Here is a 96961-nt window from a genome sequence, read left to right as displayed (position 1 = left end):
GTGGGAGTTCCCATGTGAGAGTAGGACATCGCTAGGCTTCCAATTCAGAAAAGCCCGCTCTAACGAGCGGGCTTTTTACGTTTGTGGGAGACGTCGTCGGTGAGGAAAGAAAGGAATTTCTTTCGGTGAGGACGTTGTCGCTGAAGACGTCGTCGTAAAAGCGAATCATCTGAGTTTTACTGACAACAACTTTAACCGTCATATCCTGCTACGACAGGATATCTCAGCAAAGCGAAAAGCTAACTAAAAGTATCGACGCAGTCCTCGCCGACAGCGTCCTCACCGATCAAACCGCAGTTATGGTTTGATCTCCCTCGACGTTAGTCTCCCTATTCAAAAGTAACCGCTCGCTAGAGTGGTTACTTAGCCTGCATACTCAAATTCTTATCCAACGCGTAAATCTGATATGTGGCGCTCTCAAAGTTATTATCCCAGTTTTGGAACATTTCCCGAGCCTTGTCTTCACCACCAAGATGCTTGCTTAACGCTTCGTAGAAGGTTTCTTTTGGGGGAGCCATTTCAGCATAGTTACTGTATGGAATTACCAAAGACAGGCCACCTTCGCCACCAATGCGACGTGACCATGACCAGTAATATGGCCACTTCATTTCTTTAGCATGATCGCTTAGCATTTTCTTACCTTGCTGAACGCTGGCATACATACCAAATTTGGCATGAAAGTCGGTGACTCCGAAATAAACAAACTTGCTGCTATCGTCCGGCCAATGACCATTGTCCATATCGACTTCGGCAAAATAGTGCTCATAGGATTCGACGTACTGACCAACTTTTTCCTGAAAGTGTTGGCCCATATTGTTTTTGTTTGACCATTCCCGGTAGTCATCGAGTTTAGCCCAACTAACGCAACAGGTTCGAATGTAATACTTATTAAGCCCGTCACCTAACACTGGACGGTAGGTATTCCACATTCTTGGGTCTTCTTTCTCCTGGCGGTGCTCAATGTGGCCTTTTAATGCTTCTTGAAATTTTGACTCCATTCCCGCTTTTGGCACCATTACCCAGAATTCAGCGATATTGGAGTTTTCATTTTCCTCAGCATGGAGGGCGACGGACGTAAAGCTGCCGGAAATAACAAATAACGTTAAAACCAGTCTCATTAATTGTTTCATGATCAGATCCTAATTAATTAAAAATTAGTAACCAAACAACCTTACGCGGATACAGCATTGGCTACCTGCATCGACAACAAACTACCTGAAAAAACTGACGTTTATGTTTGTTCAGGTGCGTTGTTAATAGTCTAGTAAAGGAATTCTAAAAGGCTAAATAGCGATGAATCAAAGAGGGAGACTTCGTCGAAGGAGATAACCTTTTCGCTGTCAGGTTATCGGTGACGACTGAGGTCGCTGAGGACTTCGTCGTGGGTAAGGCTACATAGTTGTCGAAAGCTGACTAGAAGTGACAGAAAATAGCTCTATGCATTGTCATCCCGGCGTACGACTACATGGATGTGGAAGGTAGAGCAATGCATGGAGCAATTGCCGAGGCCGGGATCTCGCTCTTTGCCGTTGGCTTTAGATTTCCAGTCGTAGCTGGAAATGACGGGAAACTGAAACTGGGTGGAAGGAGGAAGTGTCTAGCTTCGCTGGGTATGGTCACGGATGATCTGTATGCCGAAAATGCACAAATGCATGGATGCACGCAGGCAGAATAACGCAGGAGCAGTTATCGAGGAGCAATTTTCGGTGACAACGAAACGCCTTCACCCGAAGTAACTCATTGAGTTACGTACCCGGAGCCAATTGTTTATTAATTGGCGTACCCGGAATAAATTCTTTGAATTTATATACCCGCTACCTTAAACACAGCTTGCTAGCTGCTAGGCGCAATCTTCGATTGCATGCTAGGAACGATTTTCAATCGTGTGTCAGGAGCTGGCTTGCCAGCGTGCTAGTCACTTAAAGTTAAGGCCGTTCGCCATCCGAGACCTGAGACCTGAAACCTGAGATCTCGGTGGCGACTAGGCTCGCAGTGGCGAGCGAACTGTCGCCATTGCTAGTGATTACAACCCCCTTCACTATGCACATGCCCATGGGCAATCTCTTCATCGGTGGCTGGTCGTACTTCAAGGATCTCAACATCAAATACCAGGTCCAGACCCGCTAACGGATGATTACCATCAACCGTAATCGTATCGTCTTCAACATCGACAACAATGACCGTCTGCTCGCCTTCATCAGTCTGTGCACGCAACTGCATACCTACATCCAGATCTTCGATGCCCTGAAATAATTCCTTTGGTACGGTTTGCACAAAACCATCGTGGCGCTCGCCATAGGCTTCTTTGGCTTCTACTTCAACGGTAAAGTTGTCACCGACTTGTTTATCATTCAGCGCAACCTCTAGGCCAGGGATCAAAAAGCCACTGCCCTGAATAAACTCAAGCGGTTGATGATCGTATGAGCTATCGATTAGGTTTTTGTCACTATCCATTACCGCATAGTGCATTTTTACAACGGTGTTTACTGCGATTTTCATATAATTTCCTGTTTAATTAAGAACGTAAGGAAGCGGCATTTGCGTTAACACCGTATCGTTTAGATCTTTGACTCTGAATATATCGTTAGATTCTGTATCGTTTGCCAAAACGGCCTGAATATAAAGGCTGCCATCGTCGGCCTGATACAAACTAGTAATGTTACCACCCCGGCGCCAGTTGTCGCCAAGTTGCTTTTCAAGCATGGAGCTCGCATCAATCGGCTGCTCGGAATTGCCATATAAGGCAAACATAGCTCGCTTGTTTTTTCCCAGGTACTTCATTCTGGCAACGGTTTCCTGGCCCATGTAGCAGCCCTTGGTAAAGCTAATACCATCAATTGCCTGAAGATTTAACATTTGTGGCACGTATTCTTCCACTGCGTTTTTAGTCAGACATGGAAAACCATTAACAATTTCCAGCAATGTCCAAACAGAGCCACCAAGACAAGGTAACTCGAGGGCATTTAATATGTAGTTCAGGCTTACTTCGTCACCTACCAGAATATAGCCGGAACGGTGACCGTTAAAGGCAATCACACTGACGCCATTGCTGCTGATAACGGGGTTGTCTGAGTCGGGTAGGGTACCAACGTGCTTGTTTAGCGCGCTTTCTGCTGCGCCACCCGTTACCGCCAACATTTTAAACGGGCTCATGACAAGTTCCGCTTTGGCAAACACGGCAAATTTTTGCAGTTGCGCAAGGGAAGCCGAAGCGGAATCCTTGCTCATTAACATTAACACCTGATCTTCGTGTTCAAACACCCGAAAAGCGCTGAAAACTTTGCCTTTGGCATCACAGTGGGCGCCATGAAGGAGTTTCGCTTCAGGTAATTGATTGATGTCACAAGTCAACTGTCCTTGTAAATAGCTTAATCTTTCGTCTCCGGAGACTGAAATCATTGCCATATCGTCTAACCAGACAGCGAAGCTGTCGGGCAGGGTTTCTAATGCAGGGTGTGAGGATTCAGGATTCATGCGTCTCTGCTGTTGAATGGTTTATACTGTTTGTGCTGTAAATAGTGGGGCAAATAATCTTAATTTCAACCTTTTGCTACGAATTTGTCGGTAATTCTTGGGCAAAGGCAGTAGTGATATTCATTCTATATTAATGAAATATAGGGCCGTAAATGGGCCGCTGATAAACTCCATATGGATGAGTTTTAAAGGCGTTTTTCCTGCGTTACTGATTTTGACAATGGAGTAACCATTCTCTGCAATCAAAGCCTTGTCTAAATGCCTTTAAATTCTCACTGAGTGAGCAATAATTTATTGTGATTGGTATCATAACAAGGTGCTGGTTGCTACAATTGCGGAAATTTTTCGAGAAACGGTTTACTTGATGTCATTAACTCACAATAAAGCCAGATTAAAATGGGCATGCAGACGCGGTATGCTGGAATTGGACGTATTATTTATGCCTTTCGTTGATGAGGCCTGGGATCAATTGTCGGATCAGCAAAAACAGGTTTTTGAACGCTTGTTAGAATGTGATGACCCTGAGTTGTTTGCCTGGTTCATGGGGCATGAGGAATGCAAGGATGAACAACTTAACGCCATGGTCCAGCTCATTCTTAACCGAGTCAAAGTTTGAGTTTCAACTCATTGAAAAGCATCGGAGTATATCCTTCGATGCCTTTGAGGTCCTGCTTTGGGTAGCAGTGCTAAGTTTCACTTGTTGGTACTTTGCTATTGATTTATGGCTGTCCACGGTATTTATCGCTGGCGTTGCCCTAACACTGATATTGATCAGAATATTCAGTGTTGATAACAGAGTTAACCTGCCGCTGTTTACGCAACCATTTTCCTGTACCGCCTCAGGGGAACTTAGCACGCGAGGTGGTTATTGTTGGCAATTGTCAGGGAATTCTCTGGTTGCACCCTGGGGATGCTATTTAGACTTAAAGCCGAAAAGCAAACTTCAGGTAAACGGTTCTGCGCACAAGCTCTGGATATACAAAAATATGCTGTCAGATAACGACTATCGTTGCCTGTGTCGAATTATCCACTCTGCGCAGCGAGGCTCCGGCAAGGAAACGTATTAATCCTTAACCGGGGTTAAAATGGTAGCGCTGCTGTGCGCCTTAGTTTCCGGATAATCCAGGGTGTAATGGAGTCCCCGGCTTTCTTTACGTTCCATCGCACTAAGGATAATTAATTCTGCAACCTGCACCAGGTTTCGCAATTCCAGTAAGTTATTACTCACTTTAAAGTGGCGATAGTACTCCTGAATCTCTGATTGCAGTAAATTGACCCGATTCAGAGCCCGTTGCAAACGCTTATCGGTGCGCACAATACCGACATAGTCCCACATAAACAGACGTAATTCATGCCAGTTATGTTGGATCACCACCTCTTCATCGGAATTAGTAACCCGACTCTCATCCCAGGCTGGAATGCTGATAATATCGGCACGGTGATTTAAATGACCGGCAATATGCTCAGCCGCAGCCCGCGCGAACACGATGCATTCAAGCAGAGAGTTACTGGCCATGCGGTTGGCACCGTGTAACCCAGTATAAGAGACTTCACCGATGGCATATAAGTTAGCGATATCGGTTTGTCCGTGTTTGTTGATCATCACCCCGCCGCAGGTGTAATGGGCGGCGGGAACCACCGGCAATGGTTCCTGGGTCATATCCATGCCCAGCTCGGCAGTTTTTTCGTAAATGGTCGGAAAATGCTGTTTGATGAAACTTGCCGATTTATGGCTGATATCCAGGTACATGCAGTCAGCGCCAAGGCGTTTCATTTCAAAATCAATGGCGCGGGCAACCACGTCTCGAGGCGCCAGTTCGGCGCGTTGATCGAATTCCGGCATAAAGCGACTACCGTCGGGACGACGTAAAATCGCGCCCTCGCCGCGCAGTGCTTCGGTCAATAAAAACGTACCTGCCTGCGGGTGATACAAACAGGTAGGGTGGAACTGGTTAAACTCCATGTTTGCTACCCGACAGCCGGCACGCCAGGCCATCGCAATACCATCACCACTGGCGATGTCCGGATTCGATGTATATTGGTAAACTTTACTGGCACCACCGGTGGCAAGAATGATTTTTTTCGCATGTATGGCTTCGACTTTCTCAATATTACGATTCCACACATAAGCACCGATACAGGTGTTTTGGTCTTTATCATCAGCCTGAGTGATAAGGTCGATAGCATTGCAGCGCTCAAAAATTCGAATTCTGGAATGTTTTTTTGCCTGCTCAACCAAGGTGGTTTGTACCGCATAGCCGGTCGCGTCGGCAGCGTGCAGGATGCGTCGATGACTATGCCCACCCTCGCGGGTTAAATGATATTCGGTATCGCCACTGGCCGATTGTCGCTGGTCAAACTGAACCCCCTGGTCAATCAGCCATTGCATCGAAGCCTTCGCCTGCTCGGCGGTAAAGCGCACCATATCTTCATCACAAATGCCACCACCGGCGATCAGGGTGTCCTGTACATGGGCATCGATAGTGTCTTTTTCATCGAATACTGCGGCGATACCACCCTGGGCATAATAGGTAGAACCTTCATGAATGGGACCCTTGCTAAGCAGGATCACATCGGCCAGTTGTGCCAGGTTCAGGGCCAGGGTCAGACCTGCGGCGCCACTTCCTATGATAAGCACGTCGCAGTTATGTTGTTGATTCATCTTCGCAAGTAATATTATGATGGCAAACAGGTTTCGAATTCTAACGTAAAATCAGGGGAATACCAATGTTCAGCGGTTTCAGGGCAATGAAATAGCGGCTAATATTGAGTAGAGGATCATTTTTTTCAACTTTGATGTTTTTTTTGCGAACTTTTTCAAATCATAACAGTCATAACTGATGCGTTTGCCAAGAGCTGAGATGTTGTCACCGACGACTTAATTTAGGTCGGTGAGGAGAAATATAAAGGGGAATTGGCTCTGATGAGCGAGCAGAATGTTGACCAGATACTGGTCAAACAGGTACAGAATGGAGATAAAAACGCTTTTAATTTGTTGGTGCAAAAATATCAGCAAAAGGTAATGAATCTGGTTTCCAGATACATTAAAAACCAGGCGGATGTTGCCGACGTTACTCAGGAAGCTTTTATTAAAGCTTACCGCGCTATCGGCAGTTTTCGCAGTGAAAGCGCTTTTTATACCTGGCTGTACCGGATTGCGGTCAATACCGCGAAGAATCATTTGTCAGCAGGAAGTCGTAAACCGCCGGGATCGGATATCGAGGTGGAAGATGCGCAAATGTATGATAGTGGCGAAGCACTTCGCGAGAATGCGTCACCGGAAAGAATGATTTTAACGGATGAAATTCGCCAGTTAATTTTTACGACTATCGAGCAGTTGCCGGAAGAGTTGCGAACCGCAATTAACCTTCGGGAGCTGGATGGATTAAGTTATGAGGAAATAGCCAACATAATGGAGTGTCCGGTCGGTACCGTCAGATCACGTATCTTTCGAGCCCGGGACGCAGTAGATAAAAAAATCAAACCATTATTACAGCGCTAATTGTGAGTTAAATTATGAGTAACAAAATCAGTGAATCGGTTTCTGCATTTCTCGACTCCCAGGAGGCAGAGGGCTTATCGATTGATGATCTCAAGCAGGACCAGCAGTTGACGGATACCTGGGGCAGGTATCATATGATTGGTGATGTCATGCGAGGTGAAACCGGTCAATATATTATGCCCGACCTGGCAAATGATATCGCCGTAGCTATTGCGGCCGAACCTACGGTACTGGCACCGCAACCTAAGCCTTCAATGGGGGCAACGGTAAAAGCAAAAGTGATCCAACTGGTCAAGCCCGCAGGTCAGTTTGCCATTGCTGCTTCCGCCGCCGGCCTTATGGTGCTGGGGGTACAGCAGGCAAACATGGTCGAACAGGAGCCGCTGGTACCGTCGCAGGTTTTTCAGCCTATTCCGTTTGGTGGGGTTGCCGATCCGGTAAGTTATAATTACGAACCGGCCAGCATTTCCGAGCAGAAACAGGCGTTAATTAAACGTCAGCAAAAACTTCAGGCGATATTGCTTGATCACCAAAAACAAATAAAATTACAGGCCAGCAAAGCGGCGGCCGAAGAACAGCAGGATACCCCTGAAAATTGATGAAGTTTGTACCCTTTCTGATGTTGGCGACATGCATAAGTGTGTCGGCCAACGCCCAACAACAACCATCCACAGAATCGACAGAAAACCAAGCCGTTGAACCTGAGTTAAGGGCTCAACCAACGGCAAAACAGTGGTTGCTGCGACTGTCCGATTCTTTACGAAAATTAAATTTTGATACTTCGTTTGTGGTCGTACGTAATAATCGGGCCGAGCCCTACCGCTGGGTGCATGGCATCGCTGAAGGTCGTGAGCTGGAATTAATTTCTTCATTGAATGGCCCCCGTAAAGAAGCGATTCGGGTCGATAATACCGTAAGTTATTTTGAATCGAACCAGCAACCCTATTCCGTTAACACTGATAGTATCAGTGGTCCTATTCCCCGGGCTTTTACCTCCGATATTGAAGTAATCAGCCTTAGTTACGACTTGGTTGAAGTCGGTAAAAGCCGCATTCTTGGCAGACCGGCGCAATTGATTCGAATGGTCAGTAAAGATAAACAACGTTTTGGTTACTGGATCTGGCTCGATATCGAAAGCGGCTTATTGTTAAAAGCGGCAATCATTAATAACGAAGGTGAATTGTTGGAACAGATTCAATTTACCCATTTGACCATTAGTGAACAATCCAATGAAATGCTAGGGCAATTGCTGGAAGCTGAGTTGCCAGAAACTCATCAAAGTTCGCCGGAAGTACCCAAGGCTGAATTTAAATGGCAGGTCAACTGGTTACCGGAAGGCTTCGAAATGCTGGAATCCAACCAGCACTTTGTCGACCCCATTAATTTGCCGGTCGACTTCATTTTATTCAATGATGGCTTAGTAGATGTTTCCGTGTATGTGAGCGCCACCGATGAAGCACCGCGCAAATCGACGATAAGTCAAACTGGTGCAACCGTATTGTTAACGCAAATCCGTGAAGGTTATGAGATAACGGTGGTAGGAAAAGTGCCATCTCAAACCGCGGATGCGATTGCTGACTCAATCACGTTCAACTAAATCTCCCTCTAAAATAACGCGATTTCTCTCTAAGATAATGCGATTCATCAGCGCGTTATCTTTAGGGGCTCAGGTTTCAGGTTTCAGGTCTCGGATGGCCAAGTGCCTTTGCTTAACTTTATTAGCGACTAGCGCATTGCATTTCTAGCACGCCGCACTTTTAAGCTGTCGAAGGGAGACAACGAAGCGCCTAATCCCGGAGTAACTCTTTGAGTTACGTACCCGCAGCCAATGTTTTCATTGGCGTACCCGAAATAAATTCAAAGAATTTATGTACCCGTAATGAAGAGTACCTTTTAATGACCAAGGCCGTTCGCCCTCCGAAACCTGAGACCTGAAACCTGAAACCCAAATTAAGTCGTAATGTGTTAATATCGCCAATAAACCGAAACCTCGAGTCATTCCCTGATACTACAGGGAATCTAAGCTAAAGTTTCAAGCACAGATCCCGGCCTCCGCCGGGATGACGAAATAGGTCGCACGTTGCGCTTTCTGAAACCTAAGACCTAAGACCTAAGACCTAAGACCTGAGACCTGAAACCCGAAACCTAAAACGAATTTATGAGTTTTCCATGATCGAAGAAACCGCTCGCGTTACCCAAGTCAGGGGCGAGCTAATAGACGTTGAAAGTGTGGTCAAATCTGGCTGCAGTAGTTGTCAGCAGGTAGATACCTGTGGCAGTGGCCAAATAGCCAAAGGCCTGGGCACACGACGAATGAAACTAACCTTGACCTCGACACTGGATTTAAACGTCGGCGATGAGGTGGTAATCGCCCTGCCGGAAAACAATCTCCTTGGTGCGGCAATGCAGGTTTATATCCTGCCGCTACTTGGCCTGTTGGTTTTCGGTGCCATATCCCAGCTATTGCTGGTGCAAAAATGGCAATGGCATGAAATTTATGGGTTAGTCATATCATTGCTAGGCGGTGTCGGTGGCTTTTACCTGGCTCGCCGGTTGCAGAGCCAGCCGCATCGTCAACAGGCGTTAGAGGTTAAAATCCTGAGAAAGTGTGACAAAAAAGCGCACTCACAGGCAATACCTATCAATATCCGCAACTAATGATGGCTAGAGCCGCTGAAATTCGCTAAAATCACGCCATTATTGAATATTGTAACTGCAGTAAATTTTCTTCTAAGAAGCCTATGAAGCATATCCGAAATTTTTCTATCATCGCCCACATTGACCACGGTAAGTCGACTTTATCTGATCGCCTGATTCAACACTGCGGTGGTTTGACTGACCGGGAAATGGCTGAACAAGTCCTTGATTCCATGGATCTTGAACGCGAGCGTGGCATCACCATCAAGGCACAAAGTGTGACCTTGGATTATAAAGCCAAAGACGGTGAAACCTATCAACTGAACTTTATCGACACCCCTGGCCATGTTGACTTCTCCTATGAAGTATCCCGTTCTCTCGCTGCCTGTGAGGGTGCCCTGCTGGTTGTCGATGCCGGCCAGGGGGTAGAAGCACAAACCCTGGCTAACTGTTACACCGCCATTGAAATGGATCTGGAAGTCGTTCCTATCCTCAATAAAATCGATTTGCCACAAGCGGATCCAGACCGGGTATGTGAAGAGATCGAAGACATCATCGGCATCGATGCCACTGACGCCGTTAAATGTTCGGCAAAAACCGGCATTGGTATCGAAGATGTGCTGGAGAGCATTGTTGCTAATATTCCGCCACCGGTTGGCGAGAAAGACGACAACCTGCAGGCACTTATCATTGATTCCTGGTTCGATAATTACCAGGGCGTAGTCTCTTTGGTGCGTGTCGTTAATGGCGAAGTCAAAGCCGGTGACAAGATGACTGTAATGTCCACGGGGCAATCACATATTATTGATAAAGTCGGAATCTTTACACCCAAGCAAACCGATACCGGGGTATTGAGAACTGGCGAAGTAGGCTTTGTTATTGCCGGTATTAAAGAAATTCATGGTGCCCCGGTGGGTGATACCCTGACCTTGACCCGCAAGCCGGCAGACAAGCCATTGCCGGGTTTCCAGAAAGTTAAACCTCAAGTTTATGCGGGTATTTTCCCAATCAGCTCGGATGACTTTGAAAATTTCCGTGATGCGTTGAATAAACTAAGCTTAAACGATGCGTCATTGTTTTTTGAACCGGAATCATCCGGTGCTTTAGGTTTCGGTTTCCGTTGTGGATTCTTGGGCATGCTGCACATGGAAATCATTCAGGAGCGTTTGGCTCGAGAATATGATCTTGACCTAATTACCACGGCGCCGACGGTAAACTACGAAATCTTATGTACCAATGGCACGGTAATAACCATCGATAATCCATCTGATTTGCCACCGGTCAATGAAGTGTCGGAAATACGCGAACCGATTGTGGAAGCGCATATCCTGGTACCGCAGGAGCACTTAGGTAATGTCATTACCCTGTGTGTGGAAAAACGTGGGGTGCAGAAAAACATGACTTACCACGGTAATCAGGTTGCTGTGACTTATGAATTACCGATGGCTGAGGTGGTGATGGACTTTTTCGATAAATTGAAGTCTACATCGCGCGGCTATGCATCTCTGGATTACAATTTTGTCCGCTTTGAAGCGTCAGATATGGTACGTGCTGATATACTGATTAACGGTGATCGGGTCGATGCATTAGCGATGATTACCCATCGTTCAAATTCCGTCTCGCGCGGGCGACAACTTGTTGAAAAGCTGAAAGAATTGATTCACCGTCAAATGTTTGACATTGCCATTCAGGCGGCTATTGGCAACAATGTTATTGCTCGTACCACGGTCAAACAATTGCGTAAAAACGTTATTGCCAAGTGTTATGGTGGTGATGTCAGCCGTAAGAAAAAACTGTTACAAAAACAAAAAGAAGGTAAGAAACGTATGAAACAGGTGGGTAATGTTGAAGTGCCCCAGGAAGCGTTTTTAGCCGTATTAAAACTAGGAAAATAACTGGCTATGGCAATGTACTTTTCTCTGATTTTGGTGATCGCAACCCTGGTTACCGGTACCGTTTGGTTGGTGGACAAGTTTGTGCTTGCACCGAAACGCCAACTGAACCTGGCCGAAACCGAGGCGCAGTGTGCACAACCCCTTTCTGAAGAGGCACAACGAAAAATCACCCAGCCCAATGGTTTCGTTGAAACCTCGGTGCAAATCTTCCCGGTCATTGCCTTTGTTATGGTATTGCGCTCGTTTTTATACGAGCCATTCCAGATTCCCAGTGGATCGATGATGCCAAATCTATTTGATGGCGATTTTATCCTGGTTAACAAATTTAATTATGGCCTGCGTGATCCGGTTACCCGCAGCAAATTTTGGGAAAATGGTGACCCCGAGCGTGGTGATGTGGTGGTATTTAAATACCCGGAAGATGAACGCATTGATTACATCAAACGGGTTATCGGCGTGCCGGGCGATGTGGTGATTTACCGCAATAAATCCCTGTATATCAGGCCCGCCTGTGCCGAGGATGCAAAAGACTGTCCGGGTGCTGAAAAAGTCATGAACGATTTTCTTGCAACCGGGGAATACTTCCAGTTTGATATGCCGCTAACACGCTATAACGAAAATTTGCCGGGCCGAAGTCATGAGATTCTGGTCAATAACAATACCTATCAACAAACCCGACGTTTTCATAATCAACCGGGTACGGTGAAAGGCGAATGGGTTGTGCCCGAAGGTGCATACTTTGTGATGGGAGATAATCGTGATAATTCCCAGGACAGTCGTTTCTGGGGGTTCGTACCTGAAGATAACCTGGTCGGCGAGGCCGTGGCAATCTGGATGAGTTTTGAGTTCGATCGTCCTGAAGATAGCTGGCTACCAGGTTGGTTTCCAACCGGGATCCGCTTTGAGCGCATTGGTGGAATAAACTAATTGACTGGCATCGATAAATTACAACGACTGAGTAAGCGCCTGGGTTATCAATTTAATGATAGACAGTTACTTACTCAGGCTCTTACTCACCGTAGTGCGAAAGGCGTCAATAATGAGCGCCTGGAATTTCTCGGTGACTCGATTCTGGGTTATATCATCGCCAATGAATTGTTCCAACGCTTTCCCAAGGCGACCGAAGGCGAGCTGACCCGGATGCGTTCGAGCCTGGTACGCGGGGTGACATTAGCGAAACTGGCTCGCAGCTTTGAACTGGGTGACTATCTGGTCATGGGACAGGGAGAGATGAAAAGCGGTGGTTTTCAACGAGATTCGATTTTAGAAGATGCCACCGAAGCTCTAATCGGTGCAATATTCCTAGATTCTGATTTGCAGAAAACCCAGCAAATGGTATTAGAATGGTTCGCTGAACGCCTTGACGCCATTAAACCGGCTAAAGCACAAAAAGACCCGAAAACCCGCCTGCAGGAATATTTACAGGGACGCAAGTTACCTTTGCCTGCTTACGAGGTTATTGACACCAGCGGACAGTCCCATAACCAGGAGTTTACCGTCAGCTGTCAGGTATCTGGAATTGACCAGCTGCTGATCAGCAAAGGCACATCGCGACGCAAGGCTGAGCAGGCCGCTGCCCAGCAAGCTTTGGAGTTACTCAATGTCTGAACAACCGCCATATTGTGGCCTTATTGCCCTGGTGGGACGCCCTAACGTCGGTAAATCAACGTTACTTAATGCCTTATTGGGTCAGAAAGTCAGTATTACGTCCCGCAAACCACAAACTACCCGACATCGGATCCTTGGTATCCTGACCGAGGACAACCGCCAGGCCGTATTGGTTGACACCCCAGGTCTGCATGCTGAAGAAAAGCGGGCGATAAACCGGCTTATGAATCGCGCCGCCAGCAGCTCTATCGCTGAAGTCGAGCTTATCGTGTTTTTGGTGGAAGGTACGCACTGGACCGACGATGATGAGCTGGTGCTGAATAAAATCAAAAAGAGTGGTCGTCCGGTCGTTCTCGCTATCAATAAGATTGATAATGTTCAGGACAAGGAACAGTTATTACCACACCTGCAGGTGTTAGGTGCTAAGCATGATTTTCAGGACATCATTCCAATCAGTGCCAGTAAAGGCGATAACGTCGATAAGATCAAAAAAGCCTGTCTGCAATCGTTACCGGAAGGGGATTTCTGGTTCCCTGAAGATTACATTACTGACCGTTCGTCCCGCTTTATGGCATCCGAGATAATTCGTGAAAAACTGATGCGCTTTACCGGTGACGAGCTGCCGTATTCGACCACCGTTGAAATCGAGCAGTTTAAAATTGACCAAAATGGCATCGTCCATATCAATGCCTTGATCCTGGTGGAGCGTAACTCGCAAAAACGCATGATTATCGGCAATAAAGGTGAAAAACTGAAAGTCATCGGCCGCGAAGCGCGCCGCGATCTGGAAGAGTTATTGCAGCGCCAGGTCTTTCTGGAAACCTGGGTCAAGGTCAAATCCGGCTGGGCCGACGATGAGCGAGCCTTGCGTAGCCTTGGTTACGGTGACGATTACTCGGGCTAGCCATGAAAGGTGACAGGGATTTACCATTACAAACCGTATACCTGTTACATTCCCGCCCATATCGGGAGAACAGCCTGTTATTAAACCTGTTAAGCGCGGAACTCGGCCATATCAGTGCCGTCGCCTATGCAGGCAGTAGCCGCAAAAATAGCAAAAAGGCGCAGTTACAACCTTTCTCCGTGCTTGAGGTGCAGCTAAAAGTCAGTGGCTCCATGTATACCCTCAGTCAGATTGAGTCGGCAACGTTGCCATTGCCGCTATCCAGGCAGTTCCTGTATAGCGGTTTTTACCTGAATGAGCTGTGCGTGCGTCTGCTGCCGCAAAATATCAGCTGCGATCCGCTGTTTGAGCAGTATCATCAAGCATTACAACAACTCAATAATCAACAGTCCATAGAGCCAATTCTTCGCAAGTTTGAATTTTCGTTATTAGAAGAGCTCGGGCTGGGTATCGATTTTTCGGTACTGGAAACTGAGCCCGGCGTTGCCGAACGGGATTCTCAATACTGGTATTATTTACCTGAGCAAGGGCTGATCCCCGCCGATTACCAATTACAGGCGGATAAGTTTTGTTACCAGCACTTAATCGCAATCCGTGATGGCAAATTACAGCAGTCAGACGTATTATTGACCTGCAAGGCTTTGATGCGGCAGGTATTTAAACCCTTACTGGGCAATCGACCATTGCAGAGTCGTAAGTTATTTGCCTACAGTAAACGATAAATTTTCAACATTAAGAGTAGTCGTGAAACCATGAAAGATATTTTACTTGGCGTCAACGTTGATCACATTGCCACTTTACGCCAGGCGCGAGGCACCAGTTACCCAGACCCGGTTCATGCCGCCAGTGTTGCCGAACATGCGGGCGCCGACGGCATTACTATTCATTTGCGCGAAGATCGCCGTCATATTAATGATCGCGATGTTGAAGTCATGGCGCGTACCTTGCAGACACGAATGAACCTGGAAATGGCGGTTACCGAAGAAATGCTGACCATTGCCGCAGGCATTAAACCTGAATTTTGTTGCCTGGTACCAGAAAAGCGTGAAGAGCTGACTACCGAAGGTGGGCTGGATGTCGCCGGTCAACTGGATAAAGTGACCGATGCGGTACGCCGGTTACAAAGTCACGGCACAACAGTAAGCTTGTTCATTGATGCCGATATCGTCCAGATTGATGCTGCCAAAGCCACTGGTGCGACGTTTATTGAAATACACACTGGCCAATACGCAGAAGCGGAAAACGAGCAGGAAATGCACGCCGAGCTGGTGCGTTTAATTAAAGGCATCGAGTATGCTGACAGCATAGGCCTTAAGGTCAATGCCGGCCATGGCTTAACCTATTTTAATGTCAAACCGATTGCCGCGATTCCACAGGTAATCGAATTGAATATCGGTCATGCTATCATCGCCCGCGCTGCCATCGATGGCCTGGATAAAGCCGTCCGCGATATGAAAAAACTAATGCTGGAAGCAAGAGCAATGAAACTTGACCCGTTGTCGACGCATAGCGTCTATGGTGGAGTCAAGGCAAAGCCTTGATGGTGGAGTCAAAACGGACGGCGTTTTGAGGGTGGAATTGAAACAGAAAACGTTTCAAAGGTGGAAGGTGGAAGTGTAACTTGGCAACCTTCCACCAGCGTTAGCCTCCACCTGAAAGCACGACGCAGTGGAGTGGTTTCTTCCACCATCGTAAGATTACCTCTAAAGCAAAGGAGCCCCTATGTCCGTCGTTGGCATTGGTAATGATTTAATTGAAATTGCCCGCATCGCGAAGATGGCGGATAAGGCTCGTGATCGCCTGTCAAAGCGGATTCTAACCGAATCGGAAATGGCGATTTACCAAAGTCATAATTTTCCTGAGCGCTTTCTCGCCAAACGCTGGGCGGCGAAAGAGGCAGCAGCAAAGGCTTTGGGCACGGGGATTGCCGCGGGGGTGTCGTTTCAGCATATCGAAATTTCCAACCTCGATAATGGCCAGCCACAACTTAACTTCAGTGGCCGCGCTTTAGAAATCGCCGAACAACTCAATGCGATTCATTTCCATATCAGCCTGTCGGATGAACAGCACTACGCGGTGGCGTTTGTGGTGTTGAGCAAATAGCACGCTAAATCGAGGATTTAGCTTCTAGCACATCAAATCGAGGATTTAGCTTCTAGCACATCAAATCGAAGATTTAATTCCTAGCACGCAAAATTGAAAATTTAGCTCCTAGCACACGATTGAAAATCGTTCCTAGCATGCTTCCGAAGAGCAAGAGTTATGGTGGAAGTGTGAGGTGGAAGAACCTGCCACCTTCCACCAGCGAAGCTAGACACTCCCACCTTATTTCAGTTCTTCGTCATTTCCTGCCACGACAGGAAATCTCAAGTTAAAGACAAAATCGAGATCCCGGTCGACACCGGGATGACAGCCCCTTGGCGCATCGTTTCAGGCATGCAATCGAAGATCGCGCCTAGCGAAGAGCAAGAGTTACGGTGGAAGTGTGAGGTGGAAGAACCTGCCACCTTACACCAGCGAAGCTAGACACTCCCACCGTATTACCGTTCTTCGTCATTTCCTGCCACCACAGGAAATCTCAAGTTAAAGACAAAATCGAGATCCCGGTCGACACCGGGATGACAGCCCCTTGGCGCATCGTTTCAGGCATGCAATCGAAGATCGCGCCTAGCGTAAAGCAATTGGCCAGGAGTGTAACGTGCTAGGAACGCAGTGTGCTAGGAATGGAATGTGCTAGGAGCGTCAGTGTGCTAGCCGGGATTTTAACCCCATGCTTAGTGTCACTAACCTATGTCATTCCCTGATACTACAGGGAATCTAAGCCTGAAACTCAAATCAGAGATCCCCTTTTTCAAGGGGATGACGCAACTTTCAGTGAACAAATGGACAGGTTTCAGGTCCTGGAAAACCAGAAGCCTTCGCTAGGAGCGCATGCGTTCTAAGAGTGTTAACGTGCTAGGTGCTTTCCTTTACATGACAAATGTAAGGCTCCTCGTTGTCACCCAAAATAGGACAGCGAGAGTATTTTCTCCACCTGCGGTAGCGTCCACCTTAAAACACGACACAGCGGAGTGTTTTTCTCCACCATCGTAGATTACCTCTTTAACAGCGTCGAGGGCGCTAGCTCTCGCCGCTCAGGATCCCTTCGCTAGCGCCAATCAGCTTATCTATCTCATCAAACATTTCTAGCAGCTCGGGTTCGATGCTGTCGAGTTCCTGTTCGCTGAGATGGGTTTCGATATCGCGGCAAATTCGCTCCAGCCGTGGTACACCGTTATAGCAACAAGCACCATTGAGTTTATGAATAGCCTGGTATAACCCATGTTTGTCTTTGGCCTCCATCAGTTCCTGTAATAACGCTTTGGTCTCTGGCAGGGATTTTAGCAACATGCTAAGCATTTCTTTGGCAAGCTCGGGGCGATTTCCGGAACGCTCAAGGGCCAGCGACCAGTCGATAACCCCAGCATACTTATTGCTGATAAATGAGTCTTTTAAGGTTAATGCCTTGCCATTGTATGCTGGCGTCATATGTTCCATGCCATGTTCGTACAGGTAATGCTTTAACAGGGTTTCATCAATGGGCTTAGTCATATAGCCAAAGAAGCCGTTTTCCAGCATTTTGTCCTTTTCTCCCTGCAGGGCATGGGCAGTAACGGCAACCACCGGGGTATCACTGTTTAGGGTAGTCAGGCGAATTTTTTCCATCGCCGTAATGCCATCCATAATTGGCATCTGAATATCCATAAAGATAAAGGCGAAACGCTGCTTACTGGCCAGATCCAGGGCTTCTTTACCATTGCTGGCAGTCACCACCGTTTCCACCAATTCCGATAACAGGGTGCTGATCAGCTTTAAATTCGCCTCATTATCATCAACGGCCAATACTTTAATCGCTAACTTTTTATAAGACTGTTCGAGTGCGGGAAGTTGACTAACAACTTTATCGTCTGTGGAAATCAACTGGGCCAGTTTATTGGTTAATATCGGTTTACTGAAACAGTTTTTTGCGCCGGCAGAGACAAAAGCTTCACATAGGTTTACCGCATTGGAGTTAACCGCCACATAAATATCCGCAACCGAATGATGCAATTTCTGTATTAATTTGCGGGTATCATCGAGTTGATGATCATTAATGCGCACACCGACTATCGCCAGCTCGAATGAATTTTGCTCGGCGGCGGTCAATAGCGCCTCATGGCTTTGTACCACAGTTACCTGCATCTGCCAGAACTTTAACAGCTCTTTTACCGCCTGGCGGCAATGAGGAAGCGGATCGAAGACCAGTATCGACTTACCTTTCAGGTCACTGGGGTAAGGCTTGCTTTCCAGAGGCAGGGGATTAAGCTGGCATTGCCACTCAAACCAGAATGTCGTGCCTTCATTAGCCTTACTTTCAAAGCGAATATCGCCGTGCATTTCCTGGGCAAGACGTTTCGAAATGACCAGCCCCAGGCCAGTACCACCGTACATGCGGGTGATGCTATTATCGGCCTGGCCAAAGGCTTCAAACAGGTTTTCCTGCTGCTGGCTACTGATACCAATGCCGGTGTCTTTAACCGCCACCACCAGCTGGACATTCGAGTCCTCTAAAATCTTATAATCAATGTCCACTTCCACCGAGCCCGAATCGGTAAACTTAATCGCATTACCTATCAGGTTGGTCAGTACCTGCTGAATCCGCAGCGCATCGCCAACCAGGGAATCCGGCATGCTGGGGTTTAACCGTACTGAGAAATCCAGGCCCTTTTCATTGGCCGATGGTGCTAACAGGGATATGGTCTCTTCAATACACTCATTAAAGGCAAATGGAATCGAATCGATAACAAATCGGTTTGAGTCGAGCTTGGAAAAATCGAGTATGTCGTTAATGATGCTTAACAAGCCATTGGCGGAGCGCTCAATGGTACGTAAGTAATCCCGTTGGGTATTCGACAATGGCGTTTTTAATACCTGGCGGGTAAAGCCGATAACGCCATTGAGCGGTGTTCGCAATTCATGACTCATATTGGCCAGGAATTCTGATTTGACCCGGCTCGCTTCCTGCGCCCGGCGTTTGGCCAGGTCTAACTCAACGTTCTGGATTTCAAACTGCTCCAGGCTTTCGCGTAGATCATTGGTGGCCTGGTCGATGTTTCTATCTAAGTCATAATGATAATCCCGTAGCGAGAAGAACAGGATATTCAGCCCTTTACGCAGTTCTTCCAGTTCGCCTTTGTAGTAGGCATCGATTTGTGTGTCGTACAGGCCGTTGCGCATTCTATCGATGGCCAGGTTCATTTGTTGCACCGGCACAGCGATGCGATTTATTAAACGATTGGCAAAGACCCCGGATAACAACACCGACATCAAAATAATCAAAAACGAGACGATATACAGGCTTTGCTCATGCAAGGTGATATCGGTTTGATCGACCACCAGCAATAAATAGCCCAATAACTGGGTCTCGCGCTTACCATCTACCGAGTAACGATTAAAATTTATCGGTGAGGTGTAAAGGTAGTAATCATCAAAAGCAATAAACTGGGTGCTCTCTAATGAAGTACGAAACTCACCGGGAAGCAACACATTGAGATCTTCTAAATTGCGGCTCACCGCGATGGTTTGCATTTCTTCGTCAACAATCAGGATATTGTCGAGCAAGTCGTCCTGGCTGACCTGTAACTCTTTTAATAATTCATCGAGAAAACGAAAGTTGGAATTACGGATCCCCGACTGGGCACTGATCTTTAACGGCTGGGAAATCGCATTGACCCGATAAAACAGACTCGATTCCAAATCGGATATACGCGAAAAGGTGAAAAAGCCCGCCAGACTCAGGCCAATAACTGTGGTTGGCAATATGGTTAATAAAATAACCCAATCGCGAAGACTGACTTTAAACATACAGGTACTAAAACCGTGTTAGAATTGTTTTTATTTAAACTTCTCACATCATGGCATAAGTAGCGAGAAAGTTGTAGTCGCATCGATTTTTGATGCGACTACAACTTTCTCGCTACCAAGGCGGAATCGAATCGGAAAACGATTCGAAGGTGGAATCAAGACGGAACACGTCTTGAAGGTGGAATTGACGTAAAACGTCAAAGGTGGAGTCGAATCAGAAAACGATTCGAAGGTGGAGTTGAAGCAGAGCTTCAATGGTGGAAGGTGGAAGCGTAAATTGGCAATCTTCCACCAGCGTTAGCTTCCACCTCAAAACACGACGCTGGGGAGTGTTTTGTTCCACCATCGTGAGATTACCTCTAAAATGCGACAACTAGAGCATTTTCTCCACCTCAAAACATGACGCTGGGGAGTGTTTTGCTCCACCATCGTGAGATTACCTCCAAAATGCGACAACGAGAGTATTTTCTCCACCTTAAAACACGACAGAATGAGTGTTTTCTTTTATGGTCAAAATTTTTAAAGCACAAAAGCGCCCATCGATGGTGGGCCAGAACCTCGACTTGGATATTGTCGGCTTTGACATCAATGGTGATGGCATTGCCCGCTCGGGAAAAAAGTCGGTATTTGTTACCGGCGCCTTACCCGGCGAACAGGTGCAGGCGAAAATCATCAGCGAACACAGTAAATACCTGCGCGCTAAGGCGATCAAGGTTACCAATCCACATCCGCAACGGATTACGCCTCGTTGTAAACATTATTATCAATGCGGTGGCTGTGACTTTCAGCATATGCCACGCGAATTAGAGCTCGAGGTGAAACAACAAAAAATAGCCGAGCTGTTTCGTCGTAATGCCGAGCTGGATGAGTTGCCATGGCAAGCACCATTGCTTAGCGATGAGTGGCATTATCGTCGTAAAGCTCGAATTGGCGTGCAATATAACCGCCTCAATCAGCCCCTGGTTGGTTTTCGCCAGAAAAATGCCAAACATATTACCGAAATCAAATCCTGTGATGTGTTAGCGCCAGATTTAAGTAACATATTCGCTAAGCTACAAACATTGTTGAGCGAGCTGAAAGGCCATCAGCTTATTGGCCACGTGGAAGTATTTGCCACCAATGCCGTCACCCTGGTATTCCGTTATCTGGGAAAGTTGAGCAAGGACAACCGTGCTCGCTTTGTCGCCTTTGCTGAACAACATAGCTATCAGGTGTTGGTTGAAGATGACCAGCAACTCCATGATCTTACTGAAGTCCAGAGAAACGGCCAGAAAAGCGAACTCTATTATGATATCGACGGTTGTCGTATTAACTTCACCGCCAAAGACTTTATTCAGGTAAATGCCGAGCTGAATGCTAAAATGGCAATGCAGGCAATTGACTGGCTTGAGCTGACAAAAGCCGATAATGTCCTCGATTTGTTTTCCGGGCTTGGTAATTTTAGCTTGCCGATTGCCAAACGAGTAAAGCAGGTGGTGGGTATCGAAGGCGTACAGACAATGGTCGATCGAGCCAGTGACAATGCCAGCGCCAATCAAATGGATAATTGCCAGTTTTATCAGGCCGATTTAAATGCAGAACAGTTTCAGTGGCCATGGCCAGAAGCCCGCACTTTTAATAAAGTCATTCTCGATCCTGCTCGTGCCGGCGCCCATGGGGTGATAAAGCCGGTTGCTGAACTGGGTGCAGATAAGGTACTTTATATTGCCTGTGATGCTGCAACCATGGCTCGCGATTGCAAAACATTACTGGCATCCGGCTATCGACTGGAAAAGATCGCTTTGTTGGATATGTTTGCCCAAACCCGACATGTGGAGACGATGGCGCTCTTCCATAAAACCTGAATCGACGAGACGGTTTTATGGGAGGTGGAGTCAAAACGAACTGCGTTTTGAAGGTGGAGTCGAATCAGAAAACGATTCGAAGGTGGAATTGACGTAATACGTCAAAGGTGGAAGGTGGTATATCACCTAAATCGCGACAGCGAGAGCGTTTACTCCACCCGCGTTAGCTTCCACCTTAAAACGCGACGCATGGGAGTGTTTTACTCCACCTGCGGTAGCATCCACCTTAAAGCGCGACGCATGGGAGTGGTTTGTTCCACCTTCAGAACAGTATTGAAGCGTTATGCTTCAATACTTAACCAAAGGGAAGTTTAATGGTTTCTGTCAGAAAATCTCACCAAATGAGCAATGCCAGTTTTGATGCCTGGTTGGCCGAGTTGCACCTGAGCGCCGCTAAGCAAAAAGCGCTGGAGGCAACCTGGCAACAGAACCATCACCTGTACAGCAAGCATTTGCCTTGCCAGGTGAAAGCGTTAGAAATGGTGGAAATCCTCGCTGGCCTGAACATGGATAAGGATTCGTTAAAAGCTGCACTATTAGTACCATTAGTTGAACAGGGCTTTTTGCAGTTATCCGATATTGAAACCGAGTACGGTAGTTCCGTTCATACCCTGGTCGATGGGGTGTGCCAGATGGATGCAATTCGCAGTTTACAACAACCCAGCGGTACCCAGTTTGCCAGTGGCCAGATTGATAACATCCGTAAAATGTTATTGTCGATGGTCGAAGATGTTCGCGCGGTGGTCATAAAACTCGCCGAGCGAATCTGTAATTTACGGGAAATTAAAAAAAGCGATGAAGAAACCCGGGTTATCGCCGCCCGGGAAACCCAGACCATTTATGCACCGCTTGCCAACCGTCTGGGTATCGGGCAATTAAAGTGGGAACTCGAAGACGTAGCATTTCGCTATCTGCACCCGGAAACCTATAAGCGCATTGCTAAATTGCTTGATGAAAAACGCCTGGATCGCGAGCAGTATGTGGAAGATTTTGTTAATAATATCCAGGGCAAACTCGATCAGATGGGCATCAGCGGTCAGGTTTATGGCCGCCCTAAACATATCTTCAGTATCTGGCGCAAAATGCAGAAAAAGGGTCTGGATTTCGACCAGCTCTTTGATGTGCGCGCGGTGCGCATTGTTGTCGACAAATTGCAGGACTGTTATGGCGCCCTTGGGGTTGTCCATACCAGCTGGAAACACCTGCCCAGTGAATTTGATGATTATGTCGCAACCCCTAAGCCAAATGGTTACCAGTCAATCCATACCGTGGTGCTTGGCCCGGAAGGCAAGTCGGTAGAAATTCAGATCCGTACCCAGCAAATGCATGATGATGCGGAGCTCGGTGTCGCCGCCCACTGGCGCTACAAAGAAGGCAGCGGCCAGAGCAAGGGCAGCTTCGATGATAAAATTAACTGGTTGCGTAAGCTATTGAAATGGCAGGAAGATGTGGCTGGCTCTGACGAGTTGGTGGAAGAGCTTCGCAATGAAGTATTCGAAGATCGCATTTATGTGTTCACCCCTAATGGTGATGTTATCGACCTGCCCAATGGCTCGACACCGCTGGATTTTGCCTATTACATTCACTCGAATGTGGGGCATTGCTGTATCGGTGCTAAAGTCTCCGGTCGCATTGTGCCGTTTACCTATAAACTGAAAACCGGTGAGCAGGTCGAGATCCTGACCTCGAAGAAACCCAGCCCCAGCCGCGACTGGTTAAATCCAAGCCTGGGCTACCTGCATACCGCTCGTTCCCGAGCCAAGGTTCAGCACTTCTTTAAACTTCAGGATAAAGATAAACATGTGCAACAGGGCAAGGAACAGCTTGAAGGCCAGTTACAAAAATTTGATCAGATTGAAATAGATTATGAACCGGTATTAAAGCGCTTTAATGTCTTGTCGCTGGAAGATTTACATGCCGCCATTGGTGCCGGGCATGTTAAAGCCGCACAGGTAATAAACCAGTTGCAGGGACAATGGCAAAAACAACAGCCTCAGGATGAAGTCGATCCGAAACTGGTGATCAAAAGTAGCAGTAAGTCGAAGGCTGATAAAAATGGTATTACCGTCTCCGGTGTCGGTAACCTGTTAACCCATATGGCCAAGTGTTGTCAGCCGGTACCGGGTGATGCCATTAGTGGCTTTATTACCCAGGGGCGGGGAATTTCCATTCACCGCAGCGATTGTGAGCAGTTACTTCACGCCGAACAACAGCACCCGGAGCGCCTGATTGATGTGCAGTGGGGCGAAAACCAGAACGCCAGTTATCAGGTAATGATTCAGATCATTACCGGTGAACGCCAGGGCCTGTTGCGCGACGTCACCACGATTATTGCTAATGAAAAAATCAATGTGCTGGATATGTCATCGAACAATGATAAAAAACTGCACCAAAACCTGATGTTCTTTAAACTGGAGCTGGCCAATACCTCGGTGCTCGAGCGCCTGTTTGCTAAAATCCGGCAACTGGACGATGTGGTCAGTGTGAATAGGATTAGGCGGTAGCCGGCTTTGCCGGCTACCGAAGCGTCAGGCTGCAGGCTGCAAGCAGCAGGCTCTATGTTACTCGGGTAACTACTCAGACTTATTTATTTTAGGGAGTTTACTATGTTGTCCGCCCCGGCGAGTGTGGAAAAGCTGATTTGGATTATGCAACGACTTCGCGATCCAGAAGGTGGTTGTCCCTGGGATCTGAAACAAAACTTTGCCTCGATTGTGCCATATACGCTGGAAGAAGCCTACGAAGTAGCCGAGGCGATTGAAAACAATGATTTTGTCGAGCTGGAAAAAGAACTGGGCGATTTGCTGTTCCAGGTCGTTTTTTATGCGCAACTTGGCAAAGAACAGGCACTGTTTGATTTTGATCAGGTAGTAAGCCATATCTGTGAAAAACTGATCCGTCGTCATCCCCATGTCTTTGCCGATATGAATCTTGCCAGTGAGGCAGAAATCAAAGCAAACTGGGAAGCGGAAAAGGCGAAAGAAAGGCAGCAAAAAGCCGAGCAGGCATCGCTTAGTATGCTCGCCGATATTCCCCGCAGCCTGCCGGCGCTATCACAAGCCGCTAAAATCCAGAAACGTTGTGCCCATGTTGGCTTTGACTGGGACAATATCCACGACGTGCTGGAAAAGGTCAAAGAAGAGTGTGACGAAATCTCCACCGAGCTAAATGCTGAGCCGATCGATCAGGATGCGGTTGCTGAAGAAATCGGCGATCTATTATTCGCCGTGGTCAACCTTGCCCGTCACGCCAAACTTGACCCGGAACAAACCCTTCGCCAGGCCAATCAAAAATTTACCCGCCGCTTCCAGCACATCGAACAACACTTTTTCGATACCGGCGAAGACATAAAGGCCGCCAGCCTGGAGCAACTAGAACAGTTGTGGCAACAAGCCAAAAACCTGAATGGTTAAAATCATTCAGGTTTTTAGTACGCCAATCGAAAAGATTGGCTTCGAGTACGTCAATAAATGACATTGACTTCGGGTACACAAAATCAGAGATTTTGTTTCGGGTTAGAGCAATTTCACTCGAAGCAACGCAGTTTGTTGCGTACCCGGAATGAACCTACGGTTCATGTACCCGGAGTGATGCTGTTCATCACGTACTCGGAACAATCTTCGATTGTGTACCGAAAGCTTTAATCGTCTACGATTGTGTACCCTATAGACGTGACATTGCTAGAAATGAAATGTGCGCGCAGCTTTAAAAAAAACTCGTCATTCCCTGATACTACAGGGAATCTCAAACTTGAGCTGATGCATTAGATCCCCTTTTTCAAGGGGATGACGTAGGAGAATTCAGGCCTCGAAAGGCAAATGCTTTTGCCAGGAGCGTATGCGTGCTAGGAACGCAGTGTGCTAGGAATGTTAATGTGCTAGCAGCTATAAATAAGGCTCTTCGTTGTCACCGTGTCAGCTGTCACCCAAAATACGACAACGAGAGTATTTTCTCCTCCATCGTAGATTACCTCTTAAACCAACAGGTGAGTGTTCACTTGCCTGTTGTAACAATTCTTTCACTTCTCGATCATTTTACCTTCACATTTCCTGCTTAAAGTGACCTTGGTTTTTCAATCTGCACGGTAGGTTTACTATGTTACAACGCCACACTCGAATGTCTTTGATCCGTAAGCGCAGCGCCGCCCATAAGGTGTATTTACCCGCATCCGCGCGGGAAAATCAGTATCTGTTGGTGGAAATTAATCCCGAACACTTGTTCCGCCGCATGCGAGACAACGCCGAGAGCATTACTCCTGAACGGGTTTATCAGGCGCTAAGCTCCGCATTTTTTCAATGTTGCGCAAACCATCAGGTCGAAAATGTCAGCTTTATCGCCTGTAATAAGCTGGTCCGGGTAATGTACTCGCCGGAGCAGCAGGTGGTTGAAACTGAGCAACAATTAATTTTCCTCTACAACCCCAATACCCATCATGGCCGTCAGCATTATTACGATAAGCAACACTGGTCTAAGAAAATCCAGCTATTGTTTCTCGCCACTGGTGACGATATTCGCCATCAGGCACCAGCATTTCATCAGCAGGTCACCCGGCTAATGAGTGAGTTCGCCAAGGGGCAGGGCATTAGCGCAGGCGATATGAAAATCAAAGACTTTCAACACCTGACTTACGATGTATTTGAGGCTCATAAGGGCGATAAGAAAACCGTCACTCACGGTTTTCGCCCGATTGCCAAACGCTATCAACAGCAAGGTTTTATCCTGCCGGCGAAAAGCCGCGCCATGACGTTTGCAGTGGCCAGCCTGCCGGTAACCCGAAACTTGTTAAATCAGAGTGAAATCGACACCCAGGCAGCGGATCCTTTCAATCCTCTTTATACCCTGGTAGCCGATTCATTCACTAACTTAGCGCGACAATACAATCTTAATCACCTGGCGATGGTGGCAAATGGCAAAATACCGATTGTGAGGCAAAGCGATGAGGATTTTGTGATTCCAGAAGGCGAATTGCTTAACCTTGGTTTTAACACCAGTGCGTTCAGTGGCCAGCTGGTTAGCCAGTGGGATGCCAGTAAGCTGGTCGATACCATTCGCCTGGTGTTTGTTGCCAGCGAACATAACTGCAGCCATCGTGGCTACGGCCGTTTTGTTAACCACTTAACCGAAGTGTTGAACAAACTCACCACCCAACTTGGCTACAACAAGGAAAAAGATGCGATAACCTTGCGCGTCTTTCAGCTACTGGAGCAAGACTGACGTCGTGCTCCAGGTTGTAGAGGGATACTACGTAGGTGGAGTTGAAGCAGGGCTTCAAAGGTGGAATCGAATCAGAAATCGATTCGAAGGTGGAATCGAATCAGAAATCGATTCGAAGGTGGAATCGAATCAGAAATCGATTCGAAGGTGGAATCGAATCAGAATACAATTCGAAGGTGGAATCAAAATGAACCGTATTTTGAAGGTGGAAGTGTAACTTGGCAATCTTCCACTTCCACCATCGTAGATTACCTCCAAAATACGACAGCAAAAGTATTTTCTCCACCTGCGGTAGCCTCCACCTTAAATGCGACGCAAGGGAGCATTTACTCCACCATCGATAGATTACCTCCAAAATACGACTGCGAGAGTATTTTCTCCACCCTCGACAGTGTTTTTCGCGTATGATGAGTTCAAGTTTACTTACTTTCTTGTTTTTATGTGGCAACAACAAATTATTCAGCTTGCACCGAAGACGCGTGGTTTTCATTTAATCACTGATGATATCTACTTTCAGGTACCGCAAATAGGCGATTACAAGGTCGGAATGTTGCACCTGTTTTTACGGCACACCTCGGCATCACTGAGCATTAATGAAAATGCTGATCCAATGGTACGACAAGACCTGGAAAGTCACTTCAATACGTTTGTACCGGAAAATCAGCCTTATTATCTGCACGATTATGAAGGCCCGGATGATATGCCGGCGCACATCAAAAGCTCAATACTAGGCTGTGAGTTAACCATCCCGATTACCAACGGTAGATTTGCTTTCGGTACCTGGCAGGGAATTTACCTTTGTGAACATCGTAACCATGGTGGCTCGAGAAGTTTAGTTGCGACATTGAACGGCGAAGTGTAACAAATCACTCCCTTGCGTCGTGATTTGAGGTGGAGGCTAGCGCAGGTGGAGTAAACCACTCTCGGTGTCGTGTTTTAAGGTGGAGGCTAGCGCAGGTGGAGAAGTGCAACCATTGACGATTCCGTCAACTCCACCCTCAAAACGCTTTCCGTTTTGACTCCACCTTCGATGACGCCTGGCGTCGAGACTCCACCTTCTTAATCAATCCACTCAGCATTCTATCCAGCTCCTCTGTCTCCTGTTTGTATTTAGCCACATGCTGATTACTCAGGTAACCAATCCGTTCGCCAATGACCAGCTGGGTTTTTAATTCCGCTAAACTACCTTTAGCAATGAAGAGAAACTTTATTTTGTCATTAATGGTTGGTTTCTCAATTCCTTCCGCAATATTACTGGCAACTGACAAGCTACTTCGTGTGATCTGATTTCTAAAACCAAAATCAGACAATGCATTCGTTAACTGGTAAATTTCCACAGACAAATTACAACTGCGTTGCCAAACATTAAGTTTTTCATGGTACATGACGAATCCTCTAGTTCTCATTCTCTTCTTAAATTTTATTAAAGAACTAAGCTGCATCAGCAAAACAGCGCACAGACCAGAGAAAACGGTACATAGTAACGCGACTCCGGAGTAACCCACCCTTGACGTTATACGTCAACTCCACCTTCAAGGCTTGCCTTGACTCCACCTTTGAAGCAAAGCTTCAATTCCACCTTCAAGGCTCCGCCTTGATTCCACCTCGGGATTTCCAGTCTCCAAACGCCACCGAATTCCGGTAGCGTTTGAAGACTGAAAATCCCGTTGTTGTCCCGCCCCGCTTTTGCTACAATGCGTTCCCGTCCTGCTACACTGTTAGCACAAATACTTTACTGTTTTCCTTACATCTGGGTTTCACATGACAACAAGATATATTTTTGTAACTGGCGGGGTTGTTTCATCCCTGGGCAAGGGAATTGCCGCAGCATCTATGGCGGCAATTCTGGAAGCGCGTGGCTTAAAAGTCACCATGCTAAAACTTGATCCATATATCAATGTCGATCCAGGTACGATGAGCCCAATTCAGCATGGTGAAGTTTTCGTCACCAACGACGGTGCTGAAACCGATTTGGACCTGGGCCACTACGAGCGTTTTATTCGCACCAAAATGACCAAGCGTAATAACTTTACCACCGGTCGCATTTATCAGGATATCCTGGCCCGCGAGCGTCGCGGCGAGTTTTTAGGTGCTACCATCCAGGTTATCCCTCATATCACCAACGATATTAAGCGTCGCGTGATTGAAGGTGCTGAAGGCTTTGATATTGCTATGGTAGAAATTGGCGGCACAGTAGGGGATATTGAATCCCAGCCGTTCTTAGAAGCGATTCGTCAGCTAGGTGTTGAACTGGGTCGTGATCGCGCCATGTACATGCACCTGACGTTAGTACCATATCTTGCCGCATCCGGTGAGATCAAAACCAAACCAACCCAGCACTCGGTGAAAGAGCTGCGTTCTATCGGTATCTTCCCGGACATTCTGGTTTGTCGTAGTGAAGGCGTGATCCCGGCGAATGAGCGTGCCAAGATTGCCCTGTTTACCAACGTTGAAGAGCGTGCGGTTGTTTCCATGCGCGACGTTGACAGTATTTATAAAATTCCGGCCCTGTTAAAATCCCAGGGTACCGATGAGCTGGTAGTAAAACGTTTTGGTATTGATGCCCCGGAAGCTGATTTGCACGAGTGGGAAAAAGTGTTGTACCAGGAAGCGAATCCGAAGGGCGAAGTGACCATTGGCATGGTGGGTAAATACATTGAATTACCGGATGCCTACAAGTCGGTTAACGAAGCATTAAAACATGCGGGCCTGAAAAACCAGTTAACCGTCAATATCAAATACATCGATTCACAAAGCGTCGAGAGCAAAGGTGAAGAAGCCCTGGAAGGTGTCGATGCGATCTTAGTACCTGGTGGCTTTGGTGCCCGGGGTGTGGAAGGAAAAATCCTGACCGCCCAATATGCCCGTGAAAACAACATTCCATATTTTGGTATCTGTTTAGGCATGCAGGTAGCGCTAATCGAATACGCCCGTAATGTGGCCAATCTTGAAGGTGCTCACTCAACCGAATTTGATGCCGATACCAAATACCCGGTGGTTGGCCTTATTGAAGAGTGGCTGGATGAAGAAGGCCAGGTTGAAACCCGTGATGAAAACTCCGACCTTGGTGGTACCATGCGTCTGGGTTCACAGCAATGTCACCTGATTGCCGGCACCAAAGCCGAACAAATTTACGGTAGCGAGAGCATTTATGAGCGTCACCGTCACCGCTATGAGGTAAACAATAATTACCGTCAGCAATTGAGTGATGCCGGACTGGTATTCTCGGGATTATCCGCCGACAAGAAGCTGGTGGAAATCATCGAAATACCAGAACACCCCTGGTTTGTGGCCGGTCAGTTCCACCCGGAGTTTAACTCCACACCACGGGACGGCCATCCATTATTTGAAAGCTTTATTGCTGCAGCCTTTGAACACCAGAAAAGTCAGCAAAAATAACAAACTTAAAGCGAGCCGCAGTTTATCCAACTAAACTGCGGCTTTTTTATTGAAAATAAAGAGGTTGAAATGTCAGAGATAGTTAAAGTGATCGCCCGTGAGGTTATGGACTCGCGTGGAAATCCGACAGTAGAAGCAGATGTACACTTAGCATCTGGCGCTTTTGGTCGTGCCTGTGCTCCGTCTGGTGCATCGACAGGTTCCCGTGAAGCATTGGAATTGCGTGACGGTGATAAAAACCGTTATTTAGGTAAGGGCGTATTGAATGCCGTTGCCGCCGTTAATGAAAAAATCGCTCCAGCTTTGATGGGTAAGAATGCCTTAGAACAGGCACAAATCGACCAGATCATGATTGACCTTGATGGCACGGAAAACAAAGAAAACTTCGGTGCTAATGCAATTCTGGCGGTATCTTTGGCAACTGCAAAAGCAGCAGCAAATGATAAAGGTGTGGAATTATACGAGCACATCGCCGATCTGAACGGCACACCTGGCCAGTATTCGATGCCAGTACCTATGATGAATATCTTAAACGGTGGTGAGCACGCCGATAATAACGTTGATATTCAGGAATTCATGGTACAGCCGGTTGGCGCTAAGTCTTTCCGTGAAGCGTTGCGCATGGGCGCGGAAATCTTCCATCAGTTGAAAAAAGAGCTGAGCAAGAAAGGCCTGAACACCGCCGTTGGTGATGAAGGTGGTTTTGCGCCTAACTTAAGCTCTAACGAAGAAGCGTTAGCGATTATCGAAACCGCTGTTGCAGGCGCCGGTTACAAGATGAATGAAGATGTAACCCTGGCATTAGACTGTGCATCTTCTGAATTTTACAAAAATGGTGTTTACGACTTAGCTGGCGAAGGTAAGCAGTTTGATTCCGAAGGTTTTGCGGACTATCTGGCCGACCTTGCTAATCGTTACCCGATCATCTCTATCGAAGACGGTCTCGATGAGAGCGATTGGGATGGCTGGAAAATCTTAACCGACAAGATTGGTGACAAAGTACAGCTAGTGGGTGATGATTTATTCGTAACCAACACCAAAATCTTAAAACGTGGTATCGATAACGGTATCGGTAACTCGATCTTAATCAAGTTCAACCAAATCGGTTCGTTAACTGAAACCCTGAACGCGATCAAGATGGCGAAAGACGCCGGCTTTACGGCGGTTATCTCACACCGTAGTGGTGAAACCGAAGACGCCACCATCGCTGATTTAGCCGTTGGTACTGCCGCCGGTCAAATCAAAACCGGTTCCCTGTGTCGCTCAGACCGTGTAGCCAAGTACAACCAGCTGTTACGCATCGAGGAATTCCTTGGTGATGAAGCGGTTTACAATGGCCGCTCTGAGATAAAGGGGCAGTAGCCCGACGTTGAAAAAGCTCCCTGACGGGAGCTTTTTTGCTTTAAGAGGTAAGCTCCGCTGGTGGAATCAAAATGGACAGCATTTTGAAGGTGGATTCGAAACAAAAGACATTTCGAAGGTGGAACTGCAACAGAACTTATCTCGCGTTAGCTCAACCGCCACTTCTCAAATACGGCCTAAGCCTCCGTTCTCAAACAATCCCAAACCGTTATTTCTCAAACAAACCCTAACCGTCATTTCCTGCCACGACAGGGAAATCTCAATTACTGGCTTTGGTTTAGAGATCTCCTTTTACAAGGATATGGGCATGGATGCTCTGTATGCAGAAAATGCACAAGTACAAGGATATACGCAGGTAGAATAACGCACTAATACATGGAAGTACGCAGGTAGAATAACGCAGGAGCAGTTATCGAGGAGCAATTTTCTGTGATGACGGCTCAAAAGGTGATGACGAGATAAGGGGAGCTATATCTGAGCTAGCTAATACTTCATCGCTGGTAAAACCTTTTTAAAGTTTTGCCAGTTAATTTGTGCTGAAAGCAGAAGCTCGCGTAATTCCAATGGCTGTGGTTGTAGCTTTTGTCGCCCAACCCAGCGATGGCCGCTGCAGGCGGCAAGCATGACTTTTCGATTCGGCTTTAACAAACGAAATCCCTTAGAGTTAGTCAACACTGTATCTCCATCCTCCGTGCCGATAAGAAAACGGCCCGAATAATTACAGCGAATCAGTCCTTTCTCCGTATCGATTCTATCGATGCAGTCAAGAATTATACTCTCTACACCGTTTCGCTTTTGATAAACTGGGATCACTAACCCAAGACAGATATATTTACCCTGATACCATTTACTAATTTGAACGTCAGTTTGCTCATCGATCGGAATTTTCGGTGCCTGGCGAGAAGCCCAGCCAGCATTTTGATAGTCAATGCTGATAGGCGCTTCCACGTTTAATAAGGCATAGGCGGTGCGGGAAATATAATGACTCAAACTTTTTAACTTGGCTTGAATGGGAGCGGCACTTTCAATCGGCAACGCAGACAATTTATTAATCTCACGTTCATAGAGTGCGTGACAAAGCTGATGAAAATGCGGATGGGTTTGTGGCCCCTGCCAAATAGAATCCTGTTCCATGAATCAATGTTATGTGGTTCTTAAACTTCGAACCAATGCCAAACCTTTTTGTCATTATTGTCTAGTAATTAAACAAAAGAACTCAGGAAAAAGCCAGCGTTGAGTTTAGGGTACCGATTATAAGTTTTCTAAAGCCTATGCAATTCCTGCAAACCAACGCGGCATTTTCGTCCCAAACCCCAACCGTCATTCCCTAAAAACCACAAATCACCTCTAGTCTGCGCCCCTTAACCGTCATTTCCTAAAAACCACAAAATCACCTCTAGTCTGTGCCCCTTAACCGTCATTTCCTGCTACGACAGGAAATCTCAGCCAGAAAGTTTTGTTTAGAGATCTCCTTTTACAAGGAGATGACGATTGGGTTAGCGGGCAGGACTCAGGCTTCGCCTTCAGGAGGGGGAGCGGCCTAGATGCGAGCATTTAAAAATGTCAGAATCCTGAAACTTGAAACCCTAGACCTCCGGTTTTTAGTCAATTCCAGCTCAACCATTAACCGTCATTTCCTGCTACGACAGGAAATCTCAGCCATAAAGTTTCGTGTAGAGATCTCCTTTTACAAGGAGATGACGAAGTTATAAACGGAATCCCGAGACCGTCAAAGAATGTCGTCATACAAATCCCTCCATTCAGGATTCAAACGTCCAATCAATTCATCTTTCCACGAACGTGACCACTTTTTTAATTGCTTTTCCCGAGTAATCGCATTGACCATATCGTCGAAGGCTTCAAAATAAACCAATTTCACGAGGTTGTATTTACTGGAGAAACCATCAATAAGTTTCTGCCTGTGCTGATACATCCGTTGTGGCAAATTACTGGTGACACCTATATAAATAACGGAATGGCTGGTGTTGGTAATTATGTAAACAGCTGGTTGTTTCATCGATGAATTCCTTTTCATGCCCAGAATATTCAGTTTAGTCTTAGATTCCCTGTCGTGGCAGGGAATGACGCGCTAGGTTGGGAGTGGAGGTAAATACCTGAACGTTAACTGACGAAGCCGTAACGCAACACTCACCATTGCAGCAAAGCTGCAACTCCACCTTTGACGTTGTCCGTCAATTCCACCATCAAGGCATAGCCTTGACTCCACCTTTGTAGCAAAGCTACAACTCCACCCTTGACGTTGTCCGTCAACTCCACCGAAAATTGCTCCTGCATTTTCGGTATACCAGCCATCCATGGCTATAACCCTCGAAACAAAGTTTCGACTCCACCGTCAAAACGATTTTCATTTTGACTTGCCCTTGCTATTATCTCCTTAACTCTGTTAACGGCCTGTAACTTCATGAAACTCATCAATGCCATCCTTATCATCCTAGTGCTGCTGTTACAGCACCGGTTGTGGTTTGGTAAAAACAGTATTGGTGATTATCTGACCCTGAAAGAGCGGGTGGCCCATCAAAGTGAGCAGAACCTGAAGCTTGAGCAGCGCAATAAGCTGCTCTATGCGGATATTGATGATTTAAAAAATGGCCTTGAAGCCATTGAAGAAAACGCCCGTAATGAACTTGGCATGATCAAAGAGGGCGAAGTGTTTTTCCGGGTCATCCCCAAAGAGAACTAATCGTGACTGAAAACGACGATAATCTTCAGGTACCGGTCGTGGTACCCGCCGCTGGTATTGGCAAACGCATGGCCAGCGACATTCCTAAACAATATCTTCGCCTTAATGGCAAAACCATTTTAGAGCACACGGTTGAACGCCTGCTCAGCCATAACAATATCAGCCAGGTGATTCTTGCCCTGCACCCGGACGATAAGTATTTTCAATCATTGCCGCTGGCTCAGAACCCTAACGTTAAAACTGTTATTGGCGGCGATGAACGTTGCGATTCGGTATTAGCAGGGCTGAAGGCGGTAAACGAAAATCCCGATACTAACAACGCTAAGGCGGTCATGGTACACGATGCGGCCAGGCCTTGTGTCAGCCTTGAGGATATCTCCAACCTCATCAAACATTATCAACAGACGGGGCGTGGCGGTATTCTCGCTAGTCCGGTGCGTGATACCATGAAACGCAGCAATGCACAGCAGCAGATATTACACACCGAAGCGCGGGATAATCTCTGGCATGCGTTAACACCGCAGTTATTTAACACGGTCGAATTAATCTCGGCGATTGAACGGAGCCTTAAAGAAGGTGCGGTTATTACCGATGAAGCGTCGGCCATGGAATACTGTGGTTATGCGGCCGATGTGATCCCAGCGCGCAGTGACAATATCAAAATAACCCAGCCAGAAGACTTGCACCTGGCGGAATTTATTCTTCAGCAGCAGTACCAGACAAACAGAAATTCAAGCAAAAGCTTTAACGAAAAAGCTTAGTATAAGGGGTTAGCACAGATGCAGATGCGAATAGGTCATGGTTTCGATGTACATAAATTTGGTGGCGAAGGGCCGCTGACCCTGGCCGGGGTGAAAATCGAATTTGACCAGGGCTTTATTGCTCATTCTGATGGCGATGTTGCCATTCATGCCCTGTGTGATGCCATTCTTGGCGCCCTGTGCCTTGGTGATATTGGCAATCATTTTCCCGATGACCAGTCCGAATATGAAAATATCGACTCGCGCATTTTATTGCGCCACGTCGTCAAATTAATGCAACAACGAGGCTATAGCATAGGTAATGTCGATTTAACCATCGTCGCCCAGGCTCCGAAAATAGCCCCATATTTGCTGGCGATGCGCGAAATTTTAGCCGCCGATTTGCAAACCAGCATCGATAACGTCAACGTCAAAGCAACAACGACCGAAAAGCTTGGTTATGTTGGCCGCAAAGAAGGGGTAAGTGTGCACGCGGTGGTATTACTTAGCGCCGATGTATTAAATGCTGAAACCGTACAAGCCGATACCAAGCTTGTTGCGGCTAATACTCCAAAAGCTGGCACCGTGGCTTAAATAGCATATGTGGCTTAAGTAACATAAGCCCAGTAGTAAACATAACAAGCCTTAGACATATTACGAGACCAATACATGACTGACACTCTCGCGTATTTATATCAGACACCGCAAGCGACCGGCGTGATCCGCGAACAGATGGCCGACTTTAAAGTGTTTGAGATCCTGCCATTTCAATTTAGCGGTGAAGGCGAACACCTGATTTTGCATATTCGTAAAACCGGTGCCAATACCACTTTTGTCGCCCGTCAGCTGGCGCGTTATTTTAAAGTCAAAGACATGCAGGTGTCATACGCCGGGTTAAAAGACAGGAACGCGGTAACTGAGCAGTACTTTAGTATTCACCTGCCGGGCAAGCCCAATGATGATATCAGTGACTTAAAAATCGACGGGGTCGAAGTGTTAAGTCACACCCGGCACAATAAAAAGTTAAAAACCGGTGCCCTGGCGGGTAATCGCTTTGAACTGACTTTGCGCCACGTTACCGACACAGATGATCTGCAAAAACGTTGGCAACAGGTTTGTGCCACAGGCGTGCCCAATTATTTTGGCGAGCAACGCTTTGGCATTAATGGCAATAATTTAACCAAAGCTGCTGAAATGTTTGCCGGCGCCAAAGTTAAAGATAAGAAAAAGCGTGGTTTTTATTTATCGGCAGTGCGTTCGTACCTGTTTAACCAACTGGTTCAACAGCGCATCGAACAACAAGGCTTTGATAAGGTGCAAGTTGGCGATGTGATGATGATGGCCGGTAGTCAGTCGGTGTTCCTCGTCGAAGAGCTTAACGAAGCGCTAACGGATGATATTTTAGATCGCTTTAACCGCCACGATATCGATATCACCGCAGCAATGTGGGGTAGGGGGGAGCCGATGAGCAGCGGCGCAACCGGTGAACAGGAACGGGGATTAGCGGAGCAGTTCAACGATTATTGCCAGGGCTTAGAAGCCTTTGGTTTAAAGCAGGAACGTCGCCGTATTCGCCTGATGCCAAGTAATCCAGATATGCAGATTAATGGCGATACGGTTACTTTGACCTTTAGTTTACCGGCGGGCAGTTTTGCCACCACCATTTTGCGTGAACTGTTACAATACCGAGATGCCAGTGAGCAACTTCGCAATCAGGGAGACAGCCCAGCATGATGAAAATTCTGGTCAGTAATGACGATGGCGTTAACGCCAAAGGTATCAAGGTGCTTAACGATGAGCTGAGCAAGTTTGCCACCACCCAGGTGATTGCCCCGGACAGAAACTGTTCCGGCGCCAGTAATTCATTAACCCTGGTAAACCCCCTAAGAGCCGAAACCCTGGCCAATGGCTATATGGCGGTTAATGGCACGCCGACGGATTCGGTGCATTTAGGCATTTCCCAATTATTTGATGGTACCCCAGATTTGGTCGTTGCTGGCATTAATCATGGTGCCAATCTTGGCGATGACGTGCTCTATTCCGGTACCGTTGCCGCCGCGACCGAAGGTCGACACATGGGCCTGCCGGCTATCGCTGTCTCGTTAGCCGGCAGCAAACATTTTAAAACCGCCGCCGTAGTCGCGGCCAAGTTTATCCAGCGCCTGGTTAAACACCCACTTAATTCCGATCAAATCATCAATATCAATGTCCCGGATCTGCCCATTGAAGAATTACAAGGCATTAAGGTTACCCGCTTAGGCCATCGTCATCGCGCGGAGACCATGAAAAAAATGAAAGATCCCTGGAATCGCGATATTTTCTGGTATGGCTCGTTAGGGCCAGGCTTAGATTGTGGTGAAGGCACGGATTTTGATGCGGTCGAACGTGGTTATGCGTCGATTACGCCGCTGACCGTTGATATGACTGCCTATCGCAGCCTGATGCCAATGACCGAATGGGTGAATGAACTGAAACTATGAGTAAGTCATCATCTTTTAGCGGAAAATCACAACGCTCTGGTATGATCCTCGCCAAACAGTTGCAGGCCAGCGGCATTCAAAGTACTAAGGTGCTTGATGCCATCGCCCGTTGTCCGCGGCATTTGTTTGTGCCTGAAATCCTCGCTCATAAAGCTTATGATAATACCGCTTTGCCAATTGGCCAGGGGCAAACCATTTCCCAGCCTTATATTGTCGCGAAAATGACTGAGCTGATTGTTTCCGATAATCCACAAGAAAACGATAAGGTATTGGAAGTGGGCACCGGCTCGGGCTACCAGACCGCGATTCTTGCCACGCTATTTAATAAAGTCTATTCCCTGGAGCGGATTAAATCGCTACAGTGGCAAGCCAAGCGCCGATTACAAAAGCTCGACTTGCATAATGTCGCGATGAAACATGGCGATGGCTGGCGTGGCTGGGCCAGTAAGGGCCCGTTTAAAGCCATTATCGTTACTGCCGCGGCGGTAAAAGTGCCAGAACAATTGCTGGAACAACTCAGCGATGGCGGCAAAATGATCATCCCGGTGGGGGAGACTCAGCAAACCTTACAGCTGATCACCCGCAACAATAATAATTTTGACTATCAAACCGTTGAGGCCGTGCGCTTTGTGCCTCTGGTGCCCGGAGATTTACTGTGAAAATATTTTCCTCGTTATATAACTGGACCATCAAGTGGGCACAACATAAGTTCGCTCCGGCGGTGTTATCGATTTTAACCTTTGCCGAGTCGGTATTTTTCCCGATACCGCCGGATGTATTACTGGCGCCGATGGTACTGGCGAAACCGCACACCGCCTGGCGGTTAGCAACGATTACAACCATTTCATCGGTAATTGGTGGCGTAGTCGGTTATTTTCTCGGTTATATGCTGTTTGAACCACTGATCCAACCACTATTAATTGAATTTAACTACATGGATAAATTCGAACACGCGATGGCCTGGTTTGAACAGTACGGGGTATGGGTGGTATTTCTGGCGGGCTTTTCGCCAATCCCCTATAAGGTATTCACCCTGTCTGCCGGCTTTTTACAAATGATGTTTATTCCGTTTTTGATTGCCTCGGCGGTCGGCCGTGGCATGCGCTTTTTCCTGGTTGCCGGATTGATCGCCTGGGGCGGCCCGAGAATGGAAGCCAGACTTCGACAAAGCATCGATGCTATCGGCTGGGGATTAGTCGCCTTGATCGTAATACTTTATTTTCTGTTGCGCTAACCGTTACAATAACGGTCATAAACATCAATGAATTCAAATTACAGGGTATAAAACTTGTTGTTGAAAAAGGGACGCTTCATCATTTCGCTGATATCAACCTTAGTGTTGAGTGCCTGTGCCGAGCGCCATCAACCGGCGCAGGTGGTAACCCTTGGCGGCTCCGTTCCTACCAATTACAACGACAAAAACACCCTGTCCGCCAGCAGCCATAAAGTGCAGGCCGGTGAAACCTTATATTCTATTGCCTGGCGCTCTGGCAATGATGTGAATACCCTGGCATCAATTAATAACCTGGCGCCGCCTTATCGCATTTTTCCCGGGCAAATTTTGTCGTTAACGCCGGTTAAGAAAATCACAAAACCGGCGCCAGCTCCGACAAATAAAGGCTTAACCGCAAAAAATAATACTGTCATAAAAAATCCACAAAAACCTCCAACAAAAGTAGTTGCAAATCAAAATTCGAAGGAGTATGTTAACAAAAGTGACGAAAAAATAACCAGTGTAAAAGTGCCGTCCATCAGTTCCAAGGTCGATTCCTGGCTTTGGCCCACCAAAGGACGAGTCATCTCTGGCTTTTCGAGCGCAAAGCAAGGTAACAAAGGCATCGACATTGCCGGCGTTAGGGGCCAGGAAATCAAAGCCTCCGCCGACGGACTTATCGTCTATTCCGGTAACGCCTTGCGAGGATATGGAAATCTAATAATTATAAAGCACAGTGATGATTACCTGAGTGCGTATGCACACAACGACACCTTGTTGGTTCAGGAACAACAAACCGTCAAAGCAGGACAGGTTATCGCGAAAATGGGCAGCACCGGCACAGATAAGACCATGCTGCATTTTGAAATACGATTTCGGGGCAAATCGGTAAATCCCACCAGGTATTTACCAAAGCGTTAATAAACAGAGGTAGAACGTGAATAACACCTAGACATAATTACGATTAGTATTGGGAGATATTGATGAGTAAGACGAAAAGCATCGATGCGGTTGTTGAGGACGTAACCGAAACTACTGCCAAGACCGCCAAGGAAGACACCATAAAATCGGAAGATTCGGGCGCCAGCTTAGACGCAACGCAGTTGTATTTAAGTGAAATTGGTTTTTCCCCGTTATTATCCGCAGAGGAAGAAGTCTATTTTTCTCGTAAAGCGCTAAAAGGCTGCGAAGCCTCGCGAGCGAGGATGATAGAGAGTAACTTACGGCTAGTCGTTAAAATCGCCCGACGATACAATAATCGTGGTTTGCCCTTACTTGACCTTATTGAAGAAGGGAATTTAGGATTAATTCGCGCCGTTGAAAAATTTGACCCGGAACGGGGCTTCCGTTTCTCAACCTACGCCACCTGGTGGATTCGCCAGACCATCGAACGCGCTATCATGAATCAGACTCGTACCATCCGTCTGCCGATTCATGTGGTTAAAGAACTTAACGTCTATTTGCGCGCCGCTCGTGAGCTGGTACAAAAACTCGACCACGAACCCACCGCTGAAGAGATCGCCACCAAACTCGATGTGCCGGTTGCCGATGTTTCAAAAATGCTGAAACTTAATGAACGCATTACCTCGGTAGACACACCATTTGCCGGCGACTCGGAAAAAGCCTTGCTTGATGTACTTGCCGATGAAAAAAGCCAGGGCCCGGAATCCGACCTTCAGGACAGTGACATCAAAGAAAACATCGTTCACTGGCTCGAAGAGCTGAACTCCAAACAACGCGAAGTCCTCGCCCGCCGCTTTGGCCTGCTCGGCTACGAGCCCGCCACGTTAGAAGACGTCGGCATGGAAATCGGCCTGACCCGCGAACGCGTAAGACAAATTCAGGTCGAGGCCCTAAAACGCCTTCGCGACATTTTGTCATCGCAAAATCTAAGCATAGAAGCACTCTTCCAGAACTAACCAGTGGTTAGTTCTGAAAGCTCCTAGCACATTCAATCAAAGATTGAATTCCTAGCACACGATTGAAAATCGTTCCTAGCAAGCAACCGTAGGTTGCGCCTAGCTGCTAGGAGCGTATGCGTGCTAGGAGTGCAACGTGCTAGGAATGTTAATGTGCTCGTCGCTTGCTTTTCGTGCTCGTTGCTCTCTTTTTTACTCCGGATACTCACTCAAAACTCCTCTCTAACGCCCATATTCTGCGGCCATATCCACAACACCTAAATTTCCTCACTAACCAAGCTAAGATGAAAAACAGCGTCGAGCACACTAAATCGGAGATTTAGCTCCTAGCACATCAAATCAAAGATTTGATTCCTAGCACATGATTGAAAATCATTCCTAGCACGCCTAGCTGCTAGGAGCGTACGCGTGCTAGGAACGCAGTGTGCTAGAAGTGTTAACGTGCTCGTAGCTTGCTCTTCACGCTAGGAGTGAAACGTGCTAGGCGGGATTTTCAATCCCATGCTAGTTGCTTGCTCTTAAGGAGGCTTACTTTGTACTACCAAAAACTCGCCATCTGGCAACGTAGCTTTGAACTTTCTGTGGCTATGTATCAGTACGCCGAACAAATCAAAGACTATGGCTTTCGAAACCAGATCACGCGATCGGCGTTATCTGTACCCAGCAATATTTCCGAAGGAATGGAACGTCAATCTGAACAGGAAAAACATCGATTCTTATCGATAGCCAAAGCGTCACTTGGCGAATTCAAAACACAATTGATGATCGGTGAACGGTCAGGATTGCTAAATCGAGAATTTGCAAAAGCCAAAATTAAAGAAGCTGAGGAAATCGCGCGGATGATAGCAGCGATGATGAGAACACTGAGCAAATAGCACGCTAAATCGAAGATTTAGCTTCTAGCACATTCAATCGAAGATTGAATTCCTAGCACACGATTAAAAATCGTTCCTAGCATGCAACCGTAGGTTGCGCCTAGCCGCTAGGAGCGTACGCGTGCTAGGAGTGAAACGTGCTAGGAATATTAATGTGCTCGTATCTTGCTCTTAACGCTAGGAGCGTATGCGTGCTAGGAACGCAGTGTGCTAGGCGGGATTTTCAATCCCATGCTAGTTGCTCAGCAAATCAACACGTTAGTAGCCAATCATTGTTTCAATTGATTGGCGAGTTGATTTGCGTGAAAATTTTTCTCCTTTTTTCCTTTGGATTTTTTGCTCTAACTGTTAATCTTGTAGGCCGAAATCCCACTTGGCAAAGGCCTGTCAATAAAACCGAACATAAAATGTTCAGGTGTTTCCTGGTCGTTAACAAGTGGTAACAATTGCGTAGCTAAATATCTGGTAAGGTTTTAGCTACCGACAGAATAAGACGTAGCTAAATTTCAGTTAAGGGGTTCAGCTACCGATAAGAACAAAGATTAATGATAAAAAGATGTAAATTTACATCTTTTTTTGAGTGCAGTATGTCAAACGCAGTAAATTCGACAGCGAAGTGGTATCTAATTACCTCTAAGCCCAGGGACGAGCGCCGTGCGTTCGACAACCTGGCTGGTCAGGGGATAGAAGTCTTCTATCCGAAAATTTCTGCAGTAAAAAAACGACAGGGAAAAAAGTCGGTCACTATTGAGCCTTTATTTCCCAATTATTTATTCGTAAAACTGGACTCAGAGCTGGCAAATTTTAATGCCATTCGCTCCACCCGAGGTGTGGCGAGTTTCGTTCGTTTTGGCGCCGAGATGGCAACGGTAAACGAGCAGTTAATCGAAAAATTAAAACAAGATACGGAAATAACCGGAAACCCAGAGCAGCTGCCAACCTTAGCTGAACTGGAAGATTATAACCGGGGTGATGCGCTAATAGTCACCAGTGGCCCATTTAAGGGCCTGTCCGCGATCTATAAAGCGTCTGATGGCCTCGAACGTTCAATCATTCTATTGAACATGCTCGGCCAGCAGAACGAGGTCGTCGTCAGCAATCAGGATTTTGATAAAAAAGATTGATTGCTGACTACGACGAGCACGCTAAATCGGAGATTTAGCTTCTAGCATGCTGATAAATCAGCTCCTAGCACACTAAATTGTAAATTTAGTTCCTAGCATGCAGTCGAAGACTGCGCCTAGCAAAGAGCAACCGCTAGGAATGTTAATGTGCTAGGAACGCAGTGTGCTAGGCGGGATTTTCAATCCCATGCTAGTAGCTCAAAAAATTCGAAGTTCTTAAAAATTTCGAATCAAAATTTTTAATCACCGAATTTTTTGCCTTTAGGAGCCAAACCTAAGGGCGGAAGCGTGCCTAAACCGCAATCACGGGGTCAGATCTTTAGCTCTGACCCCATAGATTGCGTTAGCATGCAACATAAAATGTTGCGCCTAGCACGCTGAGCAAGCTCAGCTCCTAGCACATCAAATCGAAGATTTAATTCCTAGCATGCAATCAAAGATTGCGCCTAGCAAAGAGCAACTGCTAGGAATGTTAATGTGCTAGGAGTGAAACGTGCTAGGAATGCCAATGTGCTCGTAGCTACTAAATTTAATTTCGCCCCCTAAAAACAAGAAATTGACCATGACAAAAAACAACCAAAATCCGTCCGTTTCCACTCCGGATTCTGACGAAATCGACTTAACCCGCCTGTTCGGCCTGCTGCTCGATAAAAAGCTATTTATCGTCGCAGTTACTGCGCTGTTTACCCTAATCGGTATCACTTATGCTTTACTGGCGACGCCGGTTTATAAAGCCGATGCGCTGATCCAAATTGAGCAGAAAAATGCTGGTTTGCCGGGCCTTGATGAGCTGGGTGAGATGTTTGCCAGTGACAGTGAAGCGGTTACCGAGATTGAGCTGTTAAAATCTCGTATGGTGATGGGTAAGGTGGTTGATGATTTAAAACTGACGAATGTGGTTACCCCGAATTATATGGGCTCTAATGGTGCAATTGGTAAGTTTTTTGCCCGCCGTTACAGCAAATTAGAAGATAACGATTTTAACCAGCCTTGGCTGGCAAGCTTAACCTCTGAACACTACGCCTGGGGGGGCGAAGTGATCAATGTGGCAAACTTCTCTGTACCGCGTGCATTTGAAGGAAAAGGTTTTGTCATTACCTACTTAGGCGAAGATGCTTACCAGCTATCCCTGGCCGGTAACCCTGAAAAAGTAATCCTAAAAGGCCGTTTAAATCAGTTAGCCACCTCCGATACTTTGCGTGCAGGTGAAATCCGACTATTGATTACTGACTTGCTGGCGTTAAAACAAACTCAGTTCAACCTGGTAAAAAGACCGCGCAGTGATGCGATTAAGTCTTTACAGGCCAACCTTTCGGTTTCTGAAAAAGGCAAAAGCTCCGGAATCTTGTTTTTAACCTTACAGGGTACCGATAAATCCGCTACCGAATTACAACTTGATGCCATCACTCATTCTTATGTACTTCAAAACGTTCAGCGCATGTCGGCGGAAGTGCAAAACTCCATTGAGTTTTTAGAAAAAGAATTACCTCAGGTTAAAAGCCAGTTAGAGGCGGCGGAAGCATTGCTGAATAACTTCCGATTAGAAAACCAGTCGGTCGATTTATCCCTAGAAACCAAGTCTATTCTTGAGCGCATTGTTGAACTCGATACCCGAGTTCATGAGTTATCCTTTAAAGAAACGGAAATCGCCCAGCGTTATACCAAAGAACATCCTACATACACAGCGCTGATCAGCAAGAAAAAAGATTTGCTAACGCAAAAGCAGCAGTTGTCTGAAATGGTAAAAAACCTGCCATCCACGCAACAGGAAATCCTGCGCTTAACTCGTGATGTGGAAGTTAACCAGCAAATTTACTTAGCGCTTTTAAACAACGTTCAGCAGTTAAACGTTGCCAAAGCGGGCACCGTCGGCAATGTGCGTGTGGTTGATCAGGCGCAAGTTGGCAAACTAGCGGTAAAACCGAAAAAATCCTTAATCGTCGTATTAGCAACCATGCTTGGTGGCATGTTTGCAGTAGCTATCGTCTTACTTCGCGCTGCTTTTAATCGCGGAATCACAAACCCTAAAGATTTCGAAGATATCGGATTAACCTTGTATGCGACAATTCCTGTTTCTGAAGTGCAGGACGCCTTTAATAAGAAGCGTGAGCGGGTTACCAAATTAAAAGCCAAACTTCGCAAATACCGAGGCAAAAAAAACGAAAGCAAAATCGATCCGTCCACCAATCGTCGTAAAGATCACGAATTATTGCTGGCAAAAGAGTACCCAACCGATCTAGCGGTAGAAGCTATTCGTAGCTTGCGCACATCATTACACTTCGCCATGTTAGAGGCGAAAAACAATGTCGTGATGATCTCTGGTGCTAGCCCTGAAGTAGGGAAATCATTCGTTAGTGCCAACCTAGCAACGGTAATCGCCCAAAGTGGCAAAAAAGTATTAATCGTCGACGCGGACATGCGCCGAGGCTACCTACAAAAAATGTTCGATATGGCCTGGGATAATGGTTTGTCTGATCACTTGTCACATAAACTTGAGCTAGAGAAAGTGATCAAATCGACCGGCATCGAAAATCTGGATATCGTCACCCGTGGTGAAGTCCCTCCTAACCCATCAGAATTACTAATGAGCAAGCGTTTCGAAGATTTTGTTCAAGAGGTCTCAAAACAATACGACTTGGTATTAATCGATACGCCACCAATTATGGCAGTAACCGATCCTGCAGTCGTTGGCCGACATGCCGGAACTTCCTTCATGTTAACCCGCTACGATATCAGCACCTTAAAAGAAATCGGAGCAGCATTAGAGCGCTTTGAACTGAATGGTGTGGAGATCAAAGGCGTGATCTTCAATGCCATGGAAGCAACAGCCAGCTCATACTATTCCGATTATGGGTATTATCAGTATCAATATGGAAAACTTGCTGATTAATTGGTATTAGTCCAAAGCTAAGTTAATAAAATACTATTCCTTGCCAAGACTAAGAATTTCAAATTTAACAAACATAAAAAAGTAGTTAACTTTGAAGCTTCTGAGCAATCCTTAAATAAGCCTTTGGCTTGTTCAATACGCTTTAAATAATAAGAAGTTATCATGGAAAAAAAACGAATTTTAACGGTATTTGGTACCCGCCCAGAAGCTATCAAGATGGCGCCTTTGGTGCACGCCTTAGGACACGATAAGCGCTTTGAAGCTAAAGTCTGTGTTACCGCGCAACATAGGGAAATGCTCGATCAAGTATTAGAGTTGTTTGAAATTTCGCCAGATTATGACCTTGATTTAATGAAACCAGGTCAAGATCTCACGGATGTAACCTGTCGAATACTTAAAGGGTTGCAACCTGTGTTAGAAGAATTCAATCCTGAGTATGTATTAGTTCATGGCGACACAGCTACCACGTTTGCTACAACTATTGCCGCTTATTACCAGCAAATCAAAGTTGGCCATGTTGAAGCAGGCCTTCGTACAAATAATATTTACTCGCCTTGGCCAGAGGAAGGGAATCGAAAACTTACCGGAACTCTAGCTAACATTCACTTCGTTCCAACTCAAAAATCCAAACAAAACTTACTTAAAGAAAACGTATCAGAACAAACAATTAGTGTGACGGGTAATACGGTGATAGACGCGTTATTTTGGGTAAAAGAGAAATTAAAAGATAACCACTTTTTAGAAGCAAACTTTCTGGAGCGTTTTCCTTTTTTAAAGGAAGACAAACGTATCGTACTTATTACTGGACATCGGAGAGAAAGCTTTGGAGGGGGATTTGAACGCATCTGTCAGGCTATCGCGAAAAGTGCAAAAGAGTTTCCAAATGTACAATTTGTATATCCTGTTCACTTAAATCCGAATGTTCGAGAACCGGTCAACCGTCTCTTAACGGGGTTAAGTAATGTTTATCTGATCGAGCCGCTAGACTATTTGCCGTTCGTATATATCATGGATAAATCGGCGATTATTCTTACCGATTCTGGCGGTATTCAGGAAGAAGCCCCTTCTCTTGGTAAGCCTGTCCTTGTTATGCGAGAAACAACGGAACGACCAGAAGCTGTTCAAGCTGGCACGGTTAAGTTAGTGGGGACCAACACCGATCTCATCTATCAAAATATTAAGCGCCTTTTAACGGACGACCTTGCTTATCAGGAAATGAGCTTTGCTCACAACCCGTATGGTGACGGTAAAGCGTGTCAGAGAATCGTTGATGCCTTGTCCTTCACCGGTGTGGAATCTGTATCAGGAGAATTCAATAGTATATTTACTCGCCTTGTTTAGGATTACTCGACTAAATAATCAGTTACTTAGTTCACATCGAATATCAAGCCAAATAATAAATTCTTCAGCAATTAAAAAGAACATTATTACTATGAAATCATTCAATACGGTATCCGTAATCGGCCTGGGTTATATTGGCCTGCCGACTGCCGCTGCTTTCGCGGCCAGAAAAGTTAAAGTTACAGGTGTAGATGTAAACCCAAACACCGTTGATACGATTAACAAAGGCGAAATTCATATCGTCGAGCCTGAATTAGATATGATCGTCCATGCCGCAGTTACAGAAGGCTATTTAAAGGCTACTACCATCCCAGAGCCCGCAGATGCCTTTTTAATTGCCGTTCCTACGCCTTTTAAGAAAGGCTCTAGTAACGAAAGTGAAAATCATGAGCCGGATTTGTCTTATATCGAAGCTGCAGCTAAGTCTATTGCACCAGTTTTGAAAAAAGGTGACTTAGTTATCCTTGAATCAACCTCACCTGTCGGTGCTACTGAACAAATGGCGAAATGGTTAGCAGAAGCTCGATTTGACCTAACGTTTCCACAAACAGCTGGCGAAGATTCTGACATTCGTATTGCTCATTGCCCTGAGCGAGTATTACCGGGACATGTGATGCGAGAATTGGTAGAAAACGATCGTGTGATTGGCGGTATGTCATTGAAATGTTCAGAATACGCTATTGAACTTTACAAGGTTTTCGTTGAAGGGGAGTGTGTGGTTACTAATGCTCGTACAGCTGAGATGGCCAAGTTAACTGAAAATAGTTGTAGAGATGTGCAAATTGCCTTTGCAAACGAACTTTCAATTATTTGTGATGAATTAGACATTGACGTGTGGGAGTTAATATCATTAGCTAACCGTCATCCTCGCATCAATATTTTACAACCTGGTCCTGGTGTTGGTGGTCACTGTATTGCCGTTGATCCATGGTTTATTGTTAGCAAGACCCCAGAATTAGCGCGCATTATTAAAACGGCTCGTAAGGTAAATGACGCGAAACCAGAGTGGGTAATCGAAAAAGTGAAATTGGCTGTCGCGGAGTTTTTAATGGCCAACCCAGAGAAAACAGCGAAAAGCGTGACTATAGCCTGCTATGGTTTAACGTTTAAGCCAGACATCGATGATTTACGTGAAAGTCCTGCACTCGAGATTACCAAAAAATTGACAGAAATGCATCAGGGCAGCCTCATCGCAGTTGAGCCAAATGTGGTATCCCTACCAGAACATTTAAATCATATTAAGTTGGTTGATATCAAAAAGGCTGCACATGCTGACATTAAGGTATTACTAGTTGATCACAAAGAATTTAAGGCGCTAAACGAAGTGAGCGGTTTAAAAGTTGATACAAAGGGTATTTGGTAATGGATTTTAGTAATTTGAGAATTGCTGTGATCGGCCAAGGTTATGTCGGTTTGCCTCTTGCGGTGGAATTTGGCAAGAAGTATCCAACACTTGGTTTTGACATCAATCAACATCGCATTGACGAGCTACAGAGCGGTGTTGACAGCACGCTAGAATGCAGTTCCGAGGAGCTAGTAGCATCAACATTTATCAGCTATTCATGTGACATCGATGATTTACGCGATTGTAATTTTTACATTGTTACCGTTCCTACCCCAATTGATGAGCATAAAAACCCTGACTTAACACCGCTTATTAAAGCTAGCAAAATGTTAGGCAAGGTGATTTCAAATGGGGATATCATCGTATACGAATCAACTGTGTACCCTGGCGCGACCGAAGAGGATTGTATTCCGGTTGTGGAAAAAGTGTCGGGTCTTACCTTCAATACAGATTTCTTCGCGGGTTACTCTCCTGAGCGGATAAACCCAGGGGATAAAGAGCATCGAGTGACTAATATTAAAAAAGTGACGTCTGGCTCAACGGAAGCTGTTGCTGATTTTATCGATGCGTTATATAAAAGTGTAATCGAAGCAGGTACCCACAAAGCGACGAGCATTAAAGTGGCAGAAGCGGCGAAAGTTATTGAAAATACCCAGCGTGATGTAAATATCGCATTAATTAATGAGCTTGCATTGATTTTTAACAAGCTAGGTATTGACACGTTAGAGGTATTAGAAGCCGCCGGCACAAAATGGAATTTCCTGCCATTTCGCCCTGGTTTGGTTGGTGGCCATTGTATTGGTGTTGACCCTTATTATCTTACCCACAAAGCTCAAAGTATTGGCTATCACCCAGAAATGATCCTTGCAGGTCGCCGTTTGAATGATCAAATGGGCACTTACGTAGTATCCCAATTAACCAAAGCCATGGTCAAAAAAGGTATTCAGATCAAAGACGCTAATGTGTTAGTGATGGGATTGACCTTCAAAGAGAATTGCCCCGACTTACGTAACACTAAGGTCGTAGACATCGTTTCAGAGTTGAATGAATACAATATCAATGTTGACGTAATGGACCCTTGGTGCTCTTCCCAAGAAGCACAGCTTGAATATGGTCTTAATACTATAAAACAAGCGGAAGAAGGCAAGTATGACGCGATTATTCTCGCGGTTGCGCACAACGAATTTAGGAACATGGGTGCCTCAAAAATTGAAACTTTTGGTAAATCTGATTGCGTAATCTACGACCTTAAATATGTTTTAGAAAAAGATTCAGTAGATTTAAGACTCTAATCTCATATAAGACTTTATTTCCCCAAATTAAAAAAACGAAAAGGACATTCTAGTTTCTAAATTCTAGTTTCTAGCATCCAGATAATGACTAATTACGAACGAATTCAAAAAGACTTAATAGAAACCCCTAAAATTTGGCTAGTAACTGGAGTTGCAGGTTTTATTGGCTCTAACCTTTTAGAGAAATTGTTATTACTGAATCAGACTGTGGTTGGGTTAGATAATTTTGCAACTGGCCGTCAATACAATTTAGACGAAGTTAAAAGTGAAGTTACAGAAGAGCAATGGAATCGTTTTTCATTTATTGAAGGCGATATTCGTGAACTTGAAACATGCCGAAAAGCTGTAAAAGGAGTGAATTATGTTCTTCACCAAGCTGCATTAGGTTCTGTACCGCGCTCAATAAACGATCCAATTACTTCAAATGAAGTAAATATATCAGGCTTCTTAAACATGCTAGTTGCCGCTAAGGATGAGCAAGTTGACAGTTTTACCTATGCTGCTTCTAGTTCTACATATGGAGACCATCCAGCACTTCCTAAAGTTGAAGAAAACATTGGTAACCCATTGTCGCCATATGCTGTGACGAAATATGTTAACGAGTTATATGCCGACGTATTTGCTCGAACATACAATTTTAAAACCACAGGCCTGCGTTATTTTAACGTATTTGGTAAACGTCAAGATCCAAATGGTGCTTATGCAGCGGTGATACCTAAATGGACAGCTGCTATGATTGAAGGCGAGGAGGTATTTATTAATGGTGACGGAGAGACCAGCCGAGATTTTTGCTTTATTGAAAACGTTGTGCAAATAAACATACTGGCAGCGACAGGGCCAGAATCTTCAAAAAATCAGGTCTTTAATGTTGCGTTGGGAGATAGAACCACTTTAAATACGTTATATCAAACCATTCGTGTTGCCTTAAATGAATGTGGCGTAGCATGCGATACAGCACCCACATATAAGGATTTCAGAGCCGGCGATGTGAGGCACTCTCAGGCAGATATTTCTAAAGCGAAGAATCTTCTAGGGTATAAACCTGAGTATAAAATTCAGCAGGGAATTGACAAGGCTATGCCCTGGTATGTTGGTGTTCTGAAATAGTGATTAATATTCTCCGTATAGTGAAATTAAATATCTCTGATAAATTATTTGGGGAGATATTCAAAGGCAGTGTTTTTGTTTTTTTTACAAAAATAATTGCTGTAAGTTTAGGCTTAATATCAAATCTGTTAATTGCTCGAAATTATGGTGCTGAAGTAGTCGGAATTATCTCTCTTATAACTTCGTTTTTAGCTGTGATGGGCTTATTTAGCACTGCAGGAATGAACACTTCTTTGCTCAGGTTAATACCCGAACAAATACAAAAATACTCTTTATACGAAGCTAAATATATATATATAAAGATAGTAAAGCTCACTATGATCTTGGGGGGTATCGTGAGCTTAATAAGCTTGGTTGCTATTCATTATGGTATTTTTAATGAGCTCTGGGGAGCAGAAATGGCCTATTGGTTAGGTTGGGCGACATGCATAATAGTATTTGCCAACTTAGCAGCCATAAATTCTATCGCGATCAGAGCATTAAAAAAGGTCAAAATGTTTGCTTTATTACAAGTGGTTCAACCAACGATCAATTTGTCTTTGTTGATACTTGTAATACTTCTGACTAATAATCCTGATACTCCTATCTATGCAATGTTATTATCATTTTTGTTTAGCTTTTCTGTATCTTTGTTTCTAGTTAGTACAGTGTTTCCTAAAAAGACGAATCAACCAAAAATTGTAAAAGAGTATGATTCAAAAAGTATTCTTTCGCTTTCATTTCCAATGTTTTTAAGCGGTTCGGTTTGGCTTGTAATGTCGCACACTGACACGATAATGATAGGTACGTTTTTGGGGCCCGAGGACGTTGGAGTATACGCAATAGTAGTGAAAGTTGCACTTTTAAGCAGTTTTGTATTGACCTCTATTAACTCTGTTTTAGCCCCTAAAATTGCAGAAGTCTATTACGGAGGGAGAGAAAAAGACTTAATAAAAATAGCTAGAAAGTCCTCAAAGTTAATTTTTTATTCAACCTCGCCTATATTACTATTCATAATTTTATTGGGCCATGAAATCTTAGATGGATTCGGCTCGGAGTTTAATGTTGGCTACTACCCGTTGGTGCTACTGGCGCTAGGGCAATTTATAAACTCTATATGTGGCTCTGTAGGATATTTCATGAACATGACTGGTCATCAGAAAACATTTAATAAAATAGTGTTATTTTCAGGTGCTTTGAATATTGCATTAAATTACTTACTTATCCCATTATATGGCCTAATCGGTGCTGCTTTAGCTAGCTTAATCGCAAATACAGCTTGGAATGTCTCTTCATTAATATTCATTAAAAAGAAGTTTGGATTTTATATGGGATACCTCCCTAAATTTTCCTGAGGTAATTGATATGGGCTTTATAAAGCACTCTGCTCAAAAAGTATTAATAAACACTAAATTAATGGATTCTTTTTATAACGTCCCGGTCGTTAACTCAGAAATCTATAATCCATTTTTTATTATAGGCTCAGGAAGATCTGGTAACACTCTACTTAGGCGCATTCTAAATAGTAATCAAGAACTATATATACCACCTGAAACATACGTCTTGGGGCACAGTATAAGACAGTATTTGAAATACCCTAATCTTGAATGGAATGATTTATGTTATCTAGTTTTGTCTTTTTTCGAGTATGAAGATGACTTTCATACATTTAATATTGATTCCTTGAGAAGACTGAAGAAAGAGTTAGTCATGGTTCCTTCTTCGAAAAGAAGCTTGTCTTATATTATCGATTCATTTTATAAATTTTATGCTCTGCAGCACGATATCAGTAGCCCGCGTTGGGGAGATAAAACGCCTTTAAATACTTTACATCTAGATTCAATATCAAAAGTATTCCCAAATAGCCAATATATACACATTATTCGAAGCCCATATGATTCTATTTATTCTTTTGTGAGCGCAGGTTTGTTCACAAATGTTGAGTCAGCGGCCGAACGTTGGTTAAAATCAGTAGAAGCTGCTCTTGAATTTAGTAATAAGGTAAAGAAGCGATATATCGAAGTGAACTACTCTGATTTAGTTACAGTTCCGGAACTAACGATTAAAAGAGTATGTGATTTCCTAGGAGTTGAATATAGCCCTAAAATGCTGAACCCTCCCACAGAGAGTCTTGGGGATGTTGATTCTTTATTACATCACTCTAATGTCAAAAAGCCAATTAGCGCGGATAGCTTAGGTAAAGGTTTAAGAAAAATGAGTAAATTCGATGTAGCGCTGATCGATAACGTGCTAAAAAATTCTCAGAATGAAAAAGTGGTTAGTTATATCAATAGTAAATATAGATTAAATATATGAATATATTTGTAATTCCCGCTTGGCATCCTACACCTGAAAAACCCCATTTGGCTCGATGGGTAATGCCACATATTGAAGTAAGTCGACGTATTGGTACCGTAACTGTTTTACATGTTGAACAGAGTCATGGTGAGAATGAGCAGGTCAGCGTCAGTCAAGAACATGATTATTATTACGCCAAAGTAAACATAGAAGCCAAAAATATATTTCGTAGAACAATTATTGGCTATGGAAAGTCATTGGTCGAATATACAAAAGCCTTGAAGTTACTATATGAAAAAGCTGTGGCGCATAATGGTAAGCCTGATATCATCCATGCTCATGTTTCTGCCCCTGCAGGTTTTTCCGCTGCACGCATAGGGCGTGATTATGGTGTGCCAGTGATAGTAACTGAACACTACTCAGGTTTTTTTTCTGATAACCGCTTTTTTTGGCGGCTCCCTTATTTCTCACATCAAATGCGTCGTTCGATTAAGGGATTATACGCCGTTAGCCCTGGATTCAAGGCTTCTATAGAAAATAAATGTAATATAGAAGTTAACGGTGTTCTTCCTAACCCTATAGACACCTCTTTATTTAAGCCTAAAGTTACAGAAAATAAATCTTCGGTGTTAAAAATCGTTTCAACAGGCACCGTAGGGAGTATCAAAGGAACAGACATATTACTTAAAGCTATTTCAAGACTACCTAAGGGCCTTAAATATAAATTAAAAATTATTGGGAATTATGACTTTAAGGATAAAGAAATTAACGAATTATTGCGAAATCCCCATGTCGAACTCTTAGGACATAAAATGCAAAGTGAATTAGCTTCGATCTACTCTAATTCCGATCTTTTTATAGTATCGAGCAGAATTGAAACTGCAAACGTATCAATGCTGGAAGCAATGTCGTGTGGTTGTTATGTTATAGCACCTAAAATTAATGCACCTGAAACTCTATTAAGTGAAACGGTTTCTTCAATATACGAAGCAAAAAATATCGACGATCTTGTAAAAAATATTGAAACGCTCCCTTCTTTTAGTCGAGAAAAACAACGGCAGTTCGTGATTGAAAATTATGGCTTACAGTCTGTTACACGTCAGCTTAAAAGAGCATATAAACGAGCTCTCATTTTATAGTTATTTATTTAAAAAATTGCCTACTACATATTCATGAAAAAATGGAATATTAATTATCATACAATTTGGATATACCTATTAGTATTTTCTTTCTCTTTTGAAAAGCCACTTATAGTTCTATCATCTCTTGATCGTTTAAACCCAAGACTTTTTGACTTGGTCTTAGGGTTAGGTATTTTAATTCTAATTAATAATCGGTTAAAGTTTACAGAGGTGGTATTCAAGTATTGGTTACTTATTGTTGCAAATTTTTGGGTTTGTGCTGTTCTTGGATTATTGCTTTTTGACTTTTCTAGTCAAGTGAAGCTATACATGGTTTATTATTGTTTCGAATATTTTAAAGGCGTTTTAGCGCTTGCTATATATTTGACTATCCCTGAAAAATATCGTCCTCTGAGAGTAATTGTTAACGCACTTTTTATAGGCGGTTTTTTTGTCGGTACTTATTGTCTTTACGAATACTTTATAGGAATTGAACAAATTGTTTTGACTGAAGGATTAATTTTGTCAAAGCCCAAGGAGTTAGTTTGGGGGCCTTTTTCTGGTTCATACTTTCACATAGCTAATTACATACCGTTAATTAGTGCTATTTGTCTTTCCAAAATGATAGTAGTTAAATCCAATAAAATCTTTTGGTTTGTCGTATTTTTGTTTTTTTCTTGGCCTATTTTGTTTACTGGTTCTCGTACAGCAATATTTCTTTTTATTGCTTCAGTTTTTTTTGTTTTTGCATTTTATATTCGCAAAAAGACAACTGTCTGGCTACTATTGTTTTTTACAATTTTTACATCTGTGGTGGTAATAAATACGAGCTTTATAGCCTCAGAAAATTACACCTTAGAAAGATTAAACCAATTTGAAGAAAATGATTCTCATAACTCGATTTTAAATCGCGTTCTATTCTTTTCTCATTTTGACATAAGTAGTTATGATGAAGGGGAGTACCTTCCATTTATCGGAGCTGGATTTTATGTTGCACCTATCGAGGGACGTCCGAGGGTTGGATATGGATTTCATAATATTTATGTGTTCACCATAGAACAGTCTGGGATAATCGGATTTTGTCTGTTTATAATGTTTTGTTTTGTTGTAGTGAGGCGATTCGTTAACTTTATTAAAGTAGGTAAAGTATCTAAATATCACTGGTTTGTGGTTGCGGTTACCGCATATACGCTAGGAAGTTTGGTTATCGGTTGGTCAGGGCACACATTTTGGAGAGGCTTTGCAACGAGTAATTTTAATACCTTACGAATATTATTGTTAGTGTCCTGTAGCCTATATATAACAAAATCTTATTTAGCATTAAGCATTTTTAAGAAAAATAACTGATATGGCAAAAATCTTACTAATAAATGACCACTCCGGCTTTAGTGGCGGTGGTGATGCTGCGCTTTATTTAGAGAAGCAAGCATTGGAGGAAGCTGGTTATGAGGTATATGTATTAGCCTTCGATAAAGAAGCTAACGAACACCAGCGAGTAATAAGCTACGTTGAGCATAGGTCTCGCATAGTGAATAAAGTAAGAAAGTTTTTGGGATCCAATAATATTTCTGAGTTTATTAGAAAAAAGTTAGAGTTTATTAAGCCAGATGTAATTCATTGCCATCTGATATCTAAGTATCCAATTGATGTTTATGAAAGTATCAGTAAATACAGGGTAATTACAACATTACATGGACCTAACTTTTTTTGTGCGACTTCTTGGGGGGGGTTAATGAATGGTGCTCCTTGTGAACAAGGCATAGGGCTCAAATGTTTTCGACGAGGTTGCACAAGCTTAGTTAATGCTTCTTTGTATACATACTTAACCAATAAGCTCTGGAATAATTTAAAATCTAACACCAGTATTTTTCATTGTCCATCAAGAAATATTTATAGTGTTGCTCATCGTTTAGGACTTGAAAACCTTACCTATAAACCACTAGGGATAGATTCTGCATTCGAAAAACCTGTAATAAAACCATTAAGTTCACGGCCAATTTTACTATATGTTGGTGCTATATCAGAAGTAAAAGGTATCAAGGTATTATTTAAAAGCCTTCTTGAGATAAAAAAAGTGTTTCCTAACTTTCTATTGAAAGTTGCGGGAAAAGGTATCCTTCTTGATTGGTGTAAAAATTTCGTAATAGAGTATGACCTTCAAGATAATGTTGAATTTTTAGGATTCGTTGATCGTCATACCGTAAAAGAATTATATATTGAGGCCAATGTTTTTCTTATGCCGAGCATTTGGCAAGAACAATTTGGTTTGGTTGGAGTGGAAGCGCTCGCATGTAAAACCCCTTGTGTTGCAACAAATGTTGGTGGGATCCCTGAATGGTTACAGCATGGGCAATCGGGTTATTTAGTTCCACCTCATGCTGTTAATGAACTTGCGGATGCAACAATTAAATTACTACGCTCTAGCACGATGAGACAAAACTTTGGAGAATATGGCAGAAGTTTTGTTCTTGAACATTATGGCGCATCCAAATATAAGAGCAATATGCTCGAATTAGTTGAAAAGTTATTAAAATCAGATGAATAAAATATTGTACATAGTCAGCGGGAGGAGTTTCCACGGTCACTCTCTAGGGCGCAAAATATCAGAAGTAATCAACTGTTGGAGAAAAGAAAAAGTTGATGTAGATGTTATCTGTGGCGCAGATATCTTCAATAATAAAAGCTTTCAATCTGCAGATTATGGTGCTCAAACACACTTCGATAAGAGTTATAGAAACAAAGCGTGGTTATCCGCTGTTGTAATATCTGTTTCTGAGCTCAAAGATATTATTCATGATTTTAAATTATTTTTTCATATACGAACTAGAGCAGTTAATTCTCAGTTAATTTGGGAGCGTTCTTCTAGGCTTCATATTAGTAGTCTATTTTATTCTAAGGCGCGTAACATACCGTACGTTCTTGAATGGAAAGACAATTTAGTTAATTATAGATTTTCCTTATTCAAGCCGCTAGCTTTAATGACTGAATGGCTAAAAGAAAAGCTCTCAGACTATATTGTGGTCGAATCGCATGTCTTGAAATCTCGATTGACAAGTCGAGGCATCGATCCAAATAAGATTGTCGTTGCACATAACGCGGTTGATGTCAGCGAGTTTGTGTTATCTAATCAAAGGAAATCTAAGATCCGTGATCAATTACAGTTAAACAATGACGACATTATCATTGGATATTTGGGGAGCTATGCGTTTTATCACAACCCTCAATTATTGATAGAGGCGGCAAATGAGACAAAAAATCAAAACCGTCTCAAGTATGTGTTAATTGGCAATGGTAAGTATTATCGTGAATGCATAGAGCTAGCAGAAAAGTATAAAATAATTAATCGAACAGTCTATTTTTTAGATGGAGTGCCAAAAGAAGAGGTTCCACTACTCATTCAAGATATGGATATAACGGTACTTCCTGGCTCAACTGATATCATTTGCCCCATTAAAATATTTGAATATATGGCGATGGAAAAACCTGTTGTTTTACCTGATTACAGTTGTAACCGTGAGGTAGTCAAAGATAAGGAGGATGCTTTGCTATTTAAACCGTTTGATTGTAATGATCTGGTTGCAAAGCTGGTGTTATTAGCATCGGATAAAACTTTGCGAGCGCAGCTTTCGAAGAATGCTAGAGCATCGGTTCGTCAAGAATATAATTGGTCTAATACTTGGGGGAGTGCTTTGCTTAAAATATTGGGTGGACTCTCTCAAAATAGCGTCACCAAACTTTAATTATTTAATTGATAAGAAAGGATTGTCATGAAACTTTTTGTTGCCGCTAAAAGAAGAATTAATTCATTCTATTGGAAGCATGTATTAGGTGGTTGTGGAGAAAATTGCGTTGTAGATACTGATGTGGATATTTACAATGCCCATAATGTTTTTTTTGGAAATAACGTTACAGTCAATACAAGAGCCATAATTCAGTCTTGTGGTAATTCTGTAATAAGATTAGGCAATAATGTGGTCGTTTCATACGGTTCGATGATTCTGACTGGTAATCTAGATTTTATTCAATTAAAAGGTGGTCATAATACGACAAACGTAACAATAGGCGACAATACTTGGATCGGAGCTAATGCGATAATTTTACCTGGAGTAGTAATTGGCAGCGGTTCGGTCATTGCAGCAGGAAGCATCGTGACTAAGAATGTTGGTAATAACGTTATTGTAGCGGGTAATCCTGCGAAAGTGATAAAGGATATAAATCGTAAAAGTAGCTGATAGATTCAAGGGAAATGCCTTCGATTCTTTATATTTATAGCGCCTTCTCATCGCTATGATAGCGTTAAAAGTGAGACATAATAAAACGATGTTAAGCTTCCTCAACCAGAATAAAAAAATGACTAGAAGTGTAAAACAAAAAATATTCCAATTTAAGAATAAGTTAATACGTGGTAGGGCCCTAGAGCATTACGACGAACTACTAAAGAATTCTAAATTAGATTCAGAAGACCTCAGAAATATAACTTTAGTGCAGTTAAAGAAACTGTTCGCTTATGCGAAAGCTAATATTCCATACTATAGTGCGGTTTTTAAGGACATTGATGTAGAGGATATCAAAAATTTTGATGATTGGGAGAATCTTCCTGTTCTAACAAAACAGGATATCAAGGCTAATATCAAACAATTAATGCCTGTAAATATCTCAAAGAATCGTTTAAGAGTAGTTTCCACTGGAGGTAGCACAGGGGAACCATTAAAGTTGTACCACGATAAGCTTTATTTTTCAGATGTATTGGGTTGGCGAGTACTGAATTGGTGGGGGTGCGAACCTTCAGATAACATTGCATTTATTTACCGAAAGGTAAAAACTGGATGGAGAGCAACACTTAATGCGTTACTTTGGTATCCAACAAAACGGATCTTTTTAGATGCTTCAATGATGACCAGCACAACTATGGATGTTTTTCTAAACAAGATTCAAACGCAAAGGCCTAAAGTGTTACAAGGGTATGTCGGAGGTGTATATGAATTTGCTAAATATTGTAGATTTAAAGGTATTACATTTGACTTTTTTAGCGCAGTTTGGGTGACATCTGCACCACTGTCTGAAACACAACGACGTCTAATGGACGAAGTGTTCAAAGCCCCTGTGTATGATCAATACGGTTGCAGTGAGGTTTATTGGTTGGCAGCGGAGTGTTTAGAGAGAAATGGCCTACACGTTTTTTCTGATGAACGATATATTGAAATGGTCGATCATGATAAAAAAAGTGTAAAGAAAGGGCAGTTTGGAGTGGTAACAATCACAGACCTCGGTAATTACGCATTTCCTTTAATTAGATACCAAAATGGTGATCGGGGACGATATCTAGAAAGAGAGTGTTCATGCGGGTTACCTTTTCCGTTGATTGATAAAGTGAAGGGAAGGGTTACCGATGTTATTAAACTGCCGAATGGGAATATCATTGCTGGAGATTTCTTGACAACCATTTTTGATAATGAGCCTGACACTGTTCATGAGTTTCAAATCCACCAGCGCGAAGACTATTCAATAACTTTAAAGTGTGTACTTGGCGACGCTCCAAATGCACGAGCTAATTGTGATAAAAAAATTAAGGAGTTGGAGGAGCTAGTAGCTAATGAAATTTCAATTAGCCTTTGCTTTGTTGATAACATTAAACACGATAATGGTAAAACAAGATACATAATATCGGACATTAAATGAATATAGCTTTTAATGCTCTGAGCGCATTACGAGGTGGCGGTCAGACGTACATTAAAAATATCCTTAACGAAATACCTTCCAACAACGGTGTAATTTACTTAATTGTCAATGCTCAAAATAGGAAACAATTTGAGCCCTACGTTAAACAAAACATAAAAATTATTGAGCCTAAGCTTGCGTCAATCAACGTGATTTATCGCACTTTCTGGGAAATTTTTATATTACCGTTTTGGCTAAGAAAAAATAGTATTAAAGCCTACTACGCTCCTGGTGGTATTATGATGACGATAACGCCAAAAGGTTGTAAAAGCTACACTGCATTACGTAATATGCTTCCTTTCGATGACGCTGAGCGTAGACGATTTCCACTATTTTCATATATCAGATTTAAGTTGTGGCTACTAAAACACGTATTTTTAATATCATACCGCCTTTCCGATGGGGTGGTGTTTATTTCTGAACATTCAAGAAACATAGTTAAAAAACACTTACCAAACATTGATGTTAAGTCCACAATCATCTATCACGGCCTTAACCAAAATTTTTTGACAACTCCGCAATACAGAGTTGAACCACCTCTGTTCCCAAATGAGTACTATTTATATGTTTCAATTTTAGATGTGTACAAAGCTCAAAAAGAGGTGGTAGAAGAGTGGATAAGGATGTCAAAGAGTGGATTTGATTCTCCTTTGGTATTAGTAGGACCTAAATACAATGAATATGGTGAGGAAGTTAACCAACTCATTCGAGAAAGTGGTTGCGATCATATCCACTATATTGGTGCTAAACGGTATGAAGAATTACCAGCTCTGTATCATAATGCTAAAGCCTTAGTATTTGGTTCTTCCTGTGAATGCTGCCCAAATATATTATTAGAAAAGTTGGCAGCGGGAAAACCCGTTATTTGTTCCGATATAATGCCCATGCCTGAGTTTGGACAAGATGCTGTACTCTATTTTAATCCGTATACGAAGGGCTCTTTAACCAAAGCTATTAACCTGTTAAATCAAGAGGGTAATCTAGATTTGTATGGCAAGCGAGCTAAGGCTAGAGCTCTGCACTTTGATTGGCAAAAAACCACTGAAAATACTATCAATTTTCTATCACGTAAAGTTTAAAAATTTCTGAAGAGACTAATTATGTTTAAGAATAAAACCCTTCTTATTACGGGCGGTACTGGCTCGTTTGGTAATGCTGTTTTGCGTAGATTTTTAAAGTCTGATGTATCAGAGATTCGAATTCTTTCCAGAGATGAAAAAAAGCAAGATGATATGAGAAAGCACTTCAATTCTGATAAGTTGAAATTTTATATCGGTGATGTGCGTGACTATCAGAGTATCTCAAATGTGATGCGTGGCGTAGATTACGTATTTCATGCAGCAGCATTAAAGCAAGTTCCATCTTGTGAGTTCTATCCACTGGAAGCGGTAAAAACGAATGTAATAGGTACTGAGAATGTACTTGAAGCAGCAATCGCTCACGGCGTATCTAACGTGGTTTGCTTAAGTACCGATAAGGCTGTATACCCAATCAATGCGATGGGTACATCGAAAGCAATGATGGAAAAGGTAATCGTTGCCAAATCGCGGAATGTTCCAAAAGGAATGACAATATGTACGACGCGTTACGGTAATGTGATGGCGTCAAGAGGTTCTGTGATTCCATTATTTGTAAGACAAGTGATAGACGGTCAGTCTATTACTCTTACTGACCCTAAAATGACCCGCTTCATGATGACGTTAGATGATGCTGTCGATTTGGTTTTACACGCTTTTAAACATGGTACTAATGGTGATATTTTTGTCCAAAAAGCTCCCGCCGCCACAATTGAAGTGCTCACCGAAGCGATCTTAGGTTTAATGAAAAAAACAGATCACCCAGTTAATGTGATCGGTACTCGCCATGGTGAAAAGCTGTATGAGGCTCTATGTAGTCGAGAAGAGATGTTTATAGCTGATGACCAGGGGCAGTATTACAGAATACCTGCCGATAATCGGGATCTAAATTACGCCAAATATTTCGAAGAAGGTGAAAAAGACCTGTCAAATGTTGAAGATTATAACTCTCACAACACAAAACGTCTTGATGTCTCAGGAATGAAAGATTTGCTTCTTAAACTCGATTTTATGAAAGAGATCAGCAAGGGTAACTTAGTTGTACCAGAAGGTGTTTAATGAAAGTACTTATAATCGGCGCGACAGGGATGCTTGGCTATTCTCTGTTTTCAAATCTAAGTGAAAATAATACGTTGGATGTGTGGGGCACAGTCCGTAACATCGATGGTAAGGAACGCTATTTTAGAGGCAGAGAAAAAAAGTTAATTCACGGCGTTGATATTTCGAATATTGAAAATTTAAAAGCAGTAATCAATCAATTAAAGCCAAATTTTGTTTTAAACTGCATAGGTTTAATAAAACAGTACAAAGAATCGAAGTCACCAGTTGCCGCCATTTCGATTAATTCCTTATTTCCTCACCAGCTTGCAAGTATGTGTGATCAAGCAGGAAGCAAGTTGATACATTTTTCAACGGATTGTGTGTTTAGTGGCAATAAAGGAGCATACACCGAAGAGTCTACTCCTGATGCAAAGGATGTGTACGGCCGCTCGAAGTTACTTGGTGAAGTCGATTATGCACCTCATTTAACGTTACGCACTTCAATTATTGGTCATGAATTGTCGTCTAACGTGAGCTTAGTAGATTGGTTCTTAACTCAATCAGGAAAAGTCAAAGGGTTTTCAAAAGCCATATTTTCGGGTCTCCCTACTTGCTACATTGCAAAAATATTATCAGAGAGTGTGTTTCACCTCCCGGAACTTTCGGGTTTGTATCACCTTAGCGTTGATCCTATTGATAAATATTCACTGCTCCAGAAGGTGAGTGATGAGTACGAGAAAGAAATTGAAATTGAGGAGAGTGATGAACTTGTCATAGATCGTTCTCTAAGTTCAAAGCGATTTCAAGACGCAACTGGTTTTAAAGCCCCTTCTTGGGATCACTTACTAAAAGAAATGCATCAAGATTTTTTGAAATATCATAAGTCATAAACATGAATAAATTAAAAGTTATAACGATCGTAGGCACTCGTCCTGAAATTATTAGGCTATCACGTATCATTGAAAAGCTTGACAACCATTGTGAGCACATTCTTGTCCATACAGGCCAGAATTATGATTATGAGTTAAACCAGATATTTTTTGAAGATATGGGAATTAGAGCTCCGGATGTATTCTTGGAGTGTGCAGGTAAAAATGCAGCAGAAACTATCGCTCAGGTTATTGAAAAATCTGACAAGTTATTTGAACTAGAGCAGCCCGAAGCTTTGTTAATCTTGGGCGATACTAATAGCGCGTTATCTGCTATCTCAGCGAAACGTCGTAAAATCCCTATCTTTCATATGGAAGCCGGTAACCGTTGTTTTGATATGCGGGTTCCTGAAGAAATTAATAGAAAAATAGTTGATCATATTTCTGATGTTAATTTGCCTTACAGTTCAATAGCAAGAGACTATTTATTGCGAGAGGGTCTTCGCCCTGAATATGTAATAAAGACTGGTAGCCCGATGGACGAGGTACTGAATTATTATGAGGAAAAAATTAATGACTCTAATGTGCTTCAGCAGTTGTCGTTAAAGTCTCGGGAATTTTTTGTGGTAAGCGTTCATCGCGAGGAAAATGTAGACTCACCTACAAACCTTGAAAAATATGTGAATGTTTTGAATACATTGGCTGAAAAATATCAATTGCCGATTATTGTATCAACACATCCAAGAACTCAGAAAAAGATTGATTCTTTAAATTTGAAATTTCATGAGTTAGTAAGGTTACTAAAACCATTAGGTTTCTCTGATTATGTTCGACTTCAACAGGAGGCAAAAGCTGTTTTAAGCGACAGCGGTACTATTACCGAAGAGTCCTCAATATTAAATTTTCCGGCTATCAATATTCGCGAGGCACATGAAAGACCTGAAGGGTTCGAAGAAGCAGCCGTAATGTTCACAGGTATGGAAATTGAAAGAATTTTACAAGCACTTGACATTCTCGAAGTGCAGCCTAGAGGTAAGGACCGACTGATTAATGTTGTGGATGACTATCTTGCACCAAATGTTTCCGATAAAATTTTAAGAATCATTACTAGTTACACCGATTACGTAAATAAATTTCTTTGGAAAAAAGCAAATTAATAAGATTGCTCAAATACTTTAACTATTGTAAAAATGCCGCTATAACAAGCGGCAGCGTCCCTTCTACATGTACAATTAGAGCACAACTTGGTTGTGCTTGTCCCACAGTATATCTTGCACTGTATGATAAAAAGTAATGCAGTGTTTTTGAGGTTTTTGGTTAGATATTGACGTGAAAAATTATTCAAATCTCTGTTAGTCAGTTGCTAATCAAAGTAATTTGAAGTCATATAAAAGTTTGGAATAATAAAAAGTGAATATAGCTATTATTACTGATGACAGCTTACCGAAAAGTACATTGGTTCACGCAAAAATGCTACACGAGTTGGCCGTTGAGCTAAAAGCAAATGGTCATTCCCCGGTAATTATTGCGCCTGGTACAAAACCACAAAAAAGCTCTCTTGATAAAGTAGATTTTGAAAATATTGAATATTGGAAGTTTAAATCTGGAAAGTTAAAAGGTGAAGGTAAAGTAAAGAGAGCAATCAGGGAGTCTTTATTGTCGATAAGGGCTTGGAAGGCAATAAAACCATCCATACAAAATTTCCACTTCGACCTGATTATCTACTATTCACCTTCAATCTTTTTTGGGGCTTTAGTCAATAAATTAAAAAGATATTGTAATGCTCGTAGTTATTTGATCTTAAGGGATATCTTTCCTCAATGGGTCATTGATGAAGGGCTAATTAAAGAAGGCTCTTTAATAGAAAGGTATTTTAGATATTTTGAAAGGATAAATTACTCGGCTGCGGATAAGATTGGTTTAATGTCTCCAAAAAATAAAGAGTTTTTTGACTTTAAAACCAATAACTCTCTAAATACCGAAGTTTTATTCAATTGGATTGATTTAAAAGGTAACAGTCCAAGTGCTTCAGGTTTAAGAGAAAAGCTAGGCTTGCAGGATAAAGTTATCTATTTCTATGGTGGCAATATTGGCCGCGCACAAGATATGAGTAATTTACTGCGACTTGCTAAGGCTATGAAACCATATAGTGATGCTCACTTTATATTTCTTGGACAAGGGGATGAAGTTGAGCTGGTTCGTGTGAAAATTAACGACTGGCAGTTAACAAACACTAGTTTACTGCCTTCGGTAACCCAAGAAGAATACAAGGCAATATTGCAAGAAGTTGATGTCGGTATGTTCTCATTGTCAGCTACTCACAAGAGTCATAATTTTCCGGGTAAACTTCTAGGCTATATGCACGCATCACTCCCCATCTTGGGAAGTGTTAACCCTGGTAATGATGTTATCGATATCATAACAGGCAGTGGTGCTGGTTATATTTATGAAAATGGACAAGATGAAAAACTCCTGAAAGCAGCCATCGATTTATACGATGGGGTTTTATCTCGAGAGCAGAAAGGGAATAATGGTAATAGACTGTTAGCTCAATATTTCTCTGTTGAGACTGCTGTACAAAAAATTTTAAGCGTTCACGAAGAAGCAAGTAACGCTGTAAGTTAAATGGAGAAAATACTCTTTTTCGTCAGCATAGTAAGGAATATCGATGAGTGTTGTTAATATCATGCTAGCCTGCCTGATTGTAGGTTATTTTTTTTCATTCGTTAGTATAAAAATTCTTAAACCATACTCTCATAAGGTTGGTCTTGTTGATAAACCCAATCAACGTAAAAATCACTACGGGGAGATCCCTTTAATTGGTGGTATTGCAGTTTATTGCTCATTGTTAATCACGTCTATACTCATTTTGCCAGATACTACCCAGCTTCGTTTATTTTTATTTGCTACCGGAGCAATGGTCCTAGTAGGGGCAATAGATGACAGATTTGACTTGAGAGTTCGTCACAGACTTCTAGCACAGGTATTGATCGCATGCCTAATGATATTTGGGCTTGGTGTCTATCTCGAACAATTAGGTGATATTTTTAATGTGGGTGTTATAACTTTAGGAGTTTTCGGGGTCGGCTTTACTATTCTTTGCGTATTGGGGGCCATCAATGCATTTAATATGGTTGATGGTATCGATGGGCTTGTAGGCTCACTAAGTATTAATAGTTTTTTGTCTATCATGCTGTTAGTGTTATTAAGTAACAGTTTTCAATTCGCCATTCATACCTTTGAAGTGGTAATACCTTGCGTTATTTCTGTATCGATATTGGCATACTTGAGGTTTAATCTTTTTACCCAAAAACGTATAAAAAAAGTGTTTATGGGAGATGCAGGTAGTATGTTTATTGGTTTAAGTATTGTGTGGTTACTCACTGTATGCACGCAAGGTGATTCTCCGTTATTTAGACCAGTTGCAGCACTTTGGATAATCGCTATCCCATTAATTGATATGTTGACAATTGTTAAACGACGTATTTTAAGAAAACAAAATCCATTTAAGCCTGATCGCGATCATCTTCATCATATCTTTATGCGTGTAGGTTTTACCGATCGCCAGGCACTGATGATTATTACAGCCGTGTCTATAAGTATGTCGACCATAGGTATACTAGGCGAGGTGCTTAAGGTAAATGAATCCATAATGTTCGTTGGTTTTATATTGGCTCTAATTTGTTACATCTTCTTTATTCGACATGTTTGGAAATTTACCATAAAGCTTAGGAAACTACTTTCCGTGGATAAACTTCAATATCAAGACTCAATTCTAAAGAATCAAAGTAAATAAAGTAACTTGATAGTAATTCGAACGGTATAACTTAACTTGTGTTGTATTCAAATTTTGCATTAGGAAATCAAAATGTGGCTTGTGCTGATCATGACCAGAAGTAAACCCACCCAATATTGCCTGATGTTGTGATCGGCTTTGTGTTGGTTAATTAAAATAGAGTTTTTATTTACTTCGGCAAATGATGCTATCGTACGCTTAATGTTTTTACTATTGCGGTATAACTAACGACACAAAAAAGCTTTATTAGGTATTAAATAATGGAGTTTAGACATGATATAAATGGCCTGAGGGCTGTAGCGGTATTGTCAGTTGTACTTTTTCACTTCGGGATATCTGGATTTAAGGGGGGCTTTGTAGGTGTAGATATATTCTTCGTTATTAGTGGCTATTTGATGACTGGGATTATTTTTACAAAGTATTCTAAAAACGAGTTTTCCATATTTAAGTTCTATCAAAACCGAGCGAAAAGAATAATTCCTGCTCTTACGGTCATGATCGGGTTCGTATTAATCGGTTGCTATTTTATTCTGCTACCCAGTGAATACGAGTTATTAAGTGAACATGCTATAGCTAGCTTAGGTTTCATATCTAATGTCGTTTATTGGCGTAAAAGTGGTTATTTTGACACCGCAGCTCATTCAAAATGGTTGTTGCATACCTGGTCTTTGTCGGTAGAGTGGCAATTTTACATTCTTTACCCTATCGGACTTACAATACTGTTTAGGTATTTATCACTACACATTGTTAAAATGTTACTCTTAATGGGCCTTTTCACATCTTTAGCCTTTTCTATTTGGCTAACTTATAAATCTGCAAATGCCGCATTTTACTTTTTACCTAGCAGGGCCTGGCAAATGTTATTTGGCGGCCTCGTTTTTCTTTATCCGCTTTCCTATCGCCCATTGTTGTCAAAGTATTTAAATTACGCTGGCTTAATGGGGATTGGACTGAGTATTTACCTCATTGATGGCAATGATGCTTGGCCCGGATATTTGGCATTGTTACCAACCATTTCTACTGGAATTATTATTTTGGCAAATCGCCAAGAAAGTATATATACAAACAACGTGCTATCTAACTGGATGGGAAAAATTTCCTATTCTGTATATTTATGGCATTGGCCCCTCGTGGTTTTTCTTTCTTATCAGGGTTTTACTAGTTTAAGTTGGTCCATTTTAGGTGTTTCTTTGTCGTTGTTGCTTGGTTATTTATCTTGGAGGTTCATTGAGAGTAATGCCAGGTTGATTGATAAACGTTCAGGTGATGTAAAATTTTTGCGGTTGAACCAACTAGGGCGAGTGTGCACAATAGCTTTACCTGTGCTTTTAATTAGCTTTGTAATTAATTACACAAAAGGGATGCCTGAAAGATTCGATAAGGCGGTTTTTCAGGCTGAAATGCAGGCGAATAATATAAACCCAAGGACTAGTGAATGTTTAATTTCTAGCGGAATAAATGCAGAAGACTGTTTTTATGGAAATGATGGTGAAATAAACCTGATAGTCTTTGGAGATTCTCATGCCAATTCTATGGTAACGGCTATTGAATCGGCGATGATGAATCATACTAAAGGTAAAATTTTATTTATAGGCTATTCTGCTTGTTCTACGATTCCGGGCATTAAACGTCGAGATATACCTTACTCTCAATGCGGTGAATTCGTAGAGGAGCAAATTACTAGATTAGAGAAGGACTATTCAAATATTCCAGTTGTCATTATTAATAGACCCTCTGTTTCTCTTTTTAATCAAACAAACCCTGAAAAGGTAAAGTTAAAAGGGCCACTGGTCTACTTTAATAAAAAGTATAGTGAGCTTTCCGGTGAATTATTTAATGAATTTGAAAATTACTTTTTTGCAGCAATGGAGCGCCTATCCAAAGGTCGTCAGTTATACATAGTAAAAGCGGTTCCAGAATACTCTGTTGATATTCCCAATAGTTATGCCAGAGAGTTAAAAAATGGTATTGAAAATTCGATGTTAACTATCTCAATGGACCAATATAGGGAACGAAACCAATTTATGCATCGCTTATATGAAAGTGCTGCGGAAAAATTCGACGTTACGCTATTAGATCCGACTGATTACTTGTGTGAAAATGGATTTTGTTTTGCAGTTATGCAAAATACCCCATTGTATTACGATGACAACCATTTAAGTGAGGCTGGCAATAAGCTTTTGATACCCATGTTCGAATCTATCTGGGGAAAATCTAATATAGATTTGGAAGGCAATTCTAACGGTTATTAAATTAGTGGGTTGGGGTCTTAATGGAGCAATACGGATTAAGACGAGTGTTTAAGAAGTAAGCTCAGCATTGATATTAGGTTCGGAATCATTGAAACAACTTCTTCACCGGCTTTGTAATTTCGTAATCCTTTCCTTTCTTAGCTATATCACCAATGAGAGTGCACATCTCCGCGAATGATACTATCTTGTGCGGTAAGAATGCTTAGATGTTTTTATAGTAAATAAATAGCCCGGCTTTTTCAGTCGGGCTCAATGTCAGTGAAAACGGATTTTTGAAAATATTTATACAACCTTTAACTTAGTGGAAAGGATGAGTCCGCAAAGAGCACTAAGAAATAGAAGAAGATTCCCTGGTTCAGGAATGCTTTGAGGTGGAAGCAAGCTATCATCAATCCAAATAGATCCCAGGTACAATTCACCAGAGACTATAGACATAGGATATGTATCAGTAGTCCCGAGAAACGTAAACATTGGTTGCTTATTACTCACGATTACAAATGCACCGGGCGATTTTTCAACTCTGGATGTAACAATACCTCCCTCATTTTCATGTCCAACAAACAGCAAAGTGAAATCCTCCACGATAAATGGACTTCCATCTAGCGTGAATGTAAAAATTATTCCCTCTCCAACATTTATATTGTCTTCAGGGTTGTTATTACAATCATCAAGAGGACATATACCCAATCCTGAGCCAGAATCAAGCCAATGATTAGCGCCTGTGTTGGTTGTAAATGTAACATTAAATCCTTCTATGCCAAGTAAGTTCTCAAATGTGAATACGCCAGAAACTGGGCCTTCATCTTCTTCTGCTGTTTCCGTAAAATCCAGGAGTTTGATTAGCTCTGCATTCGCGGTGATTGGTAAGCTCAATAACAGGGTTAAAAAACTTATTTTGAGTAAGGATAGTATTCTTGCCATGATAGTTACCTCTTAAAATCGACTGCATGGACAATATGCTAAGATGCATGAGTCGGATTAATGCAAAAATCGAGCCGAACGTCTAGAGAATTAGGTGTTTGTGATAAATAACAAAGGGTTAAAGTTGTGTCATTGAAAATAGCTCTTTTCACACATATCTAAATGTGTAAAAAAGCCTGACAATAAAGAACAGGTTGCTTAAGGTAATGCAAGGTGACTAGAGGTATCTAGGTCTTAGTCAGTAACACCCTTAATTCATGAGGGAAGGGAACAAGACTTTACCCGAACAAGTTAAATTTTAACCCACACCCAATGCAGCGGTTGAACGGCGCAATAGGAAAGCTGAGAGTCGGAAGCTATAAGCTATAAGCTATAAGCTATAAGCTATAAGCTGTAAGCTGTAAGCTGTAAGCTGTAAGATAGGAGCAGAGCACGCTGTAACGCTATAAAGCTATAAAAAAAGCTGTAAGGAAAAAGCGGCTTTTACGTTACAGCTGAAAACTACAATTAGGAAGTTGCTAGGAGCGCACGCGTGCTAGGATTGAAACGTGCTAGGCGGGATTTCATCCCATGCTATTTGCTCGCTTTCCCCTTCCTCTTCCGTCCTTTCTGCATTCGCACTGGCAATTTATTTAACGACGACATTCAATTTTAAAAATCTATTATTACTTACTCAATTTTGAGCGAATTATGAACTTAACACATTTAAAACAGCTGGAAGCTGAATCTATCCATATTATTCGCGAAGTCGCGGCCGAATTCGATAACCCGGTTATGCTGTATTCCGTCGGTAAAGACTCTGCGGTTATGTTACACCTGGCATTAAAAGCCTTTTATCCTGCAAAACCACCGTTTCCGTTAATGCACGTGGATACAACGTTCAAATTTAAAGAAATGATCGAGTATCGCGATAAAGTTGCTGAAAAATATGGCTGGGACTTAATTGTGCATATCAACCAGGAAGGTGTTGATGCGGGCATCAATCCGTTCGTGCACGGTAGTGCTAAACATACGGATATCATGAAAACTCAGGCATTAAAACAAGCTCTGGATAAACACCAGTTTGATGCCGCCTTTGGTGGTGCCCGCCGTGATGAAGAGAAATCTCGTGCGAAAGAGCGCGTATATTCATTTCGCGATAAAAACCATCGTTGGGATCCGAAAAACCAGCGCCCAGAGCTTTGGAATACCTATAACGGCAAAGTGAACAAAGGCGAAAGCATTCGCGTTTTCCCACTCTCGAACTGGACTGAGCTGGATATCTGGCAATACATCTATCTGGAAAATATTGAATTACCATCCCTGTACCTGGCCGCCGAGCGCCCTGTGGTCGAGCGCGATGGAACCCTGATCATGGTCGATGATGAGCGCTTACCTCTTGAAGACGGCGAAACTCCAGAATTGAAAAAGGTACGCTTCAGAACCCTTGGTTGTTACCCATTAACGGGAGCAGTTGAATCCAATGCCGAGACATTACCTGAAATCATTCAGGAAATGTTGCTAACCAAAACCTCCGAGCGCCAGGGCCGAGTCATTGATAAAGACTCTAGTGGCTCGATGGAGAAGAAGAAGATGGAAGGTTACTTTTAACCCAACTATATAATAGTTGTTGGGTTAAAAGTAAGCTGTAAGGCTGTAGAGCTATAAAGCTGTAAAGAAGGATTTGAGGCTTTAAAGCTATAGAGCTATAAGGCTTTAAGGAAAAAGCGGTTTTTACTTTACGGCCATACAGCCTTAAAGCATTACAGCCGGTTTTTTCGCTCTTACTTTACGGCATTAAAGCGCTAAAGCTTGGTTTTTCGCTCTTACTTTACAGCCCTACAGCCTTCTATCGTTACAGCTTGTTTATGCAAAAGGATTTGCTATGAATTATGAAAAACTTACGGTTTGGAAAGAATCGTTGAAGCTATCGAAAGAGTTATACCTTTACTTTAAAGGATTTAACAATTTCGGATACAAAGATCAAATTACTCGTTCTGGTTTGTCGATACCTAGCAATGTTGCTGAAGGTATGGCGCGCAATTCTGCCAAAGAAAAAGCACACTTTTTGACATTGGCCAGAGGGTCTTGCGCAGAGTTGAGAACCCAGATTTATATCGGTATAGATATCGATTACATAGATGATGACATTGGCAAGCGATGGTTGTCAGACACCAGATACATTGATGCCATGTTGAATGGATTAAGAAAAAAGATACTAGAGCAAAGTAAGCCGTAAGGCTTTAGAGCTATAAAGCTATAGAGAAGGCTATAAAGCCATAGAGCTGTAAGGCGATAAAGTCGCTTTTTCTTTACAGCCTTACAGCCTTAAAGCATTACAGCGACAAAGAAGGCTATAAAGCCATAGAGCTGTAAAGCGATAAAGTGGCTCTTACTTTACGGCCTTAAAGCCTTGAAGCGCTACAGCGTTAAACCGGCTTTTTCTTTACGGCCTTACAGCCTTACAGCATTACAGCTTTGAAACGGAAATAGGTTTTATGATTGACGAACAATCTTTATTAGAAACGGATATCGAAGAATATCTGAAAGTACATGAAAACAAAGACATGCTGCGTTTTTTAACCTGCGGTAATGTCGACGATGGTAAATCAACGCTGATTGGCCGCCTATTGCACGACTCGAAATTGATCTTCGAAGATCATATGGCGGCGATTAAATCAGATTCGAAGAAGTTTAATACCACGGATCAGGAGTTTGACCTGGCATTGTTGGTAGATGGTTTGCAGTCGGAGCGTGAGCAGGGCATTACCATTGATGTAGCGTATCGTTATTTTGCTACTGAAAAGCGTAAGTTTATTATCGCCGACTGTCCTGGCCATGAGCAGTATACCCGCAATATGGCAACCGGTGCATCGAACTGTGATTTGGCGATTGTAATGGTTGATGCCCGTTATGGGGTGCAAACCCAAACCAAACGTCATAGTTATATTTGTTCCTTGTTGGGTATTAAGCACATTATCGTTGCGGTAAACAAAATGGATCTTGTCGATTATTCGCAGGATGTTTATCGCAAGATCAAAGAAGACTACAAGACGTTTGCTGAGCAGTTGGATATTCCGGATATTCGCTTTGTCCCTATCTCTGCTCTGAAAGGCGATAACGTGGTAAACAAATCCGAGGCAATGGAATGGTACCCTGGCGCGACCTTAATGGCGCTGCTGGATACGGTGAAAGTCGACACCGATAAAAATACCGACGATTTTCGTTTCCCGGTGCAATATGTTACCCGTCCAAATCTGGATTTTCGTGGTTTTTGTGGCACCATCGCCGGTGGCATTATCCATGTCGGTGATGTGATCACTGCCATGCCTTCTGGTAAATCATCGTCGGTGAAAAGCATAGTGACCGCCGATGGCGAATTGCAGTCGGCGTTTGTCGGCCAGGCGGTGACAATCACCTTAAACGATGAAATCGATGTGTCCCGTGGCGATGTGCTGGTTAAATCAAACAAGCTATCTACGGCTTCCGATAAATTCCGCGCCACCATCGTCTGGATGAGCGAAGCGGCGATGCAGCCGGGTAAAGAGTACGAATTTAAAATTGGTACCAAGAACACCTATGGCCGTGTCAATAAAATCGACCATCGCATTGATGTAAATACCCTGGAGCACATCGAAGAAAGTGAGATGCAGTTAAATGAAATTGCTTCTTGTGTGGTACAGACCAATTCTCCAGTGGTTATCGATGAATACGTGAAAGTTAAGGGTACTGGTTCGTTTGTGATTATTGACCGTCTTACCAATATAACCGTGGGCGCGGGTATGATCACTGAAACCACAGTCGCCGGTGAAGACCAGCCACAGGCACGTGAATATACCCAGTCGGAAAAAGACTTGAATGCGTTTATTCGGGCTACATTCCCAGAATGGGAATGTAAAGCTGTAAGCTAAAAGCTAAAAGCTAAAAGCTAAAAGCTAAAAGCTAAAAGCTAAAAGCTAAAAGCTTTAAGCTGTAAGAAAAAGCAAAGAGGCTGTAGGGCTATAGAGCTGTAACGCTATAAAGAAAAAGCAAAGAAGCTGTAAGCTATAAGAAAAAGCGGCTAGTTAAGTTAAGGTTTGTTTTTGCTCTTACTTACGGCTTGCAGCTTGCAGCTTGTGGCTTAAAACTTTGCTTTTTGGGCTTAAAGCTTTAGTCGTTATGGCCTGCTTTTTCGGATTCGTCATCTACGAGTAATTGAAGATCTCGCTCTTCGGCTGAGTTCAGATTTCCAGTCGTGGCTGGAAATGACGGGGAACTAATATACGGTGGGAGGTGGAAGTATCTAGCTGCACTGCGGGAAGAAAAATCATCTTCCACCTCACACTCCCACCATAACTCTTGAGTTGCTCTTGCTTTTGCTAGGCGCAATCTTAGATTGCATGCTAGGAGCTGATTTATCAGCGTGCCAGGAGTGAAACGTGCTAGGAACGAAGTGTGCTGTTGTCTCACACGACTGAAAGGGAAAAAGTTTTTTTATGCTTCTTAGCCAATGGTTGATGGTGGGGATCTTCCTTGCCACCTTTTTAGGGCTGGTTCGATTTCAAAAAGCGCCGGAAAAGGTATTTTCTTTTTCGATATTGTTGTGCCTGGTTTGTGGGTTGGTGACTACTGATGAGATCTTTGATAACGGGGTGAATTCAGGCTTATTGTCGCTGGTATTACTGATCCTGTGTTCATTTGCCTTAGAGCGAACCAGCTTTCTTCGCTATATATCGGTTAAGCTGATTTCAAAATCAGCTACGGCATCCTATGTAAAGTTGTTGTTTGGCACGGCGTTAAGCTCGGCGGTATTAAATAACACCGCTATCGTTGCAACCCTGATTACGCCCTTAAAAAATAACAAGCATATCAACCCGGGGCGGTTGTTATTGCCGTTATCTTACGCTGCCATTTTAGGTGGCACGTTAACCTTGGTGGGTACTTCTACCAACCTTATTGTTAATTCAATGGTTATCGAAAAAGGCATGGCAAGCCTGGCGTTTTTCGATTTCACCCTGGTTGGCATAGGGGCGTGCCTGGCCTGTTTTCTGGTGATGGCGTTGATGTTGCCGCGCTTGCCAAAGAGCATTAAAACCTCGGAACAGCCGCAGGCGTATTTTATTGAAGCAAAAGTATCTAGCGATTCAAAATTGATTGGCCAGTCAATTGAAGACAATGGCCTGAGGAATATCGATGCCTTTTATCTGGTGGAAATCATTCGCCAGGGCTTTTTAATTTCGCCGGTGGCGCCGGATGAACGCATATTAGCCGGGGACAAACTGGTATTTAGTGGCGATGTCACTAAGGTAAAGGTTCTGCAGCAATATGATGGCTTGCAACTGTTTGCCGAACAAAACGATCTCCTTACCGATAACCTCACGGAAGTGTTGGTCAAACCCGGTTCGTCAATTGCCGGTTTATCACTCAAACAATCTGGGTTTAGAGCGCGCTTTGACGCGGCCGTTGTCGCCATTCGCCGGGAAGGGGAAACGCTTTCCGGAAAGCTTGGCGAGATCGTCATTCGCTCTGGCGATTTTCTGGTTTTAGCGGTTGGTAATGACTTTCGCTCACGTCCGAACTTATCGAAAAACTTCTTTTTATTATCCGGGGTGAAACCGGAAAACATCTTATCCGGCTGGCGCAACAGTTATGCCTTACTCGGTTTTGCTGCCAGTATAAGTGCATCGATTGCCTTGCCGTTTACCTTACTGGAATGTTTGCTGGTATACACCGCCGGACTATTTGCCTTTAACTGCATCAGTTTAAGCGAAATTAAACGGCGCTTTCCGTTTGAAATCTGGTTGGTGGTTACCTGTGCTTTGTCGTTATCGACCGCGATGGAAAATACTGGCGTCTCGCAGTTAATTGCTGACAGCGCAGAACACTATTTACTCGGAAGTGACGTGATGCTGGCATTTGTTTGCGTGTATCTGGTGACCTTAGTCTTTACCGAGCTGGTTACCAACAATGCCGCTGCAGCGTTAATCTTTCCCATTGCCTATAACATCGCCCTTGGCCTTGGGGTTGACCCCATGCCATTTATCATGGCTGTGGCATTTGCAGCCAGCGGCAGTTTCATTATGCCCTGGGGTTATCAGACCAATTTAATGGTCTTTAACGCTGGCAATTACCAGCTTAAGCACTTTATAAAGTTCGGCATCCCCGTGTCGGTCACGTATAGCACAGCAGCGATCACGCTGATCCCTCTTATTTTTCCGTTTTAAAAGCAGCTGTAAGACCAAAGCTGTAAGCTGTAAGAAAGGCTTTAGGGCTATAAAGCTATATGGCTTTATGGAAAAAACGGTTTTTACTTTATTAGGAAGCTGTAAGACGAAAGCTGTAAGCTATAAGAAAAAGCAGCTTTTTACTTTAATAGCAAGCTGTAAGACGAAAGCTGTAAGCTATAAGAAAAAGCAGCTTTTTACTTTACGGCTTTACAGCCTTAAAGCGTTACAGCATAGGACTTGCTCTTACTCTCGTCTTATCGCTTATGGCTTACAGCTTTTAAAAATCTACGATTTTTAGGAATTTTTTTATGAAAACAGAAAACACGGTTTGGCACATGCATCAGGTATCAAAGCATGACAGAGCCAGCCTGAAACAACAAAAGCCCTGTTTGTTATGGTATACGGGGTTGAGCGGTAGTGGTAAATCCACCATCGCTAATGCCGTTGATGAGTTGTTATTTAAACAAGGTAAACACACTTACCTACTTGATGGCGATAATGTGCGTCATGGCCTGAATGGCGATTTGGGCTTTTCCGATGCCGAACGCGTTGAAAATATTCGCCGCATCGGTGAAGTCAGCAAGCTGTTCGTTGATGCCGGTTTGATTGTCAGCACCGCTTTCATTTCGCCGTTTCGCGCTGACCGTGAAATGGTCCGCAAGATGTTGGAAGAGGGCGAGTTTATTGAAGTCTTTATCGATGCCCCGCTTGATGTCTGTGAATCGAGGGATCCGAAAGGCTTATACAAAAAAGCCCGGGCCGGGGAGATAAAAGATTTCACCGGAATCACCTCCGATTACGAAGCGCCATTACAGGCGGATATTCATATCAAGACGGATGAAATGAGTGTGATCGAGAGTGCGGAAAAAGTAGTCCAGTACCTGGACGAAAGCTGTAAGTAGAAAGCTGTATGCTATAAGAAAAAGCAGAGAGGCTTTAAGGCTATAGAGCTATAAGGCTATAAAGCTGTAAGATGAAAGCTGTAAGCTTTAAGAAAAATCGGCTCTTACTCTCGTCTTATAGCTTGGAGCATACAGCTTTGCTTTTCACTCTTACTTTACAGCCATACAGCCATACAGCGTTAAAGCCTGTTTTTTGCTCTTACTTACGGCTTACAGCTTGTGGCTTAAAGCTTTGTTTTTCGTTATGTGGGGTCAGGTCTTGATCCGTGCAGAAAAGCTCAACGTTAGTTGGGCTTTTTGCATTTTTGAATTCCCTAAAATGTCCAGACTGAGCACTTGACTAGTGCAGTTCGATTAACGCTTTGGTAATGCATTGAATATCCCTTCTTATGTAGTCTGTTCACGCCATAAATCAGCCGTTACTGCAATTAGGGCTACTTATGGCAGAGAGTCAAAACAAACTGTCACTAATCGAGATTTTCTGCCAATAGATCGTTAACCAAATATTAACTCCAGATTGAATTGTTTATTGTCCATTGAGAAACAATGAAAGAAGAGGGCAATTACAAGGTTAATATGTGATCAATATATACGCTGTTGCGGCCAATTTTTAAACCTTATGTGTGTTTATTGTGCGAACGAACTTTAAATTGTAACTTTTTGTATTCAATTTGTTGCTCTTTTGTAATTGAGTGGTTAAGGTCCTTTCTCTTTTTTCATATTGATTTTTAACGTAAAGGACCCCCTTATGAATCAATTTAAACTTAAGGCTATTTTTTCCGCTCTTGCTCTTTCCTCACTGACTGGCTGTTTAGTAACGCCTCAAGCGTACAACAACCCTCAATTAGCTCAAGCAAGAGCAGCTCTTACGCAACGGATGATGGCTCCGCAGGTACAAAACCAAAATCAAATGGCGCAGCAGGAGCCTGCAATTAGTGAACAAGAATTGCTTGCGAAAAAAGAAAACGTTTTTGCAACCGGTGGACCAGCACTTTTTGAACTGAAAAAAGATGGTATCTTGATTGATGGCGAGATGTATCTGGACTTCGAAGGTTCTGTTGCTAAGCACGGTAGTAATCGTTTAACTGGTGAATTTACATACGCCATTCAAAATTTTGATGGCACATTTACCCTTAAATATTTTCGTGCAGGTTCGACTGCAGAACCGATTAAAATCGCAACTGTCTTTAAAAACGGCTCTAGCTACAACGTACGTACCGTAACAGGTAAAACATTACCTGGTTCTACATTAATTCCGACTGCTGATGGCTTTATTATCGGCCGCACAGGTTCAGCATTCCAATACACCATTGGTGGGCGAGTGAAGCCATTAAACCTTGTTGATGGATATCACATTGCTCAATTTCAAAAAGGCGACGTTGCATCAAGCGGTTATATCCTATTGGAAAAGGACAGTAATCCAGCGCAAAAAAGTGGTATTGGTGGCCTGATGGATTCTATTGACAGCCTTGGAAATACATTAGGGCTTAATAAGGCTGATCACTATGTTTTAGCAAACATTGCTACAGGCGAAACAGTACCGCTAGATGTTCATTTAAGTGGCAAAGATGTTGCCGAATATAGTGGTTGTGTTCAAAGAAACTCGGTTGTAAACGAGTGTGCTAACGTAAACTTTACCGAGGCGCTTTTTGACCAGAATGGTTTTAAAAATGGTAGTCACTATTTTTGGGCAATAGATTGGGCAAGCACGCCAACTGGTCCTATCGCATTTTACAAAACATCTACCAAAGTAAAAGCTGTTGATATCAAAAATGGTCAGGTACACACATTATTTACCAGAGCGTTGGGCGTAAATGAATATCACTTAGCACGACATGCGGATGGTAAAATTTCAGTTATTGCCAAGCTTGGATTTAGCTCGGACACTATTGATGATGTCGTAAGTTATATTCGCAATGAAAGCCAGGATATTGAACCAATGCAGGTGCTTGGCGAATAATTTTATTGGAAAATTGGTAAAAGCCACCCTTGTCAGGGTGGTTTTTTCGTTCATGGAAGCAATGCCAATTTGGTGCGGTGTACGCAATTCTGCAAAAGACATTTGGCAATTACAGGAATTACTGACGTGACGGATGTTTTCATTTCGTATTCGAATAAAGATAAAAATATAGCCAATCAAATTAGTTCCAAACTTGAAAGTGTACAACTAAAATGTTGGATAGCCCCAAGGGACTTAAAACCTGGTGAAGACTGGGCAAGTGGTATTGTACGAGGGATTGATGGCTGTGCTTGCATGATTGTCGTTCTCTCGAATTCTTCTAATTGTTCCAATCATGTCTTGAGAGAAGTTGAAAGGGCTGTCAGCTCTGGGGTTCCTATTATTCCATTTAAAATTGATGACGTATTGCCGTCAGATGCTATGGATTATTTTTTGAAGGTTTCCCACTGGTTAGATGCTCAAGACATGAAGCTCGATGTTGCCATTGAAACTTTGTCGAATAATGTAGCCACTATTTTGCAGCGTGAGCCGAAGCTAACTGCTAATGAAAATGTTGAAAAACAGAATAAAAAATCGGGCCTAACTCTTGATAAACATCGTTTCACTGGACTGGTGGCTATCGCAATGATAGGAGTTGCTTCGGTCTATTCTTTCTTCCATTTCAGTAATTATGGTGTAGATAATATTCCGCAGAAAGAAAAGAGTATCGACGGGCTAAACTCGGTTAGTAATTCTGATAATGTTCAGAGACTACCCTCATCAGAGGTGAAAGAGGTATCTTCCAGAGACCGACGTTCTGAAAAGCTAGAACAGGTTAAGAGAGCTCAAGAGGCATTTTATGCTCAATTAAAAACTAGAATTCAACAAGTTACAGAACCAACTCTGTTACAGCATTTTCATTTTTTCGATGATCTTTCGAGCGAAATAAGCGAGCAGTTTCTTCTCAGTGGTAGGTTTGAGAATAGTGTCGAAACTAATACCGAAAATCCTAGAGTTACCTTCTATTCAGAATTGCTAGAAAGCGATTCGTTTTTGCTTGTTTATATACATCTTGCAAACGGTGTTACGTTCCAGGTTTACCCTACATTTAATAACCCATCGCCATTATCAGTAGAGCAAGAGCACATTGTCGGCGCCGATGTCCCATTTGAACTTGAGATCTCGGAAGATACGGATGATGGTATTGTGCAGTTTGTTGCCACTCCTGAACGAAAAACTTATGAAAAGCTGAATCTGCTCAGTGTTCCTGTGGATGGTTTGGATGTATCGGTTGTGGACCGGAGAGCTCTTACTAATGTCATTCAAAGCAATGTTGCTTTGAATGGGGTAAGCCAATACTTTTTATTTCTCCCAGAAACAAACTCTTAACTTTGCTCTGAGTATTGATGCATTCCCTTAAAAATAAATCAGAAAAATAATAAATAAGGATGTTACATGAAGTTTAATCAGATATGGGTATTGCTGTTTCTAATAGTGCTTAGCGGCTGTACAACATCAACACAAAATAAAGTGCCGACATTGCTCTCCAGTGACCCTTCCATAGATTCTAAGCATTATCTTTCTCATGTACCTGTTTACGTCGAAGTCAAGCGGGATGAGGCAGGAACCTATTACTTTGGTAACTATAGCTTTAAGCGCGGTTTTGATGCGATTAAGTTGAATGACCTGTCTCATACATTTTCGACCAGAGTGAATGATTGCGCAGCTGGCATGTTACCTATTGAACAGATCAAGAATTGTGACTTGGAGCGAGCCTTATTTCGCAAAAAGAAGGTAGATGCAGACGATATTGGAAAAAATATTCTTGGAAACATTGTCTTCGGAAGTCTTACGTTAGGGGCCGGTGTCGCCGCATACTACACCACAGAATTTGACCAAGAGGCTTTTAACCGAGAAGTCACAATACTACTACATAAGTTCGATCGAAAAGCATTTTTCGAAAGACTCCAGGCGCAGTTGGCTGACAATCATTCTCAACTTCAATTAGCAAATGATAGATTAATAGAAAAAGCGCAGTTACTGAATGCTTCTATTGGAACTAGGGTGAGTGTCCGGGATGATAGCGGATTATTAAATAAAATACCGAGTGTAAAAGTGGTGTTAGCCAGTCCCATTTCTGGTGAAATAGATTACGACTTTTCATGGAGTGAATTTGAGGAGTTCCAACACGAATCAAAACGTCAGATAGATACGCTAATATCTGGCGGAATGTTGAAAATTGAATGTGAGGATTTAAATTCTTATGAGTATGATGTGACTGGTTGTGAGCAGGAATGGCGTGTTCAGGAAAACACAAATATCGATTCAGTCACCTATCAAATAACTGCTGCCAGAAACTATCAATTTCACATAGCCCCGAAGGTGATAGATAAAAACATTAGCATTCGCAGAGGGGAAAATAGTTCCAACATTGAACTTGAAAATCTCAGTGAGCATTTCATTACGCTCAATAGTTTATCGCTATACATTGGTGATAAAAATGAAACTATTAATCATTTGAACATAACCTTGCCTCCAAGAGGTCATTTCAATCGCCTGACTCTGGATGATTTTCGTTTATACAGTCAAGAGACGATTGTGAGCAGTGCGACTAAAAGCAAGTTGCTTAAACCTGTGCAGTTCGGCTTTGCCGCAAAATATAGTTTAAATCATGAGTCGAACGAAGAGACGGTTTTTCAACTTCAAACTCGTTTTAGTCGCCTTCAGGGTGTGGCGTTGTAACGAGTAAATATGATTAAGTCTTTCGTTGTGGTTTAGTGAAATGAGTAAGTTAATTAATAACGATAAATTACCTTTTATTATCGGTGTAACCGGACATCGTCTGTTACCCAGTGGCGAGCAACTGGGCACCTTGCGAGGAGACTTTCGACAAGCGCTTTTGTATTGGCGAAACAAAGTGGAAAAGCATACACCGATATGGCTGCTATCCGGATTTGCGCAAGGGGCAGACTTGTTGGCCATTGATGTCGTAGAAGAGTTGATTCAAGAGCTTAGCTGGGACGAGAATTTCGTCAAGGTCGTTCCATGTCTGGCGATGCCCTATGAAGCGATGTTGATTGATTTCGAAGGAAGTAACGAGTGTCCCCCTGAGTTTGGTCGTGACGCGCTGGTAGAAAAGTATGCACGCTATCGGCCAAATTGCATAGTTGTACCGCATGGACTGTTGGATGACGATTACCGAAGCGCATTAAAAGATCGTCAATATGGCCTTGCTCGAAATCAATTGTACCTAAATCAAGGCGCGTTTCTTGCGAAATACTGTAACGTGGTGATTGCCATGTGGGATGGCTTGGCGAGTCGCGGCCTCGGCGGAACCGCAGATGTGGTTCGATTGAAGTGTGCTGAAACAAAAGGGCTTGATCTTTCTGGCGTGCCAGAGGAAATTTTGCCTTTTGATGAGTTTGAAGGCGGCCCATTGGGTGTTGTCCATTATATTCACACTCCAACATTTGGCGAGGCCGAGAACAGGTCTTCTATACTCTCTGAATTTCATGTGGTCGACAGCAATTTATTTCCCAGGCAAAAATTGTTGGGTGCTATTACCCATGCCGTGTCAACAGAGCAAGGACATGATGAAAAGATTACAACTAGGGAAGCTAGATTATTACAGCAGCAAATTGAGCTATTTAACTTAAATGCATGTGAATATCAGAATGAAAACCCGATTAATAAATCGGAAGGTTCATCGAATAAAGTTTTTGATGTCGCTGATAATTCTGCGATCTATTTTCAATCTCGATATAAAAAGCGACTTGTAACTTTTTACGTTTCGGTGGTTTTTACGTTTCTGTCTTACGAGCTTTTTACTTTTACCGTGGGAAGCATCCTCGGGATAGTCATGAACATATTAGTATTGCTCATATTGCTTTGGGTTATGTTCCTGCGTGAACGAGCTGGTAAGGTTCTGTATAAGAGCAAATATCAATTGGCTAGATGTATCGCAGAAGCTTTGCGAATAAAGGATAGCTTGAATCAAGTGAGTGACTCGGCCCACGCAGAACTTTACATTTCTCGAGAGCAAAGGTTACGTCTTCCTGTGTTGTTACAAACGCTATCCTATAGTGACCTATTCAATCAATGGAAGATTTCTCATGCGGACAATGGAAAGGATTTTAATGCTGCAAGGACTGATTGGTTAGATGAGCAAATTGCTTTTTTTGAGAGTCGCTTACAAATATCGGGTCGGATTAAGTGGAAACTGGTATCAAGTAAAAAACCGAAACAGGCTTATCAGACGCTTTCTAAATATCCAAGTAAATGCCTGGGGTATGCCGCGCTTTTTGGTGGCCTGCATTTACTAACCCAGGGGCCTTTTTTGCATGGGCATCCATACCTGGACACGATCCAAAGTATTATGCTTTTTACCATTCAAATGTTGTTGATGACGAGTGGAGCCGCAGCGTTTTGGCTGGAGTACAATAATTACCAGTCTAATTATAAGAATTATGAGTCGTTATTGGTGTTATTTAAACGCGCGAAGGCTTGGATAAGTGACTCATGTGAAAGCGAATCGAAAAAAGTATTAGTGATGCAAAAGCTGGCTTCAGAAGCAATGAGGGAACATACCGCCTGGTATTTTACGGAACGCAGTAATGACATGAAGCTAAATCGACTGCGAAAGTCGGTTAAGCTCCACTAAATTTGGCTGAGATTTCCTATCAAGTAGGAAATGACGGAGACCTTGGTTCAGGTGGAAGGTGAAAGTGTCTAGCTTCGCTGGGGGAATTAAAGTCGTCTTCCACCTCACACTTCCACCATAAGTCTTGCTCTTTCTCTTGCTCTGCATCTTATAGCTTAAGGCTTACAGCTTACAGCTTACAGCTTACAGCCTAGCTTTCGCTTTGCTAGGCGCAATCTTCGATTGCATGCCAGGAGCTGATTTATCAGCGTGCTAGAAACGCAGTGTGCTTTTGTCCTCTCCCACCTTTCACCTTAGACTTCCACCTAACACTCGCTTTTCTCCAGCGTCCTCATTTGCTTGTGAGCCGATTATTTCTTAATATATGGCTCACGGTGTGAGCCGAATAGGTGTCGCTAATCGGCTCATTGGGAGAGGAATTTGATATGTACATATGGCAGGCAGCGGGTTGGCCTCAGTTTGAGTATGACAAAAAACAGCTTGAAAGTAAGCTGGCTAATATTGAAATACTGCAAACTAGATTGTTAGGGCAAGTGCAGGACATGCCTGAGTCAGTTGACAAAGAGGCTCAGATGGATGCTCTTATCCAGAACGCGATTCGAACGTCAGCGATAGAGGGCGAAATGCTCGATGTTGGTTCGGTGCGGTCTTCTGTTGCCAGGCACCTTGGCCTAAATAAGGCGGGTATGACTGGTGCTACAAAACAAACGGAAGCACTTGTTGAAATGTTGGTTGACGCTACGGAAAATCTGTCATCGTCTTTGTCCGTGAAGCAGCTATGTAAATGGCAAAGTCTTTTGTTTCCGGAAACCCCACTTCTTCACAAGTTGATTGTTGGAGAGTTACGGGGGGAAGAGCCGATGCAAGTCATATCACAACAGGGACGTCGTCAAATCGTACATTTTGAAGCTCCTGGACGAGAATTGTTAGATGCGGAAATTGATGCATTTTTAAATTGGTTTAATCAACCTTTGGCTGGTAACGGAGCCATTCGAGCTGGTATTGCTCATTTATGGTTTGTAACCTTGCATCCTTTTGGTGACGGCAATGGTCGTTTGACAAGGGCGATAACCGATCGAGCACTTGCTCAGGTAGAAGATACATCGACTCGTTTTTATTCGATGAGTGCGGCGATTGAAACTCGCCGAGGCGAGTATTATGACCAGTTAGAAAAAGTCCAAAATGTTAAAGCTCAATCGCAACAATCAGGAAGGTCTCCGTTAAATATCACCAGTTGGCTTGATTGGTTTCTGGATGTGTTAATCGATGCGTTAGAGTCTGGCATGGTCAGGATTGAACGAGTATTGGCGAAATCTAAGTATTGGTATCGGCACAGTCAAACTGTTTTGTCTGAGCGGCAAATTAAGGTTTTGAATCGGCTACTTGATAACTATGGTGATGAGTTTGTCGATGGTATTAATGCGTCAAAATACCAAAGTCTGGCGAAGGTGAGTAAAGCTACCGCAACCAGAGATCTGACGTTGCTATTTGAAAAAGGTTGCCTGAAACGTTCAGATGCGGGCGGGCGAAGCACTCGATATGTGATTAACTACGATGGTTTGAAGCTATAAGCTATAAGCTGTAAGTCGAGCTTCTGGCACGCCAAACTAAAAAACAAGCTTCTAGCACACCAAATCAAAGATTTGATTCCTGGCACACGATTGAAAATCGTTCCTGGCATGCAACCAGAGGTTGCGCCTAGCGGGAAGGGTACGTGACTGAATGCGTCACTTCGGGTTGCCGACAAGGATGTTGGTATGCAGAATTTGTCTGTCGTTACATGGACGTAACTTATTAGGGCAATGTAGGGATGCCGCCATGGACGGTGGTATATCGATTGTGTCCGGAACTGACAATCGATTCAATTGCCGAGACCGGGATCCCGCTCTTTAATTCAGCCTGAGATTTCCAGTCGTGGCTGGAAATGACGGAGACCATGGCTCGGGTGGGAGGTGGAAGTGTCTAGCTTCGCTGGGGGAAGAAAAGTCGTCTTCCACCTCATATTTCCACCATTAGTCATGCCCTTGCCCTTGCTTTACATCTTATAGCTTAGTGCTTACAGCTAACAGCTTACAGCCTAGCTTTCGCTTTGCTAGGCGCAATCTTCGCTTGTATGCCTGGAACGAAGGGTACATGTCTCAACGACACTACGGTAAATAAACCAGAGGTTTATTTCGGGTACGCGATGAAAATCATCGCTTCGGGTTAAAGCGGCTCTAAACTCGAAGGGTGTTGTCTGCCCGTACTCGGAACAAAATCTTGATTTTGTGTACCCGGAGCCGAAATTGTTTTCGGTGTACTCGAAACCAATGCTTTTTATCAGCGTGTCAGGAATGTTAATGTGCTCGTAGCTCCTCTTCCACCTCACACTTCCACCTTCCTCTCGTCAGGCGTGCTAGTTGCTTGCACTTCGTTCTAAGATTTACAGGTTAATTTTTCAGGTGTATATTTACACCAGTTGTGCATCGTTGCGAGCTGTACTTAGAGGGTATTATTATGGCAAGACAAAGTATCACGTTGACTGAACCAAATGATGAGTGGCTGAAATCTCAAATATCTACTCATCACGAGTACAGTAACAAGAGTGAACTTATCAATGATTTGATTCGCCAGGCCCGCCGTGCTGATATGATTAATCAAAAATTAGCTCTATCAGAAATTAGTGGCTCGGTTGATCAATCTAAAGAAGAAATATTGAAAGAGTTTAAGGAAAAACTTAAGTAAATGCATAAGTACGAACTCACTCAAAACGCCAAGGAAGATCTATTTCGCATTTATCGTTTTGGGTTTGAAGAGTTTGGTGAAACATTAGCTGATAAGTACTACCACAGTTTATTTGATGCCTTTGAAAAAATTGCCTAAGACCCTTTTTTATGCCCAACTGTCGATCATATTCGACCAGGTTATAGGCGGTTTATACATAAACCAGACAGTATTTATTTTCGCGTTGTAAGTAACAAGGTAATTATCACCGCAATTTTAGGGCGACAAAACTGTGATAACTGGCTGTAAGCCTTGAGCTATAAGCGGTAAGATTTAACCTGAGCACATAGCACGCAAAATTAAAAATTTTGCTCCTAGCACATCAAACCTAAGATTTGATTCCTAGCATGCAAGCAAAGCTTGCGCCTAGCCGCTAGGAGCGTACGCGTGCTAGGAGTGAAACGTGCTAGGAATGAAATGTGCTAGCAGCTCCTCTTCCACCTCACACTTCCACCCTCCACCTTCGGTTTTCCCTCTATTCTGGCACCCCTGATAGCTTCAGCGCTTCTAGCTGCGCTCTCAGTTGTGCCATAAACTCGGTTCCGGGATCGCTTTTTTCTGTACTGTAGTTGGGGTCCGTTTCTTTAAATAACGGGTGGCCCCTGAATTGATTAGATTCCTGGTGGCCGATCAAATATTCCACTTCAGGGTATTTGTTTTTGAGGTATTTGATTAACTGAACATTGGCGTCTAATTGCGCTTGGGTAAGCGGTGTGTTTTCGTCGCCACCCACATTTTCGATGCCAAAAGCACAGTAGTTCAGACCGATGACATGACGGGCAAAAGTGGTTTCTTCTGGCAATATTTGATAAATCGTTCCATCTTGGTCAACCACAAATTGTGACGATACATTTAACGAGCTAGCACCGGTTATCTGCACTCGAAAGTCTGGCAATGTAGGCTCGTTAAAGGCTTGCATCGTGCCTTCCAGGGTTGGGATCACGGTATAGTGAACGACGATCATTTTCGGGTCGATCACCGCCTTGTCAGTTTCGATATCATGACGCTGTTTCAGGTACTCTAACGATAATTGCTCACGCTCCAGGTCGAAAATAACCGGCTTTTTAACGATTTCAATTTCTGGCACAGAAGTGTAGGCATTTGCAGAGCACCCCGCTACGGTAAGCATGAGAATCAGTGTTGAGAATATACGTTTGTTCATGATGACTCCTATTCGCTAAGCAGCTTTTCTTGTTTTAAGGAACAGTAATTTTTACCGGCGCAGGCTAACTCTGCGGTTTTGCCAAGGAATACCGGGCGATTGTAAAAGCCGTGGCCAATGTAGGGGTAGTAGTAGACCGGAATGGAAACCCGCTTAGCGTAGTTTTCCAGTACGGTTTTATAAATTAAGCGCTCGGCGTCGTTGGCGTCAATGCTATGAAACTGGCCAAACACCACGCCAGCGGCATTTAAGTTATCGGCATATTCTAGCTGGTGCAGGACACGATCGATTTTTCGATAGCCTTCATTGACATCTTCCAACACTAAAATTTTGTCAGTTAAATCCGCTTCATAGCGGGTGCCAATGGTGGCCTGAAACAAGGTTAAATTGCCGCCTCTGAGTTCACCGGAAACGCCTTGTTTTGCGGCATCATTTAACGGCAATAGTCGGTCATAATACACCCCTTCATACAAGGACTGATGCAATCTGGCGATGCTTTCCCTGGCGTTCGATGTGTCTTCTTTTTCTGGAAGTTTTGGCTCATCAGACATAGCCTCAATTTCACTGTTATATGCGGCAACGATGCCATGTACCGATGGCCAGCCAACAATATTGTTTAAAAAGTGATGAATCGCCGTCACGTCACTGTAACCAATAATGGGTTTGGCTGGGTGCTGTTTTAATTCGTCTGTATATTGCTCTAATGCCGGTAATAAATTAAGGGCACCGGCGCCACCGCGAATAAACCACACCAGGTCGCTGTCGGGTGCCTTAATGGCGTTAATTAACGACGTCACCCGGTTATCATCTAAATTCACATACCCCAAATCGGATATGGTTTGGTCGAAATACCGGGTGTTAACCTTCATACCCAGCATTTCCAGGTTTTCTTTTAGCGAGTCGACTTTGGTTTCATCATACGAGCTGGAAACGGAAATTAAATCCACGGTTAATGGCTTATAGGGCTTTACGGCGTTCTTTTCCGCGTTGCTGGAACAGCTTGCCAGCAGCAGAAGTGGGGCGATTAATGCCGAGCGCGTCATTAGTTTCATGATAACTACCTTTGTTTTTATGCAAGTCTGAGAAGGTTTATAAAATATTCTTGTTTTACCCATATTTGGAATATTTTATTTATAACATCTTTATGATTAAATGTGTGCAATTATCAGGTAACTGGTCGATAGGTTTATTAAAAATGAGACAATTTATAATTACAGTCATAGGGTTGTTACTTCTGAGTGGCTGCGCCGCAAACGCTCCAAAAGGTGTCACAGCAAACGGGCAAATTGGGGCGGCTGACTCGATTGCAGCGCTTAAAAGCCAATATCAAACATTAAAGCAAGAGAGTTTTGATAAACACACTATTTATCCGACCGATATATATCCACTGATCGAAGCGTTACCGGAGAATCCTCGCTTTAAGGTGTCCGAGGTGGGTAAGTCTTTTTTAGCAAAACCGATTTATCACATCCAGGTTGGGGAAGGTAACCGCCATGTGTTTATGTGGTCGCAGATGCATGGTGATGAACCGACGGCCACCGCCAGTGTATTTGATTTAATCAACTATATTGATGCGCCAGGAAATCAGCAGTGGTTTCAAAGTTGGAAGGACGAATTAACCCTGCATATTGTACCTATGGTTAATCCAGACGGGGCAGAGCAGGAGTCGCGCTTTAACGCACAAGGTATTGATATTAATCGTGATGCAAAGCGTTTACAAACTCCGGAGGGCAGGGTTTTACTTAAATTAGCAGATTCCATTCAGCCTGAGTTTGGCTTTAACCTACATGATCAAAATCGATTTTATACCACCGGCGAGAGTGACAAACCGGCTACCATCTCGGTATTAGCGCCGGCATTTAATGATGAAAAAGATCTCAACGTTGCACGCCGAAATGCCATGAAGTTAATTGGGCTATTAAACGATAGCATTCAGAAAGAGCATCCAGGAAACGTTGGCCGCTATGATGATACCTACTCGTATCGTTCTTTTGGCGATTTATTTTCCGGCAAAGGTATTGCAACCACATTGATTGAATCTGGCGGTCATCATAATGATCCAAATCGACAGGTGGCCCGGTGGTTAACCTTTATGATGTTGGTGCAATCGATTGATGCCATCGCGCAAAAGCAGTATGTAAACGAAACCATCGCTAAGTATGAGGCTATCCCGATGAATCAAAGCCGGGGCATTGTTGATGTGTTAGTGAAAAATGTATCGGTAGGTTTCGACAAGGAGAGCCAGGATAGTTTGGAGAATAAGCAATATCTTGTCGATATCAGTCTGAACTTAGGCCGTAAACTTGACCGGGCCAGCATTGCCGAGATAGGCGATATTAGTCACGGCAATGCTTTCAATATGTTCGATATGTCAGGGTATCAACTATTGCCAATCAAAGGTTTTGAAGTCAGCGAAACGTTAACCTTGAGCACGGAACAATATAAGCAGCTATTATCGCAAGGGTTTAGTTACTTTATTGATAACGATGAAATGTTAGAAATCGCTACGGACTTACCCGTTGTAAAAACGAAACAGGCGTTGCCAGAGCGTCCACAACTCCACAAACCAGCGAGCTTCTTGTTTAGTAAAGAAGGCAAAATCGCGGTAGCGATTATAAATGGTCAGCGCGTCGCGCTCTAAAGGCCCTAGCTCAGTAGCCCCTGGCTTTAGAGCTAGCTTCTAGCACGCAAAGTTGAAAACTTTGCTCCTGGCACACGATTGAAAATCGTTCCTAGCATGCAACCAAAGGTTGCGCCTAGCGGGAAGGGTAGGTATCGCGAGCGATAGTTTGGGTACGGAATGTAAACATTCCTTCGGGCACATAAACCAAAGATTTATTTCGGGTACGCAACAAACAACGTTGCTCCGGGAACATAATCCAAAGAATTATTTCGGGTTAGAGCGGCTAACTTCGTCATCTCCGTGTAAATGGAGATCTCGCGTTTTAAGTTTTGGCTTGAGATTTCCAGTCGTAGCTGGAAATGACGGGAAACTTAAACCGGGTGGGAGGTGGAAGTGTCTAGCTTCGCTGCGGGAAGAAAAGCCGTCTTCCACCTTCTACTTCCACCATATAACTCTCAAGGCTTTCGCCTTCTCACTCTAGACATGATTCCCAACGCCGTGATGAACAGCATAAGATTACTTGGTTCGGGAATGGATTCTGTAGGGGGCAATGGGTTATCGAAAATCCATAGGGACTCCAGGTACATATCACCTGAAAGGAAGTCAACACGATATCCGTTTTTCGCGCCGGTTATTTTGGCGGTACTGTTTACATTGCTTATTTGAAATATCTGGCCAGTTGAAACCCGAATCTCGCCAGCTTCAATGCCGTTATATGTTTCATGACCAGTAAATACTAATAGAATATCGTCGGCGAAAAATGGGAAGTTACCAACTGAAAAGCTAAATTCGAACCACTCTCCCTCAGTGATACCATCATCGGGGTTATTTTTGCAGTTGCTGGATGTACAAATGCCAAGCCCTGAGTCGCTATCTAACCAGAAAGTACTTTGAGGTGAGGTCTTAAACGTGACTGTTAAAACCTTAATTAAATCATTCGAAAACACATATTCGTTTCCCAGGGCTTTCTCGTCAGCTTTATCAGTGTCTGAAAAATCCAAAATTTTAACGTATTGTGCGAACGCTGCGTTTGTAAACAGGGTAAAGACTAATAAAGTTGGCAATAACGTTCGTGTTAATAAGGGTAGCAAATTAATTATCCCCTTTGCTGAATGGAAAAAAAACGGGTGTCGAAGGGTGACTAAAGGTGTCAACCAATAGCCTCATCCGGTTAGTGAAGGCATTTGGCCCTCCGAAACCTGAGACCTGAAACCTGAGCCCTAAGTGTCGATGCTGGAGCATCGTCACTGTTAAGGCAAAGGTGTCGAAGGGTGACTAGAGCTGACAACAAATCGCTTTGCGTGTCGTCATCCAGGTTTAGACCGAGATCTCGCTCTTTATCTCAGTTAGAGATTTCCAGTCGTAGCTGGAAATGACGGGAAACTAAAACTGAGAGGGAGGTGGAAGTGTCTAGCTTCGCTGAGGGAAGAAAAGCCGTCTTCCACCTCACACTTCCACCTTAACTCTTACTTATTGCTCTTCAGTTTTCTCGAACCGATCAGGCCTGCGATGGCGGTCAAGAACAACAGGATATTACCTGGCTCTGGGACCGCTTCTGGCGGCACCGCACTGTCATCAATCCAGATTGAACCTAAATATACTTCGCCGCTAACAACAACGAAATAGTAGGTGTCACGGTCGACTGAGTATTGCGTTGTTGGCGTGGCATTGGTGATGCTGCGTTCGGATATGTCCTGAAGCAACAGTATTGAGTCGGAAATACCGCCTTCATTGTCATGGCCGACAAATAGCATGGTGAAATCCACCACGACATAGGGCTCGCCATCTAGGGTAAATTCAAAGGTTAACCCTTCACCAACATTGATATTGTCTTCCGGATTACTATTGCAATCGTCCAGTGGGCAGATGCCCAGGCCTGAACCTGCGTCCAGCCAGTGATCGGCACCGGTGTTGGTGGTGAAGGTAACGCTAAAGCCCTCGATACCGGCCAGATTTTCAAAAGTGAATACGCCAGGTACGGCACCTTCGTCTTTTGGCTTGGTTTCGGTGAAATCCAGAAGTTTGATTAATTCTGCATTTGCCATGAATGGCACAGATAGGATGGTTGAAAGTAAGGTTACTTTCAAAAGTGTTGCAAGCTTGCTCATGTTAGAACTCCAAAAATAATAGGACGTCCTGTCAATTAATTGTTCTTAAGATACTTAACTACTTTAAAAGCACCTAACTACGAAATCGTAGGTACTGATGCATAAAGCAGGCCAAGCTAATAAGAAAAGGTAATTGTCATAACTTTCATGGTGTTAAGAGGGAGGTGGGAGGTGGTAATAAGCGCTGTTTCAGCATGGTGTTAAAGAAAGTGACAAAGAGCAGGGTGCCTAGAGGTGTCGAAGAGCAGGGTGCCTAAAGGTGTCTAAAGGTGACTGAAGCTGACAACCAAAAGCCTTGTCCTTTGTCACCGAGCAGAACCTTGATTCTGCTTGGTCACCCTTTTGGCCGATAGTTCTTAGCTAACGAACTAATTAGCCGTGTTAGCATAAAATCAATAACCTCTATTTCCTTTTTTAAGTGGGTAGCCACTTCGGGTTCAAGGTATTGTATTCTTTCGCCGACCATCACCTGAGTTTTAAACTCCGCTAATGATCCTTTTGCGATATATAAAAATTTTTTCTTATCATTCAGAGTTGGCTTCTCAATCCCTTCCGCTATATTACTCGGCACTGATAAAGCTGAGCGAGTGATTTGATCGCGAAACCCCCAATTCGATATGTGTTCGCATTCCGCATAAATTTTGACAGAAAGCTCGAAGCTGTGTTGCCAAACCTTTAATTTTTCATGGTACATGACTTTCTCTGTATTTTGATTTAATAGCTGAGAATAATTATGACATTGGTTGTTTGAAATTTTTTGCGAGATTCTGAAAGGCAGAGAACTTAGAGGTTAAGTAGTGGTCTCTGGAGGAGAATGCAGGTGATGTGAGTCATAAAAAGCTGGGTGTCTAAAGGTGTCGAAGGGTGACTAAAGCTGACAAAGAGCAAGGTGACTAAAGGTGTCGAAGGGTGACTAAAGCTGACAACCAAAGGCCTTGGTCTTTGACACCGTTCGAAATCTAATTTCGAATTGACACCGAGAAGAATCTCGATTCTTCTTTGACACCAGGCGCAGCATACAATGCTGCGTCATCTTTTTCTTCTGCTAAGCTTTTTCAAGTCACTACTGAGGAGCTTAATAATGAAACATATCATCCTGGTTGTTATTACTTTCTTTTTCCTGACCGGTTTTATGACCGAAGAGGAGAATGAAAAAGAGCGCGAAAGAATTCGCTGTGAAACCATCGAATCAAATCCAGAAGTGTATGCCAAAGAGCTGGAATCGATGGAGTACAAGGTAATCTGCGAGGTCGGTAGGGAAGAGTGGTGCGCCGAGATGGATGCCAAATCTAAAGGTGACTGGTCGGCAAAAGAAGCTGGCGCATATGCGGAGTATTGTGTGTTTGACTAATCGATATACCTCTCGTTTGTCGGAATATCGGGGTTTCCGGTTTCAGGTCTCAGGAGTTTACTTTCAACTGAACGATATTCCTCACGTTTTTCGGACTATAGAGGTCTCCGGTTTCAGGTCTCAGGTTTCAGAAACTTGTCTAAGGCCTTGGAACAGAGGCCTGAAACCCTATTTTTTATACTCTACGACTGTATCGTTAAGTGTTACAAATTTGGCGTTTACTAGTCGGTTTAATTGATTTTGAATGGCTACTTCGTTGCCTTTTATGCTCATATGTGAAGCAATGTGATTTTTCAAACTTACCACTTTTTTGGGGCGCTTATCCTTTGGCTTTGACGATAAACTAACAATCAGTCTTTCAAAGTCTTTATCAGTATTCGCTAATTTAACCTGCCTGCATTTTCTGCCCGATTTAGTGATATGACTAATTAATGGAGAAAATCCATTGTCATTGCTTATTACGTCAAAACTTACATCAGCCTTCGCTTCGTTATCAAACTTGCCAAGATAGTAGGCTAAATGGAAGTCCAGATTATTCGCCTGGGACGCCTTAATTTGGATTAATACTAAATTGATTGGGTGCTCGTATTTTTTATCACCAAAATCCAGTTTTGGTTGTTTGGCTCCAGCAAAAACAATAACTTTTTCGTACGTTGATAAATCTAGCTTACTTAAGCAACCGATATTTTCGTAATCAATAAATGCCCAGCTCATTATTCCGTCCTTGAATAGCATTGTAGGTATGTGAAACTTCAGAATAGCTAAATTAAATCTAATATTGCAAGGGCGAATGCCTAATTGAGCTCTCCGGTTTCAGGTCTCAGAAGTTTACGTCGGCGCTTAAGTTAGCTTTTCTTCTGCGTTAAAGTAGTTTTATAAATAAATGCCAGTAACTAAGATTTCCTGTCGTAGCAGGAAATGACGGAAACCTTGGTTCAAGTGGGAGGTGGAAGTGTCCAGCTTCGCTGGGGGAATAGAAGCTAGACACTTCCACCTTCGACTTCCCCCATAAGTCTTGCTCTAGCTCAGCATCTTATAGCATAGGGCTTACAGCTTAGCTTTTGCTTTGCTAGGCGCAATCTCCGATTGCATGCCAGGAGCTGATTTATCAGCGTGCCAAGAGCGATAGCGTGCTAGAAACGCAGTGTGCCATAGCGCATCTTCCACCTCCCACTTCCACCATAACTCTGTCTTTTGAATAACTTATAAGGCCGTTCGCCCTCCGAAACCTGAAACCTGAAACCTGAAACCTTGAACTAAGGCCATTCGCCCTCCGAAACCTGCAACCTAATCGCTTCGCTTTTATTTTTTTCGTCTCCGGATCTTCTGTTCACTCTCCCTTTTTATTGGCCTCGGCGCCTATCGATTAATAATTTCTCTACTCGACTTAGAATTAACTTTTCATTCAATCATCAGGGTTATTCTGGGAGAGGTTTTATGCGTCACGAGAACTTAAAAGTCTGGCAAAAGAGTTGTGAATTTGCTGTGCAGGTATACAAATCAACTAGTGCATTAAAAGATTTTAATTACCGGGATCAATTAACTCGTTCTTGTCTTTCTGTTGCCAGTAATATCGCTGAAGGGATGGAACGGGCATCGGCAAAAGATAAGCTCAGGTTTTTAGTTATTGCCCGTGCTTCTCTTGCAGAACTGAAAACGCAGATCCTAATTGGAGTAAAAGTAGCTTACATCGATGAAAAATTTTACCGGCAAAGCGTTACAGATATTGATCAAATAGCCCGAATGCTAGCCGGTTTAATAAAAAAATTCGAAAATTAAAAGGCCAGTGGCCTTTTAACTTTCAGGTCTCGGGGCTCAGGTTTCAGGTTGCCGCAATATATCTTGAGCAAATGCGATTGCCGTTTGAAGCCAGAGACCTGAAACCCGAGACCTTATAGGTGGAAACGCCGAAGGTAAGTTTCCACCGTAATCGAAGGCCATTCGCCCTCCGAAACCTGAGACCTGAAACCGGAAACCTTAGAGGGGAAACGCCAAACATAAGTTTCCCCGTCAACAAATTCTTTTTATCGTCAAACCCAAAATTATTTGCTTTCCAACTACCTGTTTTCAAAACTATATTCACAGAAAATTCAATGGTGAATTTTGTTAAGGAAACATGATGAACAGTAACGACTATGACGATGACTATGATGCTGATTATGATGACGATGATGAGTATCAAGGCACCGGCCTTGCAGGATTTGAAATCGCCTACGGCAGTAAGAACAAACAGACATTGAAAAAGTCAGCCAGAACCAAATTGAAGACCAAGCGCAAGCTGGATTCAATTCTTGAAAAACGGCAGCTGGATAAAGAGTTAAGTTCCTTTTATTACGATTTAGAATTATAGGGCTAAGGCCCTGAACAGGATAACAAGATGAAAAAAACAATAATCAGCAGTGTATTCGCTTTAATCGCCTTTAGTGCAACCGCCGAAGAAGGTTATGAAGTTGAGTACAGCGAAGAAGCGCCGCTTAGCTATGTAGAACAAGTCGTTGATACCTGCAAAATCTACGCAGAAGAAGATGAAGTGTCAGCTGCTGACATGAACCGCTATCTTCTTGAGTGCGTCAATGACGACCTGGAAATGAGTGGGTATAAAAAGCTGGCGGCTTTACCGAACACTTAAGGTCTCCGGTTTCGGGTTTCAGGTTTCCGTACGCTTGAACAAAACTTATGGGCCTCCGAGACCTAAAGCCCAAACAAACGTTAAGCCGTCATCTCCGTGGAAATGGAGATCTCGCTCTACAATTTAACCCTTAGATTTCCAGTCGTGGCTGGAAATGACGGGAAAGTGAAATCCGGTGGAAGGTGGAAGTGTCTAGCTTCGCTGGCGGAAGAAAAGCCGTCTTCCACCTCACACTTCCACCATAATTCTTGCTCTTATCTCGGCATCTTATAGCTTAGGGCTTACAGCTTAGCTTTTGCTTTGCTAGGCGCAATCTTCGATTGCATGCCAGGAATGAAGGGTATATGTCGCATGCGACATTCCGGGAACATAAACCAGAGGTTTATTTCGGGTACGTAACAAAATACGTTACTCCGGGTACGAGATGAAAATAATCGCTTCGGGTTAAAGCGGCTCTTAGCAGAATCATGCCCTCCTGTGATTCTGCATACCTACATCCGTGTAGGCAACTCGCAGGGTGTTGTCTGCCCGTACCCGGAACCGAAATTGCTTTCGGTGAACTCGAAGCCATGCCTTTTCTCAGTGTGCTAGAAATGAAATGTGCCAGGAGGGATTTATAATCCCATGCTTGTTCTTTTCCTTTTTGCTTTTCTCCCTTTTTTTTATTACTTTTAATTTATTGTAAATATTAATAAAAATGAGCGAGCCATGACTTTAATTAAAAATGTTTTAATCAATGAAAAATTATTATCAGCGGAATTAAATAAACTATCCGTTGAAGAAAAAATACAGGCGAAAAAAGTATTAACATCGGCTGCC

At 43.3% G+C, this 96961-nt stretch carries 85 protein-coding genes (1 of these 85 only partly in view); 70 read left to right on the top strand and 15 right to left on the bottom strand.

From position 1 onward, the window contains the following. Positions 1 to 359 precede the first annotated feature (359 nt). The 3 genes from E8M12_RS06060 to ygfZ form a co-directional block, all read right to left on the bottom strand. Positions 360 to 1130: a hypothetical protein gene (locus tag E8M12_RS06060; RefSeq protein ID WP_136735196.1), complete on the bottom strand. Its 771-nt coding sequence runs from the start codon at positions 1128 to 1130 to the stop codon at positions 360 to 362. An 886-nt stretch (positions 1131 to 2016) separates the two neighbouring features. Beyond that, positions 2017 to 2499: an FKBP-type peptidyl-prolyl cis-trans isomerase gene (locus tag E8M12_RS06055; protein ID WP_136735195.1), complete on the bottom strand. Its 483-nt coding sequence runs from the start codon at positions 2497 to 2499 to the stop codon at positions 2017 to 2019. Between the two features lie 12 nt (positions 2500 to 2511). Then, the gene (gene ygfZ / locus E8M12_RS06050) at positions 2512 to 3474 is read right to left on the bottom strand and encodes a tRNA-modifying protein YgfZ (protein ID WP_136735194.1); all 963 of its coding nucleotides are present in this window, start codon (positions 3472 to 3474) and stop codon (positions 2512 to 2514) included. Positions 3475 to 3838: 364 nt separating this feature from the next. Here ygfZ and E8M12_RS06045 point away from each other — a divergent pair, with 364 nt between their 5' ends. Beyond that, complete coding sequence (locus E8M12_RS06045) at positions 3839 to 4090, top strand: FAD assembly factor SdhE (protein ID WP_136735193.1); 252 nt, start codon at positions 3839 to 3841, stop codon at positions 4088 to 4090. Beyond that, positions 4038 to 4541 carry a protein YgfX gene (locus tag E8M12_RS06040; protein WP_169303052.1) on the top strand — a complete coding sequence of 168 codons (504 nt, stop codon included), beginning with the start codon at positions 4038 to 4040 and terminating at the stop codon, positions 4539 to 4541. Before E8M12_RS06045 ends, E8M12_RS06040 begins: the two co-directional genes overlap by 53 nt. On the opposite strand, the gene nadB is transcribed toward E8M12_RS06040, so the two are convergent. Continuing rightward, positions 4538 to 6136: an L-aspartate oxidase gene (gene nadB, locus E8M12_RS06035; protein ID WP_136735191.1), complete on the bottom strand. Its 1599-nt coding sequence runs from the start codon at positions 6134 to 6136 to the stop codon at positions 4538 to 4540. The genes E8M12_RS06040 and nadB overlap by 4 nt on opposite strands. A 261-nt stretch (positions 6137 to 6397) precedes the next feature. On the opposite strand from nadB, the gene rpoE reads away from it, so the two are divergent. The 11 genes from rpoE to acpS all read left to right on the top strand — a co-directional run bounded on the left by rpoE (position 6398) and on the right by acpS (position 16123). Beyond that, positions 6398 to 6976, top strand: a complete 579-nt coding sequence (gene rpoE, locus E8M12_RS06030) for an RNA polymerase sigma factor RpoE (RefSeq protein ID WP_136735190.1) — start codon at positions 6398 to 6400, stop codon at positions 6974 to 6976. A 14-nt stretch (positions 6977 to 6990) separates the two neighbouring features. Then, positions 6991 to 7575 (top strand): sigma-E factor negative regulatory protein, encoded by a 585-nt coding sequence (locus E8M12_RS06025; protein ID WP_136735189.1) that lies wholly within the window; start codon positions 6991 to 6993, stop codon positions 7573 to 7575. Further along, the gene (locus E8M12_RS06020; protein ID WP_136735188.1) at positions 7575 to 8573 is read left to right on the top strand and encodes a MucB/RseB C-terminal domain-containing protein; all 999 of its coding nucleotides are present in this window, start codon (positions 7575 to 7577) and stop codon (positions 8571 to 8573) included. Before E8M12_RS06025 ends, E8M12_RS06020 begins: the two co-directional genes overlap by 1 nt. A 572-nt stretch (positions 8574 to 9145) precedes the next feature. Beyond that, the gene (locus E8M12_RS06015; protein WP_136735187.1) at positions 9146 to 9634 is read left to right on the top strand and encodes a SoxR reducing system RseC family protein; all 489 of its coding nucleotides are present in this window, start codon (positions 9146 to 9148) and stop codon (positions 9632 to 9634) included. Between the two features lie 83 nt (positions 9635 to 9717). Further along, the gene (gene lepA, locus E8M12_RS06010; RefSeq protein ID WP_136735186.1) at positions 9718 to 11508 is read left to right on the top strand and encodes a translation elongation factor 4; all 1791 of its coding nucleotides are present in this window, start codon (positions 9718 to 9720) and stop codon (positions 11506 to 11508) included. 6 nt (positions 11509 to 11514) lie between these two features. Continuing rightward, positions 11515 to 12435, top strand: coding sequence for a signal peptidase I (gene lepB, locus E8M12_RS16285; RefSeq protein ID WP_169303051.1), 921 nt, complete (start codon positions 11515 to 11517; stop codon positions 12433 to 12435). A 9-nt stretch (positions 12436 to 12444) separates the two neighbouring features. Then, a complete protein-coding gene (gene rnc / locus E8M12_RS16280) occupies positions 12445 to 13116 on the top strand; it encodes a ribonuclease III (RefSeq protein WP_169303053.1) in 672 nt (223 codons plus the stop codon). Next, a complete protein-coding gene (gene era / locus E8M12_RS06000; RefSeq protein WP_136735185.1) occupies positions 13109 to 14020 on the top strand; it encodes a GTPase Era in 912 nt (303 codons plus the stop codon). The genes rnc and era overlap by 8 nt, the downstream gene beginning before the upstream one ends. Before the next feature lie 2 nt (positions 14021 to 14022). Beyond that, positions 14023 to 14742, top strand: a complete 720-nt coding sequence (gene recO, locus E8M12_RS05995; RefSeq protein ID WP_136735184.1) for a DNA repair protein RecO — start codon at positions 14023 to 14025, stop codon at positions 14740 to 14742. Between the two features lie 30 nt (positions 14743 to 14772). Then, positions 14773 to 15561 (top strand): pyridoxine 5'-phosphate synthase, encoded by a 789-nt coding sequence (pdxJ, locus tag E8M12_RS05990; RefSeq protein ID WP_136735183.1) that lies wholly within the window; start codon positions 14773 to 14775, stop codon positions 15559 to 15561. A gap of 181 nt (positions 15562 to 15742) precedes the next feature. Further along, positions 15743 to 16123: a holo-ACP synthase gene (gene acpS, locus E8M12_RS05985; RefSeq protein WP_136735182.1), complete on the top strand. Its 381-nt coding sequence runs from the start codon at positions 15743 to 15745 to the stop codon at positions 16121 to 16123. 1017 nt (positions 16124 to 17140) lie between these two features. On the opposite strand, the gene barA is transcribed toward acpS, so the two are convergent. Continuing rightward, positions 17141 to 19903 (bottom strand): two-component sensor histidine kinase BarA, encoded by a 2763-nt coding sequence (barA, locus tag E8M12_RS05980; protein WP_136735181.1) that lies wholly within the window; start codon positions 19901 to 19903, stop codon positions 17141 to 17143. Between the two features lie 506 nt (positions 19904 to 20409). Between barA and rlmD the strand changes: the two genes are divergently transcribed. The 5 genes from rlmD to E8M12_RS05955 all read left to right on the top strand — a co-directional run bounded on the left by rlmD (position 20410) and on the right by E8M12_RS05955 (position 27823). Further along, the gene (gene rlmD / locus E8M12_RS05975; protein WP_136735180.1) at positions 20410 to 21747 is read left to right on the top strand and encodes a 23S rRNA (uracil(1939)-C(5))-methyltransferase RlmD; all 1338 of its coding nucleotides are present in this window, start codon (positions 20410 to 20412) and stop codon (positions 21745 to 21747) included. A gap of 314 nt (positions 21748 to 22061) precedes the next feature. Beyond that, positions 22062 to 24251: a GTP diphosphokinase gene (gene relA, locus E8M12_RS05970; protein WP_136735179.1), complete on the top strand. Its 2190-nt coding sequence runs from the start codon at positions 22062 to 22064 to the stop codon at positions 24249 to 24251. A 102-nt stretch (positions 24252 to 24353) separates the two neighbouring features. Continuing rightward, the gene (mazG, locus tag E8M12_RS05965) at positions 24354 to 25160 is read left to right on the top strand and encodes a nucleoside triphosphate pyrophosphohydrolase (RefSeq protein ID WP_136735178.1); all 807 of its coding nucleotides are present in this window, start codon (positions 24354 to 24356) and stop codon (positions 25158 to 25160) included. 682 nt (positions 25161 to 25842) lie between these two features. Further along, a complete protein-coding gene (locus tag E8M12_RS05960; protein WP_136735177.1) occupies positions 25843 to 26961 on the top strand; it encodes a DUF3083 family protein in 1119 nt (372 codons plus the stop codon). Positions 26962 to 27400: 439 nt separating this feature from the next. Next, positions 27401 to 27823: a secondary thiamine-phosphate synthase enzyme YjbQ gene (locus E8M12_RS05955; RefSeq protein WP_136735176.1), complete on the top strand. Its 423-nt coding sequence runs from the start codon at positions 27401 to 27403 to the stop codon at positions 27821 to 27823. A gap of 136 nt (positions 27824 to 27959) precedes the next feature. On the opposite strand, the gene E8M12_RS05950 is transcribed toward E8M12_RS05955, so the two are convergent. After that, positions 27960 to 28346, bottom strand: coding sequence for a four helix bundle protein (locus E8M12_RS05950; RefSeq protein ID WP_136735175.1), 387 nt, complete (start codon positions 28344 to 28346; stop codon positions 27960 to 27962). A gap of 376 nt (positions 28347 to 28722) precedes the next feature. On the opposite strand from E8M12_RS05950, the gene pyrG reads away from it, so the two are divergent. The 3 genes from pyrG (at position 28723) to E8M12_RS05935 (ending at position 32086) form a co-directional block, all read left to right on the top strand. Beyond that, entirely contained in the window at positions 28723 to 30360 is a 1638-nt protein-coding gene (gene pyrG, locus E8M12_RS05945) for a CTP synthase (RefSeq protein WP_136735174.1), read from the top strand. A 69-nt stretch (positions 30361 to 30429) separates the two neighbouring features. After that, entirely contained in the window at positions 30430 to 31722 is a 1293-nt protein-coding gene (eno, locus tag E8M12_RS05940) for a phosphopyruvate hydratase (protein ID WP_136735173.1), read from the top strand. A 7-nt stretch (positions 31723 to 31729) separates the two neighbouring features. Next, positions 31730 to 32086, top strand: a complete 357-nt coding sequence (locus E8M12_RS05935) for a hypothetical protein (RefSeq protein ID WP_136735172.1) — start codon at positions 31730 to 31732, stop codon at positions 32084 to 32086. A gap of 119 nt (positions 32087 to 32205) precedes the next feature. Here the strand turns inward: E8M12_RS05935 and E8M12_RS05930 are convergent, their stop codons facing one another. Both E8M12_RS05930 and E8M12_RS05925 read right to left on the bottom strand, forming a co-directional pair. After that, on the bottom strand, positions 32206 to 32856 hold the full coding sequence (locus E8M12_RS05930; protein ID WP_136735171.1) for a hypothetical protein: 651 nt from the start codon (positions 32854 to 32856) through the stop codon (positions 32206 to 32208). A 595-nt stretch (positions 32857 to 33451) separates the two neighbouring features. Further along, a complete protein-coding gene (locus E8M12_RS05925) occupies positions 33452 to 33739 on the bottom strand; it encodes a GIY-YIG nuclease family protein (RefSeq protein WP_136735170.1) in 288 nt (95 codons plus the stop codon). Positions 33740 to 34144: 405 nt separating this feature from the next. On the opposite strand from E8M12_RS05925, the gene ftsB reads away from it, so the two are divergent. The 31 genes from ftsB (at position 34145) to E8M12_RS05770 (ending at position 68899) form a co-directional block, all read left to right on the top strand. After that, positions 34145 to 34423: a cell division protein FtsB gene (gene ftsB, locus E8M12_RS05920; RefSeq protein ID WP_136735169.1), complete on the top strand. Its 279-nt coding sequence runs from the start codon at positions 34145 to 34147 to the stop codon at positions 34421 to 34423. 2 nt (positions 34424 to 34425) lie between these two features. Next, positions 34426 to 35184 (top strand): 2-C-methyl-D-erythritol 4-phosphate cytidylyltransferase, encoded by a 759-nt coding sequence (gene ispD / locus E8M12_RS05915; protein WP_136735168.1) that lies wholly within the window; start codon positions 34426 to 34428, stop codon positions 35182 to 35184. Between the two features lie 24 nt (positions 35185 to 35208). Next, positions 35209 to 35757, top strand: a complete 549-nt coding sequence (gene ispF, locus E8M12_RS05910; RefSeq protein ID WP_136735207.1) for a 2-C-methyl-D-erythritol 2,4-cyclodiphosphate synthase — start codon at positions 35209 to 35211, stop codon at positions 35755 to 35757. Between the two features lie 75 nt (positions 35758 to 35832). After that, positions 35833 to 36897, top strand: coding sequence for a tRNA pseudouridine(13) synthase TruD (gene truD / locus E8M12_RS05905; RefSeq protein WP_136735167.1), 1065 nt, complete (start codon positions 35833 to 35835; stop codon positions 36895 to 36897). After that, a complete protein-coding gene (surE, locus tag E8M12_RS05900; RefSeq protein ID WP_136735206.1) occupies positions 36897 to 37643 on the top strand; it encodes a 5'/3'-nucleotidase SurE in 747 nt (248 codons plus the stop codon). The genes truD and surE overlap by 1 nt, the downstream gene beginning before the upstream one ends. Further along, positions 37640 to 38302: a protein-L-isoaspartate(D-aspartate) O-methyltransferase gene (locus E8M12_RS05895; protein WP_136735166.1), complete on the top strand. Its 663-nt coding sequence runs from the start codon at positions 37640 to 37642 to the stop codon at positions 38300 to 38302. The genes surE and E8M12_RS05895 overlap by 4 nt, the downstream gene beginning before the upstream one ends. Continuing rightward, complete coding sequence (locus E8M12_RS05890; RefSeq protein ID WP_136735165.1) at positions 38299 to 38877, top strand: YqaA family protein; 579 nt, start codon at positions 38299 to 38301, stop codon at positions 38875 to 38877. Before E8M12_RS05895 ends, E8M12_RS05890 begins: the two co-directional genes overlap by 4 nt. 54 nt (positions 38878 to 38931) lie before the next feature. Continuing rightward, on the top strand, positions 38932 to 39777 hold the full coding sequence (locus E8M12_RS05885; protein WP_246034031.1) for a peptidoglycan DD-metalloendopeptidase family protein: 846 nt from the start codon (positions 38932 to 38934) through the stop codon (positions 39775 to 39777). Positions 39778 to 39839: 62 nt separating this feature from the next. Further along, on the top strand, positions 39840 to 40775 hold the full coding sequence (gene rpoS, locus E8M12_RS05880; RefSeq protein WP_136735164.1) for an RNA polymerase sigma factor RpoS: 936 nt from the start codon (positions 39840 to 39842) through the stop codon (positions 40773 to 40775). Positions 40776 to 41308: 533 nt separating this feature from the next. Next, positions 41309 to 41650, top strand: a complete 342-nt coding sequence (locus tag E8M12_RS05875; protein WP_136735163.1) for a four helix bundle protein — start codon at positions 41309 to 41311, stop codon at positions 41648 to 41650. A 587-nt stretch (positions 41651 to 42237) separates the two neighbouring features. Next, on the top strand, positions 42238 to 42774 hold the full coding sequence (gene rfaH, locus E8M12_RS05870) for a transcription/translation regulatory transformer protein RfaH (RefSeq protein ID WP_136735162.1): 537 nt from the start codon (positions 42238 to 42240) through the stop codon (positions 42772 to 42774). A gap of 562 nt (positions 42775 to 43336) precedes the next feature. Continuing rightward, complete coding sequence (locus E8M12_RS05865; protein ID WP_136735161.1) at positions 43337 to 45664, top strand: polysaccharide biosynthesis tyrosine autokinase; 2328 nt, start codon at positions 43337 to 43339, stop codon at positions 45662 to 45664. Between the two features lie 162 nt (positions 45665 to 45826). Continuing rightward, on the top strand, positions 45827 to 47005 hold the full coding sequence (wecB, locus tag E8M12_RS05860; protein WP_136735160.1) for a non-hydrolyzing UDP-N-acetylglucosamine 2-epimerase: 1179 nt from the start codon (positions 45827 to 45829) through the stop codon (positions 47003 to 47005). Positions 47006 to 47096: 91 nt separating this feature from the next. Continuing rightward, positions 47097 to 48368, top strand: coding sequence for a UDP-N-acetyl-D-mannosamine dehydrogenase (gene wecC / locus E8M12_RS05855; RefSeq protein WP_136735159.1), 1272 nt, complete (start codon positions 47097 to 47099; stop codon positions 48366 to 48368). Then, entirely contained in the window at positions 48368 to 49642 is a 1275-nt protein-coding gene (tviB, locus tag E8M12_RS05850; protein ID WP_136735158.1) for a Vi polysaccharide biosynthesis UDP-N-acetylglucosamine C-6 dehydrogenase TviB, read from the top strand. The genes wecC and tviB overlap by 1 nt, the downstream gene beginning before the upstream one ends. Positions 49643 to 49726: 84 nt before the next feature. After that, a complete protein-coding gene (locus E8M12_RS05845; RefSeq protein WP_136735157.1) occupies positions 49727 to 50749 on the top strand; it encodes an NAD-dependent epimerase/dehydratase family protein in 1023 nt (340 codons plus the stop codon). Further along, entirely contained in the window at positions 50749 to 52083 is a 1335-nt protein-coding gene (locus tag E8M12_RS05840) for a flippase (protein WP_169303050.1), read from the top strand. The genes E8M12_RS05845 and E8M12_RS05840 overlap by 1 nt, the downstream gene beginning before the upstream one ends. A gap of 10 nt (positions 52084 to 52093) precedes the next feature. Beyond that, entirely contained in the window at positions 52094 to 53044 is a 951-nt protein-coding gene (locus E8M12_RS05835; RefSeq protein ID WP_136735155.1) for a sulfotransferase family protein, read from the top strand. Continuing rightward, on the top strand, positions 53041 to 54165 hold the full coding sequence (locus tag E8M12_RS05830; RefSeq protein ID WP_136735154.1) for a glycosyltransferase family 4 protein: 1125 nt from the start codon (positions 53041 to 53043) through the stop codon (positions 54163 to 54165). The genes E8M12_RS05835 and E8M12_RS05830 overlap by 4 nt, the downstream gene beginning before the upstream one ends. A gap of 33 nt (positions 54166 to 54198) precedes the next feature. Next, positions 54199 to 55494: an O-antigen ligase family protein gene (locus tag E8M12_RS05825; RefSeq protein ID WP_136735153.1), complete on the top strand. Its 1296-nt coding sequence runs from the start codon at positions 54199 to 54201 to the stop codon at positions 55492 to 55494. A gap of 1 nt (position 55495) precedes the next feature. Continuing rightward, the gene (locus E8M12_RS05820) at positions 55496 to 56692 is read left to right on the top strand and encodes a glycosyltransferase family 4 protein (protein WP_136735152.1); all 1197 of its coding nucleotides are present in this window, start codon (positions 55496 to 55498) and stop codon (positions 56690 to 56692) included. Continuing rightward, positions 56685 to 57887 (top strand): glycosyltransferase family 4 protein, encoded by a 1203-nt coding sequence (locus E8M12_RS05815; RefSeq protein WP_136735151.1) that lies wholly within the window; start codon positions 56685 to 56687, stop codon positions 57885 to 57887. Before E8M12_RS05820 ends, E8M12_RS05815 begins: the two co-directional genes overlap by 8 nt. 27 nt (positions 57888 to 57914) lie before the next feature. Further along, on the top strand, positions 57915 to 58379 hold the full coding sequence (locus tag E8M12_RS16535) for an acyltransferase (protein WP_136735150.1): 465 nt from the start codon (positions 57915 to 57917) through the stop codon (positions 58377 to 58379). A 118-nt stretch (positions 58380 to 58497) separates the two neighbouring features. Then, positions 58498 to 59826 (top strand): phenylacetate--CoA ligase family protein, encoded by a 1329-nt coding sequence (locus E8M12_RS05805; RefSeq protein WP_136735149.1) that lies wholly within the window; start codon positions 58498 to 58500, stop codon positions 59824 to 59826. Then, on the top strand, positions 59823 to 60944 hold the full coding sequence (locus tag E8M12_RS05800) for a glycosyltransferase family 4 protein (protein ID WP_136735148.1): 1122 nt from the start codon (positions 59823 to 59825) through the stop codon (positions 60942 to 60944). The genes E8M12_RS05805 and E8M12_RS05800 overlap by 4 nt, the downstream gene beginning before the upstream one ends. Positions 60945 to 60965: 21 nt before the next feature. Beyond that, positions 60966 to 62000, top strand: a complete 1035-nt coding sequence (locus E8M12_RS05795; protein ID WP_136735147.1) for a polysaccharide biosynthesis protein — start codon at positions 60966 to 60968, stop codon at positions 61998 to 62000. Continuing rightward, a complete protein-coding gene (locus E8M12_RS05790; RefSeq protein ID WP_136735146.1) occupies positions 62000 to 62872 on the top strand; it encodes a dTDP-4-dehydrorhamnose reductase family protein in 873 nt (290 codons plus the stop codon). Before E8M12_RS05795 ends, E8M12_RS05790 begins: the two co-directional genes overlap by 1 nt. A 2-nt stretch (positions 62873 to 62874) precedes the next feature. Then, the gene (gene wecB, locus E8M12_RS05785; RefSeq protein ID WP_136735145.1) at positions 62875 to 64008 is read left to right on the top strand and encodes a non-hydrolyzing UDP-N-acetylglucosamine 2-epimerase; all 1134 of its coding nucleotides are present in this window, start codon (positions 62875 to 62877) and stop codon (positions 64006 to 64008) included. A gap of 253 nt (positions 64009 to 64261) precedes the next feature. Beyond that, complete coding sequence (locus tag E8M12_RS05780; protein ID WP_136735144.1) at positions 64262 to 65476, top strand: glycosyltransferase family 4 protein; 1215 nt, start codon at positions 64262 to 64264, stop codon at positions 65474 to 65476. Between the two features lie 43 nt (positions 65477 to 65519). Further along, complete coding sequence (gene wecA / locus E8M12_RS05775) at positions 65520 to 66647, top strand: UDP-N-acetylglucosamine--undecaprenyl-phosphate N-acetylglucosaminephosphotransferase (RefSeq protein ID WP_246034029.1); 1128 nt, start codon at positions 65520 to 65522, stop codon at positions 66645 to 66647. A gap of 260 nt (positions 66648 to 66907) precedes the next feature. Continuing rightward, a complete protein-coding gene (locus tag E8M12_RS05770; RefSeq protein ID WP_136735143.1) occupies positions 66908 to 68899 on the top strand; it encodes an acyltransferase family protein in 1992 nt (663 codons plus the stop codon). A 282-nt stretch (positions 68900 to 69181) separates the two neighbouring features. Here E8M12_RS05770 and E8M12_RS05765 read toward each other — a convergent pair whose 3' ends face one another. Then, on the bottom strand, positions 69182 to 69820 hold the full coding sequence (locus E8M12_RS05765) for a hypothetical protein (protein WP_136735142.1): 639 nt from the start codon (positions 69818 to 69820) through the stop codon (positions 69182 to 69184). Between the two features lie 690 nt (positions 69821 to 70510). Between E8M12_RS05765 and cysD the strand changes: the two genes are divergently transcribed. The 12 genes from cysD (at position 70511) to E8M12_RS16460 (ending at position 86368) form a co-directional block, all read left to right on the top strand. Further along, the gene (cysD, locus tag E8M12_RS05760; RefSeq protein ID WP_136735141.1) at positions 70511 to 71410 is read left to right on the top strand and encodes a sulfate adenylyltransferase subunit CysD; all 900 of its coding nucleotides are present in this window, start codon (positions 70511 to 70513) and stop codon (positions 71408 to 71410) included. A gap of 274 nt (positions 71411 to 71684) precedes the next feature. Further along, the gene (locus E8M12_RS05755; protein ID WP_136735140.1) at positions 71685 to 72038 is read left to right on the top strand and encodes a four helix bundle protein; all 354 of its coding nucleotides are present in this window, start codon (positions 71685 to 71687) and stop codon (positions 72036 to 72038) included. A gap of 259 nt (positions 72039 to 72297) precedes the next feature. Further along, on the top strand, positions 72298 to 73710 hold the full coding sequence (gene cysN / locus E8M12_RS05750; protein ID WP_136735139.1) for a sulfate adenylyltransferase subunit CysN: 1413 nt from the start codon (positions 72298 to 72300) through the stop codon (positions 73708 to 73710). A 564-nt stretch (positions 73711 to 74274) separates the two neighbouring features. After that, on the top strand, positions 74275 to 76002 hold the full coding sequence (locus tag E8M12_RS05745) for an SLC13 family permease (RefSeq protein ID WP_136735138.1): 1728 nt from the start codon (positions 74275 to 74277) through the stop codon (positions 76000 to 76002). Positions 76003 to 76313: 311 nt separating this feature from the next. Further along, on the top strand, positions 76314 to 76907 hold the full coding sequence (gene cysC / locus E8M12_RS05740; RefSeq protein ID WP_136735137.1) for an adenylyl-sulfate kinase: 594 nt from the start codon (positions 76314 to 76316) through the stop codon (positions 76905 to 76907). A gap of 748 nt (positions 76908 to 77655) precedes the next feature. After that, positions 77656 to 78867, top strand: coding sequence for a hypothetical protein (locus tag E8M12_RS05735; RefSeq protein ID WP_136735136.1), 1212 nt, complete (start codon positions 77656 to 77658; stop codon positions 78865 to 78867). A gap of 102 nt (positions 78868 to 78969) precedes the next feature. Next, positions 78970 to 80235: a toll/interleukin-1 receptor domain-containing protein gene (locus E8M12_RS05730; protein ID WP_169303049.1), complete on the top strand. Its 1266-nt coding sequence runs from the start codon at positions 78970 to 78972 to the stop codon at positions 80233 to 80235. 66 nt (positions 80236 to 80301) lie between these two features. Continuing rightward, a complete protein-coding gene (locus E8M12_RS05725) occupies positions 80302 to 81588 on the top strand; it encodes a hypothetical protein (protein ID WP_136735134.1) in 1287 nt (428 codons plus the stop codon). 40 nt (positions 81589 to 81628) lie between these two features. Further along, the gene (locus tag E8M12_RS05720) at positions 81629 to 83506 is read left to right on the top strand and encodes a hypothetical protein (RefSeq protein ID WP_136735133.1); all 1878 of its coding nucleotides are present in this window, start codon (positions 81629 to 81631) and stop codon (positions 83504 to 83506) included. Positions 83507 to 83931: 425 nt separating this feature from the next. Continuing rightward, positions 83932 to 85077 (top strand): Fic family protein, encoded by a 1146-nt coding sequence (locus tag E8M12_RS05715; protein WP_136735132.1) that lies wholly within the window; start codon positions 83932 to 83934, stop codon positions 85075 to 85077. Between the two features lie 925 nt (positions 85078 to 86002). Beyond that, positions 86003 to 86230 carry a ribbon-helix-helix domain-containing protein gene (locus E8M12_RS05710; RefSeq protein ID WP_136735131.1) on the top strand — a complete coding sequence of 76 codons (228 nt, stop codon included), beginning with the start codon at positions 86003 to 86005 and terminating at the stop codon, positions 86228 to 86230. Further along, entirely contained in the window at positions 86231 to 86368 is a 138-nt protein-coding gene (locus E8M12_RS16460) for a type II toxin-antitoxin system RelE/ParE family toxin (RefSeq protein WP_246034028.1), read from the top strand. A 376-nt stretch (positions 86369 to 86744) separates the two neighbouring features. Here E8M12_RS16460 and E8M12_RS05700 read toward each other — a convergent pair whose 3' ends face one another. Next, complete coding sequence (locus E8M12_RS05700) at positions 86745 to 87431, bottom strand: peptidoglycan recognition protein family protein (protein WP_136735130.1); 687 nt, start codon at positions 87429 to 87431, stop codon at positions 86745 to 86747. A gap of 8 nt (positions 87432 to 87439) precedes the next feature. Beyond that, positions 87440 to 88483 (bottom strand): LD-carboxypeptidase, encoded by a 1044-nt coding sequence (locus E8M12_RS05695; protein ID WP_169303048.1) that lies wholly within the window; start codon positions 88481 to 88483, stop codon positions 87440 to 87442. A 143-nt stretch (positions 88484 to 88626) separates the two neighbouring features. Between E8M12_RS05695 and E8M12_RS05690 the strand changes: the two genes are divergently transcribed. Then, a complete protein-coding gene (locus E8M12_RS05690; RefSeq protein ID WP_169303047.1) occupies positions 88627 to 90072 on the top strand; it encodes a M14 family metallopeptidase in 1446 nt (481 codons plus the stop codon). A 437-nt stretch (positions 90073 to 90509) separates the two neighbouring features. On the opposite strand, the gene E8M12_RS05685 is transcribed toward E8M12_RS05690, so the two are convergent. The 3 genes from E8M12_RS05685 to E8M12_RS05675 form a co-directional block, all read right to left on the bottom strand. Next, positions 90510 to 91118 carry a PEP-CTERM sorting domain-containing protein gene (locus E8M12_RS05685; RefSeq protein WP_136735127.1) on the bottom strand — a complete coding sequence of 203 codons (609 nt, stop codon included), beginning with the start codon at positions 91116 to 91118 and terminating at the stop codon, positions 90510 to 90512. A gap of 402 nt (positions 91119 to 91520) precedes the next feature. Continuing rightward, positions 91521 to 92162 (bottom strand): PEP-CTERM sorting domain-containing protein, encoded by a 642-nt coding sequence (locus tag E8M12_RS05680; RefSeq protein ID WP_136735126.1) that lies wholly within the window; start codon positions 92160 to 92162, stop codon positions 91521 to 91523. A 334-nt stretch (positions 92163 to 92496) separates the two neighbouring features. Beyond that, positions 92497 to 92856: a four helix bundle protein gene (locus E8M12_RS05675; RefSeq protein ID WP_136735125.1), complete on the bottom strand. Its 360-nt coding sequence runs from the start codon at positions 92854 to 92856 to the stop codon at positions 92497 to 92499. A 387-nt stretch (positions 92857 to 93243) separates the two neighbouring features. On the opposite strand from E8M12_RS05675, the gene E8M12_RS16455 reads away from it, so the two are divergent. Next, complete coding sequence (locus E8M12_RS16455; RefSeq protein WP_246034027.1) at positions 93244 to 93513, top strand: DUF3012 domain-containing protein; 270 nt, start codon at positions 93244 to 93246, stop codon at positions 93511 to 93513. 168 nt (positions 93514 to 93681) lie between these two features. Here E8M12_RS16455 and E8M12_RS05665 read toward each other — a convergent pair whose 3' ends face one another. After that, positions 93682 to 94227 carry a PIN domain-containing protein gene (locus tag E8M12_RS05665; protein WP_136735124.1) on the bottom strand — a complete coding sequence of 182 codons (546 nt, stop codon included), beginning with the start codon at positions 94225 to 94227 and terminating at the stop codon, positions 93682 to 93684. 723 nt (positions 94228 to 94950) lie between these two features. Here E8M12_RS05665 and E8M12_RS05660 point away from each other — a divergent pair. From E8M12_RS05660 to E8M12_RS05645, 4 genes are all read left to right on the top strand, one after another. Next, a complete protein-coding gene (locus E8M12_RS05660; protein ID WP_136735123.1) occupies positions 94951 to 95292 on the top strand; it encodes a four helix bundle protein in 342 nt (113 codons plus the stop codon). 337 nt (positions 95293 to 95629) lie between these two features. After that, positions 95630 to 95863: a PA3496 family putative envelope integrity protein gene (locus tag E8M12_RS05655; protein ID WP_136735122.1), complete on the top strand. Its 234-nt coding sequence runs from the start codon at positions 95630 to 95632 to the stop codon at positions 95861 to 95863. Positions 95864 to 95890: 27 nt separating this feature from the next. Next, complete coding sequence (locus E8M12_RS05650; protein WP_136735121.1) at positions 95891 to 96142, top strand: hypothetical protein; 252 nt, start codon at positions 95891 to 95893, stop codon at positions 96140 to 96142. Positions 96143 to 96850: 708 nt separating this feature from the next. Continuing rightward, on the top strand, positions 96851 to 96961 hold the 5' end (the start) of the coding sequence (locus E8M12_RS05645) for a hypothetical protein (protein ID WP_136735120.1). It continues 303 nt past the right edge of the window; 111 of the gene's 414 nt are visible here — the first part of the coding sequence; its start codon is at positions 96851 to 96853; its stop codon lies off the right edge, out of view.

This window comes from Thalassotalea mangrovi (assembly GCF_005116735.1).
GTDB classification, from domain to species: Bacteria; Pseudomonadota; Gammaproteobacteria; order Enterobacterales; family Alteromonadaceae; genus Thalassotalea_A; species Thalassotalea_A mangrovi.
Note: the sequence above shows the minus strand (reverse complement) of the source record. Positions and strands in the feature narration are given on the sequence as shown.

What these genes read in the sequence shown, in the direction of transcription:
- E8M12_RS06060 (WP_136735196.1), bottom strand. Translation starts at nt 1,130, where the DNA reads ATGAAACAATTAATGAGACTGGTTTTAACGTTATTTGTTATTTCCGGC.
- E8M12_RS06055 (WP_136735195.1), bottom strand. Translation starts at nt 2,499, where the DNA reads ATGAAAATCGCAGTAAACACCGTTGTAAAAATGCACTATGCGGTAATG.
- ygfZ (WP_136735194.1), bottom strand. Translation starts at nt 3,474, where the DNA reads ATGAATCCTGAATCCTCACACCCTGCATTAGAAACCCTGCCCGACAGC.
- E8M12_RS06045 (WP_136735193.1), top strand. Translation starts at nt 3,839, where the DNA reads ATGTCATTAACTCACAATAAAGCCAGATTAAAATGGGCATGCAGACGC.
- E8M12_RS06040 (WP_169303052.1), top strand. Translation starts at nt 4,038, where the DNA reads ATGAACAACTTAACGCCATGGTCCAGCTCATTCTTAACCGAGTCAAAG.
- nadB (WP_136735191.1), bottom strand. Translation starts at nt 6,136, where the DNA reads ATGAATCAACAACATAACTGCGACGTGCTTATCATAGGAAGTGGCGCC.
- rpoE (WP_136735190.1), top strand. Translation starts at nt 6,398, where the DNA reads ATGAGCGAGCAGAATGTTGACCAGATACTGGTCAAACAGGTACAGAAT.
- E8M12_RS06025 (WP_136735189.1), top strand. Translation starts at nt 6,991, where the DNA reads ATGAGTAACAAAATCAGTGAATCGGTTTCTGCATTTCTCGACTCCCAG.
- E8M12_RS06020 (WP_136735188.1), top strand. Translation starts at nt 7,575, where the DNA reads ATGAAGTTTGTACCCTTTCTGATGTTGGCGACATGCATAAGTGTGTCG.
- E8M12_RS06015 (WP_136735187.1), top strand. Translation starts at nt 9,146, where the DNA reads ATGATCGAAGAAACCGCTCGCGTTACCCAAGTCAGGGGCGAGCTAATA.
- lepA (WP_136735186.1), top strand. Translation starts at nt 9,718, where the DNA reads ATGAAGCATATCCGAAATTTTTCTATCATCGCCCACATTGACCACGGT.
- lepB (WP_169303051.1), top strand. Translation starts at nt 11,515, where the DNA reads ATGGCAATGTACTTTTCTCTGATTTTGGTGATCGCAACCCTGGTTACC.
- era (WP_136735185.1), top strand. Translation starts at nt 13,109, where the DNA reads ATGTCTGAACAACCGCCATATTGTGGCCTTATTGCCCTGGTGGGACGC.
- recO (WP_136735184.1), top strand. Translation starts at nt 14,023, where the DNA reads ATGAAAGGTGACAGGGATTTACCATTACAAACCGTATACCTGTTACAT.
- pdxJ (WP_136735183.1), top strand. Translation starts at nt 14,773, where the DNA reads ATGAAAGATATTTTACTTGGCGTCAACGTTGATCACATTGCCACTTTA.
- acpS (WP_136735182.1), top strand. Translation starts at nt 15,743, where the DNA reads ATGTCCGTCGTTGGCATTGGTAATGATTTAATTGAAATTGCCCGCATC.
- barA (WP_136735181.1), bottom strand. Translation starts at nt 19,903, where the DNA reads ATGTTTAAAGTCAGTCTTCGCGATTGGGTTATTTTATTAACCATATTG.
- rlmD (WP_136735180.1), top strand. Translation starts at nt 20,410, where the DNA reads ATGGTCAAAATTTTTAAAGCACAAAAGCGCCCATCGATGGTGGGCCAG.
- relA (WP_136735179.1), top strand. Translation starts at nt 22,062, where the DNA reads ATGGTTTCTGTCAGAAAATCTCACCAAATGAGCAATGCCAGTTTTGAT.
- mazG (WP_136735178.1), top strand. Translation starts at nt 24,354, where the DNA reads ATGTTGTCCGCCCCGGCGAGTGTGGAAAAGCTGATTTGGATTATGCAA.
- E8M12_RS05960 (WP_136735177.1), top strand. Translation starts at nt 25,843, where the DNA reads ATGTTACAACGCCACACTCGAATGTCTTTGATCCGTAAGCGCAGCGCC.
- E8M12_RS05955 (WP_136735176.1), top strand. Translation starts at nt 27,401, where the DNA reads ATGTGGCAACAACAAATTATTCAGCTTGCACCGAAGACGCGTGGTTTT.
- E8M12_RS05950 (WP_136735175.1), bottom strand. Translation starts at nt 28,346, where the DNA reads ATGTACCATGAAAAACTTAATGTTTGGCAACGCAGTTGTAATTTGTCT.
- pyrG (WP_136735174.1), top strand. Translation starts at nt 28,723, where the DNA reads ATGACAACAAGATATATTTTTGTAACTGGCGGGGTTGTTTCATCCCTG.
- eno (WP_136735173.1), top strand. Translation starts at nt 30,430, where the DNA reads ATGTCAGAGATAGTTAAAGTGATCGCCCGTGAGGTTATGGACTCGCGT.
- E8M12_RS05930 (WP_136735171.1), bottom strand. Translation starts at nt 32,856, where the DNA reads ATGGAACAGGATTCTATTTGGCAGGGGCCACAAACCCATCCGCATTTT.
- E8M12_RS05925 (WP_136735170.1), bottom strand. Translation starts at nt 33,739, where the DNA reads ATGAAACAACCAGCTGTTTACATAATTACCAACACCAGCCATTCCGTT.
- ftsB (WP_136735169.1), top strand. Translation starts at nt 34,145, where the DNA reads ATGAAACTCATCAATGCCATCCTTATCATCCTAGTGCTGCTGTTACAG.
- ispF (WP_136735207.1), top strand. Translation starts at nt 35,209, where the DNA reads ATGCGAATAGGTCATGGTTTCGATGTACATAAATTTGGTGGCGAAGGG.
- truD (WP_136735167.1), top strand. Translation starts at nt 35,833, where the DNA reads ATGACTGACACTCTCGCGTATTTATATCAGACACCGCAAGCGACCGGC.
- surE (WP_136735206.1), top strand. Translation starts at nt 36,897, where the DNA reads ATGAAAATTCTGGTCAGTAATGACGATGGCGTTAACGCCAAAGGTATC.
- E8M12_RS05895 (WP_136735166.1), top strand. Translation starts at nt 37,640, where the DNA reads ATGAGTAAGTCATCATCTTTTAGCGGAAAATCACAACGCTCTGGTATG.
- rpoS (WP_136735164.1), top strand. Translation starts at nt 39,840, where the DNA reads ATGAGTAAGACGAAAAGCATCGATGCGGTTGTTGAGGACGTAACCGAA.
- rfaH (WP_136735162.1), top strand. Translation starts at nt 42,238, where the DNA reads ATGTCAAACGCAGTAAATTCGACAGCGAAGTGGTATCTAATTACCTCT.
- E8M12_RS05865 (WP_136735161.1), top strand. Translation starts at nt 43,337, where the DNA reads ATGACAAAAAACAACCAAAATCCGTCCGTTTCCACTCCGGATTCTGAC.
- wecB (WP_136735160.1), top strand. Translation starts at nt 45,827, where the DNA reads ATGGAAAAAAAACGAATTTTAACGGTATTTGGTACCCGCCCAGAAGCT.
- wecC (WP_136735159.1), top strand. Translation starts at nt 47,097, where the DNA reads ATGAAATCATTCAATACGGTATCCGTAATCGGCCTGGGTTATATTGGC.
- tviB (WP_136735158.1), top strand. Translation starts at nt 48,368, where the DNA reads ATGGATTTTAGTAATTTGAGAATTGCTGTGATCGGCCAAGGTTATGTC.
- E8M12_RS05845 (WP_136735157.1), top strand. Translation starts at nt 49,727, where the DNA reads ATGACTAATTACGAACGAATTCAAAAAGACTTAATAGAAACCCCTAAA.
- E8M12_RS05835 (WP_136735155.1), top strand. Translation starts at nt 52,094, where the DNA reads ATGGGCTTTATAAAGCACTCTGCTCAAAAAGTATTAATAAACACTAAA.
- E8M12_RS05830 (WP_136735154.1), top strand. Translation starts at nt 53,041, where the DNA reads ATGAATATATTTGTAATTCCCGCTTGGCATCCTACACCTGAAAAACCC.
- E8M12_RS05825 (WP_136735153.1), top strand. Translation starts at nt 54,199, where the DNA reads ATGAAAAAATGGAATATTAATTATCATACAATTTGGATATACCTATTA.
- E8M12_RS05820 (WP_136735152.1), top strand. Translation starts at nt 55,496, where the DNA reads ATGGCAAAAATCTTACTAATAAATGACCACTCCGGCTTTAGTGGCGGT.
- E8M12_RS05815 (WP_136735151.1), top strand. Translation starts at nt 56,685, where the DNA reads ATGAATAAAATATTGTACATAGTCAGCGGGAGGAGTTTCCACGGTCAC.
- E8M12_RS16535 (WP_136735150.1), top strand. Translation starts at nt 57,915, where the DNA reads ATGAAACTTTTTGTTGCCGCTAAAAGAAGAATTAATTCATTCTATTGG.
- E8M12_RS05805 (WP_136735149.1), top strand. Translation starts at nt 58,498, where the DNA reads ATGACTAGAAGTGTAAAACAAAAAATATTCCAATTTAAGAATAAGTTA.
- E8M12_RS05800 (WP_136735148.1), top strand. Translation starts at nt 59,823, where the DNA reads ATGAATATAGCTTTTAATGCTCTGAGCGCATTACGAGGTGGCGGTCAG.
- E8M12_RS05795 (WP_136735147.1), top strand. Translation starts at nt 60,966, where the DNA reads ATGTTTAAGAATAAAACCCTTCTTATTACGGGCGGTACTGGCTCGTTT.
- E8M12_RS05790 (WP_136735146.1), top strand. Translation starts at nt 62,000, where the DNA reads ATGAAAGTACTTATAATCGGCGCGACAGGGATGCTTGGCTATTCTCTG.
- wecB (WP_136735145.1), top strand. Translation starts at nt 62,875, where the DNA reads ATGAATAAATTAAAAGTTATAACGATCGTAGGCACTCGTCCTGAAATT.
- wecA (WP_246034029.1), top strand. Translation starts at nt 65,520, where the DNA reads ATGAGTGTTGTTAATATCATGCTAGCCTGCCTGATTGTAGGTTATTTT.
- E8M12_RS05770 (WP_136735143.1), top strand. Translation starts at nt 66,908, where the DNA reads ATGGAGTTTAGACATGATATAAATGGCCTGAGGGCTGTAGCGGTATTG.
- E8M12_RS05765 (WP_136735142.1), bottom strand. Translation starts at nt 69,820, where the DNA reads ATGGCAAGAATACTATCCTTACTCAAAATAAGTTTTTTAACCCTGTTA.
- cysD (WP_136735141.1), top strand. Translation starts at nt 70,511, where the DNA reads ATGAACTTAACACATTTAAAACAGCTGGAAGCTGAATCTATCCATATT.
- E8M12_RS05755 (WP_136735140.1), top strand. Translation starts at nt 71,685, where the DNA reads ATGAATTATGAAAAACTTACGGTTTGGAAAGAATCGTTGAAGCTATCG.
- cysN (WP_136735139.1), top strand. Translation starts at nt 72,298, where the DNA reads ATGATTGACGAACAATCTTTATTAGAAACGGATATCGAAGAATATCTG.
- E8M12_RS05745 (WP_136735138.1), top strand. Translation starts at nt 74,275, where the DNA reads ATGCTTCTTAGCCAATGGTTGATGGTGGGGATCTTCCTTGCCACCTTT.
- cysC (WP_136735137.1), top strand. Translation starts at nt 76,314, where the DNA reads ATGAAAACAGAAAACACGGTTTGGCACATGCATCAGGTATCAAAGCAT.
- E8M12_RS05735 (WP_136735136.1), top strand. Translation starts at nt 77,656, where the DNA reads ATGAATCAATTTAAACTTAAGGCTATTTTTTCCGCTCTTGCTCTTTCC.
- E8M12_RS05725 (WP_136735134.1), top strand. Translation starts at nt 80,302, where the DNA reads ATGAAGTTTAATCAGATATGGGTATTGCTGTTTCTAATAGTGCTTAGC.
- E8M12_RS05720 (WP_136735133.1), top strand. Translation starts at nt 81,629, where the DNA reads ATGAGTAAGTTAATTAATAACGATAAATTACCTTTTATTATCGGTGTA.
- E8M12_RS05715 (WP_136735132.1), top strand. Translation starts at nt 83,932, where the DNA reads ATGTACATATGGCAGGCAGCGGGTTGGCCTCAGTTTGAGTATGACAAA.
- E8M12_RS05710 (WP_136735131.1), top strand. Translation starts at nt 86,003, where the DNA reads ATGGCAAGACAAAGTATCACGTTGACTGAACCAAATGATGAGTGGCTG.
- E8M12_RS16460 (WP_246034028.1), top strand. Translation starts at nt 86,231, where the DNA reads ATGCATAAGTACGAACTCACTCAAAACGCCAAGGAAGATCTATTTCGC.
- E8M12_RS05700 (WP_136735130.1), bottom strand. Translation starts at nt 87,431, where the DNA reads ATGAACAAACGTATATTCTCAACACTGATTCTCATGCTTACCGTAGCG.
- E8M12_RS05695 (WP_169303048.1), bottom strand. Translation starts at nt 88,483, where the DNA reads ATGAAACTAATGACGCGCTCGGCATTAATCGCCCCACTTCTGCTGCTG.
- E8M12_RS05690 (WP_169303047.1), top strand. Translation starts at nt 88,627, where the DNA reads ATGAGACAATTTATAATTACAGTCATAGGGTTGTTACTTCTGAGTGGC.
- E8M12_RS05680 (WP_136735126.1), bottom strand. Translation starts at nt 92,162, where the DNA reads ATGAGCAAGCTTGCAACACTTTTGAAAGTAACCTTACTTTCAACCATC.
- E8M12_RS05675 (WP_136735125.1), bottom strand. Translation starts at nt 92,856, where the DNA reads ATGTACCATGAAAAATTAAAGGTTTGGCAACACAGCTTCGAGCTTTCT.
- E8M12_RS16455 (WP_246034027.1), top strand. Translation starts at nt 93,244, where the DNA reads ATGAAACATATCATCCTGGTTGTTATTACTTTCTTTTTCCTGACCGGT.
- E8M12_RS05665 (WP_136735124.1), bottom strand. Translation starts at nt 94,227, where the DNA reads ATGAGCTGGGCATTTATTGATTACGAAAATATCGGTTGCTTAAGTAAG.
- E8M12_RS05660 (WP_136735123.1), top strand. Translation starts at nt 94,951, where the DNA reads ATGCGTCACGAGAACTTAAAAGTCTGGCAAAAGAGTTGTGAATTTGCT.
- E8M12_RS05655 (WP_136735122.1), top strand. Translation starts at nt 95,630, where the DNA reads ATGATGAACAGTAACGACTATGACGATGACTATGATGCTGATTATGAT.
- E8M12_RS05650 (WP_136735121.1), top strand. Translation starts at nt 95,891, where the DNA reads ATGAAAAAAACAATAATCAGCAGTGTATTCGCTTTAATCGCCTTTAGT.